The following is a 115,343-nucleotide window of genomic DNA, read 5'->3' on the forward strand; positions in this document are numbered from 1 at the left end:
AGTGAGGTGTGGGTGTCGGCCGGGATGTCGCCCAGCATGGCGGAGCGCAGCGCGGGGTGGCGGAACCGCCCGTCGTGGAGCAGGCCCGCTTCCTCCAGCGCCTCGACCCCCTGGGCCGCGGTCTGCGGGCTGACCCCGGTCAGCTCGCCGAGGAGGGTGGGCACGCCATGGCTGTCCAGGAGGGCGAGCCCGTGGGCGATGTTCACGTAGTGGGGGCCGCTGCGGTGCACACAGGCCAGTGCGGCGTGCTGGAAGGCGTCGGAGATGAGGACGCGGGGCGGCTCGGTGGCCGGGCCGCGGTGGTGGGTGCTGTCCTGGATCAGGGCGCGCAGGAGCAGCGGATTGCCGCCGCTGACCGCGAGGAATTCGTCGGCAAGTCGCTCGGCCGTCTCCTCGCCCATCTCCTCGGCGACCAGCCGGACCACTCCGGCCCGGCTGAGGGCGCCGAGTGGGATCCGCCGGGCGCGCTGGTAGTGCAGCTCTCCCAGCAGGGTCTGGTCGGCGGTGCGGTGCGTGCTCTCGGTGACGACGAGGCTGATGCGCATCGTCCGGAAGCGGCGGATGAGGTAGAGGAGGCACTGCAGGGATGCGGAGTCGGCGTACTGCATGTCGTCGATGGCCAGCAGCAGCGGTGCCTGGGTGGCCAGTTGCTCGGCCTTCCGGTACACGTGGCGCAGCACGCGGGGCGGTACGCACGGCTCGCCGGGGGAGGGGCCGAGGTGGCCGGCCGCGGGCGGTGTCGCGGGAGCCTCGTGCTCGGCGATGTCGCCGACGTCGGGGAAGAGCTGTTCCACCAACGCGTAGGGGAACGGCTGCTCCATGGGGCTTCCCATGGCGGTCAGCGCCTGAAAACCCTGCGCGGTCGCCTGATTGCAGAGCAAATGCAGTAGTTCGGTCTTGCCGGTCGCGGTGCCCCCGCAGATGACTGCCAGGGTCCCCGAACCACCGGCACTCTCCGTGAACATCGCGGCCAATTGGGATATTTCGACGTCACGGTCCACGATCATTGGCAATCCCCCATTTCCCCCGTATCCATCCCCCGTTCCTCGTCGAGGAGTTGGGGATTCCAAGGTGCGCGTCCTGGCCGGAACTCAGTGGTAACCGGAGTCCGGACTGCTTTGGTCAAGGCATCTGTCCGGGCTCGCCCCTCGTACAGGGGCCAGGGTAGCAAGATGGACCGGCCACGGACTATGGCCACTTTTTCGTCGTCCTGTCCCCCTGCCTTGCTCGGCCAGGCGCCCACATGGGGGGAGATGTGCTGACTTCGGGTACTTTTCGGTGCCGTCACCCGACCCTTACTGCGCCCCTACGTCGGTGGCGAGGATAGGGGTTCCTCGCCGAGAGGCCGTCCTGTTCCAATGGCGCGGGTGTCAGGGCCTGCGGCCGATAAGGGGGAGGCGAGGGTAGCCGATGTATTTCGTGACCGCTCCCTGAATCGCTCGACCAAGAGTCAAGTTTGACGACCTCATGGAATTTTCAAGGGGAACCGGAACCTGGGGGCCATGTTTTTGTGCGCCGGGCGCGGAAGGGGGCGCCGGTGACCGGAGCGCTGCGCTCCGACGCCCGGCCGACCGGGTCGGCGACCCTGGTCCCGGCCCCTTATCAAGCAGTATTCCAGCAGTTCACGGCGGCCTTTCAAGCCCCTATGCCGCCCCTAGTGACCTGGGCAGTCAGGGGTTCCAGTGGCTCCGGCCCTCTGGTCGAATCGGCTGGGAAGGGCAGTGAGCCGCGCGTCGTGCCGTAATCGCCGTGTCATGTGTCCGAGGGGGATCCGTGAAGCCGAGGAACGTTCGATTGGCCCTGCCGCATCTGGCGGTGGGCGGGCTTTCCGAGAACTGGCTCTTCAAGGAGTGCGGCGATCTCCACTGGCAGTTGATCGGTGAACATTTCGGCATCCCGGTCAGTGACCTGACCGACGCCCGGGGAGACCGGTTGCTTCCCGTGTTCGTCCGGGTGCGGATGACGGCGCGGCAGCCGCTGAGCGCCTTCCGCGAGGGGGACGAGGTCATCCTGACCGGGCGCCTGAGCCGGGTGGACGAACGCACCTTCGCAAGCGACGTCGAGTTGCGCGCCGGGGACCGGGCGGTGACGGCACGGCTGATGACGGTCTTCGCCAAGCGCGGTGCGGACAACACCCTGGCTCCGGTCGTGCCCCGGCCGGGCGGAGAGGGCGCCGGACGGGCCGACGAGGAGGCGGTCGCCTTCCACCGCGCGTTCATGGCGGCCCGGCGGGCCGATCCGGCGCGGCCGCTGGATCCGGCGGACGCGGACGGCGAGGGCGTCACCCAGGTCTACGAGCTGAATCCGTACTACGACCTGAACGGCGCCGGGCTGCTCTACTTCGCCTCCTACCCGCACATCGACGACCACTGCGCGCGGCTGTACCTCAACGCGGCCGGTGCGGAAGGCGGGTTCGGCGACCAGGGGCCGGACTGGTCGACGGCGGCCTCGACGGTGGACCGCGACGTGATCTACCTGGGCAATTGCGGCCCGGACGACGCCGTGGTCCACCGGCTCGACTCCTGCCGGTTCGAGGACGGCCGGGCGCGGCTGGCCTCGACGTTGCTGCGGGAGAGCGACGGGGCGCCGCTGGCGCGGATCACCACGGTCAAGGAACTCGCCGAGGCCGCCGCCGCCGAGGCCACGGATGCCGGGCGGGCCGTGGACGGTCCGGAGGCGGGGGACGAGGCGGGGGACTCCGGGGACCTCGTCCCCCGGCTGCTGCCCGTCATGGCCCGCGCGCTCGGCGTCCCCGAGGAGCACGTCGCCGGCGACACCGATCTGCGGACGCTGGGGCTCGACAGCTTCACCCTGTCCACCTTCGCCCACACGCTCTCCGGTGTGCTCGGCAGGGAAGTCGACCCGAGCCGGCTCTTCCAGTGCTTCACCGTCGACGGCATCGCCCGCGTGGTGGCCGGGGAACCGGCGGCCGCCGCGGCGCGGCCGCCGCGCGGGCGGGCCGCCGCACGGCGCCCGCGCCCGGGAGCGGCCCGGCGCGGCGCCGGGGCGGACGAGGTCGCCGTGGTGGGCCTCGCGGGCCGCTTCCCGGGCGCTGACTCGGCCGGTGAGCTGTGGCGTCTCCTCGTCGAAGGACGGGACGTCACCGGCGGGATCCCCGCCGACCGCTGGGACTGGCACACCCCGGCCGGTCCGCGGGCGGACCGGCCGGCCGCCTTCGGTGGCTTCCTCAACGACATCCGCCGCTTCGACCACGCGTTCTTCCAGGTCTCCCCGCGCGAGGCCGCGCTGATGGACCCCCAGCAGCGGCTGTTCATGGAAACCGCGTGGGAGGCGTTCGAGGACGCCGGACACGACGTCACACGGCTGCGCGGCAGCCGCACCGGCGTGTACGTCGGCGTGTGCCACCAGGACTACGCGGCCGTGCTGCGCGAACACCTCTCGACGGCGGAACCCCACCGGAGCGTGGCCACCTCCCTCTCCGTCATCGCCAACCGGGTCTCCTACGCGTTCGGGTTCCACGGCAGCAGCGTCGCCGTGGACACCCTGTGCTCGTCCTCGCTGGTCGCCGTGGACCAGGCGGTACGGGCGATCCGCGACGGCTCCTGCGAGCAGGCGCTGGTGGGCGGCGTCAACGTCATCTGCGACCCCGGCCAGCACCAGGCGTACGCCAGGACCGGCGTGCTCAGCGCGGACGGCCGGTGCCGCACCTTCGACGAGGACGCGAACGGCTACGTGCGCGGCGAGGGGGTGTGCGCGCTCGTCCTCAAGCCGCTGCGGCAGGCCCGCGCGGACGGCGATCAGGTGTACGCGGTGATCAAGAGCGTGGCCACCAACCACGGCGGCCAGTCCCAGTCCCTGACCGCGCCCAACGCCGACGCGCAGGCGGCGCTGCTGCGGCAGGCGTATGAGGCGGCCGGTGTCGACCCCGCGACCGTCGGCTACCTGGAGGCACACGGCACCGGCACGGTGCTCGGCGACCCGATCGAGGTGTCCGGCATCGTCGCCGCGTTCCAGCGGCTCCACGGGGACCGGGGAGAGCCCGTCCCCGAGGACGCGTACTGCTCGCTGGGTTCCTTGAAGACCAACATCGGCCATCTGGAGGCGGCGGCCGGCATCGCGGGAATGATCAAGGTGATGCTGGCGATGCGGCACGGGACGCTGCCCGCCACCCGCAACTTCACCCGGCTCAACCACCGGATCCGCCTCGACGGCACGCCGTTCCGCATCCAGCGGGAGCCGGCCCCGTGGCGGCGGTCCACCGGGGCGGACGGGCGGCCGGTGCCGCGCAGGGCGGGCGTCAGCTCGTTCGGGATGGGCGGCACCAACGCGCATGTCGTGCTGGAGGAGTTCATCGACTCCGGGGCCGGTGACGGCGCTCCGCAGGACGGTCCGTACGTGGTGCCCCTCTCGGCGCGGACGCGGGAGGCCCTGGACGACGCCGTTCGCGGGCTGGCCGCGTTCCTCGACACCGGGCCGTGCCCGCCGCTGGACGCCATCGCGCACACCCTGAAGGCCGGCCGCGCGGAGATGGCGGAACGCCTGGCGGTCGTGGCGTCCTCGGTGGACGGCCTGAGCCGGGCGCTGCACGGCTACCTCGCCGGCGACCGCGGCGAGGCCGGGGTGCTCGGCGGACACGACGGATCCACCGCCGTGCGAGCGGCCCGGAGCTGGGTGGCGGGGGAACCGGCCGACCGGACGGAGGACCCCGGCGCGCACCGCCCGCCGACCCGGGTGTCCCTGCCGACCTACCCGTTCCGCCGCGACCGGCACTGGGCCGCGCCCGAGCCCGCGTCCGGGGCCCCGGACGCCGTGCGGGGTGCCGAGGGGGCCGGCGTGCGGCAGGAATTCCTGGTCAAGGAGTGGCGGGCGGACGGCATACCCGCCCCCCGGGACATGGCCGACGGCACCTATCTGGTCCTCGTCGACGAGGAGTCGGCACCGGCCGGTGCCGCGCTCTTCCCCCCGGGTGACGACCGGCGCCGGGGGATCGTGGTGCGTGCCGCCGACCTCCCCGGGCGGCCGGAGGAGATGCGCACGCTGCTGCCCGCGGGGGAGTCCGTCGCGGGGCTCGTGGACCTGGCCGACTGGCGACGGGACGGTACGAACGGCGGCGATGCCGCCTCGTTCCGCGGCCGCCTCCTGCTGCTGCGGGAACTCCTCGCGCACCACCGGCTGCCGTCCCTGACCTGTGTGCAGGTGGTCCGCGGCCCGCTGGCCACGGAGGCGGCGGGGCTGTACCGGATGCTCTCCAGCGAGTTCCGCAGCGTCCGGAGCCGGACCGTGGACGTGGACTTCGGGCCGGACCGCGCCGAGGAGCTGGGTCCCGTCGTGGCGGCCGAACTCGCCCTGCCCGACCGGCGGACGGAGGTCCGCTACCGGGCGGGGCGGCGCGAAGGGGCGTCGCTGCGCCCGCTCGGCGACGCGGAGCGGGCCGCCGCAGCGGCCCGCCCCAGCCCGCTCGACGAGGCGGCCTCCGGCACCGTGGTGATCACCGGCGGCACCGGCGAGATCGGTCTGCGCCTCGCGCACGAGCTGCACCGGCGCGGCGCCCGCCATCTGCTGCTCATCGGCCGTGGCAGGCTGCCCGCGCGGGCCAAGTGGGCCGCGCTCGCGGACGACCCGGACACCGAACCCCGGCTCGCGCGCCGGCTGCGGGAGCTGGCCGGACTTCTCGAACGGGGCGCCTCGGTGGAGGTGCGCACCCACGCGCTCAGCGACGCCGGCTCGCTGCGGCGGATGCTGGAGACGACCGCGCGGCGGCACGGGCCGGTCACGACGGTCTTCCACGCGGCGGGGACGATGACCGAGGGCGCCTCCCTGCTGGCGAAGACGCCCGAGGACGTCCAGCGCGTGCTCGACCCGAAGGTGCGGGGCGTGCGAACGCTGTGGAAGGCGCTGGCGGACCGGCCACCGCGGCTGCTTGTGCTGTTCTCGTCGGTGTCCGCCGCCGTCCCCCGCCTCGGGGTGTCCTACGGCGACTACGCGGCGGCCAACGCCTTCCTCGACGACTTCGCGGCCGAGCACGCCGAGCGCGCGGACCGCGGCGGCTGTGCGGTGCGCTCCCTGCAGTGGCCGGTGTGGGAGGACACCGGCCTGGGCCGGGGACGCGGTGCGGCCGTCGACGCCCTGGGTCTGCCCGCCCTCCCGGTCGCGGAGGCGCTCGAACTGCTGGACAGCGCGCTCGCGGTGGACGGCCATCCGGTGCTGCTGCCGTGCCGGGCCGACCACGGCAGGCTGCTGCCGGACGAACTGGCGCTGGCACCGGAGCCGCCGAAGACCTCCCCGGCCGTGGACCCCGCGCCCGTACCCGTGCCCGTATCCGGGACCGCTGACGGAGGGGCCGGCGGACCGGACCCGGAAGCGGTCGTCGCCTGGCTGACCGGGATCCTCGCCCGGACGCTGAAGGCGGACCCGGACGCCCTTCCCCCGACCGCGTCGTTCGCCGAACTCGGCCTCGATTCCCTGCTGCTCGCCGAGCTGGTGACCGTACTGGAGGACGCCCTCGGCCGGCCCGTGGACCCCACGCTGGTCCAGGAACACCCCACGCCGCGCGAGTTCGCGGCGGCGCTGCTGGAGGGGTCGGCCGCGGAGGTGCGGGCCGCGCTCGGGGACGACGCGCCCGCGGCCGCCGCGGACCCGGGCACGATCGCGGACGACACCGTCGTGCGCGAGCCGGTCGCGCACCCGGTCACCGCTTCCCCGGCCGGGCGCCGGGCCCCCGTGCCGATCGCGGTCATCGGGATGGGCTGCCGTTTCCCCGGCGCCGACGACCCGGACGCCTTCTGGCAGAACCTGATCATGGGCAAGAGCCATGTCGTGGAGGTCCCGCCGGACCGGTGGGACGTGAACGCCCTGTACTCGCCCGACGGGGGCCCCGGCAGGAGCGTCAGCAAGTGGGGCGGCTTCATCGACGACGCCGCCGACTTCGACGCCGCGTACTTCGGCTTCGACGACCGCACCGCCCGCAGCCTCGATCCTCTGGTGCGCAAGGCGCTGGAGGTCAGCGCCGAGTGCCTGCGGGACGCGGGTTACCGGGAGGACGAGCTGAAGGGGCGCCGCGTCGGCGTCTACGTCGGCACGCGCGCCGCCAACTACCGCGAATATCTGCGTCCGCTGTCCCGCGAGGCCATCGTCGGCGTGGGCCAGAACTTCATCGCCGCCCATCTCTCGCACCACTTCGACCTGTCGGGGCCGAACCTCGTGGTCGACAGCGCCTGTTCGTCCTCGCTGGTCACGGTGCACCTGGCCTGTCAGAGCCTGGCCCTCGGGGAGACGGAGATGGCGCTCGCCGGCGGGGTCGACCTGCTGCTGGACGAGGAGCCGTACCTGCTGCTCAGCGAGGGCAAGGCGCTGTCGCCCACCGGCAAGTGCCATACGTTCGACCGGGCCGCCGACGGCTTCGTGCCCGGCGAGGGCGCGGGCATGGTGCTGCTCAAGCGCCTGGACCAGGCGGAGCGGGACGGGGACCGGGTGCTCGCCGTGATCGAGTCCGGCGCCGTCAACAACGACGGCCGCACCATGGGCTACACCACCCCCAGCGTGCAGGCCCAGCGGGCGCTGGTGCGGGAGGCGCTGGAGATCGGCGGCATCGACGCCCGGACCATCGGGCACGTCGAGACCCACGGCACCGGCACCATGATCGGCGATCCGATCGAGCTGCAGGCCCTCACCACCGCCTACCGCCGCCACACCGAGGACACCGGCTTCTGCGGCGTGGGGAGCGTGAAGACCAACATCGGCCATCTGCTCAGCGCCGCCGGGGTCGCCGGGCTGATCAAGACGGTGCTCGCGCTCGGCCACCAGCAGCTTCCGCCGACGCTCAACTGTGTCTCGCCCAACCCGCGGTTCGGCTTCTCCGCGTCGCCGTTCTACCCGGTCACCGACACCGAGGGCCTCGCCCCGGGGGCCGTGCTGGAGCGGGCCGCGGTCAGCTCGTTCGGCTTCGGCGGGACGAACGCGCACCTGATCCTGCGCCGCGCCCCGGCGGGCGCCGCCCCGGACCGTTCCGTCCGGCAGCCGCTGCCGCCACCCGACTACCACCGGAAGCCCATCTGGCCGCGTCCGCCCGCGGCGGTGAAGCCGATGACGAGGTCGGCACGGCTCGACCTGACTTTCCTGCCTGCCAGCAGCTGATCTCGGAACCAGGAAGAGACCCTGTGGAACCGCACCAGGCCATTCGCTGCCGTCTGACCCTCACCAGCGCCAACCCGATCGTGGACGACCACCGGGTGCACGGCGTCCGCACCCTGCCGGGCGTGACGTTCCTCGACATCGTCTACCGGCTCCTCGACGAGCGGGGCTTCGCCCTCGACCGCACCGAGCTGCGCGACGTCCTCTTCATCGAACCGGTCGTCACCACGGACGAGTTCGACCGCGAGATCGAGGTCACGCTCGAACCGGGGCCCTCCGGCCACCGGGTGCGGGCCCGGAGCCGCAAGCTGCCGACGCACCGCCCCGCGGAGCCGGAGGACACCCAGGACACTTTGTGGACCGCGCACATGGAGGCCGAGCTGCGTCTCGGCACGCCGTTTCCGGAAGCCCGGCCGGCTTCGGCCGGTACGGAGACGGAGGAGGACGGGACGGCGCGGCGGGAGGACGTCGAACGGGTCTACGCCCTCGGCCGGGCCGCCGACATCCACCACCGTCCCTTCATGAAGTGCCACGGCACCATCCACCACCGGGCGGACGGGCTGCTCGCCGAGATCGCGCTCGGCGAGGAGGCGCGGGAGAGCGACGGGGACTTCCTGCTCCACCCGGCCGTGCTCGACGCCGCGACGATGCAGAGCTACGCCGTGGCCTTCCTCGGTGACGAGAGCGACCCCCGGCCGCTGATCCCGTTCCACATCACCGCCTTCCGGGCCCGTGGACCGCTCCCCCACGCCTGCCGGGTGCGGCTGCGGGTGCGGGACGGCGCGGCGCCGTCGAGCGACCTGCTCACCGTGGACATCGATCTGCACGACGCGGACGGGCGCCTGGTCGCCCGGTTCGAACGGCTCGCCCTGAAGCGGATCAGGTCACGGGAACTGATCACGCGTCTCACCCGTCCCGACGCGCCGGCCGACGCGCCTTCCGTACCAGCCGCACCGGGCGCACCCGCCTCACCGGCCGCTTCGGAGGCGGGTCCGGACGCCGGGGGACACCTGGGACACGTCCGTCAGGAGGTCGTCCGGGCCGTCCAGGCGCTGCTGGGCGACTCGGCGGCCGGCCCCGTGGCCCCCGACCAGGGCTTCTACGAACTGGGTCTCGACTCGACCCAGTTGCTCGCCCTGGTCAGGACGCTGGAGCAACGCTGGGGGATCGATCTGTACCCCACGCTGCTCTTCGAGTACACGACGGTGGACAGCGTGGCCGCCTACCTGGCCGGCCTGGTTCCGGCCGACGAGGCGACCCCCGCCGACGAGCCCGCCCCGGCCGACGCCGCCGCCCCGGCCGACGAGGCCGCCACGCTCTGCCTGACCGGCGGCTGGAGCCGGGACGACACACCGCCGCCCACCCGGGGCCGGCAGCCGCGAACGGTCCTGCTCGTCGCCGACGACGGCGCCTGGGAGGCCCGCGTGCGCGAGGCCGTGCGGCGGCTGCCCGGCGCGCCCGACGTCCCGGTGGCCCGCCCCGGTTCGTACGAGGACTACCGGACGCTCCTGGGCGGCCTGGCGCGCCGCGACCGACTCCCGGACGCCGTCGTCCACCTGGGTCCGGCGGCCGGGCCCGGCGGCGTGGCCGCCCTGCCGGAGGCCGTCGAGCAGGCCGCCGCCTCGCTGCTCGCACTGAGCCGGGCACTGCTGGAGGCGCCGGCCGGCACGGCGGAGGACACCCGGCTGCCGCTGCTGCACCTGGCCGCCGCGGACGGCGAGTTGGCGGCGACCGTGCCCGGAGCCCTCAGCGGGCTGGCGCAGACCGTCCGCATCGAGCAGCCGCGGCTGCGCCCGACCGTCGTGGAGCTGGGCGGCTCCGCGCGGCCGGAGGACGAGGCGCTGAGCGCCCTGCTGCGGCGCGAACTGGCCCAGGACACCGAGCCCTGGGTGCGCTACGAGGGCGCACGGCGCCATGTGCGCCGCTACCGCGAGGTGCGGCTCGGGGACCCGGATCCGCTGCCGCTGCGGGACCGCGGGGTCTACCTGGTCAGCGGGGGCAACGGCGGGCTCGGCCGCCTGTTCGCCGAGCGGCTGGCGCGGGACGTGCGGGCCCGCCTCGTCCTGTTCGGCCGCTCCGCACCGGACGCCGCCACCCGGGCCGGGCTGCGCGCGCTGGAGCGGCACGGCGCCGAGGTGAGCTACGTACGGGCCGACGTGGGCGACGCGGCCGACGTGGCGCGCGTGGTGCGCGAGGCGCGCTCGCGGTTCGGGGAGATCCACGGCGTGATCCACGCGGCGGGTGTGCTGCGGGACGGGCTGGTGCGGCACAAGACGGAGGAGGACGTCCGCCGCGTCCTGGCGCCCAAGGTGCGGGGCGTGGTCCACCTCGACGAGGCGACCCGGGACGAACCGCTCGACTTCTTCGCCCTGTTCTCGTCGGCGACCGGCACCGTCGGCAACGCGGGACAGTCCGATTACGCCGTCGCCAACGCCTTCCTGAACGCCTACGCCCGGCAGCGCCGGGCCGCCGCCGGGCGACCGGGCCGCAGCCTGGCGCTGGGCTGGCCGCTGTGGGCGGACGGCGGCATGCGCGCCGACGAGCCGACGGAGGAGTACTTCCGCAGGCACGGGCAGATCCCGCTGCGCGCCGGCGCCGGTGCCGCCGCCTTCCTCGCGGGGCTGGGCCGCGAGGAGGCCGATCTCGTCCTCTTCCACGGCGACCGGCAGCGGATCCTGCGCTCGCTGGACGCCTCGCGGCCCGGCGCCCCGTTCGACCTGCGGATGGCGGCGCCGTCCGGTACCGAGGCGCCCGAGCGGGCGCCCGGGGGCGTCCGGGTGTCCGAACCGGCGCCCGCCGCGGTGTCCGGCGCGGTGTCCGGGCCCACGGCGGCCGGCTCCCCGGGGGAGATCGCGGTCATCGGCCTGGCGGGCCGCTATCCGATGGCCTCGGACCTGGACGAACTGTGGGCGAACCTGGCGGCGGGACGTGACTGCGTCAGCGAGATCCCCGAAAACCGCTGGCCGCGGCGGGACTTCTACGACCCTCGGCGGAACACCCCGGGCCGCTCGTCCAGCAAGTGGGGCGGCTTCCTCGGCGACGCCGACCGCTTCGACCCCTCCTTCTTCCAGATCACGCCGCGCGAGGCCGAGGCCATGGACCCGCAGGAGCGGCTGTTCCTGGAGACGGTCTGGCACACCATGGAGGACGCGGGGCGCACCCGCGAGGCGCTGGCCGGCTCCCGGACCGGGGTGTTCGCGGGCGTGATGTTCAACCAGTACCAGATGCTGGGTCTGGAGGCGCCGGAGCGGCTGCCGGTGCTGCCCTCGTCGTTCTCCTCGTCGGTGGCCAACCGGGTGTCGTACTTCTTCGACTTCCGCGGGCCGAGCCTGGCCGTGGACACGATGTGTTCGTCGTCGCTGGTCGCGATCCATCTGGCCTGCCAGAGCCTTCGTTCGGGCGACTGCGACATCGCGTTCGCCGGCGGGGTCAACGTCATCACCCACCCGTACAAGTACCTCCACCTCAGCCAGGTCGGGTTCGTCTCCAGCGACGGCCGCTGCCGCAGCTTCGGGGCGGGCGGCGACGGCTACGTGCCGGGCGAGGGCGTGGGCGCGGTGCTGCTCAAGCCCCTGGAGCGGGCGCTCGCCGACGGTGACCGGGTGCACGGTGTGATCAAGGGCAGCGCGGTCAACCACGGGGGCCGTTCGGGCGGGTTCTTCGTACCGAACCCCGCCGCCCAGGCCGAGCTGCTGCGCGAGGCGCTGGACCGCTCCGGGGTGGACCCCGACACGCTCGGCTTCCTGGAGGCGCACGGCACCGGGACCTCGCTCGGCGACCCGATCGAGATGTCCGCCCTGGAGCGGGTGTTCGGTGGCCGTGTCCCCGGTGCGGAGCCGATCCCGATCGGCTCGGTGAAGTCGAACATCGGCCATCTCGAACCGGCGGCGGGCATCGCCGGGCTCACCAAGGTGCTGCTGCAGATGCGTCACCGCACGCTGGTGCCCTCCCTGCACGCGGACCGGCTCAACCCGGCCGTGGACTGGGACGCCACGCGCTTCCGGGTCCAGCGCTCCGCGGCCCGCTGGGAGGAGCCCGTCGCGCGCGGCGGGGAGCGCCTGCCGCGCCGGGCGGGGGTGAGCGCCTTCGGCGCGGGCGGCGCCAACGGCCATGTGATCGTCGAGGAGTGGCCGGGGGACCGGGAGCCGTCGGGCGCCGAGGAGCGTCAAGGCCCCCATGTGGTCGTGCTGTCCGCGAAGAAGGAGGAGAACCTGCGGCGGCTCGCCGAACGCTATCTGGCCCTCGTCGGCGAGGAGGCACCACCGGCCCGTCCGGACGGCCAGCCGCGCACCGGCCGCCCCGGGCCCGCCGCCGCGCGTCCCGCCCGGTCCGAGGTGCTGGCCGAGCTGAGCCGTATCGCGGGCGAGCTGTCCGGCCTCGCCGGGGCGACCCCCGACCCGGACGCCGGGCTGGACGAATGGGGGCTGGACGCGGCCGACCTGCGCCGCTTCGAGCAGGAGATCGCCGACCGCCTGCCCTCCGACGGCCCCCGCCCCCGCCTCGACCTCGGCTCCACTCTCACGTGGGTGGCCGACCGGCTGACCGCCGGCACCGGGCAGGCGGGCGCGCCGGACCATGGCGCCCCCGCGCCGGACGCCCCCGGTGTGCCTTCGCTCGCGTCGATCGCGTACACGTCCCAGACCGGCCGGGAGGCCATGCCCGAACGGCTTGCCCTGGTCGTTTCCGACACCGGTGAACTGCGCGAGGCGCTACGGGACTTCCTGCGCGGCGGCGGCACGGGCGACCGCGTGCACCGCGGCACCGCCACACGCCCCGCCTGGCAGGGCGGCCGGGCCGGGCGGGAGTCGCCGGACCACCGCGACCCGGACACCCTGGCCCGGCTCTGGGCGGACGGGCGACCGGTCGACTGGCACGCCCTGTACGACCGGGGCGCGCCGCCCAGGACCGACCTGCCCCTGTACCCCTTCACCCGGCGCCGCTGCTGGGTCGAGGCCACCGGCTCGCCGGTGCGGCCCGCCGGTGACGGCACCCCGGAGGAGACGGGCCCGGAGTTCACGTACGTCACCACCTGGCGGCGGACGCCGGTGCCCGAGGGGCCGGCGGCCGAGCCCGCGGGTCCGGTGCTCCTCGTGTACCCGGAGGCGGGGCGCGCCCTGGCCGACGCCCTGGCCGACCGGTATCCGCACCGGACGGTGGTGCGCGCCGAACTGGGCACGCGCACCCGGCGGCTGGGCGAGGGCCGCTGGGAGGTGGACCGGGCCGCCCCGGAGGCGTTCGGCGAACTGCGCACGGAGCTGACCCGCCCGGGCACGGTGTACTTCCTCGGCGGGTTGGGCGATCCGGCGGGGGAGGCCGTGCCGGGCGATCCCGGGGCGGGGGATGCCGGACCGGACGCGATGGCGGCCCTGGAGCGGGCCGAGGAGCTGGGCGTACGGGCGTTGTTCCGGTGCGCCCGGGAGCTGGCCGTCCCGCTTGCCGGCAGCGCCCCGCTGAGCTGGAAGATCGTCACCCATGACGTCTGGGCGGTGGACGGCGCCGAGCCCGCCCGGCGGCCGTACGCCGGTGGTCTGGCGGGCCTGGCGCGGGTGCTGGAGAACGAACACCCGCGCTGGACCCTCCCGGTCGTGGACCTGGGCCTCGGCGGAATCCTGCCCGGCCCTGCCGACCCGCGCTGGGGCGAGCTGGCGGACCGGATCGTCGCCGAGCCCGCGGAGTGTGGCCTGCGGGTCGCCCACCGCGCCGGGGCCCGCCACGTACAGGCGCTGCGGCCTGAGGCGCTGCCCGCGCCGGTGCCCGGCACGATCCGGACCGGCGGCACGTACGTGATCATCGGTGGTGCGGGCGGCATCGGGCTGGAGACGGCCCGGTTCCTGGCCCGCGACCATGCCGCCCGGGTGGCCCTGATCGGGCGCGGCCCGCTGGACGACGAGCGGCGGCGCAGGATCGCCGACGCCGACCCGGACGGCTCCCGGCTGGCCTACGTACGGGCGGACGCCTCGGACGTGGCGAGCCTGCGCGCGGCGCTGGACCGCGTCCACGAGCGGTTCGGACCGGTCCACGGCGTGGTCCACTCCGCGCTCGACCACACCACCGGCGCGCTGGTCCGCCACCTCGACGAGGCGGACCTGCGGGCGGGCCTGGCGGCCAAGTCCGGGGTCAGCGTGGCGCTCACCGAGGTCTTCGGCGGCGAGCCGCTGGACTTCCTGCTGCTGTACTCCTCCGCGCAGTCCTTTCTCGGCGACCCCGGACTCGCCCCCTACGCCGCCGGGTCGACCTTCCAGGACGCCCTGGCGGCCGCCCTGGACCAGCGGATGCCGTACCCGGTGCGGGTCGTCGACTGGGGCCACTGGGGCACGGTGGGCGCGGCGGCGACGGACAGCCACCGCAAGAGCCTCACCGCACAGGGGTTCCGCTCCATCTCGCCGGACGAGGGCCGGCTGACGGTGCTGCGGACCCTCGGCGGTGACTGCCCGCAGGTGCTCGCGCTGCCCGCCGAGGCGCGGCTGCTGCGGCGGCTGGGTCTGGAGGCGGCGGGGTCCACGGAGAACACGAGGACGGTAGCGGTCACGGAGACGGTGGGGACGATGGAGGCCACGGAGACGGTGGGAACCGCGCGGACGGCGGGCCGGAGCCCGGAGGCCGTCCCGCCGGTGTCCGCCCCGAGCCTGCTGGAACACGACCTTCCGCTCGACGCGTCCGGCGCGGCGGCGATCGCGGACTTCCACGCCCTGGACGGACGGATGGCCGATGCCGCCCGCGGCTGGCTGCTGCGGCTGCTCGACGGCATGGGCGCCTGGCAGGGCCCGCACGACGCGGCCGACGAGCGGACCGTGGGCCGCCGCATCGGCGTCGTACCGCGCTACGAGCGGCTGCTCGGCACGGTACTCGGCCTGCTGCACGAGGCGGGGCTGCTGCGGCTGACCGCCGACGGCTACGCCCCCGAGCCCGGGGCGCTGGACCGGTGCCGCACGACCGATCACGCCGCACGGCTGGACGAGCTGGCCGACGACCGCGCCGACCTCGCCGTCTTCGTACGGCTGCTGTCGCTGTGCCTCGGCCGCTACCCCGAGCTGCTGCGCGGCGAACTGATCGCGACGGACCTGCTCTTCCCCAGCTCGGGCACTTCCCTCATGGAGGGCGTCTACAAGGGCAATCCGATCAGCGACGTCTACAACGACGTGCTCACCGCGTGCGTGCTCGCCCATGTGCGCGAGCGGCTGCCGGCCCTGGCCGACGGCGAGCGGATCAGGATCCTGGAGGTGGGTTCGGGCACCGGGGGCACCTCCGCCGGGCTGCTGCGTGCCCTGGAGCCGTACGGCGACCGGCTGGAGTACACGTACACCGACCTGTCGGCGGCGTTCCTGGCGCACGGCAGGCGCGAATACGGCGACGCCTATCCGTTCCTGCGCTTCAAGCGGCTGGACGCGGACCGGGACCTCGGAGAGCAGGGCTTCGCGCCCGGCTCGTACGACCTGGTGGTCGCCGCGAACGTCATCCACGCCACCCGCGACATCCGGCGCGCGCTGGGACACATCAAGGCGGCGCTGCGCGCGGGCGGCTGGCTGCTGCTCAACGAACTCACCGCGGTCACCGTGCAGTCCACCGTCACCTACGGGCTGTTCGACGGCTGGTGGAGCCACGACGACACCGCACTGCGCCTGCCCGGTTCGCCGCTGCTCGACGCGGCGGGCTGGCGCGCCGCCGCCACGGCGCTCGGCTACTCCGACTTCGCCGCGCTCCCCGGCGACCGGTGGACCACCCGCAACTTCCAGCACGTGCTGATCGCCCAGAGCGACGGGACGCCCGTCACGACGGAGGCGGAGGAGACCGGAGCGGTGGCCACCGCGGGCACGGGAGCGGCCGGGGCGGCGGAGAGCGACCGGGGGCGGCTGCGCGCGTCGTTCCAGCGGGACGTGCTCCGGCTGACGTCCGACGCGTCCGGGATCGCCCTCGACGACCTCGATCCCGATCAGGAGCTGGGCTCGTTCGGCTTCGACTCGGTCAGCTACAGCCTGCTGGCCGGGCAGCTCAACGAGTCGTTCGGCTTCGACATCACCCCGACCGTCTTCTACGAGACCGCCACGCTGCGCGCCCTGATCGACAAGCTGGCGTCCGACTGGCCCGCGGTGCTGCGCGAGAGGTACGCAACGGAGCCCGCCGCCCCGCCCGCGACCCCCGCCCCGCCCGCGACCGCCGCCCCCGCTCCGGCTCCGGCCGCCGCCCCGGCCGCCGCGCGGGGCGACGAGCCGGTGGCCATCGTCGGCATGGCCGGACTGCTGCCCGGCAGCGCCGACCTCGACGCGTTCTGGCGCCATCTGGTGGCGGGCGACGACCTGGTCACGCCCGTGCCGACGGACCGTCCCGCCTTGCGATCCGTCACCCACCCGGGTGCGTTCATCGACGGTGTGGACCTCTTCGACCCGCTGTTCTTCGGCATTTCCCCGCGCGAGGCCGAGGGCATGGACCCGCAGCAGCGTCTCTTCCTCCAGACGGTCTGGACCGGTCTGGAGGACGCGGGGATCGCGCCGGGCAGCCTGGCCGGTTCCACTACCGCGCTGTTCGTCGGCGTCGGCTCGAACGACTACCAGGAACTCCAGATGGCGGCGGGTGCCGAGATCGACGCCTACGCCGCCACCGCCAACACCCACTCGATCCTCGTCAACCGGATCTCCTACCTCCTGGATCTGCACGGCCCCAGCGAGCCCGTGAACACCGGCTGCTCCAGCTCCCTGGTGGCGCTGCACCGGGCCGCCGAGGCGATCCGCGCCGGTGCGTGCGAGGTGGCCGTCGCGGGCGGCGTCAACCTGCTGCTGTCGCCGCGCAATTACGAACTGCTCGACCGCACCGGGATGCTCAGCCCGCGGGGTCGCTGCCAGACCTTCGACAGCGCGGCGGACGGCTTCGTCCGCGGCGAGGGCATGGGCCTGGTGGTGCTTATGAGCCGCGACCGGGCCCGGGCGGCCGGGCACCGGGTCCGGGGCTGGCTGCGCGGCAGCGCCGTCAACCACGGTGGCCGGGCCCGCTCCCTGACCGCGCCCAACCCCGCCGGTCAGGCGGGGATGCTCGTCGAGGCGTACCGGCGGGCGGGCGTCGACCCCGCCACCGTCGGCTACATCGAGACGCACGGCACGGGCACCGAGCTGGGCGACCCGGTCGAGGTCGACGGTCTGAAGACGGCGTTCGCCCGGCTGTTCGCGGACCGGGGGACCGCACCGCAGGAGGACGCGTACTGCGCTCTCGGAGCGGTGAAGACCAACATCGGCCATCTGGAGTCGGCGGCCGGGATCGCCGGGGTGCTCAAGGTCCTGCTGGCCATGGAGCACCGGACGCTGCCGCCCTCGCTCCACCTGCGCCGCCCCAACCCGTATCTGCGGCTGGAGGGCAGCCCGTTCCGCCTGGTCACCGAGGCGGAGGAGTGGCGGAGGCGGCACGACGGGCAGGGCCGCGAGGTCCCGCTGCGGGCCGGGGTCAGCTCCTTCGGCTACGGCGGGGTCAACGCGCACGTCGTCCTGGAGGAGGGCGAGACCTGGCAGGGCGGGGCGCCGTCCGCACCGGCCCTCCCGGAGGAGGTCTTCGTGCTCTCGGCGAGGACGGCGGACGCGCTGCGGGCGTACGCCGCCGCACTGGAGGCGTACGTGGCGGGCCTGCCCGCCGATGTCCTCCGGCGCACCTGGGCGGACATCGCGCACACCCTGCGGGTGGGCCGGGACGCCATGGAGCACCGGCTCGCGGTGGTGGCCTCCGGCCCGGCGGAGCTGACGGCCGCGCTCGCCGCCTGCGCCCGCGGTGAGGCCCCCGCGCCCGGCGCCGGGCTGTTCACGGGCACCGCCGGGGCCGCCGGTGCGCCGCACCGCTCGCCGCGGCCCGGTGAGGAGGGCCCGGCGGCGGACCCCTGGGCATTGGCCCGGATGTGGGCGGACGGCGCCGAGGTGGACTGGAACCGGCTGCCGGGGGACCGCCCGGCCCGGCTGCTGCCGTTGCCGGCCTACCCCTTCGAGCGGACCCGCCACTGGTTCGAAGAGCCGAGGGCGGCCGGTGCGGCCGAGATCACCGGACCCCCGCAGGCCGCCGAACACCAGGCGACGGCCGGGGAGGTGGACGATCTGCTCTACACGCCCCGGTGGGTGGCCACCGATCCGCCGCCGGCCGGGGGGCGGCCCGCCACGGAGGGCCCCGTCTGGCTGGTCCACACCGACGACGGGACGGCCCTCGCGGACGCCCTCGCCGACCGGCTCGCGCCCCGTCCGGTCGTCAGGATCCGGGCCGACCAGCCGCGTCAGCTCGACGCCGGGGGCCTGGTGCCGCCGGCCACCGTCCACTTCCTCGCCGGGGTGCGGCGGCCCGCCGCCGCGCTGCCGGGCGAACACCTCGGCGCGCTGGCCACCGCCGAGGAGACGGGGGTACTCGCCCTGTTCCGGCTGGTGAAGCGGTTGTTCGGGCAGCCGGCCGGCGGGCCGGGCATCGAGCTGACCGTGGTCACCAGCGACGCCTGCCCGGCCGCGGAAGGGCCGCTCGCCCTCCCGGCCTCCGCCGCCCTGTGGGGGTTCGCCAAGTCCCTGCGCCGCGAATGCCCCGGCTGGCGGATCGCCACCCTGGACCTGGCCTGGGACGAGGTCGTGCGCGACCCGGTGGCCGCGGCCGGCCGGGTGCTGGCCGTGACCGGTCACCCCGGCGCCGAACTGGCCGTACGCGACGGCCGCTTCCTGCGGAACGTCCTGGAACCGGCGGAGCGGACGCCCGCCGCGCCCGCCCGGCCGCCGCACCCGGAACGGCTGCGCGCGAACGGTGTCCATGTGGTGATCGGAGGCGCCGGGGACGTCGGGCTGGACGTGGCCGCGCACCTGGTGCGCCACCACGGCGCCCGGGTGGCCCTGGTGGGCCGGAGCTCGCTGGACGGGGAACGCCGCGCCCGCCTCGAACGGATCGACCCGAGCGGCGAACGCTGGGTCCACCTGCGCGCCGACGCGGCGGACCCGGAGCAGCTGCGGCGGGTGGCGGACACCGTGACCCGGCGGTTCGGACCGGTCAACGGCGTGGTGCAGGCGGCGAACGTGCTGTGCGACGGCGCGCTGCACACCACCGGCGAGGCGCGCTTCAGGCAGGGCCTGGAGTCCAAGACCCGGACCACGGCCGCCGTGGTCGACGTGTTCGGCAAGGAGCCGCTGGACTTCCTGCTGATCTTCTCCTCCGTCCAGTCCTTCCTGGGCAACCCCGGGCAGAGCGGCTACGCCGCCGGATGCGCCTTCCAGGACGCGTACGCCCATGCCCTGGCGGCCGGACTCCCGTACCCCGTACGGGTCGTGAACTGGGGAGCGTGGGGCACATCCGCCCTGGTGGAGCGGCACCGGGACCGGCTGGCGGCGGCCGGGGTGACACCGATTCCGCCCGCTCGGGGGCTGCGGGCCATGGACGAGGTACTGGGCCGGGAAGGAGTTCAGATGGCAGTGGTATCGGGCAGCGCGGAGTTCCTCGCCGGACTCGGCGTACGGCGGGTGACCGCACCCGCCGACGCGGCGGACGCCACCGGCGCCGAGGGCCATGACGAGGACTGGGGGCCCGCGCTGCTCGCGGACGTTCACCGCCTGGTCTGCGAGGCGGCCAAGGTGAGCGCCGAGGCGCTGCGCCCGGACGCGGAACTCGGCCGGTTCGGCTTCGACTCGATCGCCTACACCCGGCTCAGCCACACCTTCAACGAGACCTTCGGCCTCGATGTGACGCCCGCGTTCTTCTTCGGCATCTCCACGACGCTGGACCTGGTCGCGAAGATGACGCGCACCCATCCGGAGGAGCTGCGGCAGACGTACGCCCCCCAGGCGCCCGCTCCCACCCCCGCCCCCGTGCCCGTCACCGAGCCGGTACGCCCCCGTCCCACCGGCGACACGCACCGCGATGCGTACGGCGACGCGTACGCGGACTCGTACGGCGACGCGGTGGCCGTGGTCGGCATGGCAGGGAAGCTGCCGCAGTCCGAGGACCTGGACGAGTTCTGGGCCCATCTGGCCGCGGGCGACGACCTGATCACCGAGATCCCCGCCGACCGCTGGGACTGGCGCGGCATCTACGGCGACGCGGAGCCCGGCGAGTTCAAGACGCTCGTCAAGTGGGGCGGCTTCATGCGCCGGGTGGACGAGTTCGACCCGCTCTTCTTCGGGATCTCCCCGACCGAGGCGGAGGCCATGGACCCGCAGCACCGGCTGGCCCTGGAGGCGGTGTGGTCCTGCGTCGAGGACGCCGGCATCAGCCCGTCCGCGCTCGCCACCACGGACACCGGGGTGTTCCTCGGCGCCGGCACGTACGACTACTTCGAGATCCAGCACGCCTTCGCCACCCCGCTGGACGGCTACAACTCCATCGGCCGGTCCCATGCGATCCTGGCCAACCGGATCTCGTACGTGCTCGATCTGCGCGGGCCGAGCGAGGCGATCGACACCGCGTGCTCGTCCTCCCTGGTGGCGGTGCACCGCGCGGTCGAGGCGATCCGGCACGGCGACTGCGCGATGGCGCTCGCCGGCGGCGTCAACGTCGTCGCCTCGCCCACCCTCCACGTGGACACCAGCCAGGCCGGAATGCTCAGCACGGCCGACGGACGCTGCAAGACCTTCGACGCGCGGGCCGACGGCTACGTCCGGTCGGAGGGCGTGGGCGTGGTCCTGCTCAAGCGGTTGTCGGCGGCGATCGCGGACGGGGACGTCATCCACGGCGTGATCAGGGGAAGCGCGGTCAACCACGGCGGGCGCACCAACTCGCTCACCGCCCCCAACCCCGATGCCCAGGCAGCGGTGGTGACCAAGGCGCACCGGCGGGCGGGCATCGACCCGCGCACGGTGACGTATGTCGAGACGCACGGCACGGGCACCTCGCTGGGCGACCCGATCGAGATCGAGGGCCTGCGATCGGCGTTCGCGACGCTCTACCGGGAGTGGGGCGTGACCGAACCCCCCGCCGCCCACTGCGCGCTGGGCGCGGTGAAGAGCAACACGGGCCATCTGGAGGCCGCCGCCGGCATGGCGGGGCTGTTCAAGACGCTGCTGGCGATGCGGCACGGGGTGCTGCCGAAGAACCTCCACATCGAGGAGGTGAACCCGCATCTGAGGCTGGACGGCAGCCCCTTCGGCCTGCTGCGCGAGGCCCGTCCCTGGCAGCGGACGCGGGACGCCGAAGGCCGTGAGGTGCCGCTGCGGGGCGGCGTCAGCTCGTTCGGCCTCGGCGGGGTGAACGCCCATGTGGTGGTCGAGGAGTTCCGGGGCGCGGGCGAGCCCGCGCCCGCGGCCGGTGGCCCGGGGATCTTCGTACTGTCGGCCCGGGACGGGGAGCGGCTGCGCGCCCACGCCACCCGGCTCGCGGAGTGGCTGCGCGAGCCGCCGGCCGGTGCCGGTCCGGCCTCGGTCGCCCGCACGCTCCAGACCGGCCGGGTCCCGATGGACGAACGGCTGGCGATCGTCGCCGACGACCTGGCGGACCTGCGCGGAAAGCTGCTCCGCTGGCTGGAGGGCGACGCGGCCGTGGCGGGAGTGGTGAGCGGCAATGTCCGCGCCCTCGGCACGGGTTCGGATCTGCTGCTGGACGGACCCGAGGGCCGGGAATACCTGCGGATGGTCATCGCGGGAGGCAAACGGGAGAAGCTGGCGCGGCTGTGGGTGGGCGGTGCGCCCGTCGACTGGGAGCTGCTGTGGCCGGACGGCGCGCCGCGCCGGATTCCCCTGCCGACGTATCCGTTCGCCAGGGAGCGCTACTGGCTCCGGCCCGGTGAGCACTTCGAGCGGGGTCGGGCACCCGAGGCGTACGAGGTGCCCGAGGCACCCGAGGCGCAGGAGCCGTACGAAGCGGGCCCCGCCGCCGAGCCCGAGCCCGTGCCCGCCGCCGAGCCCGCGCCCGCCGCCCCGGTGGAGGAGGCCGGCGAACCCCTGGAGAGCACCATCGCCACCCTGCTCGGAGGCCATCTGGGCATCGACCCGGCCGGGCTGCTGTCCGACCGCGTCCTCGCCGACTACGGCGTGGACTCCCTCGGCCTGCGCAGGCTCTCCCGGGCGCTCGGGGCGCGGTACGGCGTCACCGTTCCCGCCCGGTTCTTCTCGACGGACAAGACCATCGCGGACCTCGCCCGCACGTTCCGCGAGATGTTCCCGGAGCCGCTGGACGCCGCCCCGGTGGACACCCCGGGGCCGGACGACGGGTTCCGCTCCCTGCTGGACGGGATCTCCTCCGGGCGGGTCGCCGTCGAGGAGGCGCTCACGCGGCTGGGAAGGGGAACGGCCCGATGACCGACAACCTGAGGGAGGTCCTGGAGGCGGTCGCGGACGGCCGGCTCACCGAGCAGCAGGCCCTGCCGCTGCTGCGCGCGCTCACCACCCCGGGCGTCCTCGCCGCGCCGGAGGCCCCCGTCGCGCCGGAGTCCTCCCCGGTCGAGGAGGACACCTACCCGCTCAGCCGGGGACAGGCGGCGCTGTGGGCCATCCAGCAGAGCGCGCCCGGCACCACCGCCTACAACCTGCCGCTGGCGCTGCGGCTGCGCCCGGACGCCGACCCCCGGCACCTCCAGGGCGCCCTCTCGGCGGCCGTACGCCGCCATCCGAGCCTGCGGATCAGCGTGCGGCAGGGCGAGGACGGTCCGGTGCAGACCGTCTCGGACCGGGGGATCACGCTGGAGGAACGGGACCTGTCCCACCTCACCGGGCCCGAACTCATGGAGCGGATCAGGCAGCTGATCCACACCCCGTTCGACCTGGAGCACGATCCGCTCCACCGCGCGTACTTCGTCCGCGCGCCGGGGGAGGCCGGTCCGCTGCTGCTGCTGGTCTTCCACCATCTGGTCACCGACGGTGTCACCAGCCATCTGCTGCTGCGCGACCTGGTCGCCGACTACGAGACGCTGGCCCGTGGCGGAACGCCCGTGCCCGGTGAACCGGCCACGCCCTACAGCCGGTTCGTGCGGTGGCAGCGGGAGCGGCTGGCCGGCCCGGACGCGGCGGCGGACCGCGCGTACTGGGCCCGCCGGCTGAAGGGCGCGTCCACCTCGGCCGTCCTCGACCGGCTGGTGGACCACCGGCGGGTGGGGCCGCCGGACTACGTGGGGTCGAGCGTGCAGCTCGAACTCGACGCGCCGGCCTGGGCCGCGGTGCGCACCGCGGCCCGGGAGCTGCGGCTGACGCCGTTCAGCGTGGTGTACGCCGCCTACGTGTGGCTGCTGCACCGCTACAGCGGCCAGGACGACATCTGCGTGATGGTCCCCACCGACGGACGGCCCACCCAGGACTTCGACCGGACCGTCGGCTACATGATCAACCCGGTGGTGCTGCGCACCGCGTGCGGGCCGGGCATGACCGTCCGCGAACTGTGCGCGTCGGTGCACGAGGAGCTGCTGGACGCGGAGGACCACGGCGACCACCCGTTCGCCGCCGTCGTGGACGACCTGAGGCGGGAGGGCAACCCGGACGCCTCGTTCGACATCGGCTTCTACCTCCAGCAGGGCGTCGGCAAGGACCTCGACATGGCGGCCGGGCAGACGCTCGTGCGGGACGCCCTGGCCGTCACCCAGGAGGGCGAGTCCGACCTCGTCCTGGAGGTGGTGGTGCGTGAGGACCGCGCCCTGGTGTACGTCAAGTACGACCCGGAGCAGTTCACGCGGCCCACCGTGGAGCGCTTCGCCGACCACTACCGGGAGTTGCTGGCCCGGATGACCGAGGACCTGGACCGGTCACTGGACACCATCGAGGTGGCCGGCCCGCGCGAGCGCGCGCTGCTGCACCGGGTGAACGCGACCACCGTCCGGCACCCCGGCCCGCCGACCGCCGTCGGCCTGGTCCTGGACCAGGCGGACCGCACGCCGGACGCCACGGCGGTGGTGGACGAGGACAAGAGCCTCACCTACCGCGAACTCGTCCACCGGACCGAGGTGCTGGCCGACCGGCTGCGGAAGGCCGGGGTGCGTCCCGGTGCGCTGGTGGGCGTGGCGGCCGAGCGCCGCGCCGAGCTGGTCGTCGCCCTGCTGGCCGTCCACCGTGCCGGGGCCGCGTACGTACCGCTGGACCCCGGATTCCCGCCCGACCGGCTGGCGTTCATCGTCTCGGACGCGGGGCTCACCACCGTGGTGACGGACGCGGCGTCGGCGCCCGCCCTGCCGCCGGACAGCCAGGCCGACCCGGTCCTGCTGGACGAGATCGACTGGACGTCCGCGACACCGCCGGTTCCGGAACCGGTGCCCGCCCCGGCCGACATCGCCGGCCACACGGCGTACGTCCTCTACACCTCCGGCTCCACCGGCAGGCCGAAGGGCGTGGAGATCACCCACGGCAACCTGGCCAACTTCCTCGCCGCCATGGCGGAGCGGCCCGGCTGCGCCGAGGGCGACCGGCTGCTGGCCGTCACCACCGTCAGCTTCGACATCGCCGGGCTCGAACTGCTGCTGCCGCTCACCCGGGGCGCCTCGGTGGAGATCGCCCCCACCGAGGTGGCGCGCGACGGCCTCGCGCTGCGGGAGCTGCTGGAGAGGTCCGCGCCGACGATCGTGCAGGCCACCCCCGCCACGTGGCAGATGCTGCTCGCGGCGGGCTGGAACGGGCGGCTGAACGGGAAGATCCTGTGCGGCGGCGAGGCCCTCACCCCCGAGCTGGCCGGCAAACTGCTGGTCCGCGCCGACGAGGTGTGGAACATGTACGGGCCCACCGAGACGACGATCTGGTCCTCCACGGCTCGGGTGCGCCGCCACGGGACGGTGAGCGCCGGTACGCCGATCGCCAACACCCGGTTCCATCTGCTCGACGAACACCGCAGGCCGGTTCCGTTCGGCACCGTGGGCGAGCTGTACATCGCCGGGGACGGCGTGGCCCGGGGCTACCTCGGGCGGCCCGAGCTGACCGCCGAGAAGTTCCCCGACGGCGGGTTCCTCGGCGAGAGCGGCCGGCTGTTCCGGACCGGCGACGCGGCGCGCCATCTCCCCGACGGCGGGCTGGAGATCCTCGGCCGCCTGGACCGGCAGGCCAAGCTGCGCGGCTACCGCATCGAACTGGGCGAGATCGAGGCCGCGCTGCGCCGCACCGGGCTCGTCGAGGAGGCCCGGGTGGTGCTGCGCGACGACGCCGCGGGGCATCCGGCCCTGATCGGGTTCGTCCAGGTGCCGGAGCCCGCCGCGGGGGAGGAGGAGCTGGTGGACCGGCTGCGGGAGCGGCTGGCGGCGTGGCTGCCGGGCTATATGGTCCCCGCCCGGCTGATCCCCTTGGAGTCCCTCCCGCGGACACCGAACGCGAAGATCGACACCGGCCCGCTGGGACGGCTGGGGCTCGAGGAGATCGTGCGCGATTACGGCCACCGGTCCGCCCGGCCGCCCGCCCCCGGCGCCGGCCACGCTCCGAAGCCCGCCGACGCACCCGTGGGCGACGCGGCGGGCGATGCGGCGGCGGCGCTGCGTGAGGAACTGCGCGGCTGGGTGGCCGAGATCGCGCGCGTGCCCGCGGAGCAGATCTCGGCCCGCCGGCCGATCGGCGACTACGGCTTCGACTCGATCCGCTTCACCCGGCTCAGCGCGGTCCTGCGCGACCGGCTGCGGGTGACCGTGGCGCCCACGGCGTTCTACGGCCATCCGACCCTGGACGCCCTCGCCACCCACCTGCTGACGACGTTCCCGGAGCAACTGGCGGGGCGCCACCAAGCCGCCCCGCCCGCCGAGGCCGCGGAGGCCGCCGAGGAGCGGGGCCCGGCCGCCCCGGTGTCCCCCGTCCGCCCGGCCCGCCCGGTGCGTACGGTCCGCACCGTCCTCGCCGACCCCGACGACAGCGGCTATCCGCCGGTGGCGATCATCGGCATGGGCGGCCGGCTGCCGGAGTCGGACACGCTGGAGGAGTTCTGGGGCCATCTGTCCGGAATGCGGGACCTGGTGCGTCCGTACCCGATGGAACGCGGCTTCTCGCGCGCCCTGTTCGGGCGCTACGCGGACGGCGACCCCACCGCCTTCCAGGGCTCCTTCGTCCGGGACGTGGCGGGCTTCGACGCCCAGCGCTTCCGCATCTCCCCGCGCGAGGCCGCCCAGATGGACCCCCAGCACCGGCTGCTGCTGCACGCCGCGCTCGGAGCCGTGCAGGACGCGGGCGTGGCGCCGGGGGAGTTCGCCGGGAGCCGGGCGGGCGTCTTCGTGGGCATCACGGGCGCCGACTACTTCAGCCTGCTCGGCCACGAGCGGGAGACGGACGACCACTTCCTCCTCGGCAACGTCGCCTCCGTGGCGGCCAACCGGATCTCGCACCTGTTCGACCTGCGGGGCCAGAGCACCATCTACGACACGGCCTGCTCCAGCTCGCTGGTGGCCATCCACCGGGCGGTGCGCTCGCTCCAGTTCGGCGACTGCGACACGGCCCTGGCCGGCGGGGCCAACCTGCTGCTGTCGCCGTACGGGTACCTCGGTCTGCGCCGCGCCGGAATGCTCAGCCCGGACGCCCGGTGCAAGACCTTCGACGCGAGCGCCGACGGCTACGGGCGCGGCGAAGGCGTCGTCCTGCTGCTGCTCAAACGCCTGGACCGGGCGCGCGCCGACGGCGATCCGGTGCACGGCGTGATCATCGGCTCGGCGGAGAACCACGGCGGCCGCACCCACTCGCTGACCGTCCCCAACCCCCGGGCGCAGGCCGATGTGGTGGTCCGCGCCCACGAGGCGGCGGGTACGCCCGCGTCGGTGGGCTACATCGAGACCCATGGCACCGGCACCGCCCTGGGCGACCCCATCGAGGCCGAGGGGCTGAAGGACGCGTTCGCCCGGCTCCTCGCCCGGGAGGGGGCGGACACGGCGCGGATCGCCCTGGGGTCGGTCAAGACCAACATCGGTCATCTGGAGGCGGCGGCGGGCGTGGCCGGGGTGGTGAAGGTGCTGCTGGCGATGCGGCACCGCACGCTGCCCGGGCTGGTCCATCTGACCCATCCCAACCCGATGCTCGAACTCGACGGCACCCCCTTCCACTTGCAGACGCACACCACCGCATGGGATCCGCCGCGCGACGGCGCGGGACGGCCCCACCCGAGGCGGGCGGGCGTCAGCTCGTTCGGCATGGGCGGCAGCAATGTGCACGTCGTACTCGAAGAGGCAGAGGAACAGTAGATGGTTGACAAGCAGACGGCCTCTTCGCGGAGCTATGTCGTCCCGCTGTCCGCGTCCGGCCCCGGGCCGCTGGCGGAGTACGCCGACCGCCTCGCGCGGTGGGCCGCGGACCGCTCGGGGGAGGGCCGGGACTCGCCGGCCACGATGGAGCGCCTGGCGTACACCCTCCAGACGGGGCGGGAGCCGCTGGGCGAACGGCTGGCCCTGGTCGTGTCCTCGCTCGGTGAACTGGCCGAGCGGCTGGCGGCGTTCGCGGCCGATCCGGGCGGCGACCACGACGCGGCGCGCGGCAGCGTCGCGGCCGACGCCCCAGGCGACGCGGAGGCGCCCGGCGACGGTCCGGGCGAGCCGGCCGCCGTTGAGCCGCGGGAGCTGGCCCGGCTGTGGGCCGGCGGCGCGGACGTGGACTGGCGGCAGCTGTACGGGGACGGGCCCGGCCCGGCCCGGCTGTCCCTGCCCGCAGCGCCCTTGTCCCCCCGGCAGTACTGGCTGGCCGAGCCGGACCCGGCCGCCCCCGGCCAGGGCTCCGCCGCCGCGAGCGCGCCCCGGCCGCTGGCCGCGGCGCCGGTTGGCGACGCCGAGGGCCCGGAGTTCGCCACGACGTTCACCGGCGACGAGTTCTTCCTGCGGGACCACGCCATCGGCGAGATGAAGATCCTTCCTGCGGTCGCGGCGCTGGAGCTGGCCGTGGCCACCGCGGCGGGGACCGGACGCGGCACGGTGCGCACCGTGTCCGACGTCCTGTGGGCGCGGCCGGTCGTCGTCACCGACCGGCCGGTGCGCGTCCGGCTGCGGCTGACGCCCACGGCGGACGGGCTGAGTTACGAGGTCAGGCGCGGCGGTGAGGACGGCGGTGCCGACAGGACCGGCGAGCTGTGCTCGGCCGGCCGGATCGGCTTCGCCCGCGCCGACGACTTGGCGGACGAGTCTCCCGTACTCGACCTGGCGGGGATCCGTGCCCGCTGCCCGCGGACGGTCACGGGCGCCGAGTGCTACGCGCTGTTCGATCGGCTCGGCGGCGGCTACGGGCCCAGCTTCCAGCCGCTGCGTTCGCTCGTGCACGGCGAGGCCGAGGCGCTGGCCCGGGTGGAGGTGCCGGAGGCGGCCGGCCTGCCCCTCGACCGGTTCACGCTGCACCCCTCCCTGCTGGACGGCATGCTCCAGGCCGCGCTGTGGACCGCCGACGACCCCGAGGCGACCCGGGAGCGCAAGCTCCCCTTCTCGCTCGGCTCGCTGGAGATCCTGCGCCCGCTGCCGCGCCGCGGCTATGTGCACGCCGTGCCCGCCCCCGCCTCCGGGTCCGCCTCGCCGGGGCGGGACACCGGCCACGACCTGACGCTCACGGACGACGAGGGCCGGATCGCGCTGCGCCTGCGCGGGCTGGTCACGCGCGCCGTGGGCCGGACGCACGCCCTGGGCACCGCCGGTACGGAGGGCCCGGAGGCGGAGACGCTCGCCTTCGAGGAGGTGTGGGAGCCGTCTCCGGCCGCCGCGAACGGCACGGCGGACGCGGACCCCGGCCCCGATCCCGTCTTGGTCGTGGGCTTCGGCGACCGTTCCGTGGCGGCGCCGGGCGGAACGGCGCTCGCGGTGCTGCCCGGCGACACGTTCGCCGAGACCGGCGACGGCGGGTGGCGGCTCCGGCTGGACGACGAGGACCACTGGGAGCGGCTGTTCGCCCGGCTCGCGGCGGAGGGCCGCGGCCCCGCCGCCGTCGTCTGGGACGCCGCGGCCCTCCCGGCGGACGACGGCTCGCCGGACCGCGCGCTGCCCCTGCTGTCCGGCCTGTTCCGCGCCTGGTCCCGGGCCCGCACCGGGCGCCCGGTGCGGCTGCTGTACGTGTACGAGACCACCGGTGGCCTCGACGACGTGCACGCCGCCGCGCTGGACGGACTGGCCAAGGCCGTCGCCAACGAGCAGCCCGACTTCCTGATGTCGGTGGTCTCCGTGCCGCCCGGCTCCGCCGGGGAACGCGCCCGTATCGCCGCCCGGGAACTCGCGGCGGACCGGCACGCGTTCGCGGTCCGCCACCGGAACGGCGAACGGCACGTACGGCGGTGGAGGCCGATCGCGGACTTCCCCCGCTTCCCTGGCGCGCACATCGGCCGGCCCGCGCTGCGCGAGGACGGCACCTATCTGGTCACCGGGGGCCTGGGCGGTCTCGGCCGGATCCTGGTGCGCCACCTGGCGGCCCGGGGCGGCCGGGCGCGGTTCGTGCTCACCGGCCGTTCCCCGCTGGACGGGCAGCGGGAGCGGGAGCTGGCGGCGCTGCGCGCCGACGGCATCGACGCCGTCTACCGCCCGGCCCGGCTGGGCGAACCGGGCGCGGCGCAGGCACTGACCGAGTGGATCCGGGCCGAGTTCGGCGCGCTGCACGGAGTGCTGCACCTGGCCGGCGTCACCGACGACGCCCATCTGCTGCGCAAGAGCGCGGCGGACATGGCGGCGGTGCTGGCGCCGAAGGTGCCCGGCACGGTCGATCTGGACCGCGCCACCGCCGACCAGCCCCTCGACTTCTTCGTGCTCTTCTCCTCCGTGTCCGGCGCCGCGGGCTCGCCAGGCCAGAGCGACTACGCCTACGCCAACCGGTTCCTAGACGGCTTCGCCGGGTGGCGCGAGGAGCTGCGCCACGCCGGGCGGCGCTCGGGGCGCACCCTGTCGCTGCTGTGGTCGCTGTGGGAGGACGGCGGCATCCGCATGGGCATGGACGCGGCGGCACAGGACCGGATGGTGGACGAGGCCGGGCTGCGGGCCCTTCCGTCCGCCGAAGGGCTGGCCGCGTTCGACGCCGCCTTCGGGCACGACGGTGACCATGTGCTGATCGCCCGGGGCCGCCCGGAGAAGGTGCGCGGGCTGCTGGCGGACGCGGGCGACCGCGCGCTGCCCCGGCCGGTCGCGTCCGCACCGGCCCCCGGGGGCGCCGAGCCGGTGTCGGAGCTGGTGTCCGGGCAGCTGCCGGGCGCGGACGACGGGAGCGAGCGGGCCGAAGGGTTCCTGCGGGGCGTCCTGGCCGAGGTGTTCGGCATGGCCGCCGAGGAGATCGAGCCCGAGACCGCCTTCGAGGCGTACGGCATCGACTCCATCCTGGTCATGGATCTGACGGGCAGGCTGGAGGAGCACTTCGGTCCGCTGCCCAAGACGCTGTTCTTCGAGTACCAGGATCTGCGGTCGCTGACGGGGTACTTCACGGCGCGGCACGCCGGGACCCTGGCGGCCCTGGCGCCCGCGCCCGAACGCGCCGCCGTACCCGAGCCCGCCACGGCCGTACGCGCCGTACCCGAGCCCGCCGCGTCCGAGTCCGCAGCGCCCGAGCCCACGGCGGGGCAGGACGAGCCGATCGCGATCGTGGGCGTCAGCGCGCGCTTCGCCGGCTCCGACGACCTGGACTCCTTCTGGGAGAACCTGCGGGCCGGCCGGAACCTCATCACCGAGATCCCCGCCGAACGCTGGGACTGGCGGGACTACGACGACGCCACCGAGGCCGACCGGGCCGTCCCGTACAGCCGCTGGGGCAGCTTCATCGACGGCATCGACCGGTTCGACCCGCTGTTCTTCGGCATGTCCCCGCGCGAGGCCGAGATCATCGACCCGCAGGAGCGGCTGTTCCTCCAGACGGCCTGGCACACGCTGGAGGACGCCGGATACACCAGGGCGGCACTGCGCTCCGGCCGGGTCGGCGTCTACGTCGGGGCGATGTACGCCCTGTACCAGCTCTACGAGGGCCACGACGGGCGCATCGCCGCGTCCTCGTACGCCTCGATCGCCAACCGCGTCTCCCACGTCATGGGCTTCCAGGGCCCCAGCCTGACCGTGGACTCCATGTGTTCCTCGGCCCTGAGCGCGATCCACCTCGCCATCCGTGACCTGCGGTCCGGTGAGGCGGAGGTGGCGCTCGCCGGGGGCGTGAACCTGCATGTGCACCCGTACAAGTACCGCTTCCTGGGGCAGGGCCAGTTCACCTCCGGCGACGGCCTGTGCCGCAGCTTCGGCGAGGGCGGCGACGGCTATGTGCCCGGCGAGGGCGTCGGGGCGGTGCTGCTCAAGCCGCTGAGCCGGGCGCTGCGCGACGGCGATCACGTGTACGCCACGATCCTGGGCAGCGCACTGGGCCACGGCGGCAAGACCAACGGCTTCACCGTCCCCAATCCGCTCGCCCAGGGCGATCTGATCGGCAGGGCCGTCGAGCGGGCCGGGGTCGCACCCGGGTCGATCTCGTACATCGAGGCGCACGGCACCGGGACCGCGCTCGGCGACCCGATCGAGATCCGCGGGCTGACCCTCGCCTTCGAGGGTGCTGGGCTGCCGCCGGGGAGCGTGCCGATCGGCTCGGTCAAGTCCAACATCGGGCATCTGGAGTCGGCGGCGGGCATGGCGGCCCTGTGCAAGGTGCTGCTGCAGATGCGGCACCGCACGCTGGTGCCCTCGCTGCACTCCGACACGCTCAACCCGAACATCGAGTGGGCGGAAGCGCCGTTCGCCGTGCAGCGCGAGCTGACGCCGTGGCATCCGGCGGGCGGCAGCGGGGTGCTGCGCGCCGGGATCAGCTCGTTCGGGGCGGGCGGGGCCAACGCGCACCTGGTCGTCGAGGAGCACCGGCCGGACCGGCCCCGGGCGTCAGGAGAGGGGCCGTGGGTCTTCCCGTTCTCGGCGAAGACCCCGGAGCGGCTGCGGGAGGTCGCCCGCCGGTTCGCCGGGTTCCTGGCCCGGCACCCGGAGGCCGACGTGGCGGCTGTGGCCCACACGCTCCAGGTGGGCCGGGAAGCCCTGGCCGACCGGCTGGCCGTCGTGGCCTCGTCGGTGGACCGGCTCGCCGCCGCGCTGACCGCCTTCGCCGAGGGCGGCCCGCTGCCCGGCGGGGTGTGGCAGGGCAGCGTGCGCGGCGCCTCGCGCGACGGCGGCGCCCGGGTGTCGCGGGACGAGGTGCGGCAGGCGGTCGAACGGCGCGACGCGGCGGCCGTCGCCGCCCTGTGGGCGGACGGCGGGGCGCCCGAGTGGCGGCTGATGTACGACGCCGGCGCCGAGCCCGGACGTCTGCCGCTGCCCGGCTACCCCTTCGAGGAGATGCGCTGCTGGATCACCGGCGGTGACACGCTGGTGGCCGGGCACCGTACGGACGCCGCCCCGGCGGGGGCGGTGGCACCCCATCCGCTGCTCGACCGCGTCGACCCGGCGGAGAGCCTGGACGGAGCCCTCGCCTTCGCCGCCCGCTTCGGCCCCGATCATCCGCTGATCCGGGACCACCAGGTGGGCGGGGTGCGGCTGCTGCCCGGTGTGGCGGTGCTGGAGATGGCCCGCGCGGCGGCCGGGGAGGCCGGTCTCGGGGAGCGGGCGGTGCTGCGCGCCGTGCGCTGGCTCAGGCCGCTGACCGTGGACGGACAGGAGCGTCCCGCGTGGCTGTCGCTGCGCCGGACCGGGCGCGGTACGGGCTTCGAACTGCGCGGGCGGGACGGTGCGGCACCGGTGGTGTTCGCGCAGGGCGCGGTCGAGCCGCTGCCGGACGGCACGGAGGACGGCGACGACGAGCGGGTGTCCCTCGACGCGATCCGGGAGCGCTGCGGCCGGCGGCACGACGGGGCCCGGCTCTACGCGGACTTCGCCGCCGCCGGGCTGGTCTACGGGCCGGTGCTGCGCGGGGTGGAGTGGATCGCCGAGGGCGACGGCGAGGCACTGGCCCGGCTGGCCGTCCCGGCCGCGGCCGGCGCGACGCCGGCGGACTGCGTGCTGCATCCGGCGCTGCTGGACAGCGCGTTGCAGACGTTCGCCGTCCTGCGCGACCGCACCTCGGGGCAGGCGATGGTGCCGTACGCGGTGGAGGCCGTGGAGATCCGGCGGCGGCCGGCCGAACGGGGTTACGCACACGTACGGACCGCCGGGCCCGACCGCTACGACATCGCGCTGCTGGACGACGACGGCCGGGTCTGCGTGCGCCTGCGCGACCTGGCGCTGCGTCCCGCCCCCGCTCCGGAACGGGACGTACCGGGCGACGCGACCGCGCGGTACGACGGCTCGGACCAGCTGGGTGAGGTGCTGTTCGCGCCGCGCTGGGTCGTGCTCGACGACGAGGACGGCCCCGCTGCCCCGGCCGCCGACGGCGTGGTGTGGATCGTCCACGACGAGGGCTCCGAACCGCTGGCCCGGCAACTGGCGGACCACGGCCCGGGCCGGCCCCTGCTGGTGCGGGCCGACGGCGGCGAACTGCCGGACCTCGACGCGTCCGTCCTGCCCCACACCCTGTACTTCCTCTCCGGCACCGCACGGCCCGGTGAGCGCCACGACAGCCCGGCGGACCTGGAGGACGGCCAGCAGCGCGGCGTCCTGGCCCTGTTCCGCCTGGTGAAGACGTTGCTCGCACACGGCGCCGCCGCCGGTGCGCTGCGGCTCGCCGTGGTGACCGAGGACGTCTGCGCGGTGGAACCGGACGGATCCGGCCATCCCGTGAACAACCCGTTCGCGGGCGGTCTGCACGGTCTGGCGATGTCGCTGGCCCAGGAGTATCCGCGCTGGCGGGTGACCGTGGTCGACCGCGCGAGCGAGGACGACCCGCGCGCCTCGGCCCGGACCCTGGTCCGGCTGGCCGCCGGCCCGGCCGCGTCCCGCCCGGCAAGTCCGCTCGCCCTGCGGGCGGACTCCGTGTACCGCAGGAAGCTGGTGCCGGTGCCGCCCGCCCCCGTGGAGCGGGGACGCCTGCGGCGCGGCGGCGTCTACCTGCTCCTGGGCGGGGCGGGCGGCATCGGCCTGGAGATGACCGACTGGCTGGTGCGCGAGTTCGGCGCGAAGGTCGTGCTGGTGGGCCGCAGCGCCCTGGACGAGCGGCGCCGGGAGCGGCTGCGCCGGATCGACCCCGACGGCCGGTCGGTGAGCTACGAGCGGGCCGACGCGGGCGATCCGGCGGAGCTGGAGCGCGTGGTGCGCGACACCGTGCGGACGCACGGCGCGCTGCACGGGGTGGTCCACTCCACGATCGTGCTGCGCGACAAGAGCGTGGCCAACATGGACGAGGCCACGTTCCGGGCCGCGCTGGACGCCAAGACCAAGGTCGGCGTGGCGCTGATGGCCGCGGTCCGGGAGCTGCCGTTGGACTTCGTGCTGTTCTTCTCGTCGGCGGTGGCGCTGTCGGGGAGCGCGGGGCAGAGCAACTACGCGGCGGGCTCCACCTTCGAGGACTCCTTCGCGCACTTCCTCGGGTCCCGTCTCGATGCCGCCGTACGGGTCGTCAACTGGGGCTTCTGGGGGACCGTCGGCATCGTCGCCGAGGACCGCTACCGGGAGCGGCTGGCCCGCAGCGGAATCTTCTCGATCACCCCGGCGGAGGGGATGGCCGCGGTGGACCACCTGCTGGGCCACCACGAGCGGCAGCTGCTGGTCACCAAGGCCAGCCGTGAGGTGCTGGAGTCCGCGGGCGTGGACTTCGCGGACACCGGCGGCGGGGACGCGTCGGCGGCCGCGCGGGCGGGGGCATTCGCCATCGTGGACGAGCTGGCGGCCAGGCCGCCGGTGGACCGGCTGCTCACCCAGGAGGTCAGCGCTCACCTGGACCGCGTCATGCTGGACTGGCTGTGGCTGCTCTTCCGCGAGAACGGGGTCTTCCGCACCCCGGACGAGCGCTGGACGGAGGAGGAGCTGGCCGGCCGGCTCGGCGTACGGCCGGGCCAGCGCCGGCTGTTCGCGGAGCTGCTCCGCGTCCTGACGGTCCACGGCGGGCTGCGCGAGGAAGGCGGCGCGCTGACCGTGACCGGGCGGCGGCCCGCCGCCGACCCGGAGGCGGAGCTGACCGGGCTGTGCGACCGGCACGACGCCCTCAACCGCTTCGACCGGCTGCTCGGCCCCTGCATGCGCAACCTGTTCCCGGTCCTGCGGGGCGAGGTGCGGGCCACGGACGTGATGTTCCCCGGAGGCTCCACCGCCCTCGTGGAGGGCGCCTACCGGGGCAGTCCGGTGGTCGACCGCGCCAACGACCTGGTGATCTCGGCAGGCGCACGCTACCTGGCGGAGCGGGCGCGGTCCGGGGACGGCGGCCGGCCGCTGTCGGTCCTCGAGGTGGGCGCCGGCACCGGCGGCACCACCGCCGTCGTCCTGCCCGAACTCGCCCGGCTCGGCGAGGACCTGCGGTACGTCTACACGGACATCTCCATGGCGTTCCTCCAGCACGGCCGGGAACGCTTCGGCGCGCAGTACCCGTTCGTGGAGTTCCGCAAGCTGGACGCGGGCCGCGACCCGGGGGACCAGGGCTTCGAGCCCGGCGGGTTCGACGTGGTGATCGCCGCCAACGTGCTGCACGCCACCGACGATCTGCTGGCCACGCTCGAACGGGTCCGCTCCCTCCTGCGGCCCGGGGGGTGGCTCGTCCTCAACGAGGCCAGCCAGAACGTCATCACCACCACGCTCACCTTCGGCCTGCTCGACGGCTGGTGGCTGAACAAGGACGCCCATCTGCGGCTGCCCGGTTCGCCGCTGCTGTCGGGCGAGGGCTGGGAACGGGCGCTGGCCATGGCGGGGTTCGCGCGCAGCCGGGCGGTCCCGGCGGACGAGGGGCACACCCAGTGCGTGGTGATCGCCGAGCGCGGCTCCGGCGCGGCGCCGGAACCGGTGACCCCGGCGGCTGTCTCCGGCACCGCCGCCGTGGCGGCCCCCACCGCTCCGGGCCCTGCCCGGCCGGGCGGGACGGGCGACGCGCTGCGGCAGGCCGTCGAGACGTTCGTGAAGCGGCCCTTCGCCGAGATCCTCCAGGTGCCGGAGGACCGGCTGTTCCCGGAGGAGACGTTCGAGAACTTCGGGATCGACTCGCTGACCACGCCGCGGATCGTCGACCGGCTGGCGGCCGCCACGGGTGGGTCGCTGCCCGCCACGCTGCTGTTCGAGTACTCCACGATCGGCAGGCTCGTCGACTACTTCCTCGAGCACCATGCGGAAGCGCTGCGCGCCGAGCTGCTGCCCGAGGCCCGGCACGAGCCCGAGCCCGCGCCCCGCTCCGAGCCCGTGCGGGTCATCGAGCCCGCGCCCCGCGGCGAGCCCGCGTCCGGAACCGGCCCCGCGTCCGGGCCGCTCACGGGCGGGATCGCCATCGTCGGGGTGGCGGGCCGCTATCCGAAGGCGCGCGATCTCGACGCGTTCTGGGACAACCTCGGCGCGGGCCGTGACTGCGTCGGCGAGGTTCCCGAGAACCGCTGGGACTGGCGCGAGCACACCCGGATCGACGGGGCGCCGATCAGCCGGTGGGGCGGATTCCTCGATGGCATCGACGAGTTCGACCCGCGCTTCTTCCAGATGTCCCGCAACGAGGCCGAGCTGACCGATCCGCAGGAGCGTCTGTTCCTCCAGACGGCCTGGCACACCCTGGAGGACGCGGGCTACCCGCGCGCCCGGCTGCGCGGCGCCACGGTCGGGGTCTACGTCGGCGTCATGTACGGCCACTACCAGCTGTACGAGACCGAGGACGGCCTGGCCGGGTCCATGGGCTACTCCTCGATCGCCAACCGCGTGTCGTACTTCTTCGACTTCCAGGGCCCGAGCCTGGCCGTCGACACCATGTGCTCCTCGTCGCTCAGCGCCATCCACCTGGCCTGTGAGGCGCTGCTGCTCGGCAACGCCGACTACGCGCTGGCGGGCGGCGTCAACCTCGCCGTGCACCCGCGCAAGTACGGCCTGCTCGCCGCGGGCGGATTCACCTCCACCGACGGGCGCTGCCGCAGCTTCGGCGAGGGCGGCGACGGCATGGTCCCGGGCGAGGGCGTCGGCGCCGTCCTGCTGAAGCCCCTGGAACACGCCGAGCGCGACGGCGACCGGATCCACGGCGTGATCCTGGGCAGCGCCCTCAACCACGGCGGCAAGACCAGCGGTTACTCCGTGCCCAATCCGGTGGCGCAGGGCGAGCTGGTCTCCCAGGCGCTGCGCCGGGCGGGCACCGGCCCGGGCACGGTGTCGTACATCGAGGCCCACGGCACCGGTACCGCCCTGGGCGATCCGACCGAGATGGCCGGCCTGGTACGGGCGTTCGGCGGGCGGCCGGACGGCGCGCCGAAGATCGCGCTGGGCTCGCTCAAGTCCGCCGTCGGCCATCTGGAGTCGGCGGCCGGCGTGGCGGCGCTCACCAAGGTGCTGCTCCAGATGCGCCACCGGGAGTTGGTGCCCTCGCTGCACGCCGAACGCCTCAACTCCAAGATCGACTGGGCCGGTGTGCCGTTCGAGGTGCAGCGCACCCGGGCCGCCTGGCGCACGGACGACGGGCCCTTGCGCGCGGGCATCAGCGCCTTCGGCGCGGGCGGCTCCAACGCCCACCTCGTCCTGGAGGAGCCGCCCGAGCCGGCGGAAGCCGTGGGCGGGAGGAGCGGACCCCGGCTGTTCGTGCTCTCCGCGCGGGATCAGGACCGGCTGCGCGCGGTCGCCGCCGACCTGCACGCCTTCTTGGGCGCGTCCTCGTACGAGAACGGGGACGAGTACGGAAGCGAGCACGGAAACGAGAGCGAGTACGCCGCCGAACTCGCCCGCCTCGCGGGCGTGGCGGGCGCCACCCAGGACGAGCCGCTGGCCGACCTCGGCCTGGACCTGATGGCGGTGCTCGACCTGGTGCGCCGGGTCGCGGACCGGTACGGCCTCGACGCCGGCCGGGTGCGTCCCGAGACCCTGCACACGCAGATGACGCTGGGCCAGGTGGCCTCGGCACTGGCCGGGCCCGCCGAGCCGGCCGCGCCCACCCGGCGCCCGGCCGCCGCTGCCGCCGTGGATCTCGATCGCCTGGCCTGGACGCTCCAGGCGGGCCGCGAGGCCATGGGGGAGCGGCTGGCCCTGGTCGCCTCCGGCGTGCACGAACTGTGCGACGCGCTGCGCCGCTTCGCCCAGGGGGACGAGCACGTACCGGGCGTCCACCGGGGCCGGGTGCGCGGCGAGACGTGGCTGCGCCCCACGCTCCTGCCCGTGGACGCCGCCGCGTCGGCCGCGGAACTCGACCGGCTGGCGCGGCGCTGGGCGGACGGGGAGGAATTCGACTGGGCCGGGCTCTACCCGTCCCCGCCGCGGCCGATGTCCCTCCCCGGATATCCGTTCGCGCGGGAACGCACCTGGATCGCGGCCCGGAGCACAGCACGAGCGGACGACCCCGCGCGGCCCGTCGCCCCCGCCGGCCCCACCACGGCCGCCGCCGGGCCGCCGTCGCGGCTCGGGGAACGGGTGCTGGAACTGCTGTCGGGGCTGACCGGTTTCGACGCCGCCGAGCTGGACCCGGAGCTGACCTTCCACGCCCACGGCCTGGACTCGCTCAGCCTCATCAAGCTCGCCGACCAAGTGAGCCGGGACTTCGGCGTGACGGTCACCCCGGACCTGTTCCTGGAGGCCACGACCCCGGCAGCGCTCACCGCCCACCTGTGGCGGGAAAGCGCCGAGGAGCCGGCCGGTGACCGGCAGCCCGAGCCCGCCACCGCGCCCCGGCCCGCCCCCGCCGACGACGACCCGGTGGTGATCGTCGGCATGGCCGGGACCCTGCCCGAGTCGCCCGACCTGAACGCCTTCTGGGCCAACCTGGAGCGCGGCGGCGACCTCGTCTCCGAGGTGCCCGCGGACCGCTGGGACTGGCGGGCGGTGCACGGCGACCCCGCCGAAGCCCCGGACCGCACCCGGGTGAACCGCGGTGGCTTCATGCCGGGCATCGACCGCTTCGACCCGCTGTTCTTCGGCATCTCGCCCCGCGAGGCGGCCTGGATGGACCCCCGGCAGCGGCTGCTGCTCACCACCGTGTGGACGGCGATCGAGGACGCCGGGATCGACCCCGGGGCCCTGGCGGGAACCCGGACCGGCCTGTTCGTCGGTGTGGGCGCCTCCGAGTACGCGGAGCTGGTCCAGCGTTCAGGAGCGAAGGTGGACGCCTACGCGTCGACCGGTCTGACCCCCTCGATGCTGGCCAACCGCGTCTCGTACCACCTCGACCTGCGGGGACCCAGCGAGCCGGTCGACACCGCCTGTTCCAGCTCCCTGGTGGCCCTGCACCGCGCCGCCGAGGCCCTGGAACTCGGGCACTGCGACACGGTGATCGCGGGGGGCGTCAGCGTGCTCCTGTCGCCCGTCGGCTTCGCCTCCCTGGAACGCGCGGGCATGCTCAGCCCCGACGGCGTGGGGCGGGCCTTCGACAAGGACGCGAGCGGATACGTGCGCGGCGAGGGCGTCGGGGCCGTGGTGCTGATGCGGCTGAGCAAGGCGCTCGCCGACGGTCACCCGGTCCACGCCGTGCTGCGCGGCACCGCCGTGGGGCACGGCGGGCGGGCCAATTCGCTCACCGCGCCCAACCCGCCGGCCCAGGCCGAGGTCATCGTCGCCGCGCACCGCAAGGCCGACGTCGACCCGCGCAGCATCGGCTACATCGAGACCCACGGCACGGGCACCGTCATCGGGGATCCGGCCGAGGTGGGCGGCCTGCGGCAGGCGTTCGCCACGCTGTACGAGCGCGCGGGCCACCCGGCGCCGGAGGAGCCGCACTGCGCGCTCGCGGCGCTCAAGAACGTCATCGGCCACCTGGAACCGGCCGCCGGGATCGCCGCCCTGGTGCGGGCCGTGCTGTCGCTGCGGCACCGCCGGCTGCCCGGCAACCCGAACGTCCGGCAGCTCAACGGCTATCTGCGGCTGGACGGTTCGCCATTCCACGTACCGCTGGACAGCGCGCCCTGGCCGCGTCCGCGCGGTGCGGACGGACAGGAGCTGCCGCGCCGTGCCGGGATCAGCTCATTCGGCTACGGAGGAGTGAACGCGCACGTGGTGCTGGAGGAGTACGTGGACCAGGAGCCGCCCGCGGAGCCCGGACCGGCCGTCTTCGCCCTCTCGGCCAGGGACCCGGAGCGGCTGCGCGCCTACGCGCGGGCGTTCGTCTCGGCACCGGTCGCCTCGCCGGAGTCGTCCGAGTCGTCCGTGGCCGACTGGGCGGGCGACCTGACCGGCACGGCCTGGACGCTGCAGACCGGCCGCCCCGCCCTGGCCGAACGGCTGGCCTTCGTCGCCCACGACGGCGAGGAGGCGCGGGCGCGCCTGCGGGACTGGCTCGCCGGGCGCGGGGACGGGGTGCTGACCGGACGCGTGGCCCGCGACGCCACACCCCCGGTCCTCGACGGGCCCGAGGAGACGGATCCCCACGCGGTGGCCGCCGCCTGGGTCGAGGGCGCGGCCGTCGACTGGCGGCGGCTGTACCGTACGCCGCCGAGGCGCCGGTCGCTGCCCACCTACCCGTTCGCCACCGAGCGCTACTGGTTCCCCGCCCCGGACCGGATCGCGGACGCGGCCGCGGAACCCGCCGCGCCGGCGCCCGGACCGGCGCCCGGGCAGTCCGACGGCCCTCTCCTGCCCGACGACCTCCTCCTGTTCGGCACCGCATGGCGCCGGGCCCCGGTCCCGGCCGCCGCACCGGCCTACGACGGAACCACCCTGGTGCTGTGCGCCGACGACGGTGCCCTCGCGGACCGGCTGCCGGGCACGACGGTCGTGGTGCGCCCCGGCACCGCGTTCCGGCGGGTCGGCGAGCGCGGGTACGAAATCCACCCGTCCCGGCCCGAGAGTTACGTCCAGCTCCTGCGCGCGCTCCACGAACGCGGTCTCCGGGTCGGCCGGATCGCGCACCTGTGGCCGCTGCTCGGCGACACCCCGGACCAGCGCTCCGCACACGGCCCCGCGGCGCTGTTCCTGCTGCTGAAGGCCGTCCTCACGGTGGACGCCGGGGCTCTGGAGCGGGTGCAGGTCGCCACCGGGGAGCACGGGGACGCAGCGCTCGCCGAGGCGTGGGGCGGCTTCGCGGGCTCGCTCATGGCGATCGCCCCCGGCACGGACTACTCGGTGGTCCGCTTCGCGGGCCCGTACGACGCCGGCGCCCTGCTGGCCGAACTCACCGCCGAACGGCTGGACGCGGGGATGGTCCGCCACGACGGCGGGGTCCGGTTCACCCAGCACCAGCGCGAACTTCCCCCCGCCGAACGCCGGCCGGGCACCGCCTCACCGGCCCTGCGGGACCGCGGCGTCTACCTGATCTCCGGCGGGCTGGGCGGTCTCGGACGGCTGCTCGCCCGCACCCTCGCCACCCGCCACCGGGCCCGGCTGGCCCTGCTCGGCCGTTCCCCGCTGGACGCGGCGGGCCGGGCGCGGCTGGAGGAGCTGCGCGCCCTGGGCGCCGAGGCCGACTACTTCCGGGGCGATGTCGCCGACGCCGCCCGGATGTCCGAGGTGGTCACCGAGATCGGCGCCCGTTGGGGCCGTCTCCACGGGGTGTTCCACCTGGCCGGAACGGTCAGCGGACAGCCGCTGCCCGACAAGGACCTGACGGAGCTGCACGCCCAGCTGCGGCCCCGCGTGGACGGGACCCGCGCGCTCGACGAGGCCACCCGGGACCAGCCGCTCGACCTCTTCGTCCTCTACGCCTCGACCTCCGGCCACCTGGGCGACTTCGGCCTCGTCGACTACGCGGTCGGCGCCCGCTACCTGGACGGCTTCGCCGCCGAACGGGAGGGCCTGCGGGCGCTGGGACGGCGCAGCGGGCGGACCGTCGCCCTCGACTGGCCGATGTGGCGCGAGGGCGGGATGCACGTCGAGGCCGACGACGAGGAGCGCTACCTCGCCACCACCGGCTTCCGCTACCTGGAGACGGACGAGGGCGAGCGGGTGCTCGACCTCGCCCTGTCCGGCGGCATGGACCGGCTGATGGCCATCCCCGGCGACCCGGAGCGGATCCGCGCCCATGTGCGGGCCGCCGAGAGCGGTGAGCGCGGAGCACGGAGGCGGGTCCCCGTCCCGGCGCCGCCCGCCCCCGCGGCTTCCGTCGCCGCCGCCCCGACGGACGCGGCGCTGAGGACGGCGGCCGTGGCGGAGCTGCGGCGGATGCTGTCCGGTGTGCTGGACATGCCCGCCGACGCGCTGGAGGCGGACGCGGGCTTCGGCGAGTACGGCCTCGACTCGTTCGGGCTCAAGACGTTCTCCCATGAACTGGGCGAGGTGTACGGCATCGACGTGCCGACCACCACGCTCTTCTCGGCCAACACGATCGCCAAGCTGGGCGACCACCTGGTGGCGGAGTTCGGCGCGGAGCTGCGCGCGGTCCACGCGCCCGCGCCGGCCGCCCCCACCGCCTCACCGTCCGAAGCGGCCGACGAGACCGCGGCCGATGTGACCGACGTGATCGCCCCGGCCGCCCCCGCCGTCGTCTCCGCACCCGAGCAGCGCGCGGCGGACGAGCCCATCGCGATCGTCGGCATGAGCGGCCGTTTCCCCGGATCGCCCGATCTGGACGCCTTCTGGGAGAACCTGGCCCAGGGCCGCGATCTCATCAGTGAGACCCCGGCCGAGCGCTGGGATTGGCGCGAGCTGGCCGAACGGTTCCCCGGCACCCCGCGATGGGGCGGATTCCTGGAGGACGTGGACCGGTTCGACCCGCTGTTCTTCAAGATCTCCCCGCTGGAGGCGGAGGTCATGGACCCGCAGCACCGGCTCTTCCTCGAGGAGACCTGGAAGGCCCTGGAGGACGCGGGGTGCCGCCCCGACACCCTCGCCGGGCGCCCGGTGTGCGTCTTCGTCGGCACCCAGTTCACCGACTACGAGTCGATGGTCCTCGGCAGCGGCGAGCCCAACGCCTACGCGGGCGCCGGGTTGGCCCGCACCATGCTGGCCAACCGGATCTCGTACCTGTTCGACCTGCGGGGCCCGAGCGAAAGCGTGGACACCGCCTGCTCCAGCTCGCTGGTGGCCCTGCACCGGGCCGTCCGCTCGCTGCGGTCCGGGGAGAGCGAGCTGGCGATCGCGGGCGGGGTCAGCCTCGTCCTGTCGCCGCAGACCGTCGTCAGCGCCCAGCAGCTCGGGGTGCTCGCGCCCGACGGCCGCTGCAAGACCATGGACAGCCGCGCCGATGGTTACGTCAAGGGCGAGGGCGTCGCCGCGCTCGTCCTCAAGCCGCTGTCCCGCGCCCTCGCCGACGGCGACCGGGTGCACGGGGTGATCCGGGGCAGTGCCGTCAACCACGGCGGGCACGCCACCTCCCTCACCGCGCCCAACCCCGACGCCCAGGCGGACCTGCTGACCGCCGCCTACCGGGACGCGCGGCTGCCGGTCGGGACCGTCTCGTACGTGGAGATGCACGGCACCGGAACCGAGCTGGGCGACCCGGTCGAGGTGGACGCCATACGGACGGCCTGGCGGCGGTCGGCGAACGAGCGGTCGGCGGCCGGGGAGCCCGTGGCCGGGGACGCGACGGAGGTGGGGCTCGGCACCGTCAAGAGCAACATCGGCCACCTCGAACCGGCGGCGGGCGTCGCCGGGGTGGTCAAGGTGCTGCTGGCGATGCGTCACCGGCGGCTGCCCGCGACCTTGCACGTGGAACGGCTGAACCCCCTCATCCGGGTGGACGGCACGCCCTTCGCCCCGGTGCTCGCCGCCCGCGACTGGCGGCCCGTGGACGCCGACGGCACCCCGCTGCGGCGCCGCGCCGGCGTCAGCTCCTTCGGCTTCGGCGGCGTCAACGCGCACGTCGTGCTGGAGGAGGCGGCCGAGGCACCCCGGTGGAGTGAGCAGGACGAGCGGGACGACGGGCCGCAGCTCTTCGTGCTCTCCGCGAGGAACCCGGACCGGCTGCGCGCCTACGCCGCCGCCACGGCCGCGTTCCTCGCCCGGGAGACCGACGGCGCCCCGCTCGCCGCCCTGGCCCGCACCTCCCGGTCGGGGCGGGTGCCGATGGCGGCCCGGCTGGCCGTCGTCGCCGCCTCCCGGGCGGACCTGGGGGAGTCCCTGGCCGAGTTCGCCGCGAGCGGCGACACGTCGAAGGCACGCGGAGCGTTCTCCGGCACCGTGCGCACGGCGGACGGGCCCCAGCACGCCTGGCTGGCCGAGCCCGAAGGGCGGGAGTACCTGACCCGGATGGTGCGGGACCGGCATCTCGACCGGGTGGCCGAACTGTGGGTCGCCGGAGCCGACATCGACTGGTCGGTGCTGCCTGCCGACGCGCCGGGGCCGCGCGCCTCGCTGCCGGTCTATCCGTTCGCCCGGGAGCGGCACTGGCTGGGCGGCCGGGAGCCGGCCGCCGCCCGTCCCCAGGCGCCCGCGGCCGGTCCGCCGGGACCGGACGAACTGCTGCTCGCCAAGCGCTGGCGGGCGGACACCGCCGCGCCCGGGGCCGGTACGGCCGTGCTCCCGGCCGGTGAACCCGTTCTGGTGCTGACCACCCCGGCCAACGAGACCTTGGCCCGCGAGGCGTTCGGGACCGACGCCGTCGTCGTCACCCTGAGCGCCGACGAGGACGCCGACCCCGGGGCGGGAGACGCCCTCGTCCGCCGCGTGCTCGCCGAGGGCGCCCGGGTCGGCACGGTCGTCGATCTCGTCGATGTTTCGGGCGGACCGGGCGGACCGGGCGGACCGGACGAGCCGGACGGGCAGGGGCGGGAGAGCTGGGCGCGGGTGGTCCTCGCCCAGGAACTCGTCGCCCGGTTCCGCACCACCGGCCTGACCTATCTGCACCTCACCCACGGCCTGACCACGTTCCGGGCCGAGCGGCCCACCCTGCGCGGCGCCGCGTTCGCCGGCCTGGTCCGGATGCTCCCGGCCGAGTACCGGGGGGTGCGGGCCCGGACGGTGGACCTGGACGCGCGGGCCCTGGACGCGCGAGCCCTGCGTGCCGCCGTCGCCGCGGAACTGGCCGCCGACCCGGGCGACCCCGAGTCCTGCCACCGGGAGGGCGTCCGCCACCTGCCGGTGCTCGAACCGGTCGAACCCGACCCCACGGCCACGGACTGGCGGGACGGCCTGCGGGGCCGCCCGGTGCTCATCACCGGCGGCACCGGCGCTCTGGGGCGTGCGATCGCCGCCGACCTGATCGCACGGGGTGCCGACACCCTCGTCCTGATGGGCCGCCGTCCCCTGCCGGAGCGGATGCGCTGGGAGGAGCTGTGCGCCGACCCGGACACCGACCCGGAGCTGACCGCGCGGCTGCGCCCGCTGCTGGCCCTGGAACGGCCCGGTGTGCGCGTGGACGTCGTGTGCGGCGCCCTGGACGACCCGGCGTGGCTGCGGTCCACGCTGGCCGCCGTGCGCGCCCGGTCCGGGCCGATCGCCGGTGTCGTGCACTGCGCGGGCCTCGGCCTCACCGCGAACCCCGCCTTCGTCGGCAAGAGCGTCGACGAGATGCGGACGGTCCTCGAACCCAAGGTCGCCGGTCTGCGGGAACTGAGCGCGGCGCTGGCCGACGATCCGCTCCGCTTCTTCGTCCTGTCCTCGTCGGTGTCCGCGGAGGCGCCGGTCCTGGCGGCGGGGATCAGCGACTACGCCCTCGCCAACTCCTTCCTGGACCGATTCGCCGCCTACCAGGCGGCGACCGGCCGCGACTGCTTCCGCTCGCTGCAATGGCCGAGCTGGCGGTCGATGGGGATGCCCGAGGTGACCACCGACGCGTACCGGGACCTGGGGCTGCGGACCCTGCCGGCGGACGCGGGCCTCGCGCTGCTGCACCGGGCCCTCGCGGTGCCCGGACACCCGGTGCTGATGCCGTGCCTGGTGGATCCGGAGCGCTACGACGCGGACCGGCTGCTGAAGCTGCCCGTCCCGGCGGCACCGGCCCCGGCAGCACCGGTTCAGGCAGCACCGGTTCAGGGGGCACCGGCTGCCGCCGTCGTGCCGGACGCGCCCGGTGCGTCGTATGACGCGTTGCTGTCCCTGCTGACCGGCATCTTCTCCCGTCAGCTACGGCTGGCCGAGAGCGAGCTGGACCCGGACGCCGGCTTCGCCGACCTCGGCGTGGACTCGATCATGATCGCGCAGCTGCTGGCCGAGGTGGAACGGGGCGTCGGGACCACCGTGGAGCCCTCGGCGTTCCTGGAACACCCCACGCTGCGGGCGCTGTCGGCCCATCTGCTCGCGGAGGGGGCCACGGTGCCCGAGCCCGCCGCCGCGGAGCCCGTCGCCGAGCGGCCCGTCGCCGTGTCGGAGCCCGCCGCCGCGGAACCCGCCAAGGCCGAGCCCGGAGCCACCGGGAAGATCGCGGTGATCGGTCTCGCCTGTCACTTTCCCGGAGCCCCCGACCAGGAGGCGTACTGGCGGAACCTGGCGGCGGGCACCGGCTCCGTCACCGAGGTTCCGGCATCGCGCTGGGACGTGGACCGCTTCTACTCCGCCGACCACCGGCCGGGCAGGAGCATCAGCAAGTGGGGCGGCTTCCTGGACGGGATCGAGGACTTCGACCCGGAGTACTTCCGGATGGCCGAGGCCGAGGCTCCCCGGCTGGACCCCCTGGTCCGGCAGTTCCTGGAGGTCTCGGCGGAGTGCCTGCACGACGCCGGGATCGAGCAGGCGGAGGTCGCCGGCCGCCGGGTCGGCGTCTTCGCCGGCTCCCGTACCTCCAACTTCGGCCAGTACCACGCCGCTTCGGGCGGGAGCATCAGCGGCATGGCGCAGAACTTCATCGCCGCCCATGTCTCGCACTTCCTCAACGTCCGCGGCCCCAACATGGTGGTGGACTCGGCGTGCTCGTCCTCCCTGGTGAGCGTGCATCTGGCGGCCCAGAGCCTGCGGTCGGGCGAATGCGAGATGGCGCTGGCGGGCGGGGTGGAGATCCTGCTCGACCAGATCCCCTTCGTGGGGATGAGCGAGGGCCGCGCGCTGTCCCCGACCGGCCGCTGCCACACCTTCGACGAGAAGGCCGACGGCATCGTGCTGGGCGAGGGAGCGGGCGTGCTGCTCCTCAAGCGCCTGGACGACGCCCTGCGCGACGGGGACCGGATCCATGCGGTGATCGACGGCAGCGCGGTCAACAACGACGGCCGCACGATGGGCATCACCACTCCCAACCCGGAGGCACAGCGCGAGGTGATCTCGGAGGCGCTGCGGGTCGCCGGGGTGGATGCCGGGACGGTCTCGTACGTCGAGGCCCATGGCACAGGCACCATGATCGGCGATCCCATGGAACTCAAGGCGCTGACGGCGGTGTTCCGCGAGACGACCGAAGAGGCCGACTTCTGCGGCGTGGGCAGTGTGAAGACCAATGTGGGCCATCTGCTGAGCGCGGCCGGGATCGCCGGGCTGATCAAGGTGATCCTGTCGATCCGGCACGGGCAGCTGCCGCCCACCCTGAACTGCGAACGGGCCAACCCGCGCTTCCGGTTCGACGAATCGCCGTTCTACCCGGTGCGCCGGCTGACCGAGTGGCGGGGGCGGAACGGTGTCCGCCGGGCCGGGGTCAGCTCGTTCGGCTTCGGCGGCACCAACGCCCACATGATCCTCAGCGGGCTGGATCCCGCCCTGCGGACCCGGCACCCGGAGCGCCGTACGCCGCTGGGCCCGGTCCGGTACCGGCGCCGCCGGTTCTGGTTCGACGCCCCTGGCACTGCCGTCGGCGCTGCCTCTGGCTCCGCCGAGACCGCCGCGACGCCCGCCGGGCGCGCCGCCCCCTTCTTCGAGCTGCGCTTCCCGGAGGACGACTCTTGAGCACCACACGGCACGCGTTCGACGGGCTGACGTGCACCGTCCTGGTCCGCGCCACCGATCCGGTGATGCGGGACCACACCGTGCACGGCACCAGCATCCTGCCCGGCGTCTCGTTCCTCGACCTGATCTACCGGATCCTGCTGAGCAGGGGCGTGGACACGGAGACCGCCGAGCTGCGGCGGATCCTCTTCACGCAGGCGGTGGCCGCGAGCGGGGAGTTCGACACCGAGCTGGAGATCCGGTTCACGGCCGAGGCCGGGCACCACGGCATCACCGTGCACGGCGTCCCGCTGGCGCACGACGGCGGCCGGGGCGTCCCGTCCGCCGTCATGTCCTGCGAACTCCACCTCGGCGAGCCCTTCCCCCGGCAGCGGGTGGACCTCGACGAGCTGCGCGCCCGGGGCGAGCGCACGGCGGACATGGCGGAGCTGTACCGGACCGTGCGGGCGGCGGGGATCGTCCACGGCGACTTCATGCGCGGGCGCGGCACCCTCCACGTCGCGGACGGCGAACTGCTCGCGGACCTCTCGGTCAGCCCCGCCGCGGCCGCCTACCTGGACTACTTCCATCTGCACCCGGCCTGCCTGGACTCCTCCACCCTGCTGCCGTCGCAGTTCGCCGAGGCGTTCACCGAGCGCTTCGGGGAGATCGCGCCCGAGGACCGCAAGCCGTACATCCCCCTCTACATCGAGTCGTTCCGCGCCCGCCGGGCCGCAGGGCGCGACAACCACGTCCACGTCCGGCCGCCGCGCTACGCGGGCCAGGGCGCCGATCTGAACGCGTGCGACCTGGACTTCTACGATGCCGACGGCATGCTGCAGATGTGGCTGCACGGGCTGACGTCCAAGCGGGTACGGGCGGCCGATGCCATCACCGAGCTGGCCCGCCCGGCCGGTACGGCGCCGCCTGCCCCTCCGGCGGAGGCGGAGGCGTCCGCGCCCCCACCGGCCGCGGGCGTCGGGGCAATGCGCGACCTCATCGGTTCCCTGCTGGCCGCCCGGCTCGGGGACGCCACCGGCGACCTCGACCCGGAGCGCGGCTTCTACGAACTGGGGCTGGATTCCACCGCCCTGCTCGCCGTGGTCAAGGAACTGGAGTCGGCCCTGTCGACGGAGCTGTATCCGACGCTCCTGTTCGAGTTCAACACGATCGAGAGCCTGGCCGCCCATCTCCACGAGACGGTCGGCGACGTGGTGCCGGCCCCGGTCCCGGCCTCGGCCCCGCGCCAGGACGCCCCGCCCGTACAGATCCCGCCCGAGCAGGACCCGCCGCACCCCAGCCCCGATGTGCTGTATCTGGAAGGCCGCTGGGAGGAGGCGCCGTTCCCGGCCGTGCCCGACGGCGCCCCGGCGAACCCCCGGCTGCTGATCGACCCGGCCGGGCGGCTCACCGCCCCGACCGGCCCGTCGAGCCCGTCGAGCCGGTCGATACGCGTCGCCTTCGGCGACGCGTTCGCCGAGGACGGCGGCACCTTCCGGCTCGACCCGGCGTCGGCCGAGCACTGGCGGCGCCTGCTGGCACGGCTGGCGGAGCGCGGCGCGCTCCCCGGCGAGGTCCTGTGGTGCCCGGCCCCGGCCGGGCAGGACGGGCGTTCCGACGCGGACCAGCGCGTCCTGCGGGACGAGTTCACCGCGCTGCTGCACTTCACCGCCGCCCTGGTGCGGTTGCCGGGGCGGCGCGACGTACGCCTCGTCCATTGTCTGCCGACGCCCGAGGCGGACGGGCTCGCGTCGCTGCGCGCGCTGAGCGGGATGTTCAAGAGCCTCCGCCTCGAACACCCCGGGATCCGCGCCAAGCTGCTCGAACTCGATGTGCCTCCCGGGGAGGCGGCCGAGCGGGTCGTGGCGGAGCTGTACGACGACGACCACGTGGACGTGCGCCTCGTCGGTGGCAGGCGCACCGTACGCCGCTACCGCCCGGCCGGGGCCGCGGACCCCACGGCGTCCCCTGCGGCCGCCCCGCGCGAGGGCGGCGTCTACCTCATCACCGGCGGACTCGGCGGTGTGGGGCTGGCGTTCGCGCGCTTCCTGGCCCGGCGCCACCGGGCCCGGCTGGTGCTGTGCGGCCGCTCTCCGCTCGACGCCGAGGGCCGGCGCCGCGTCGACGAGCTGTCGGGGCTGGGCGCCGAGGTGCTGTACCGGGTCACCGACGTCTCCCGCGCCGAGGACGTGGCGTCGCTGATCGACGCCGCCCGGCGGCGATTCGGCGATCTGCACGGCGTCATCCACGCGGCGGGCGTGCTCCGCGACGGCATGGCGGCGGGCAAGACGGCGGCGGACGCCGAGGCCGTGATGGCGGCCAAGGTGGCCGGGACCCTGCATCTGGACCACGCGCTCGGGGACGAGCCGCTGGACTTCTTCGTACTGTGCTCCTCCACCGCCGCGTCCTGGGGCAACGCCGGTCAGACCGACTACGCCTGTGCCAACGCCTTCCTCGACGCCTTCGCCGAGCAGCGGACCCGGCGTACGGCCGGTACCGCCCGGCAGGGCCGTACCGTGTCGATCGGCTGGCCCGCCTGGAGCGGCGGAGGCATGGGGCTGTCCGAGAGCGCGGCGGACGGGCTGCGGTCCATGGGGATGGAGCCGCTGGACGAGGCGGCCGGGACCGGCATCCTGCTGTCCGCGCTGGCCGGTGGCCCCAGCCATGTGATCGCCGTCGCGGGGCGGCGCGAGCGGGTGCTCGCATCGATCGCCGCCCATGCGCACGCCTTCCAGCAGCTGGCCCTCGAACCCGCCCAGCCCGTCGCCACCGTCGTCCACGAGGGGGACGGTGCCGACGGCGACGCCATCGCCATCGTCGGCATCAGCGGCCGTTACCCCCAGGCCGAGGACGTGGAGCACTTCTGGCGCAACCTGCGGGACGGCAGGGACTCCATCACCGGGATCCCCGCCGACCGCTGGGACCACGACGCGATCTACGTCCCCGAGCCGGGCACCCCGGGCCGCACCTACGGCCGCTGGGGAGGATTCCTGGACGGCATCGACGAGTTCGACCCCCTCTTCTTCCACATCTCGCCCAACGAAGCCGCGATCATCGACCCGCAGGAGCGGCTGTTCCTGCAGACCGTCTGGCACACCTTCGAGGACTCCGGGCACGCCCCGGCCCGGTGGAAGGGCCGCTCGGTCGGGGTGTACGTGGGCGTGATGTACAACCAGTACCAGCTCTTCGGCGTCCGGGGGCCGGACGAGCCGGCGGGGCTCGTCCCCTCGTCGTTCAACGCCGCCATCGCCAACCGCGTCTCGTACTTCTTCGACCTCCGCGGGCCCAGCATCGCGCTGGACACCATGTGTTCGTCCTCGCTCACCGCGATCCACCAGGCGTGCGAGAGCATCCTGCGCGGCGAGTGCGAGGCGGCGGTGGCCGGGGGCGTCAACCTCGCCGTGCATCCGAACAAGTACCTGCTGCTGGGGCAGTCGTCGTTCCTGTCCACGGACGGGCGCTGCCGCAGCTTCGGCGAGGGCGGCGACGGCTATGTGCCCGGCGAGGGCGTGGGCGCCGTCCTGCTGCGACCGCTGCGGGACGCCCTGCGCGACGGCGACCACGTGTACGCGGTGGTGCGCGGCCGGTCGCTCAACCACGGCGGGCGCACGGGTGGTTTCTCCGTCCCCGACCCGGGGGCGCAGGCCCGGCTGATGACCGACTCCTTCCGGCGTTCGGGCGTCGACCCCGCGACCCTCGGCTACATCGAGGCGCACGGCACCGGAACCTCGCTCGGCGACCCCATCGAGATCGCGGGCCTGGAGAAGGCGTTCGCCGCATGCGGGGCACGGGACGTCCGGATCCCCGTCGGCTCGGTGAAGTCCAACGTCGGCCATCTGGAGTCGGCGGCCGGGATCGCCGCCGTCACCAAGGTGGTGCTCCAGCTGCGCCACCGCGAGCTGGCCCCTTCGCTCCACGCCGGCGAGCTGAACACGGCCATCGACTGGGACCGTTCGCCGTTCCACGTCCAGCGCGAGCGCGCCGCCTGGCGGCCCGCCGGTGAGGGGATGCCGCTGCGGGCGGGCATCAGCTCCTTCGGGGCCGGGGGCGCCAACGCGCATCTGATCCTGGAGGAGTACCCCCGGCCCGCGCGGCCGCGGGCGGGCTCCGGGGACGGGCGGGACCGGCTGTATGTGTTCTCGGCCAAGAACGAGGGTCGGCTCAAGGCCCTGCTGCGCCGTTTCGCGGACTTCACGGCCCCCCGCACCGAACACCCGGGGAGCGCCAGGGACGCAGCGGCTGTCGGGACCGTCGGGGCCGTCCTCGCGCGGATCCTGCGCGAGGTGTACGGCGGCCCGGCGGCGGTCCCGGCGCCGGACGAGTCGCTGGCCGAACTCGGCCTGGACTACATGGCGCTGGCCGTGGTGGGGCAGCGGATCGAGGAGGAGCTGGGGGTCGAGCTGCCGCCGTCCTTCGTGGACGGCGAGGCCACCCCGCGCTCGCTGGCGGCGCGGTTGTCCGAGCGCTACGGGACCTCCGGGCCTCCTCACGCGGACGGGCCCGGCGCCGCCGCGCCGCCGGACGGCATCGACCCCGACGCCCTCGCCTTCACCCTCCAGCAGGGCCGCGACGCCATGGACGAGCGGCTGGCGGTCATCGCGTCCGGCCCGGCACAGCTCGCCGAGCGGCTCACCCGCCACCTCGACGACGGTTCCCTTCCGCCCGGCACCCACCGCGGCCGGCGCGACCGGTCGGCCAGCCATCCCGCGCCGTCCGATCTGCGCACCGCCGCCGAACGCGGCGATCTGGAGGTGCTCGCGCGGGCCTGGGTCACCGGGGCCGACGTGGACTTCGCCCCGCTGTACGGCGGGACGTCCCCGGGGCGGCTGCCGCTGCCCGGCTACCCCTTCGAGCGCGTCCGCTGCTGGATCGACCCGCCCGCCGCGGCGACAGGCCGGGCCCGGGCCACGTCCGGCACCCTCGATCACCCCCTCTTGGACACAGCCATCGAACTCCCCGACGGCGGCCGTCTCTTCACGGCCCGGCTGTCGGTGACCGACCACCCGTGGCTGGCCGACCACCGGGTCGCGGACACGGCGCTGCTGCCGGGCACCGCGTTCGTCGAGCTGGTGACGTCCGCGGGCGCCCGGGTCGGCAGCCCCCGGCTGGCGGAGCTGACCCTCGCGGCGCCGCTGCCGCTGCCCGAGCGGGGCGCCGTACGCCTGACCGTCACGGCCGGGGCGCCGGACGCCACGGGACGGCGGCAGGTCACCGTCCACGGACGGAACGAGGACGCGGCGGAGGACGGCGAGCCGTGGACGTGTCACGCGGCCGGCACGCTGGCCGCCGATGGCACGGCGGAGCCGGACGCCCCGGAGGAGCCGTCCTGGCACGGCACGTGGCCGCCGCCCGGCGCCGAGCCGGTGGCGATCGACGGGCTGTACGAGGCGCTGGCGGACGCCGGACTCGGCTACGGCCCGGCCTTCCGCGGGCTGCGCGCGGTGTGGCGGCGCGACCGCGACGTGTACGCGGAGGTCGCGGCCCCGGACACCGCCTCCGCCTCCGGGTTCGGTGTCCACCCGGCGCTGCTGGACGCGGCGCTGCACGCCGTCGCGTACGGCGGCTTCCTGTCCGACCCGGACCGGCCCCATCTGCCGTTCGCCTGGAGCGGGGTCGCGCTGTGCCCCGGCGGGGCGGACGGGGGCCGGCTGCGGGTCCGGATCGGCCCGGCGGGCCGGGACGCGGTGGGGGTCCGTATCACGGACGCCTCGGGCGCCCCCGTCGCCACCGTGGAGTCGCTGGCCCTGCGCCCGGCGTCGCCGCCCGGCGGGGCGGCGGCCGAGGCGCTGTTCCGCGTCGAGTGGACGGAGCCGCCCGCGCCCGCCGATCCGTCCGCTCCCGAGAGCTGCGCCGTCCTCGGGCCGGACCCGTTCGGCCTGGCGGCCTCCCTCGCCGCGTCGGGCGCCTCCGCCGAGGGGTACGCCGACGTGGCCGCGCTCGGCGCCGTGGAGCGGCTCCCGGACGTTGTCTTCGTACCGTGCGGTCCCGGCGACGGAGAGGGGGCGCGGGCCGCCCGTACGGCGCTGCACCGGACCCTGGAGCTGGTGCGGGCCTGGACGGCGGACGAACGGCTCGCCCGTACGCGCCTGGTGCTGGTGACCCGGGGCGCGGTGGCCGCCGGGCCCGCCGAGGACATCGGCGACCTCGGGCAGGCGGCGGTGTGGGGGCTGATGCGGTCCGTCCAGGCCGAGCACCCGGGGCGGTTCGTCCTCGCGGACCTCGACGGGGCCCCGGCCTCCGTACCGGCCCTGCTCGCCGCCCTGCCGCTGCCGTCCGCCGCCTCCCCGCAGCCTGCCGCAACGCAGCCCGCCGAAACGCAGCTCGCGGTGCGGGACGGCGCGGTACTGGTGCCGCGCCTGGCGCGCGCCGCGCTGCCCGGGGCCGCCGACCGGAACGGCCCCTGGCCGGCCGACGGCACGGTGCTGATCACCGGCGCCTCGGGCGGCCTGGGCGGTCCGGTGGCCCGTCATCTGGTGGCCGAACACGGCGTACGGCATCTGCTGCTGACCAGTCGGCGCGGGCCCGCCGCGCCGGGCGCCGCGGCGCTGGAAGCGGAGCTGACCGGGCTCGGCGCCCATGTCACCACGGCCGCGTGCGACGCGTCCGACCGCACGGCGCTCGCCGCGCTACTGGACACCGTGGACGCGGCCCATCCGCTGTCCGCCGTCGTGCACGCGGCGGGTGTGCTCGACGACGGTCTGGTGGCCGACCTGACGCCCGGACGGCTCGACGCCGTGATGCGTCCCAAGGCGGACGCGGCCTGGCATCTGCACGAGCTGACCGAGGGCATGGAGCTGTCGGCGTTCGTGCTGTTCTCCTCCGCCGCCGGAGTGCTCGGAGGGCCCGGCCAGGCCAACTACGCGGCGGCCAACGCCTTCCTGGACGCCCTTGCACAGCACCGCGCGCGCCGCGGCCTGCCCGCCGTATCGCTCGCCTGGGGCCTGTGGGAGGACGCCGGGAGAGGAGCGGGCATGGGCGGCTCGCTGACCGACGCCGACCGCCGCCGCATGGACCGTACGGGCATCCGGCCGCTGACCGCGGCCGACGGGCTGACCCTGCTGGACCTGGCGGCGGGCGCGGACGCCCCGCAGCTGATGCCCATCCGGCTCGACCCGGCCGCCCTCGCCCGGCACGCCGACCCGCGGTCCGTACCGCCGCCGCTGCGCGGCCTGCTGCCCGGCGCCCCCGGCGCCCCGGGCGGGGCGGACCGGGCGGACCGCGACGCGGCGCCCGAGGACCGGGGCGCGGCCGACGCGCTGTCGCGGCGACTGTCGGGGATGTCCGAGGCCGAGCGCGGCGCCGCGCTCTCGCTCCTGGTCCGCGGTCAGGTGGCCGATGTGCTCGGCTACCCGGGGCCCGAAGCGGTCGAACCGGACCGCCCCTTCGCCGAATTCGGCTTCGACTCGCTGAGCGCGGTCGAGTTCCGCGGCCGCATGGAACGCGCCACCGGTCTGCGGCTCCCGGCCACCCTGACGTTCGACCACCCGACCCCGGCGGCGCTGGTCGGGCATCTGCGGGAGGAAATGGACGGCGGCGGCGACGCCGACACCCGGATCCTGCGGATCCTCGCCCAGCTGGACCGGCTGGAGGAGGAGCTGACCAGGTTCGCCGAGGACGGGTCAGCGGAGGCCGGCGAGGGGATGCGGGGCAGCGTCTCGCAGCGGTTGCGGGACGCCGCCGCACGGCTGAACGCAGTGCCGCCGGCACCGGCGCACGACGGCGCGGCCCGCCACGCCGGTGAGCCGGACTCCGATGCCCTGGACCGGCTCGACACGGCGAGCGACGACGAGTTCCTCGCCTATCTCGACACCCAGCTCGGCGGCTCGTGAGCAGCCGAAGGACTGCCACCGGCCCGATGCGCGCGACGCCCGAGGAGCGACGACACCCCATGACCAACGAGGACAGGCTCCGCGACTACCGCGACTACCTGAAGCGGCTCACCCGCGAGCTGCAGCGCACCCGCGGACAGCTCGCCGAGGCGGACGAGCGGTCCCGCGAGCCCATCGCCATCGTCGGCATGGGCTGCCGCTACCCCGGCGGCGTGGTGTCCCCCGAGGGGCTGTGGGAACTGGTGGCCACGGGCACCGACGCGGTCTCCGCCTTCCCGGACGACCGGGGCTGGGACCGTGACGCCCTCTACCATCCGGACCCTGACCACGCGGGCACCGCGACCACCCGGGAGGGCGGCTTCCTGCACGACGCCGCCCGGTTCGACGCCGCGTTCTTCGCCATGTCGCCGCGCGAGGCGCTGGCGGCCGACCCGCAGCAGCGGCTGCTGCTGGAGACCTCCTGGGAGGCCGTCGAGCGCGCGGGGATCGACCCGCGCTCGCTGCGCGGCAGCCGCACCGGAGTCTTCACCGGCGTCATGTACCACGACTACGCGGGCAGTTCGGCCGCCGGGAGCGTGGTACCCGGCCGGGTCGCCTACTCCCTCGGCCTCGAGGGACCCGCCGTCGCCGTGGACACGGCCTGCTCGTCCTCGCTGGTGGCGCTGCATCTGGCGGGCGACGCGCTGCGCCGCGGCGAATGCGCGCTCGCGCTGGCCGGCGGGGTGACCGTGATGGCCACGCCCGAGACGTTCGTCTCGTTCAGCCGCCAGCGCGGACTCGCCCCGGACGGCCGCTGCAAATCGTTCGCGGGCGCGGCCGACGGCACGGGATGGGCGGAGGGCGTCGGCGTCCTCCTCGTGGAACGGCTCTCCGACGCCCGCCGCAACGGGCATCCGGTGCTCGCGGTGCTGCGCGGCAGCGCGGTCAACCAGGACGGCGCCAGCAACGGGCTGACCGCCCCCAGCGGCCCGTCCCAGCAGCGCGTCATCCGCGACGCCCTGCTGGCCGCCGGCCTGACCACGGCACAGGTGGACGCGGTGGAGGCGCACGGCACCGGCACCCGGCTCGGCGACCCCATCGAGGCCCAGGCGCTGCTGGCCACCTACGGCAGGGAGCGGGCGCCGGAACGGCCCCTGTGGCTGGGGTCGGTCAAGTCCAACTTCGGCCACAGCCAGGCGGCGGCAGGGGTCGCCGGGATCATCAAGATGACCATGGCCATGCAGCACGGCACGCTGCCCAGGACGCTGCACGTGGACGAACCCACCCCGCACGTGGACTGGTCGGCGGGCGAGGTACGGCTGCTCACGCGGAACGAGCCGTGGCCCGCGACCGCCGAACCGCGCCGGGCCGCCGTCTCCTCCTTCGGGGTCAGCGGCACCAACGCCCACGTCATCCTCGAGCAGCCCGAGGCACCCGAGCCCGCCCCGGAGACCGGCGCCTCGGAGACCGGCGCTCCCGGCCCCGCGCTGCGGGGCGCCGCCCTGCCCTGGGTGGTCTCGGGCCGGACCCCCGCCGCGCTGCGCGCCCAGGCCGCGCGGCTGCGCGACTGGGTCGCCGAGCGGCCCGCGCTGCGCCCCGTGGACGTGGCGTACGCGCTGGCCACCACGCGTACCGCCTTCGACTGCCGCGCGGTGGTGCTGGGCACCAACAGGGACGAACTGCTGGGCGCGCTGGGCCGGTTGGCCGACGGCGCGGAGGCGCCGGACCGGGACGGGACGGCGGTCGTCACCGGAACCGGCGTCGTCCCCGGAACCGACGTCGTCCCCGGAGCGGACGTCGTCACCGGAACGGCCTCCGGTGCCCGGGCGGCCTTCGTGCTCCCCGGTGCGTTCGGGCCCGAGGGGCGGGCCCGCGACTGGGTCCGCGCGGTGGGGGCGCTGCTGGACCGCGCCCCCGCGGTCCGGCAGCACGTCGACGCCTGCGAACGCGCGCTGGCCCCTCTGGTGGACTGGTCGCTCACCGCCGTGCTGCGCGGCGACCCGGCGGCGCCGGACCCGGAGCGCGCCGATGTCGCCGGTCCCGTGCTCTTCGCCGTGGGCGTCGCGCCGGCGGTGCTGTGGCGGGCGCACGGGGTGGCGCCCGCGGCCGTCCTCGCCGAGGACGCGCGCGCGTCGGCCGCCGCCGCGTACGTCGCCGGCGAACTGCCGCTGGAGGACGCGCTGCGGGCCGTGGTGGAGGGCCGGGAGCCGGCCCTGCCCGGCACCCGGTACGCGACGCCCGGAGCCGTGCGTGCCCTGGCCGACCAGGACGTCGGCACCTTGATCGTCATGGGCCCCCACCAACGGATCGCCGTGTCCCTGCCGGAGCCGGCGGACGGCGGGCGGGGTGCGCTCCCCGCCGTCGTCCCGGCCCTGGCCACCGGCGCCGCACCCCGTGCCGAGGACCTCCCGCACGCCTTCCCGGCCGCATTCGCCAGGGCGTACGCACACGGCTGCGTGCCCGACTGGCGGACGTACTTCGAGGGCACCGGGGCCCGCCGCGTGGACCTTCCCACCTACGCCTTCCAGCACGAGCACTACTGGGCCGCGGCCGAAGGCCCCTCCCCGGCCGGCGCCGCCCGCCTCGGGCTGCGTGCCGCCCGGCACCCGCTGCTGGGCGCGGCCGTCCCGCTCGCCGGCTCCGAGAGCCTGCTGCTCACCGGCCGTCTGTCGGCGCGGACGCATCCATGGCTCGCCGACCACGCCGTCGAGGGCACCGTGCTGCTGCCCGGCACGGCCTTCGTCGAACTGGCGCTGCACGCCGGGGAGGAGGCGGGCTGCTCCGCGCTCGAAGAACTGACGCTGGAGGCGCCGCTGGTGCTGCCCCCGGACGAGGCGGTGGCCCTTCAGGCCGTCGTCGGCGCGCCCGACGCGCACGGCCGCCGCCCGCTGACGGTGTACTCCCGCCCGGACGGCGCCGATACGGCGGACAGTGCCGATACGGCGGACGGGGCGGCCGAGCCCGCCCCGTTCCTCCGGCACGCCACCGGTCTGCTCGCCCCCGGGGCCCCCGCCCCGGCGCCGGCCGCCTGGACCTGGCCACCGCGCGACGCCACCGAGCTGAACCCCGACGACGTCTACGACCGGATGTCCGCCGCCGGTCTCCACTACGGCCCCGCGTTCCGGGGAGTCCGCGCCGTATGGCGGGATCAGGACGCGCTGTTCGCCGAGGTGGCGCTGGACGGGACCGAGGGCGACGGGGACGGCTTCGGCCTGCACCCCGCGCTGCTGGACGCCGCGCTGCACCCGCTGGCCCTGGGCCTGCCCGGCTTCGCCGACGGGGCGGACGGCGAACCGGGGCGGCCCCGGCTGCCGTTCTCCTGGCGCGAGGTGGCGCTCCACGCGTCGGGCGCCACCGTGCTGCGCGTGCGGCTGACGGCCCGGGACGGCGATGTGCGGGTGGAGGCGTACGACACCTCGGGCGCGCCCGTGGCCCTGGTCGAGTCGCTCGTCGTACGGCCGGTGCCGGAGGGCGCGCTGTCCGGCGGCGCCTCGCAGGGCATGCCGCTGTACCGGGTGGAGTGGACGCCGCTGCCCGCCGCGCCGGCCCCCGCCGACCGCCCGGCCCGGTGGGCCGTGCTCGGCTTCGACGGGTCGGGGCCCGCCGACGCGCTGCGTGCCCGGGGGATGGAGGTGGAGACGTACGAGGATCTGGCAGCGCTGACCGGACGGCCACAGGTGGTTCTGGCGTCGTGCGCCCCGCGCGCCGATGAGCCCCCCTCCCGGGATGCCACTCCCGACGGTGCCACTCCCGACGGTGCCGCCGCCGTGCGGACCGCCGCCCGCCGGGCGCTCGGCCTCGTGCAGCGGTGGCTGGCCGACGAACGGTTCACCGCGGCCCGGCTCGTCCTGGTGACCCGGGGCGCCGTCGCGGCGGGTGGCACCGCCCCGGACCCCGTCCAGGCCGCCGTGTGGGGAATGGTTCGCTCCGCACAGTCGGAGCACCCGGACCGCCTCGTCCTGCTGGATCTCGACACGGCCCGGGACGACGACGGCGCGGACCCGGCCTGGGCCGGTGCCCTGCCGGACGCGCTCGCCGCCGGGGAACCCCAACTCGCCCTGCGCGACGGACGCCCGCTGGTGCCGCGCCTCGCTCCCGCGATGCCCGGACCGCCCGACGGCGAGCACGGCTGGGACCCCGACGGCACGGTGCTGATCACCGGCGCCACCGGAACCCTGGGCGCACTGCTGGCCCGTCATCTGGTGACCCGGCACGGTGCCCGCCATCTCGTCCTGGCCGGACGCCGCGGCCGCCACGCCCCCGGCGCCGACGCGCTCGAAGCCGAACTCACGGCCGCGGGCGCGGCGGTGACCTGGGCCGCGTGCGACGTCGCCGATCGCGCCGCGCTGCGCGAGCTGCTGGCCGCCGTCCCCGCCGCGCATCCGCTGACCGCCGTCGTGCACGCGGCCGGCGTGCTCGACGACGGGGTGTTCGCCTCGATGACGCCGGAACGGCTCGATACGGTGCTGCGCCCCAAGGTGGACGCGGCGCTCGCGCTGGACGAGGAGACCCGGGGTCTCGCCCTGTCCGCGTTCGTCCTGTTCTCCTCGGTGTCCGGGGTGCTCGGCGGCCTCGCCCAGGCCAACTACGCCGCGGCGAACGCCTTCCTCGACGCGCTCGCCGAGCGGCGCGCCGCCGAGGGGCTGCCCGCCCGTTCCCTCGCCTGGGGCCTGTGGGAGCCGGGCAGCGGGATGACGTCCGGCCTCGACGCCGAGGTTCGGGACCGGATGGCGCGCTCCGGCTTCCCGCCGCTGTCCGCCGAGGACGGGCTCGCCCTCTTCGACGCGGCCGGCGGCTCGGGCGGCGCCGCGCTGGTGCCCGTACGGCTCGACCTCGGCGCACTGCGCTCCCAGGCGGCCGAGGGCGGCATCCCCCCGCTGCTACGGGGCCTGGCCGGCGCACCCGGGCGGCGGCCCGCCGCCCGTTCCCGTGCGGCGGACGCCGGTTCCGGGGCGCGCGACGCGGCGGACCGGCTGGCCGCCCTGCCCGCCGCCGAGCGCGAACGGACGCTGCTGGACCTGGTGCGTGCCGCCACCGCGCTGGTGCTGGGCTTCGACGCGGCGGACGCGGTGGAACCCCACCGGACCTTCCAGGAACTGGGCATCGGCTCGCTCAACTCGGTGGAGCTGCGCAACCGGCTGGCGGCCGACACCGGGCTGGTGCTGCCGGGCACGCTGGTCTTCGACCATCCGACGCCCGCCGAGGTGGCCGGGCATCTGCTCACCCTGCTGCCCGAGTCCGAGCCCGCCTCCGAGCCCGCCCCCGCCCCGGAGCCCGAGTCCGTGGTCGACGGTCCGGTGGCGGACGACCCGGTGGTCATCGTCTCGATGGGCTGCCGGCTGCCCGGCGGCGTGTCAGGCCCCGACGACCTGTGGCGGCTGCTCGCGGCCGGCGAGCACGTGCTGACCCCGGTCCCCGAGGAGCGCGGCTGGACGTCCTCCAGCACCTCCCGCACCGGCGGGTTCGTGGACGACACCTACGATCCCCACGTCTTCGCCACCCCGCCCGGGGAGGCCGGCACCACCGACGTACAGCGGCTGCTGCTGCGGCAGACCGTGTGGGAGGCCCTGGAGAGCGCCCGGATCGTCCCCGGCTCCCTGGCCGGCAGCCCGACCGGGGTGTACGTCGGCCTCACCCATCACGAGGACGGCGCGGGCGACACCGACGTATCCGGCGCGGTGGCCGCCGCGTTCTCCCTCGCCGGTCCCGCCGTCACGGTGAACACCGCGTGCTCCTCGTCGCTGGTGGCGCTGCACCTGGCGGCGCAGGCACTGCGGCAGGGGGAATGCACGCTGGCGCTGGCCGCCGGGGTCACGGTCCACGGCACCGAGGCCGCGTTCACCGCGTACGAACGGCGCGGCGGCACCCCCGCCGTGGCCGAAGGCGTCGCCGTCCTCGCGCTGGAGCGGCTGTCCGACGCGCGCCGCGCCGGGCACCCGGTGCTCGCCGTCCTCCGGGGCAGCGCGGTCGGCCGGGGCGCGGACGGCGGGCCCGACGCGTCCGCCCAGCGGCAGGTGATCGCCCGGGCGCTGGAGCGGGCCCGGCTGGCCCCCCACGAGGTGGACGCGGTCGAGGCGCACGGCTTCGGCACACCGGACGGCGACGCCACCGAGGTCCAGGCGCTACGGGAGGTCTACGGCCCCGGGCGGCCCGCCGAACGGCCCCTGCTCGTGGGCACGGTCAAGGAGAACATCGGGCACACCCAGGCCGCCGCCGGGGCCGCGGGCGTCGTCAAGGCGGTGCTCGCCCTGCGCCACGGAGTGCTGCCGTCGACCCCGACCTCCTACCTGGCCGCGGGCCCGGCGCCGGACCCGGTGCGCCCGCTGGGCGAAGCGGCCCCCTGGCCGCGGACCGGCGCGCCCCGCCGGATCGGGGTCTCGGCCTTCGGGCTGAGCGGCACCCACGCACATGTGGTCATCGAACAGGCTCCGGAGGACACCGGAGCCCCCGCGGCCGGTGGCGCCGGGGCGGCGCCCGCACTCCGCCCGGCGCCGCCCGTTCCGTGCGTCCTGTCGGCCGCGTCCCCCGCGGCGCTGGCGGCCCAGGCGAGCCGGCTACTCGGCCGCCTGGAGGCCGACGCCGGTCCGCAGGAGGCGGCGGACGTCGCCCGCGCCCTGGCCACCACGCGCACCGCGTTCCCCCACCGGGCGGCCTTCGTCGTCGGCGACCGGGCGGAACTGCTCGCCGCCCTCGGCGCGCTGGCCCGCGACGAGGAGCACCCGGGGGTGGTGCGGGGCACGGCCGGGGACGGCCGGATCGGGTTCCACTTCGCCGCGCACGGCGGCCGGCCGCCGATCGTCGGGCGCGCCCTGTACCGCGCCCACCGGGTGTACGCGGAGGCCCTGGACGAGGCCGCCGCCCGGCTGGACGCGCATCTGGACCGGCCGCTGCGGGACGTCGTCTGGTACGAACCCGCGCTGCTGGAGGACCCGGAGTACGGGCACCCCGCGCTCTTCGCCGTCCAGGTGGCCATGTTCCGGCTGCTCGCCCACTGGGGACTGCGCCCGGACCGGATGTCCGGGTCCGGTGCCGGGGCCCTGGCCGCCGCCCACGCGGCGGGCGTGCTCGGCCTGGACGACGCGGCGGCGCTGGTGGTGGCCCGGAGCCGGGTCGTGGGCGGCGGATCAGGGCCGGGTGGCGACGCGGCGGAGGAGTTCCGCCGGGTGGCCGAGAAGCCCGCTTACCGTACGCCCCGGGTGCCGTTGGTGTCCGCCGCCACCGGCCGGGCCGTCTCCGACGCCGAACTCGCCTCGCCCGAGTACTGGCTGCGCCGGGCGGAGGAGCCAGGGGAGGGTGCCGCACGCGGCGTGGTGCTCGAACTCGGCCCGTACGGAGCGCATCTGGCGGGACATGAGCCGGACGCCGGAGTGCCCCGGGACCGCGCCCTGGCCGAGGCCGTCGGCCGGGCGCAGGTGAGCGGCGCGGCGGTCGACTGGAACGCGGTGTTCGGCGGTCTGCCGGCCCGCCCGGTGGACCTGCCGACGTACGCGTTCCAGCGGCACCGCCCCCCGCGCCCCGCGCCCGACCCGGCGCACGCCTTCTGGGACCAGGTGGCCCGTGGCGACCTGGACGGCGTGAGCGGCACGCTCGGGCTGCGCGGTGACGAGCCGCTGAGCGACGTACTGCCCGCGCTGGCCGCATGGCGGCAGCGGCACGACGCGCCCTCCGCAGGCGGCTGGGAGGCGCGGGCGGAGGCGGGCGCGCCCGAGCTGTCCGGTACCTGGCTCGTCGTCCTGCCGTCGGGTCGCCGCGATCCCGGCTCCGCTCCCGCGCCGGACGCCGTGGACGACGTGTGCGATCCGCTGCTCGGCGCGCTGCTGCGGTACGGCGCCCAGGTGCTGGCCTTCCCCTTGGACCAGGGCGCCACCGAGGGGGCCGTCGCCCGTCGGCTGCGCACGCTGCTCGACGGCCGGGGCCCGGTCACCGGCGTGCTGTCGGCCCTGGCCACCGTGTCCGCCGCGCCCGTGGCGTCCACCCGGACGCTGCTGCGCGTCCTCGCGGACGCCGCCGTGGACGCCCCGGTGTGGTGCCTGACGCGGGGCGCGGTGGCGGTCGGGGGCGGCCCGGGGGGCCCGCCGGGCCCGGGGCAGGCCGAGCTGTGGCGCCCGGACCGCCGGTTCGCCCGCGACCACCCGTACCCCTGGGGCGGCCTGGTGGACCTGCCGCCCGTCTTCGACGAGCGGGCGCGGGAACGGCTGTGCGCGGTGCTGGCCGGCGGACCGTCGGGGACCGGCGCCGCAATCCGCCCGTCCGGCGTCTTCGTCAGGCGATGAGGCCGAGCAGATGGCCGCGTACCGCCTCGCGGATGGCGGCCATCTGCCCGGCGGTGAAGTGCAGTCGGCTGTAGGGGAATTCGATGTCCAGCCGCCCGAGCACGGTGAGCACGGACACCACCAGCGGCCCCTCCCCGGCCTGGGGGAAGGACTTGTCGCCCAGCGCGAAGCACCGCAGGTCGGTGATTTCCAGGCCGTCCGGCACCTCCGGCACGGGCACCTGGCCGAGGTTGGTCGTCACCAGGCCGGCCCGCAGCAGCGACGGATCCATGAGCACCTGCGGCGCCGCGAGGATCTCCCGGGCCAGATCGCCGCGGTCGATGGCGGCCCGGAGGTTGCCGATCACCTCGCGGCCCAGCGACACCGGGTCGGCGCCGTCCGGCACGTCCAGGATGTCGAAGAAGAGGGACGCGGCCGGGATCATGACCTCGGGGTCCACCGGCGGGTCCAGCCGGCCGCGCAGATCCACCGGCGACATGCTGCTCAGCCGCAGCGTCTCCGTGCCCGTCGCCAGTTGCTCCCGGATCGCCAGGAGCAGGGACCCGACCACCAGGCCGTGGACCGACACCCCGACGGCCCTGGCGTGGCCGACCAGCCGGGCCGTCTGCTCGGCGTCCAGCCGCACCCGGGCGGCGTCCAGCGGCAGTTCCCCCTCCGGCAGGCTCTGGTCCGCGGCCGCGAAGGGCAGGCTCGCCATGGGCGCGAGGCGCATCCGTTCCCGGCGTCCCGCGACATAGGCGGCCAGTTCCTCGGGGGAGTGCGGCGCGAGCCGGGCGGACAGCGGCGCGGGCAGGGCGTCCTGGGCGGGCTCCGGGAGGGTGAACGTGCCGGCGGCGGCCGCGGTGTACGCGCGCCACACCGCATGGCATACGGCGAGGGCGCTCTGCCCGTCGGTGATGGCGTGGTCCACGCTCAGGACGAACGTGTCCTCATCCTCGCCCGCGCCGTCTCCCCCGCGCAGCAGCGTGGCCCTGACCAGCGGGCCGCCGGGCGGCAGCGGGGTGTTCAGCTCCTCGGTGAGGGCCCGCGGGCCGCCCGGCCGCACCTGGAGTTCCGGGAGGCCGGACGTCAGCGGCCGGAAGGCGAACTCCACCGGCCCGTCCTGCTCGATCCCGCAGCGCAGGGAGGGGATGCGGGCCACCGTGGCGTCGAACGCCTGGGCCAGCGGTTTGTCCTCGACCCCGCCGCGGACGGTGCAGATGACCGTGACCCGGCTCCTGTTGTCCGCGAGGTGCACCATTTCTTCCACGGCCAGCTTGCGGTCCCCGCTCACGTGTTCACACGCCTTTCTCATCGGTGGTCCTTCGGTCCTCGGGGCCGCACACGCTCTGCAGACAGGCGATGAGGGTGCGGGCCTCGACGTTGACGTAGCCGCCGTGCCGCAGCAGCCCGAGGAGTTCGCCCAGCGGGATCCACTGGGTGCACGGCGTGCCGTACGGGCCGTCGTGACGGGCGTCGTACGGGCCGCCGTGGGCGTCCGCCTCCACGATCAGGTAGCGGCTGCGGGCGTGGCGGAACCGTCCGCCCTCCTCGGAGAGCACGGTGTCGTACAGCACGCGGTCGGCGGGGGTGGCCAGCACCTCGTCCAGCAGCGGGGGCCGCGCCTCGGCGGGCAGGTGGGCGTAGTTCCCCGGGGTGCACTGCACGGTGGGGCCGATCTCCAGGCCGGTGGCGCAGCCCGGCTCCGCGCGCAGGCTCGCCAGCACGTACCGGACGCCCCCGGCGCGCCTGGTCACCAGCGCCGAGACGCCCTGGCCGTGCGGTTGCAGGAGCGGCTGGACCCAGCCGCCGCGCACCTCCCGGCCCCCGGTGCGCACGTCCACGGCGACGATGCTGAAGAAGGCGCCGTCCTCACGGGAAATGCTGTCCGGGCCGCGCCGCCACCCGGGCAGTCCGGCCAGCGGCACTCGTTCGGCGGTCAGCCGCTCCAGGCTGCGGGCCTCGGTGAGATGGCTCAGCAGCGCCGTGCCCGGTTCCCGGCTGCCCTCGGGGGGCGTTCCGGCGAACGGGTAGGGCAGACAGGCCAGGACGGAGCGGGCGTCCATGTTCACCAGGTCTTCGACGGCCAGCAGGTGGTGCAGCTGGCCGAGCGGCACCCAGCGGAAGCCGTCGCGGACCTCGATGTCCCCGGTGACCTCGACCACCATGTTGCGGTTGCGCTTGCGGTAGAACCAGCTGCCCTGTTCGGACTGGAGGACGTCCGCCAGCACCCGGCGCCGGTCGGGGTCCAGGCGCAGGAACCGCTCCACGTAGGGGACGGAACCCCCCTGGTGCACCCGGGTGTAGTTGCTCAGGGTGGCCTGCACCGTGGGGCACAGCTGGATGCCGTCGTGGTTGCCCGGCTCCATCTTCGCCTGCATCAGGAAGTGCAGGACGCCGTCGAACTCCTTGGCCAGGATGCCGAGGATGCCGGTCTCGGGCTGGTGGACGATCGGCTGGGACCACCGCGGTACGGGGGCGCCGGGCCGGTGCGCGGACAGGCCCTCGACGGAGAAGAACCGGCCGCTGTCGTGGACGAGGTTCCCGGTGCCGGGGGCGAAGCCCCAGGAGCGCAGGTCCTCGAACGGGATCCGCTCCACCCGCGAGTCGTCGGCCGCGCGGGCCTCCTCCCACCAGCGGTGGAATCCCGCGAGCGGGGCGGTGGGCGTCTCCAGCGCGGCGGCCGAGCGGGCGATACGGGCGGCCACCGGCGGCGTGGTGTGCGCGGTCACGCGCCCTCACGCTCCCCGGTCCGGGCCGCTGCGGCCTTCAGCGGCTCCCACCAGTCCCGGTGGTCGGCGTACCACCGCACCGTTCCGGCGAGCCCGTCCTCGAACCGGACGCGGGGCGCGTACCCCAGCTCGGCCGAGATCTTGTCGTGGGCCAGCGAGTAGCGGCGGTCGTGGGCCTTGCGGTCGGCGACGGGCTCGATCATCGACGGGTCGTGCCCGAGCAGTTCCAGCAGCCGGGCCACCAGGTCCCGGTTGGCCAGCTCGGTGCCGCCGCCGATGTGGTAGACCTCGCCCGGCTGCCCCTTCTGCGCGACCAGGGCGAGCCCCTGGCAGTGGTCGTCGACGTGCAGCCAGTCCCGCACATGGCGCCCGTCCCCGTAGAGCGGCACCTTCCGGCCGTCCAGCAGGTGGGTGACGAACAGCGGGACGGCCTTCTCGGGGAACTGGTACGGGCCGTAGTTGTTGGAGCAGCGGGTGACGCACACCGGCAGGCCATGGGTGCGGTGGAAGGCCAGCGCCAGCAGATCGGAGGACGCCTTGGACGCGGCGTACGGCGAATTCGGCCGCAGCGGCTGGTCCTCGCGCCAGGAGCCGCGGTCGATGGAGCCGTACACCTCATCGGTGGAGACGTGGACGAACTTCCCCACCCCGGCGGCGGCCGCGGCCTCCAGCAGGGTCTGCGTGCCCAGCACATTGGTGCGTACGAAGTCGGCCGCACCGGCGATGGAGCGGTCCACATGGGACTCGGCGGCGAAGTGGACGACCAGGTCGGTACCGCGCATCAGCCCCGCCACGAGCGGCGCGTCACAGATGTCGCCCCGGACGACGTCGAGCGCGGGGCGGCCGGCGACCGGTGCCAGATTCTCCGCGCGGCCCGCGTAGGTGAACTTGTCGAGGACGACCACCTCGGCCGCCCCGGCGAGGAACGGATAGCGGCCGTCCAGCGCTGATCTGACGAAATGCGAGCCGATGAAACCTGCCCCGCCCGTTATCAGCACGCGCATATGGTTCGCCTCATATCTCAGGGGACGCGATGTTCCTCAGGTACGCGCCGTAGTCGGAGGAGCCGAACTCGAGCCCGAGTTCGTAGCAGGCGGCCGCGTCGATGAAGTTCATGCGGAACGCGATCTCTTCCAGACAGGCGATGCGCACCCCCTGCCGCTGCTCCAGAACCTGTACGTACTGGCCCGCCTGGAGAAGTGAATCGTGGGTTCCGGTGTCGAGCCACGCGAAACCGCGCCCCAGATTCACCAGCCGGGCCTTTCCGCGGCGGAGATAGACTTTGTTGATGTCGGTGATCTCCAGTTCGCCGCGCGCCGAAGGACGCAGCTCCCCGGCGATGTCCACGACGTCGTTGTCGTAGAAGTACAGACCGGTGATCGCCAGATTGGACCGCGGGTTCACCGGCTTTTCGACGATGTCGACAAGCTGTCCCGCGGCGTCCACCTCCCCGACGCCGTAGCGCTCCGGGTCCTTCACGGGATATCCGAAGAGGACGCAGCCGTCGACCTCGCGGCTGTGGCGCATCAGCACGGAGGAGAAACTGGGGCCGTGGAAGATGTTGTCGCCGAGGACGAGCGCGACATCGTCGTCGCCGATGTGTTTGGCGCCGATGAGCAGGGCCTCGGCAATACCGCCGGCCTCCGGCTGGCCGGCGTAGTCGATGTTCATTCCCAGCCGTTTTCCGTCACCGAGCAGTGCGCGGTACAGCTCCAACTGGCCCGGCGTCGAAATCACCAGGACGTCCCGGATTCCCGCCAGCATGAGAACGGAAAGCGGGTAGTAGACCATCGGCTTGTTGTAGATGGGAAGCAGCTGCTTGGACACGGCATGGGTGAGTGGCCGCAGCCGCGTGCCGTGTCCCCCGGCGAGCACGATTCCTTTCATTGCGGGAAAGCTACCAACGCCCGTGCGCCAAAAGGGAGTACAGCCTGGTATATCTAGGGGGTCGAGGGCTGCTTAGGGGGTGGCCAAGGGCGCTGGTTAGGGGTTGATGAAGCCTTGCCGGGCCCCTTGACTTGGCCGTACGGCGCAGCGCTCTTCGACCAGGGGGAAGACGAGAATCGATGCGTATTCTGATCGTCACGTACGCGGAGAAGACGCACTACCTGCATATGGTCTCCATGGGGTGGGCGCTGGCCGCCGCCGGCCATGAGGTCCGGGTCGCCAGCCAGCCCGCGCTGACGGACGCGATCACCGCATCGGGGCTGACGGCCGTGCCGGTGGGCACGGACCACGTGCTGCTGGAGACCGCCCAGGAAGTGGCCCGGACGAACCCGCAGGCGTTCTCCCGCGGCCCGTCCTACGGCGGTCTGGAGTGGCCGGAGACCACCTGGGAACGCGAGCTGGGCATCAACCAGGCGATGGTGCCGTACTACCTGGCCATCGCCAACAACCCCGAATTCGTCGACGGACTGGTGGACTTCGCCCGGTCCTGGCGCCCGGAGCTGGTGCTCTGGGAGCAGATGAGCTACGCGGGCGCCGTGGCGGCCCGCTCCGTCGGAGCCGCCCACGGGCGGATGCTGTGGGGGCCGGACTTCCTGGGCCGCTCGCGCGAGATCTTCCGGGAGCTGCGCGACCAGCAGCCCGAGGACCAGCGGGCGGACCCGCTGGGCGAGTGGCAGGCCAGGCAGCTGGAGCGGCACGGTCTGCCGTTCGACGAGGAGGCGGTGACCGGGCAGTTCACCGTCGACCCGTCCCCGGCCAGCGCCCGGCTCGGCCTGCGGCTGCACACCGTGCCGGTGCGCTACGTGCCCTACAACGGGGCGGCCGTGGTGCCGGACTGGCTGCGGGAGCCGCCCGCCCGCCCCCGGGTGTGCGTCACCATGGGCCTGTCCCGGCGCCAGTACTCCGGGCACGACCGGTTCCCCGTCGAGAACCTCAAGGCCTTCGCCGGTCTGGACATCGAGGTCGTCACGACCCTCATCCCGGGCCCGGACGAGGACCTGTCGGAGGTCCCGGCCAACGTCCGGGTGGTCGACTTCGTCCCCATGCACGCCGTGCTGCCCACGTGCGACGCGGTCGTCCACTACGGCGGCAGCGGCACCTGGATGGGCGCGATGCTGAACGGCGTGCCGCAACTGCTCGTCCCGGAGACGGGGGACACGTTCATCAAGGCCGAGCACCTGGAGCGGTACGGCTTCGGGCTGCCCGTGCCCGCCCCCGAGGCCACCGGCGAGGCGCTGCGGCACGCGCTGACCCGGCTGCTGGACGAACCCTCGTTCCGCGAGGCGGCCCAGCGGATGCGCGACGAGGTGCTGAGCGCGCCCTCCCCGGGCGAGCTGGTGCCGACGCTGGAGAAGCTGACCGCCGAGTACCGCACCGCGCAGCCGGCCGGCTGAGCCCGCCGGCGCCCCGGGCCCGTGCGAGCGGCAGCAGGAACGAGGACCACGGAGACCCTATGGACAGCGACATCTGGCAGTTGAGCGCATCCGCGTTGGCGGCGGCGGTCGCCCGGGGCGAGTTCGGCGCCGCCGAGGCGGTGGAGAGCCACCTGGAGCGGATCGACGCGGTCAATCCGCGGGTCAACGCCGTGACCACGGTCATGGCCGACCGGGCCAGGGCCGCCGCGAAGGACATCGACGCCCGCCGCACGGCGGGCGAGCCGGTGGGCCCGCTGGCCGGGGTGCCGTTCACGGTCAAGGACAACATCCACGTCGAGGGCATGGCCACCCATCAGGGCATCCCCGAGCTGAAGGTGCTGGTGGCCGCCGAGGACGCGCCCCCGGTGCGGCGGCTGTGCGCGGCCGGGGCGATCCCGGTCGGGCGCACCAACATGCCCGACATGGGGATGCGCGGCATGCACACCCGCAGCGGCACCCACGGCGACACGGTCAACCTGTGGGATCCGGCGCTGACGCCGGGCGGCACCAGCGGCGGCGACGCCGTCGCGGTCGCCTCCGGCATGGCGCCGCTGGCGCTGGCCAACGACTGGGAGGGCTCGATCCGGATCCCCGCGGTGTTCAGCGGGATCACGGGACTGCGACCGAGCTACGGGCGGTACGCCTCCGACAATCGTCTGATGGGCCGCGAACCGGGCCTCGGCACCCAGCTGTTCCCGGTGGACGGGCCGATGGCCCGCTCCGTCGCGGACCTGCGGATCCTGCACGAGCTGCTGTCCGGTGCCGACCCGCGCGACCCGCGCGCGGTCCCCGCCCCCGCCGCCGGGCCGCCGCTGCCCGGGCCGATCCGGGTCGGGGTCGCGGCCGACCCCGGCGGGCTCGGCGTCGACCCGCTGGTGCGGGCGGCCGTCGAGGCCGCGGCCGGTGCGCTGGAGGACGCCGGGTACCAGGTGGAAGAGGTGGAGGTCCCGGCGCTCGAAGAGGGGTTGCGGGCGTACGCGCGGCTGATGATGACCGAGTACAGCCTGGGCTGGGAGGCGCTGAAGCCACTGATGCCCGAGGACGGCCACCGGTTCCTGGAGATGTCCATGGAACGCAACCCGCCCGTCGGGCTGGCCGACTACGTCAAGCTCACCGGGGAGCGGATGGGCGTCCAGCGTGCCTGGGCCGCGTTCCTCGACCGCTGTCCGCTGCTGCTCGGCCCGGTCTTCACCGAGCAGCCGGTCGAACCCGGCCTGGAATCGCGCGACGCGGCCGGGCTGGAGCGGGTGATGACGGCGATGCGGCTGTGTTCCGTATCGACGTTCGCCGGGCTGCCCGCCGTGGCGGTGCCCACCGGGACGGCCGGGGGCCTGCCCCAGGGCGTGCAGCTCATCGGCCGGCCGTTCCGCGAGGACCTGTGTCTCGACGCCGCCCACGCGGTGGAGGAGCGGCTGGGCACGCTGACCCCCGTCGACCCGCGCCGGAACCGCAGCAACTGAAGGGTGCACTGTGCAGAACACGCTCACTCGCCTGAACCCCGACGCGTCCGTGGACACGGTCTGTGAGGTCCTGGAACGCGACGGCGGGGTGATCATCGAGAACCTGGTCGACGAGGAGACGCTGAAGGGACTCTGGGAGGACCTCAATCCCGCCCTGGAGAACTGGGACTACGGCGCCGACGACTTCTCCGGGCACCGCACCAAGCGGCTGTCGTCGCTGTTCGCCCGCACCGAGCATGTCGCGACGGTCGCGCTCAAGGAGCAGTTCCTCGGCGCGGCGCGTCGCCTCATCGAGCGGCCGGTGCCGGTGTGGATGGGCGGGCGGCGCGTGGAGCTGGCCCCCAACGTGCAGATCAGCGCCACCCAGGTGATCCAGATCTGGCCGGGGGAGGGCGCCCAGTGGCTGCACCGCGACGACATGTCGCATCTGCGCGTCTACCCCGGGCCCATCGGCCGCGTCCAGCTGATGCTGGCCATGAGCGACTTCACCGCCGAGAACGGCGGCACCCTCGTCATCCCCGGCAGCCACACGCTGGGTGACGAGGAACCGCCCGCCAAGGACCGGGCCGTCTCCACCGAGATGCCGGCCGGGTCGTGTCTGATCTGGCTGGGCGGCACCTACCACGCCGGCGGCCCCAACCAGTCCGACGCCCCGCGCACCGGACTGACCATCTCCATGATCGCGGGCAATATGCGGCAGGAGGAGAACCAGTACCTCGCGGTGCCCCGGGAGAAGGTGCTCGCGTACCCCGAGGAGGTGCGGCGGCTGCTCGGCTACGACACCTGCCCCCCGTTCCTCGGCTGGTACGAGTCGGCCGACCCGCATCTGGTCCTCCAGCAGGACACCGAGCCGGCGGAGGGGGAGCGGTGACGGAGCTGCTGCCGATTCCCGGAGCGCAGCCGCGCGGCTGTCCGTTCGACCCGCCGGACGACTACCGGCGGGCGCAGCAGGACGGCGGGCCGTTCCGCGTCGCCCTGCAGCAGGGGCGCGAGGGGCGACTGCTGACCCGCTACAAGGACGTCAGAAAAGCCCTCAAGGACGGGCGGTTCAGCTCGTCGCTGCATGTGCTGCCGCCGGTCATCGACGGCCAGAGCCCGCCCGGGTGGATCTTCGGCATGGACCCGCCGGAGCACACCCGCTACCGCCGGCTGCTGGCCGACATGTTCTCCGTGCGCAGGATGCGGCGGTTCGAGCCCCGGGTGGAGCGCATCGTCGTGGAGCGCCTGGAGGAGATCCGCTCGGCCGGCGGCCCGGCCGACCTGATGAGCCGCTTCGCCTGGCCGATCTCCGCCCGGGTCTCCTGCGACCTGCTCGGCACCACCCTGGACGACCAGGAGCAGTTCGAGCGGCAGGTGGCCGGTCTGGTCGGGGCCGACGTCACCCCCGAGGACTTCGTCGCCACGTATCGGGCCATGTGGTTCCACATGCTCGACCTGGTGCGGGACAAGCGCGGCCGGCCCGGCGACGACGTGCTCAGCGAACTCCTCGCCGTCGAGGACGACCAGGGCCCGCTCGGCGACGAGGAGGCCGCCTCGATCGGGCTGCAACTGCGCATCGCGGGCAAGGACCTGGTCGCGCACGCCATCGGCCTGGGCATCTTCGCCCTGCTGCGCGCACCGGACCAGTTCGACCTGCTGCGCAAGGAGCCCCACCGGATCGACAACGCGGTGGAGGAGCTGCTGCGCTATCTGCCCATCAACAACATGGGCTCGGTCCGCAAGGCCACCGTGGACGCGTCGGCCGGGGACCAGCGGATCGCCGAGGGGGACGTGATCGTCGCCTCCCTGACCGCCGCCAACCGGGACGAACGCGCCTTCCCCGAGCCCGACCGGCTCGATGTGAACCGGGCCAACGCCATCCAGCACATCGCGTTCGGCCACGGCGCGCACCGCTGCCTCGGACAGCATCAGGCACGGCTGATGATCGCGGTCTCCCTGCGGGAGCTGCTGCGCCACTTCCCGCAGATGCGGCTGGCGGTCCCGGCGGAGGACGTGCCGCCGTTCGAGGACACCGCCTTCTACGGCATCGCCGAACTGCCCGTGACCTGGTGAGCGGAGGGCGCGCATGAAGATTCGCGAGCTGGCGGTGGCGGGCGCGTACCGGATCACCCCGGAGGTCCACCACGACGAACGCGGCACGTTCGTGGCCCCCTACACGCGAGAGGCGTTCACCGCGGCGACCGGACGTGCGCTGCCGCTGGGCCAGAGCCACCACAGCGTGTCCCGGCAGGGCACCGTCCGCGGGCTGCACTTCGCCGACGTACCGCCGGGGCAGGCCAAGCTGGTCTGCGTCACCAGCGGCGAGATCCTGGACGTGGTGGTGGACCTGCGCACCGGGTCGCCCACCTTCGGGCACTGGGACAGCCTGCGGCTGAACGCCGTCGACTACGAGGCGGTGTACCTGGAGGAGGGGCTCGGGCACGCCTTCGTGGCACTGCGGGACGACACCGTCACCGCCTACCTCAACTCCACCGAGTACAACCCGGCCGTCGAGCGCGAGATCGACCCGTTCGACCCCGCGCTCGGCCTGCCCTGGCCCGACGGCCTGGACTTCCTGGTCTCCGCGCGGGACCGCGCGGCGCCGTCGCTCGCCGAGGCGGAACGCACCGGCCTGCTGCCCTCGTACGAGGCGTGTCTCGCCCTGCGGGAGCGCCGATGAGCGACAGCGGTTCCGGCGGGCCGCCACCTCGCACCGTCGTGGTCCTGGGCGGCGCCGGGTTCCTGGGGCGGCGCGTCTGCCGGGCCTTCGGCGCGCTCCCCGGCCACCGGGTGCTCGCCGTCACCAGACGGCCCGCCGCACCCGTCGCCGGGGCGCGGACGGTGGTGCTGGACGCGCTCACCGGCCCGGTCGGCGCCCTCCACGAGGTGGTGGCCGACGCCGACGTGGTGGTCAACGCGGCGGGCGACACCTGGGAGGGCACCGAGGACCAGATGACGGCCTCGCACATCCCCCTGCTGGAACGCCTGTTGCGGGCCCTGGACGCCGCCCCGGCACGCCCGCGCCTGGTGCAGATCGGCTCGGTGCACGAGTACGGCCGGGTCCCGCCCGGGACGGTCGTCCGCGAGGAGCACCCGACCGTACCGGCCACCCAGTACGGGCGTACGAAGCTGGCCGGCACCCGGATGGTGCTGGAGGCGACGGCCGCGGGCGCGGCGGACGGCTGTGTGCTGCGGATCTCCAACATGTGCGGGCCCGGCTCCCCGCGCCGCAGCTTCCTCGGCGGGCTGGCGCTGCGGCTGCGGAAGTCCGCGGCGTCGGGCACCCGCCTCAGCCTTCCGGTGGTGGACGAGCGGCGGGACTTCGTCGACGTGGACGACGTGGCCTCGGCCGTCGTCGCGGCGGCCGGAGCGCCCGTCTCCGGGCGGCTGATCAACATCGGGCAGGGGGCCGCGACCGGCATGCGCGAGCTGGCCTGGCTGCTGGTCACCGTCTCCGGACTCCCCGCCCACCTGGTCGATGAGGAGACCGTCCCGGCGAGCGGCGACGGAAGCTGGATCCGGCTGGACACCACGCTCGCCGGCACCCTCCTGGGCTGGTCGCCGCGCACGTCCCTGAAGGATTCGCTCCGGGGGCTGTGGGAAGCGTCGCTCCAGGAGGACAACTGGCCGGTCCGGCTCTGAGCGAAGGACACCAAGGACACAGGGGACGACGATGCACTACACCTACCTCGGACGCACGGCCCTGAAGGTCAGTCCGGTCTGCCTGGGCACCCTGAACCTCGGCGTCAGGGCAAGTGACCAGGAGAGCCACGCGATTCTGGACACCGCGCTCGACCGCGGGATCAACTTCGTGGACACCGCCAACCAGTACGGCTGGCAGAAGCACAAGGGCTTCACCGAGGAATTCCTCGGCTCCTGGTTCGCGCGGGGCGGCGGGCGCCGGGAGAAGACCGTCCTCGGGACCAAGGTCTTCAACCCCATGAGCGACTGGCCCAACGACTCCGGCCTGTCCGCCCGGCACATCATCGCCTCCTGCGAGGACTCGCTGCGGCGGATGGGCACCGACTGGATCGATCTGTTCCAGATGCACCACGTCGATCTGCACGCCCCGTGGGACGAGGTGTGGCAGGCCATGGAGACCCTCACCCAGCAGGGCAAGGTGCGCTACGTCGGCTCCTCCAACTTCGCCGGCTGGCACATCTCCGAGGCCCAGGAGGCCGCCGCCCGCCGGCACTTCCTCGGCATCGTCTCCGAGCAGAGCGTCTACAACCTCGTCACCCGCCACGTCGAGCTGGAGGTCATCCCGGCCTGCCGGCGGTACGGGGTCGCCGTGCTGCCGTGGTCCCCGCTCCACGGCGGGCTGCTCAGCGGCATCCTGCGCAAGCTGTCCGACGGTACGGCGATGAAGAGCTCCCAGGGCCGCGCCGCGCAGGCCCTGGAGGGGCACCGCGAGGCCATCACCGGCTACGAGAAGCTCTGCGCCGACCTCGGCGCCGACCCGGCCGAGGTCGGCCTCGCCTGGGTGATGTCCCGCCCCGGAGTCACCGCCCCGGTGATCGGCCCCCGCAGCCTGGACCAGCTCGAAGGCGCCCTGCGCGCCCTGGAGCTGGAACTCGACGAGGAGACGCTGAACCGGCTCGACACGCTGTTCCCGCCGATCGGCAACGGCGGCCCGGGGCCGGAGGCATGGGCCTGGTGAGCCTCCTGTTGAGCCTTCTGTGACCGAGCCCTGAGAACCCGGGCCACGAAAGCAGCGGGGCCCGCCGGAGAACCGGCGGGCCCCGCTGCTCTCAGCAGGTCAGCCCTCGCCCCACTCCAGGTAGATGATGGGCGACTCGCGGTGCGGAAGCTGCCGCAGCTTCGCGTTGCCGAGGTTGGTGAAATCGCTCAGCGCCTTCGTCTCCCCGGGCCACTTCGGGTGGGCCAGCTCGTCGAAGGCCAGGATGCTGCCCTTGACCAGATGGGGCCGTACGACGTCCAGCAGATCCCGGGTCGGCCCGTACAGATCGAGGTCGAAGTAGGCCAGCGAGATGATCGTCTCCGGGTTCTCCTCCAGGTACTTCGGGACGGTCTCGCGCACGTCCCCCTGCACCACGAAGCTGCGCTGCGTGTGGCCGAACGGCTCGTTGGCCTCGTGCGCGGCCAGTACCTCGCGCAGGTGGTCCACCTCGTCCTCGGGCACCGCGAACCGGCCGGGCGTGGCGCTGGGCGTCGCCTTGTCGATGTCCTCGACGTCCGGGAAGCCGGTGAAGGTGTCGAAGCCGATGACCCGGCGCAGCGAGTTGTACGGCTCGTAGATGGAGCGCAGGGCGGTGAACGAGGCGAGGTGGCGGCCGTGCAGCACCCCGAACTCCATGATCACGCCCGGGACGTCGAGGACCTTCCGGTACAGGGCGTCCATCGCCAGCAGATCGGCGAGCTGAGGGCGGCGCAGATAGACGGGCAGGTTGTCGATCAGGTACTCGGGCGGGATCGGCGTCTCCGCCAGCAGCTTGGTCAGCCGCAGACGTGAGTCGCGCTCTCCCGGCGACTCGTGCGGCACGGTGTGCGGGTCCCGGTAGGAGCTGTCGGTCATTGTCCCTCTCTCGTCGGCCATCGGGGGAGTCCCCGTACTGCGGTCGGTGGTGTCGTCAGGCCAGGTGCACCGGAAGCCGCTGCATCCCGATCAGGAAGCGCGGCGCGATCTCCTCGTACGGCACGGCGAGCCGCAGTCCGGGGAACCGTGCGAACAGGGCGGTCAGGGCGATCTCCGTCTGGGCCAGCGCCAGCGAGGCGCCCGGGCAGAAGTGGGGGCCGTGGCTGAACCCCAGATGCGGGTTGGGCGTGCGCGTCACGTCGAGCCCGCCCGGGTCCGGGAACTGGTCCGCGTCGTGGTTGGCGGCGGCCAGCACCACCAGGACCCCCTCGCCGGTCTTCACCGGGTGCCCCTCCACCTCCACCGGTTCGGTGGCGAACCGGCGGAAGGCGTGCTTGACGGGGGTGGCGTACCGCATCACCTCCGGGAGCGCGGTGCGCCAGCGGGCCGGGTCCGCGCGCACCAGCTCCAGCTCCCCGGGGTGGGCCAGCAGCACACAGACACTGAGCGAGATGAACTGGCGCACCGAGTCGTGTCCGGCCTGGATCACCAGCATGGCCAGGGCCAGCAGTTCGGTGTCGGTCAGCTGCTCCGCGTCCTCGTCGTGCCTGCGCACCAGCTCGGAGAGGAGGTCGTCGCCCGGCTGCTCGCGCCGCTTGCCGATCTGCTCGCGCATCACCGCCACCATGCCGCGCAGCGCGGGGCCCACCTGCTCGGGGGTGGCCGGGCTGCTGCCGCTGAACGTCCGGGCCGAGTCCAGCCAGCGGGTCCGGTCCTCCTCCGGTACGCCCAGCAGTTCGCCGATCACCGCGAGCGGCAGCGGATCCGCGAGCCGCGCGATCAGATCCACCTCGGTGCCCGGGGCCAGCCCGTCCAGCAGCCCGTCCACCAGCCGCTCGATCCGGGGGCGCAGGGCGCGCACCCGCTTGGCGGAGAACGCCTGCGTCACCAGGGGGCGGACCCGGTTGTGGGCCTCGGTGTCCATGGACAGCAGGGTGGAGGACATCAGCGGTGCCAGGTCCTCGGGCACGCCCTGGCCCAGCAGCCCGCGGATGTGCGAATCGCCGGGCGGGCGGCTGGTGAAGCGCGGGTCCGACAGCACCTCGCGGGCGGTCTCGTACCGGGTGACCACCAGCGCCGGGGAGCCGTCCAGGGACCGGCCGGGACAGGCCGGTCGGGGCGCGTCGTGCCACCGGGCGGCGGCGGCCGGGTCCGTGATGAACGCGAGGTCGGACAGGTCGTACTCGATTCCGGATTCCGTCATGAGCTGGCCTTTCGTGCAAGGGTGCGGGGGGTGGGCCGCGGGGCCCGCGGTCAGCCGAGGATCCGTGCGGCGCCGTCGAGGATCCGGCGGCCGACCTCGTCGGCGTGCCGCTGCCGCCAGTCGTCCAGGTCGGTGCCGCGCAGCCACTGGTTGCACGCGCCGAGCGCGGGCCCGCAGAAGACCTGGAAGTCCGTCTCCCGTCCGGCCTCGCCGGCCACGGCCAGCCGCAGCGCGCGGTCGCAGTACCAGCGGAACACCAGCGCCATGCGCCGCTTGGGGTCCGGCTCCGGTTCGCGGGGGTTCTCCTCCGCGGCACGGTCCCTGAGCCGGGCGTACACGGTGTCGAAGGACTCCTGGAAGTAGCGTTCCTCGATCCGCGCCCGTACCTCGGGCGCGATCTCGTACCAGTCGTCATGGGTGCGCCACAGGTCGTACAGCTTGTTGGCCCGGGCGTGGAAGAGCACGCCCTTCTTCATCACCCGGGCCCGCCCGCCGAGTTCGAACAGGTCGCCGAAGGGCGCGTACGTGGTGTCGTGGACGTCCAGCGCCCGCAGCAGGTCCTTGACCCGGCCGCCGAGGCCGCTTTCGGCCGTGCACACGTTGACGGAGCCGGTCAGCACGAAGTCGGCGCCGAGGACGAAGGCCGACGCGGCCGCTTCGGGCGTGCCGATGCCACCGCCCGCGCCCACCCGCACCGCCCCGGCGGCCGGGAAGCCGCGGGCCACCTCGTCGCGCAGCCGGGCGACGGACGGCAGCAGCGCGGGCAGGGCCCCCATGTCCGTATGGCCCCCGGCGTCGCCCACCGCGCACAGGTCGTCCGCCACCGGCAGTAGCGGGGCGGCCGCCGCCTCCTCCGCCGACAGGACGCCCTCGGCGAGCAGCCGCTCGACGATCCGGGCCGGCGGCGGTTCCAGGAACAGCCGGGCCATGTCCGGCCGGGTGACCTTGGCGAGCAGCCGGTTCGGGGCGTGGGCGCGGCCGTCGCCCAGCGGCCGGGCGCCGCGCAGCCGGTAGCGCACCAGCGCCGGGGTGATCTGTACGTAGGTGGCGGCCTCCAGGAACCGCACTCCCTCGCGCAGCGCCGCGTCCACCGTCTCCCGCTCCGCGCGGTCGCCGAACGGGCTGTAGGTGAGGTTGACGCCGAACGGGGCGCCGGGGCCGAGGCGGTCCCGCAGGGCCCGGATCGACCCGGCCACCTCATCGCCCGTCAGCCCGCTGGTGCCCAGGTACGACAGGAACCCGGCGCGCGCCATGGCGGCCACCAGATCCACCGATCCGATCCCGTGGTGCAGCCCACCGGCCACATAGGCGTAAGCGGTGCCGTACGTCTCGCGGAAGGCGGCGGAACCCAGCGTCCCCGCCGTCACCCTGGCGGTCGCCGCGGCGGTGTCCGCCGTCCCGGAGGGAAGCGGGGCGGCCTCGGAAGAGAGCGGCGTGGCCTCGGACCGGATCCGGGCGACCAGCTTGGTGAGCACCGTGCCCGGCCCCAGCTCCCGTGCCTCCAGCTCCCCCTGACCCATCAGCCGGCGGATGCTGTCGGACCAGAGCACCGGACCGGCGATCTGCCGCCGCAGCTTCTCCTTGACGTCCCCCGCCCCGCCGTACGGCCTGGCGTCGATGTTCGCGATCACCGGCACCTTGGGCGCCGCGAACGCGAACCCGTCCAGGAAGCGGCCGAACTCCTCGGCGGCGTCCGCCATGTACCGGCTGTGGAACGGGGCACTCACGTTCAGCGGCACACAGCGCGCCCCGACCTCCGAGAACAGTGGCAGCGCCCGGTCGATGTCCGCCTTGGGCCCGGCGATCACCGTCTGAGAGGGGGCGTTGATGTTGGCGATGTCGACCGCGTCGAGCCCGTGCCCCTCCAGCACCTTGCGGACCGCCTCCGTGTCGCACCCCGCCACGGCCGCCATCGTGCCGCCCGTGGCGCGGCTCATCAGCTCACCGCGCTTGCACACCAGGCGCAGTCCGGTCGCGAAGTCGAAGACACCGGCCGCGAACAGCGCCACGTACTCGCCCAGGCTGTGCCCGAGCGCGTAGTCCGGCAGCCGCTCGCCCTCCTGGAGCGCCGCCAGGTGGGACAGGGCGCCCACCACGTACAGGGCGGGCTGGGTGTACGCGGTCTGCTTGAGCTGCCGGTCGGGGTCGTCCACGCACAGCGAGCGGATCGAGTAGCCCAGGATCGCGTCGGCGCGCTCCGTCAGCTCGGGAAACCGGTCGAACAGCTCCTTCCCCATGCCCTTGACCTGCGATCCCTGGCCGGGGAAGAGATGGACGCGAAGTGGGGTCGAAGTCATCTGCCGGTCCTCGGTTTTCTGGGCGGAGGGGGCCGGGGTGCCGTCCGGCCGGTCTTCCGGGAGGGCGTACGCCAGGACCTTTTCGAACAGCGCCCCGTCCTGGGAGAAGGGCGACAGGAGCGGCAGCGCCCGGGACGCCGCCCCCGACGGCAGCCGAGGCGTGATCAGATTCGCCATCGAGCCCGAGGGGCCCAGGTCCAGATAGAGGTGGCGGTCTTCGCGCAGCAGCCCCTCGATCACCGGGCGGACGTCGAAGCGGTGCCGCATCGCCCGCCACAGATGACCGGCGTCGAACCGCTCCACCTCGCCGCCCGTCGTGCACGACAGCAGCGGGATCCGCGGACGGCGGAAGGCGATGGTGCCGATCAGCGAGGCGAACTCGTCCCGTACGGCGTCGATCGCGGCCGAGTGGAAGGCGAACGGCACCGGCAGCCGCTGGAACAGCACGCCCTCACCGGCGAGATACTCCTCGGCCCGGTCCAGATCGGCCTCGGCGCCCGCCACCACGAAGTTGGTGTCCGAGTTGACCGCGGCCAGTTCGCACCGCCCGTGCAGGGCGGGCGCCCGCTCGAACAGCGCGGGGCCGTCCAGCACCGCCAGCATCCCGCCGCGCGGACAGCGCGCCTCGAAGATCTCCACCTGACGCAGCAGCAGGCTCAGGCACTCCCGCGGGTCCACGGCCCCCGCCACGGCCGCCGCCGCCGTCTCGCCCAGGCTGGCCCCGACCACGACGTCCGGCCTGACCCCCCGCGCCTCCAAGGCCGTCGCCAGCGCGTACTCGATCATGAAGATGCCCGGCTGGCTGACGCGGAACCCGTCCAGCGGCTCGTCCATCCGCCCGCCGTGGATCCGCTCCACCACGGAGTCGCCGCGCTGCTCCCGCACCACGGCGTCGAGGTCGAGCAGGGTGCGCCGGAAGACCTCGTCGTTCTCGTACAGCCAGGCCCCCATCCTGTGGTACTGGGAGCCCTGGCCCGCGAACAGGAAGACGTTGCTGAGGGTCATGGGAGACGGTCTCCTCACACCTTCCGGGCTATCTGGTGGCGGTAGCTGTCGGGCAGCGGGCTGCCCGTCGGCAGCACGCCCGCCTTCTTGAGCAGCTTCATCAGCGCGGTGTCCTCCAGACCCGCGAACTTCGCGCCGAACAGACCCCGGCGCGCCTGCTCCCCCACCACGCGCGCGAGCAGCGGCATCCGCTTCTCGGCGAACGCCTTGCGGAAGAGGCTGCCGTCGGCGAAGCGCCGCCGGATCGCGGCCCGGGTCAGCTCGGAGACGTCCCGCTCCTGCAGCCACTCCAGGCCCTCGGTCCCCCGCTTGATCCGGTCCATCTGCTCATGACGGGCCAGGGTGAAGCTGTCGATGTGCGAGAAGTAGCCGCCCGGCTTGAGCACCCGGCTCACCTCGGACAGGAAGCGGCCCAGGTTCGGGTAGGTGTGCGAGCTCTCGATGTTGATGACGACGTCCAGCTCGCCGTCCTCGAACGGCAGGTTCTCCGCGTCGCCCTGGATGTAGCGCAGCCGGCGCCCGCGCGAGAGCCGGGTCTCGGCGCGCTCGACGGCGTTCGCCGAGAGGTCCATGCCGGTGATGCTGTCGGCCTCGATCAGCCGGGAGACGAAGTTGAGCCCCTCGCCGAGGCCGCAACCCACCTCCAGCACGGACTTGCCCGCGTACTCGTCCAGCCCGATGGGCAGCGCCCGCAGCGCCAGGTAGTACATCTGCTCGGAGTAGCCGTCGCTGTCCAGGGTGCCGAAGCCGGGGATCCGCGTGCGGATCTCCTTCTCCAGCGTCTCGTCGTAGATGCCCCAGTTCCAGATGTCGCCCTTGGACGAACCCGCCGCGGCCAGGTCGTACACCGCCCCGGTCGCCTTCTTGAACCGCTCGCCGAGCCCGGCGCCGGGACCGTCCGTACCGCGGGTGAGGTTGATCGTGCGGAGCCCTTCGGTGAATTCGCCGAAGACCTTGGGAGTAGCCATGTGTTCCTCTCGTCGACGCGGTGAGCGGTGGCGCCGCGTGCGGGACACCGCCTATCGCGTGGTGCGCTCCAGATATGCCGTGATCTCCTCGGCGGCGCGCATCGCGCCGCCCGCCTCCCGGGTGGACCGCCGCATATCGGCCAGCCGCTCGCCCAGCTCCGCGTCCCCGGCCAGCCGGAGCACCGCGGCGCGCAACCGCTCGGCGTTCAGCTCCTCCGGGCGCAGCACCTCCCCGAGCCCCAGCTCGGCGGCCCTCCGGCAGCCGGGCAGATAGCTGGCCGAGCCCGGCACGACGACCGTGGGACAGCCCTCGTGCATCGCCTCGGTGAGGCTGCCCATGCCGCCCTGGGTGACGAAGACGGACGCGTACCGCAGGACGTCCCGGTACGTGATCCACGCGTGCGCCTCGGCGTGTGGCGGCAGCGGGCCCAGCGCGGCAGGGTCCAGACCGTGACCGAGCGCGAGCACCAGGTGGTGGCCGAGGCCCTCGAAGGCCCGCAGGGCGGTGCGGAAGAACCCGGCGTCGTTGTTGTACGTGGTGCCCAGCGAGATCAGCGCCACCGGCCGGTCCCCGGCGGGCGGCCGCCACGGCGGAGGCGAGTCCGCCCCGGCACCGGCCGTCGCGTCCCCGCCCGGCGGCGCGCACGGGCCCACGAAGGCGAAGCGCTCGTCGAAGGTCTCCCCCCGGGGCTGGAAGGCCCGGGGGACGAACACCACGTGGAAGTCCTCGACCTTGGTCAGCAGCTCCATGACCGGCATGGTGACGCCGTGCTCGGCGAGCAGCTCGGCGTTCCGCTTGCCGTACGCGGCCAGCTCGTCCGGGGTCGGGACCGGCCCGGCCGCCGCGGTGGCCTCGGTCATCTCCCGCATGAAGGAGTAGTGCTCGTTGGACGCGAAGACGGGCTCCAGCTGCACGGCGGGCAGCCCCCACCGGGCGGCCAGCACCCGGCCCGCCTGGAACGCCTGGCTGTCGTACGCGACGAGGTCGGGCCGCGGGCCCGACCCGGCCAGATGCGCCTCGACCGCACGGAGGATCAGCGCGTTCTCCTCCAGCAGCAGCATCACCGACTGGACCGGGCCCGCCGTCTGGAGCCGGGCGACCGGATCGAGCGACGGATAGGTGACCACGGTGGCGCCCATCCGCCGCGCCCGCTCGGCATGGGCGTCCACGGTGACGAAGGTGACCTCGCTGCCCCGGCGCACCAGTTCGGCGGCCGTGGCGAGGCTGGGGATGACATGCCCGAACGCCGGGAGGCCGAGCATCAGAACGCGGTGCGTCATCGGAGCGCGCCTTCCGGCCGACGGAGGAGGGAGGGGGCCAGCGCCCGCTGATAGGGGGTCAGTCCGCGCCGGGGCAGGGCGCCCAGCGCCGCGAGGGCGTCCCGCGAGGCGCGCATCGACCGCAGCTCCGCGGCGCGGCGGCCGGAGGCCAGGACGTGCCCGGTGCGGCCGCCGTGCTCCAGACACTGCTGGATGGCCTCCTGGAGCACGGGATGGCCGCTGATCTCCAGGAAGACCTCGTGCCCCGCCGCGCGCAGCAGCTCGACCGCCGATGCGAACCGGACCGGCTCCCGGAGGTTCCGTATCCAGTAGGCGCCGGTCAGCTCGGGCCCCGCGATCCGCTCCAGCGTCACCGTGGAGTACATGGGGACGGCCGCGGGCCGCGGCCGGATGTGCGCAAGCGCCGCCTCCAGGTCCGCCCGCAGCTCCTCGACGAACGGGCTGTGCGAGGGGGCGGTGTCCTTGACCTGCTTGCAGTAGACGTCCCGGGCCTCCAGCCGGTCCAGGATCCGCTCCAGCTCGCCCAGGTCACCGGCCAGCACGGTGGAGGCCGGACCGTTGTAACCGGCCACGCAGACCAGGCCGCGCGCCCCGGCGATCTCCCGCTCGGCTTCCTCGGCGGACAGCTCGACCAGCGCCATGGTGCCCTTGCCGCTGATCCGGTGGAGCAGCGCGCTGCGCCGCACCTGGATGGTCACCGCGTCCTGGAGCGTCAGCGCGCCCGCGACGTGCGCGGCGGCCACTTCGCCCATGCTCTGGCCCACCACCGCGGCGGGTCGCACCCCCCAGGACCGCCAGACCTCGGCGAGCGCCACCTGCATGGTGAACAGCGTGGGCTGCAGTACGTCGGACCGGCTCAGCCGGGGCCCGGCCGCGTCGTCGGTCAGCTGGTCCAGCACCGACCAGCCGGTCTCCGCCCGGACGGCGGCGTCGCAGCGCTCCACGGCCTCCCGGAAGGCGGGCACGGCGCGCAGCAGCTCCCGGCCCATGCCGAGCCACTGGTGCCCCTGGCCGGCGAAGGCGAAGACGACCTCGCGGCGGACGGGCGCGGGGGTGGCGCGGACCCGGGCGGGTGGCTCCGGTGCCCGGGGCGGCGGCGCGGCGAACCGCAAGGAGGTCCCGGTGCCGTCGGCGCCCACGGCGCGCAGCGACAACGGGAACGGCCCGAGGGGTTCCCGGAGGAGTCCGACGATGCGGGCGAGGCCCGCGAGCGGCCCGGCGTCCGGCCCGATGACCTCCGTCCCGTCCCCTTCTTCTCTTTCTTCTGCTTCGCCGCAAAGGGTGGCGAGCACCCGGTCGCCGTCGCGCAGCGCCCGGTCCAGCCGCTTCAGGGCCACCGCCGCGGCGCCGTCCCCTACGCCGGCTGCCGCCAGCGCGGTGTCGCAGTCGCCGAGTCGTACGCTCTGCCAGGCCAGCCGCACCGCGAGCAGCGCGGGACAGCGCGCGGCGTCCAGGACCACGGCGGGGCCGCCCTGCCGCAGGGCGGGCAGCGGATCGCCCGGGCCCGTCTCGTCCGTGGCGCGGCCGAGGGCGAGGAAGACCCCGTCGCCCGGCGAACGCCGGTCCTCGGGCAGGGCCTCGGCGGCGGCCTCCCCCAGCAGCCGGCGCGTGGACCCGGTCCACGCGGTGTGCCCGTCGGGGCCGTCGCCATGAGCTGTGTCATCTCCCGGGAGCCGGTGGCCGACACCGACGACGGCCACGGCTTCGAGCGACATGGTCACCTTCGAACACCTCCCCCCGGGTAAGCCCAGGTGGCCTGAGCTCGCCGGTCACGCTAGCCAGCGGCCGCAGCGGCCGAGAACCCGTGCCGCCCCCTAGATCCGGGCCGAACCTAGGGGTTTTCACCTGCCGAAACGCACCTATGTTCGGCCGCCGGGGAGTGGTCTGCGGCCGTTGGGTACTCGGCCCCGAGACCACCGTCGGCGGCGCCGACGGGGCCGAGGACAAGGAGAGTGAGAGAGTTGATGACCAATGGCAAGATCGCGGTAGCGGTCGCGGGAGGCTATCTCCTGGGGCGCACCAAGAAGGCGAAACTCGCACTCGGGCTGGGCATGCTGCTCGCCGGGAAGAAGATCACCCTCGATCCGCAGCAGCTGGCCAAGGCGGTCGCCGACTCCCCGCTGCTGAGCGGTCTGAACGCACAGGCGCGCAAGGAGCTGACCGGTGCCGCCAAGTCGGCCGCGACCTCGGCCCTGTCCACCCGCATGAACGGCCTCGCCGATTCGCTGCACGAGCGCACGCTGGGCCTGCGGGGCGAGGCGGACGACGAGGGCGATGCGCGCGCCGAGCGCGACGCGGACGAGGAGCCGGAGGACGACGAACCGGCCGACGAGGACAGCACACGTACATCCCCGGCGCCACGCCCCAAGGCGCCGAAGGCCAAGGCGGCCAAGGCCCCGGCCGGCCGGGCGCGCAAGGCCGCCCCGTCCCCCGGCCCCGCGAAGAAGGCGGCGAAGAAGACGGCGAAGAAGACCGCTGGGGGCCGCAATGGCTGACACGTTGGGCAAGCTCAAGGACGACATCGTGCGCAGCCCGGCCGCGGACCGTCTCAAGGACGAGCTGCAGAGTTACGTCCAGGCCCGCGCGACCCATGCGCTCTCCGGGCTCGGCTCCGGCCTCGCCAAGGGCACCCAGGCGCTCGCCGAGGGCAAGCCGCCGGGCCAGGCCGTGCTGAAGGCCGGAGCCTCCCAGCTGAAGGATTCGCTGAAGGACAAGGTGAAGGGGATGTTCGGCAAGGGCGGCGGGGGCAAGGGCGGCGGCGGCAAGTCCAAGAGCGTCACGGTGGTCGAGGACATCGACGTCGGGGTGCCGGTCCGCGAGGCGTACGACCAGTGGACCCAGTTCCAGGAGTTCAGCACCTTCGCCAAGGGCGTCGTCAGCGTCGAGAAGGCCGACGACACCAGCAGCAACTGGAAGGTGAAGGTCGCCAAGTCCACGCGCAGCTGGAAGGCCAACGTCACCGAGCAGGTGCCCGACGAGCGGATCAGCTGGACGACCGAGGGCGCCAAGGGCACCGTCAAGGGCGTCGTCACCTTCCATCCGCTCGGCGACAGCCTCACCCGGGTGCTGCTGGTGCTGGAGTACTTCCCCAAGGGCCTGTTCGAGAAGACCGGCAACATCTGGCGCGCCCAGGGCCGCCGCGCGCGGCTCGACCTCAAGCTCTACCGCAAGTTCATCATGATGCGCGGCGAGGCCACGGACGGCTGGCGCGGCGAGATCCGGGACGGCGAGGTCGTGGTCGACCACGAGACGGCCGTGGCGGAGGAAGAGGAAGAGCAGGACGAGAAGGCCGAGGCCGGGGGAGAGGCCGATGAGCCGCGGGCCGAGGAGGACGACGAGGACGCGGCGTACGAGGACGAGGAAGAGCCCGAGGGCGAGGGCGACGAGGCGGAGTTCGCGGACGAGGACGAGGTCGAGCCGGAGGACGCCGCCGACGCCGAGCCCGAGGAGGAGTACGAGGAGGAGCCCGGCGAGTTCGACGAGGCCGCCGAGGAAGAGGACGCCGAGGACGAGCGCCGGGTCGCGGCCCGCCGCTGACGCGCCTCTTCGGCGACCGCCCGGGCGCCCCGCTCGACACGGCGGGGGCGCCCGGGCGGCGGCGTCACGCCCTCGACGTCGGGCGCGGGCGCCAGATCCAGGGGGTGGCGTCCGGCGCGATGCCCACCACGCTCGCCCCCTGGCGGGGGTCCGCCAGCAGGGCGGGGGTGCCCACCGGGGTGAGGTGGCCGGGGGAGCGCAGCGGGCGGTCGCCGGGGCCGGTGCCCCACTGGACCTGGACGTCGCCGTCGAGGCTGCGGCCGAGCATGAGCAGGGTGGCGGACTTGTCGTCCCCGCCGTCCTTGCCGGGCTCGGCCACGGTGTGCGCGGCGATGGCCCCGTACCCCTCGAAGTGCGGCACCGTGCGGCTCTTCGTACGGCTTTCCGCGCCGTTCTCCGCGCCGTGGAGGGCCGGCACGGTGGCCGCGGGGGTGCGGTAGATCAGGGAGAGCGAGCCGTCGGGGGCGATCGCGGCGCCGATCTGGTTGCCGCCGGGGCGGGGCAGTCCGGCGGGCGCCCGCAGGGTGACGGGGTCTCCGGGCCGTTCCTGGGACCAGTGGTGCACGGTGTCGCGGCCCGGGGCGACGACGTGGGCGCGGCCCTCGCTGTCGACGAGGGCGGTCAGCCCGTCCTGGATCTCCGCGCCGCCGAGCCATTCCCAGGGACCCCAGCGGCCGTCGGCGCCCCGTACCCGGGTGGCGAGGCCCTTCTCGGCGGTCCGTACGAAGAGGTGGACCTTCCCGTCCGGGGTGGCGACCGCGGTGGGGCAGCCGACACGGCGGCCGTACTCGGGGTTGGCCTCGGGGGTGCCGAGCCCGGTCCAGGCGCGGAACGGCCCGTCGGGGCGGCCCTGTTCCAGCGCCACGATCTCGCGCAGGTTGGCCCCGCCCTGGCCGTCCAGCGCCGCGAACCGCAGCGCGAGGAGTACGTGGCGTCCCGCGCGGTCGGTCACGGCGGTGAGCGCGGGGGCCAGCGGCCCGCCGCCGAGCCCGAGCGGGCTCCCGAACCGGCCGCTGCCGCGGGCGGTTTCGCGCCACCGGACGGCCTGGGCGCCGAGGACGCCGTACGCGACGAGGCGGCCCTCGCGGTCGGTGGTGGGGGTGGGTAAGGCGCTGGGGTAGCGGTAGTGGGTGGAGCGGATCCAGCCCTTGCGGTTCCGTAGCGGCCGTAAGCCGCCCTGGCTGTAGTCGCCGCAGCCGGCGGAGTCACCGCACTCCCACTCGGGGGAGCCGCCGTACGCCTTGATGACGCGCGCCTTCTGGGCCAGCAGGGCGGGCGGCAGATTGTGCGGCCAGCGCTGGTTGTAGTAGCCGCGGAAGGACGTGGTGAGGAAGCGCGGCGCCTCGTGGTCCCGCCGGGTTGACTCGGCCGCCCACTGCGCGATCGCCTTCCAGGTGAACAGCGCGACCGGGGTGTGGTCCCGGTGGTCCGAGCAGCCGGGCTGGTCGTTGTCCTTGGGGTGCAGCGCGTCGTGGATCTGGAAGTCGGGGTCGGGGTCGAGGGTGTGGATGAGCGTGGGCCGGTAGCGGTCCATGATCTCGGCGAGCACGTCGACCAGGGTCTGGTGGACGTACGAACTGGGGTGCCCCACCGGGGAGTCCTCGGCCAGGAGCGTGCGCATCACGGTGCCCGGGGTGTCCCACAGGTCGGGCATCCGGGTGTGCCCCTCGGACAGCATGGCGATGTTGAGGAAGATCAGCCGCACCCTGCGGGAGCCGTTGGCGAGCACGTTCGTCTCCGCCTTGACGCCGCCGGGCAGGTTCAGCACCGACCGCTGCCACGGCGTGAACTGGTGCAGCCCCAGCATCTGTGCGTACGCCTGCCGCAGCCCCTGGTGGCGGGCGGCGGAGTACGCGGCCTTGTCCGGCGGCGGAAGCGGCCGCCCGGCCACCCGGTTGAGGCCCAGGGCCTCGCCCGCCGTGACGTACACGCTGACCACGGGGACCCCGGAGCGCAGGACGTGCTCGTTGTCGGGGTTCATGAAGTACAGGTCGTCATCGGGGTGGGCCATGACCTGGAGCAGGGTGGACCGCTTGTCCCCGGCCGCCGAGGTGAACGGCTCGGCGGCCCCCGGTCCTGTGGTCGTCCGGGCCGGTGCGGCGGGGACGGCGGAAGACCCGGAGCGGCTGCTGCACCCGGCCGCGGCGGCGGCGGTGAGGGCCGCCATCGCGGCCACTGCTTGCCTGCGTGTCGTGCGCGCGGGCAGAGTCCATCGACTGTTCAATTTGGTGACCCTGTCACTTGTGCAGCACGTAATCTCCGGCTGCTTCCACGTGATAAAGGACGGCCGATGATCTTCGAAGGTTGTCCGATAGCCGGAGAGGTCTCGATCACACTTCGGACACGCCAAGCGGAGCGCGGGCGTCGAGGGCTTCGAGGGCGGCTCAGGCCACCGAGGGGCCGCCGAGGTACGTCCCCGCCTTGCTGTAGGGCCAGGCGTTGGCGACGCAGCCCTTCAGCCCGTCTATCTGCTGCATCATCGCCGGGGCGGGCTTCCCCTTCCCCGGACAGGTCTCATGGCCGTGGCCGATGCGGTGGCCCACCTCGTGGTTGACGATCAGCGCCCGGTACTCGCCGATCGGGCCGTCGAACTCGGGCGAACCGGTGTTCCAGCGCTTGAGGTTGACCATGACCTGCGTTCCGGCGGCGCAGTTGACCTTGCCACGGGTCCTGAGGCCCGCCTGCCCGCAGATGTCGTCGACCGTGTCCGGGGTGGCGATCTTCACCTCGAAGTCGTAGGCGCCGCCTGACACCAGCTGGAAGGAGTGCTTCCGGTCCCTGGTCCAGCCGCGCTCGTCCGCGAGGACCGCGGATATATCGGCCGCGGCCCGCTTCGGGTCGACGCCCGTGCCCTGCTCCACCTGGACCTTGAACCGCCGGACGTCGCCGCCGTCGCCGATCACCTTGCCGGACGCCTTCGCGGTGATGAAGGTGCCGGTCCCGGCGGCGGACGTGGGCGCGCCGGGGCGCGTGGGACCCGCGTCGCGGGAGGACCGGGAGGGCGGGGCCGAGGGCGCGGCGGTGGGGGAGTGGGCGGCCGTCGGGGACTGGCTCGCCGCCGGGGAGTCCGCGGGGGCCGCCCGTACGCCGCCCCCGTCGCCCGGTAACAGGACGTAGCCGGCCAGCAGGACGCCGGACGTCACCGCCGCGCCGATCAGCAGCGGCACCACCGGCGTCCGCCGCCGCCGACGGCGGGAGGAACGGCGGTGCGACGGCCGGGCGGGCGATGTCGCGGACTGGTGTTCGGTGACGGTCATGGCGGGGGTGCTCCAGGGGAGAGTGAGGGGGCGGCCGGCTGAGGGGTAGCGGCTCAGGAGAAGCGGGCCGAGGAGAGCGCGTCCTTGACGCGCTCGACGAGGGCGGGGTCCGCGGAGGCGAGGCACGCGTACGCGGCGACCGTGCTGTCGGGGTGGCCGGGCAGCGGCTGCCGCCGGCTGAGGAACGCCGTGCCGCCCAGCCCCCGGCAGACCGGGGTCGGCGTCGACCGCTGCACGGGCAGGTCCTTCCCGGGCCGGTCGTAGGACTCCCGGCGCCACAGCACCAGGGCGCTGTTCTTCGGGAGCCTGGTCACCGGCAGGCACAACTCGGGGCCGTAGCGGGCTTCCTTGAGGGAGTCGCCGCAGGCGCGGTCGCCGGTGCGCGTGGGAGCGACGGTCGATGGCGTGCTGTCCGGCGTACGGGACACCGTGCTCGACGTCTCGTGCGCCGCCGGGTACGCCAGGACGTACGTCTCGCTCGCGTCCATGCCGTCCATGCCGTCCATGCCGTCAGCGCGATGCGGCTCCGGCACCCGCCAGTCGCCGGGCACGGACACCCGCAGGCTCATGCCGCCCGCGACGTCCGGCATCTCCAGCACCTTCCGGGGCGTCGCGCTCCTGTCGGGGCCGGGCGTCGTGGCCGGTGTGGTGGAGCCGGGGCCGGCGGACCGGCCGTCGCGCAGCCCGGTGGCGAGGGACACCGCGCCCGCGATCAGCGCGACCACCACCGGGGCCGCCACGACGGCGGTGCGCCGCCTGCGGGCCCGCACCACCCGGTGCCGTACCCGCTCCATACGGTCCTCCGGCGCCGTCAGCGGCGGGGTGTCGGCCTCCGCGAGCCGCCGCAGCCCGGTCGCGGCGCGGGCCAGCTCCTCGTTCTGCATCGCCACGGTCCTCACCTCACTTCGGCGCGGCGCGGCCGCGGACCGGCTCCGGGGCGGGCACGAGATCGGCATCGAGCCCGGGTAATCGGGTGCGCAGCGTGTTCAGGGCCTTCGACGCCTGGCTCTTGACCGTGCCGGTGGAACAGCCCAGCATCGCGGCGGTCTGCTCCACGCTCAGGTCCTCCAGGTAGCGCAGGACGACGACCTCGCGCTGGCGCCGGGGCAGCAGCCGCAGCAGCCCGATGAGCGTCCGCCCCTGATCGACCTCGCCGACTTGGCGGTACGGCCCGGCCGGGCCGCCCCGGGGGGACGGTTCGGGCAGCTCGGAGTGGGGCACCTCGCGCCGCCAGTGCCGCCGCCACCAGGACGCGTGCAGATGCACCAGGGTGCGGCGGACATACGCCTCGGGGTTCTCCTCGGCGATCCGCGCCCACTTCGGCCAGACCCGCGCCAGGGCGCTCTGCAGCAGATCCTCGGCCAGATGCCGGTCCCCGGTCAGGAACCAGGCGGAACGCAGCAGCCGTGGCCCGCAGGCGGCGACGAACTCCTCGAACTCGGTCCAGTCGCCGCCCGCCATGCCGCCCTCGCGTGATTCGAAGCCGATCCTTCGTGTGATCCACGCACGCCGAAACGCGTTGGGGGCGAGGGAAGGTTGCCCACTGTGGGTCACATCACAGGGAGCGGGGGACCTGGCAGGTTTGCCGGTCTCAGCGGGCGATCAGCGTCACGAGCACCGCGACCCAGCAGAACGACACCAGCACCGGCAGCAACACCATGATCGCTCCGGTGGGTGACACCTTCAGATAGGCGGAGCCGGGGTCGCTGGTGCGGCGGTTCACTATGCGCTCGCCCCCGTGCCAGGCCATGTACTCCTCCAGCTCGATCACCGCTTCCTTGCGCGCCAGGAGGTACTGACGGCCGAAGCGCAGCATCGCGGCGAAGCCCAGTGACACCCCGAAGCCGATGATCGCGAGGATCGCCGCCAGTGCCGTGCCCAGCGTGCCGCCCGCGCCCTCCTTGCCGAGGCAGAAGGCGATGGCGGCCGCGATGCCCGCGGTGATGTAGAAGAAGTTGTTCAGCTTCTGCCAGTTCAGGTTGTCCTCATGCTTGTAGAGGTCCACCGCGGTCCCGTACTGCGTGTGCAGGATCGCCTCGCGCGGCTTGCGCCAGACCCACACCACCCGCGGCAGCCCGTCCGGTGGGGTCAGCCGGGTCAGCTCCTGGAAGCCGAGCTTGTGGTGGAAGTGCGCGGACGCGTCGTTGGGCGGGTCGTTGACCACCGCGGCGATCACGGGGCTTTTGTGCCACTGGTCGAGCACGTGGTAGTAGAGCATCGAGGCCACCCCGGTCCGCACCGCCTCGCGGGACACGCAGATCTGCTTGATCACCAGGAAGCTGCCCAGCGTCGTCTTGATCCGGCGGTTCAGCCACTCGTCCGGCTCGACCTGGTCGGAGCTGTACGCCAGCAGGAACGCCAGCACCTGCCCGCCCTTGACCGCCACGTAGAAGTGCTCGGCGGTCGTCAGCCGGGAGCGGTAGTCCGCCTCGGTGTACGCCGAGACCAGGAAACCCCCGTCCGTCGAGCCCCGGACACCGCCCGGCCCGTTCAGGCTCCGCGACTCGGCGAGCCGGGCGATCTGCTCCACGTGCTCCTCGCCCGCCCGTACGATCTCCACCCGTAATGGCACAGCCATTCCGATACCCCCCTCTTCCCGGCGGGGTGAAGGTACCGTGGCGCGGTCCGTCGCACCACCGTGCGCGCGAAGGATTCGCCGATGTGGGTGTGGGGTACGCTCCAGGGCCGATTCGCGGAGGCTGGGCCTCGTATGGCAGACTGTCCGGGTTGCTCGGTTGAGTGCCGATGCTGCGCGCCTCCCGCCGGGAGGACTGGAAGCGAGTCCCGCAGTACTCGTCGCCCCTGATCAGGGGCGGAAGTACGGGAATCTTCCGGGAAGTGTCAGCGGGGCCCCAGCCAGGCGCCCGGTGGGTGACTCTCTCCCCCGACCAACCCCTTCACCAGGGATCTCTTCTGCGGAGATTTACGAGAAGGGGTGCGACACGCCCGACCGCGTGGGTCGGGAGTGCGGGTGGGAGGGCCGCTAACGCCACCGGGTCCCAGAGCGTTACGAGAGACAGGACTACGAAGTAGCCATGGCGGGACAGAAGATCCGCATCCGGCTCAAGGCCTACGACCACGAGGTCATCGACTCCTCGGCGAAGAAGATCGTCGAGACGGTGACCCGCACTGGTGCGTCGGTCGCGGGCCCGGTGCCGCTGCCCACAGAGAAGAACGTGTACTGCGTCATCAAGTCGCCGCACAAGTACAAGGACTCGCGCGAGCACTTCGAGATGCGTACGCACAAGCGCCTCATCGACATCCTCGACCCCACGCCGAAGACCGTTGACTCGCTCATGCGTCTCGACCTGCCGGCGGGCGTCGACATCGAGATCAAGCTCTGAGGTGACGCGCGAGATGGCTAAGCAGATCAAGGGCGTCCTGGGCGAGAAGCTCGGCATGACGCAGGTGTGGGACGAGAACAACCGTGTCGTCCCGGTCACCGTCGTCAAGGCCGGGCCCTGTGTCGTGACCCAGGTCCGTACCGATGACGCGGACGGTTACGACGCCGTCCAGATCGCCTTCGGCGAGATCGACCCCCGCAAGGTGAACAAGCCCCTCAAGGGCCACTTCGCCAAGGCGGACGTCACCCCGCGCCGCCACCTGGTGGAGCTGCGTACCGCCGACGCCGGCGAGTACACGCTCGGCCAGGAGGTCACCGCCGAGGTGTTCGAGTCCGGTGTGAAGGTCGATGTGACCGGCACCAGCAAGGGCAAGGGCACCGCCGGTGTCATGAAGCGCCACGGCTTCGGCGGCCTCGGCGCCGGCCACGGCACCCAGCGCAAGCACCGCTCGCCGGGCTCGATCGGTGGCTGCGCCACCCCGGGCCGCGTGTTCAAGGGCCTGCGCATGGCCGGCCGCATGGGCAACGAGCGGGTCACCACCCAGAACCTGACCGTCCACGCCGTTGACGCGGAGAAGGGTCTGCTCCTGATCAAGGGAGCGGTTCCTGGTCCGAACGGCGGCCTCGTCCTGGTCCGTACCGCGGCCAAGGGGGCCTGAGGTAACCGATGAGCACCATTGACATCCTTTCGCCGGCAGGCGACAAGGCCGGGAACGTCGAACTCCCCGCGGAGATCTTCGACACGCAGGTCAGCATTCCGCTGATCCACCAGGTCGTTGTCGCACAGCTGGCCGCTGCCCGCCAGGGCACGCACAAGACCAAGACGCGCGGCGAGGTCCGCGGCGGTGGCAAGAAGCCGTACCGCCAGAAGGGCACCGGCCGGGCCCGCCAGGGTTCGACCCGCGCGCCGCAGTTCGCCGGCGGTGGCGTCGTGCACGGTCCCGTGCCGCGCGACTACAGCCAGCGCACCCCGAAGAAGATGAAGGCCGCCGCCCTGCGCGGGGCCCTCTCGGACCGGGCGCGCCACAACCGCGTTCACGTCGTGACCGGCGTGGTCGAGGGCGAGGTCTCCACCAAGGCCGCGAAGACCCTGCTGGGCAAGATCAGCGAGCGCAAGCACGTGCTCCTGGTCGCCGAGCGGAGCGACGAGGCCGCGTGGCTGTCCGCCCGCAACCTGCCCCAGGTGCACATCCTGGAGCCGGGCCAGCTGAACACGTACGACGTGCTCGTCTCCGATGACGTGGTCTTCACCAAGGCCGCCTTCGAGTCCTTCGTGGCTGGTCCCAAGGCCGCTGAGAAGACCGAAGGGAGCGCCGCCTGATGAGTGAGGCGACCGCTGTCACCAGCAAGACCTTCACGGATCACCGCGACGTTCTCGTCAAGCCGGTGGTCTCGGAGAAGAGCTACGCGCTGCTGGACGAGAACAAGTACACGTTCATCGTCGACCCGCGCGCGAACAAGACCCAGATCAAGCAGGCCGTCGAGGCGGTCTTCTCGGTCAAGGTCACCGGGGTCAACACGATCAACCGGCAGGGCAAGCGCAAGCGCACCCGCACCGGTTACGGCAAGCGCAAGGACACCAAGCGCGCCATCGTGACCCTTGCCGAGGGCGACCGTATCGACATCTTCGGCGGCCCGACCTCCTGACGGAGGTCGGAATCGTCCAGAAGTCCGGAATATTCCGAGGACTGAGAAATGGGTATCCGCAAGTACAAGCCGACGACCCCGGGGCGTCGTGGCTCCAGCGTCGCCGACTTCGTCGAGATCACGCGGTCCACGCCGGAGAAGTCGCTGGTCCGCCCGCTGCACAGCAAGGGCGGTCGTAACAACGCCGGTCGCATCACGGTCCGCCACCAGGGTGGCGGTCACAAGCGTGCGTACCGCGTGATCGACTTCCGCCGTCATGACAAGGACGGCGTCCCGGCGAAGGTCGCGCACATCGAGTACGACCCGAACCGCACCGCGCGCATCGCGCTGCTGCACTACGTGGACGGCGAGAAGCGCTACATCCTCGCCCCGCGTGGCCTGAAGCAGGGCGACCGGATCGAGAACGGCCCCGGCGCCGACATCAAGCCCGGCAACAACCTGTCGCTGCGCAACATCCCGGTCGGTACCACGCTCCACGCGATCGAGCTGCGGCCCGGCGGTGGCGCGAAGTTCGCCCGCTCCGCGGGTGCCTCCGTGCAGCTGCTGGCGAAGGAGGGCTCCATGGCCCACCTTCGTATGCCGTCCGGTGAGATTCGCCTGGTCGACGTCCGCTGCCGCGCCACCGTTGGCGAGGTCGGCAACGCCGAGCAGTCGAACATCAACTGGGGCAAGGCCGGCCGCATGCGCTGGAAGGGCGTCCGCCCGACCGTTCGTGGTGTGGTCATGAACCCCGTCGACCACCCGCACGGTGGTGGTGAAGGCAAGACCTCCGGTGGTCGCCACCCGGTCTCGCCCTGGGGTCAGAAGGAGGGCCGTACGCGCTCGCCGAAGAAGGCCAGCAACAAGTACATCGTCCGCCGCCGCAAGACGAACAAGAAGCGCTAGGAGCGGGTTCAGATGCCGCGCAGTCTCAAGAAGGGGCCCTTCGTCGACGACCACCTGAGCAAGAAGGTGGACACGCAGAACGAAGCCGGCACCAAGAACGTCATCAAGACCTGGTCCCGCCGCTCGATGATCGTCCCGGCCATGCTCGGCCACACGATCGCGGTGCACGACGGCCGCAAGCACGTCCCGGTGTTCGTCACCGAGTCGATGGTCGGCCACAAGCTCGGCGAGTTCGCGCCGACCCGCACCTTCCGCGGCCACGAGAAGGACGACCGTAAGTCGCGTCGTCGCTGATCGGCGGAAGAGACTCATGACAGACACCGAAGGGACAACCATGGAAGCCAGGGCCCAGGCGCGGTACATCCGCGTCACGCCCATGAAGGCCCGCCGCGTGGTGGACCTCATCCGTGGCATGAATGCCACGGAGGCTCAGGCGGTCCTGCGTTTCGCCCCGCAGGCCGCGAGCGTGCCGGTCGGCAAGGTGCTGGACAGCGCCATCGCCAACGCCGCGCACAACTACGACCACACCGACGCCGGCAGCCTCGTCATCTCCGAGGCCTATGTCGACGAGGGCCCGACCCTGAAGCGTTTCCGTCCGCGCGCCCAGGGCCGCGCCTACCGGATCCGCAAGCGGACCAGCCACATCACCGTGGTCGTCAGCAGCAAGGAAGGAACCCGGTAATGGGCCAGAAGGTTAACCCGCACGGGTTCCGACTCGGCATCACCACCGACTTCAAGTCGCGCTGGTACGCCGACAAGCTGTACAAGGACTACGTCAAGGAAGACGTCGCCATCCGCCGGATGATGACGAAGGGCATGGAGCGCGCCGGTATCTCCAAGGTGGAGATCGAGCGCACCCGTGACCGCGTCCGCGTCGACATCCACACCGCCCGGCCGGGCATCGTCATCGGCCGTCGCGGCGCGGAGGCCGACCGTATCCGCGGCGAGCTGGAGAAGCTCACCGGCAAGCAGGTGCAGCTGAACATCCTCGAGGTCAAGAACCCCGAGGTGGACGCTCAGCTGGTGGCCCAGGCCGTCGCCGAGCAGCTGTCCTCCCGCGTCTCCTTCCGTCGTGCGATGCGCAAGTCGATGCAGAGCTCGATGAAGGCCGGTGCCAAGGGCATCAAGATCCAGTGTGGTGGCCGTCTCGGCGGCGCCGAGATGTCCCGCTCGGAGTTCTACCGCGAGGGCCGCGTGCCCCTGCACACGCTCCGCGCGAACGTCGACTACGGCTTCTTCGAGGCCAAGACCACCTTCGGCCGCATCGGCGTCAAGGTGTGGATCTACAAGGGCGACGTCAAGAACATCGCCGAGGTCCGCGCCGAGAACGCCGCCGCCCGCGCCGGCAACCGCCCGTCGCGCGGCGGCAGCGACCGCCCGCAGCGCCGTGGTGGCGAGCGCGGTGGCCGTGGCCGTAAGCCGCAGCAGCAGAACGCCGCTGCCGAGGCCCCCAAGGCCGAGGCCGCTGCCGCCGCTGCTCCGGCTGCTGAGAGCACCGGAACGGAGGCCTGACCGACATGCTGATCCCTCGCAGGGTCAAGCACCGCAAGCAGCACCACCCCAAGCGGTCCGGCATGGCCAAGGGCGGCACGGAGCTGGCGTTCGGCGAGTACGGCATCCAGGCCGTCACCCCGGCGTACGTCACGAACCGTCAGATCGAGGCCGCTCGTATCGCGATGACCCGCCACATCAAGCGTGGCGGCAAGGTCTGGATCAACATCTACCCGGACCGTCCGCTGACGAAGAAGCCCGCCGAGACCCGCATGGGTTCCGGTAAGGGCTCGCCGGAGTGGTGGGTCGCGAACGTCAAGCCCGGTCGGGTGATGTTCGAGCTGTCCTACCCGAACGAGAAGACTGCGCGTGAGGCGCTCACCCGCGCTGCTCACAAGCTCCCGATGAAGTGCCGGATCGTGCGGCGCGAGGCAGGTGAGTCGTGATGGCGGCCGGTACCAAGGCGTCCGAGCTGCGTGAGCTGAACAACGAGGACCTCGTTGGCAAGCTGCGTGAGGCCAAGGAAGAGCTGTTCAACCTCCGTTTCCAGGCGGCGACCGGACAGCTCGAGAACCACGGCCGGCTGAAGGCCGTCCGCAAGGACATCGCCCGGATCTACACCCTGATGCGGGAGCGCGAGCTCGGCATCGAGACGGTGGAGAGCGCCTGATGAGCGAGACGAATGTGACTGAGAACGCAACGCAGAACCGCGGCTTCCGCAAGACCCGCGAGGGTCTGGTCGTCAGCGACAAGATGGACAAGACCGTCGTCGTCGCCGTCGAGGACCGCGTCAAGCACGCGCTGTACGGCAAGGTCATCCGCCGTACCAACAAGCTCAAGGCGCACGACGAGCAGAACGCCGCGGGTGTCGGCGACCGCGTCCTCCTCATGGAGACCCGGCCGCTGTCCGCGACGAAGCGCTGGCGCGTCGTCGAGATCCTCGAGAAGGCCAAGTAACCCCCTGAGGACAGCAGTCCTCAGGCCAGTTCCGCCAGGCTCGGCAGGGGCCCGACCAGGGCCCCTGCCGGGAACCGGCAGACGATCAGGAGATAGACGTGATCCAGCAGGAGTCGCGACTGCGTGTCGCCGACAACACGGGGGCGAAGGAAATCCTTTGCATCCGTGTTCTCGGTGGCTCCGGTCGCCGCTACGCGGGCATTGGTGACGTCATCGTCGCCACCGTGAAGGACGCGATCCCCGGTGGCAACGTGAAGAAGGGTGACGTCGTCAAGGCGGTCATCGTGCGCACCGTGAAGGAGCGCCGCCGCCCGGACGGTTCGTACATCCGCTTCGACGAGAACGCGGCCGTCATCCTCAAGAACGATGGCGACCCCCGCGGCACCCGTATCTTCGGCCCGGTGGGCCGTGAGCTGCGCGAGAAGAAGTTCATGAAGATCATCTCCCTCGCGCCGGAGGTGCTGTAACCGATGAAGATCAAGAAGGGCGACCTGGTCCAGGTCATCACCGGTAAGGACAAGGGCAAGCAGGGCAAGGTCATCGCGGCCTTCCCCCGCGAGGACCGCGTCCTGGTCGAGGGTGTCAACCGGGTCAAGAAGCACACCAAGGCCGGACAGACCGCTCGTGGGTCGAAGACCGGCGGCATCGTGACGACCGAGGCCCCGATCCACGTGAGCAACGTCCAGCTCGTGGTGGAGAAGGACGGCAACAAGGTCGTCACCCGCGTCGGGTACCGCTTCGATGACGAGGGCAACAAGATCCGCGTTGCCAAGCGGACCGGTGAGGACATCTGATGACTGCCACCACCACTGCACCGCGTCTCAAGACGCGCTACCGCGAAGAGATCCAGGGCAAGCTGCAGGAGCAGTTCTCGTACGGGAACGTCATGCAGATCCCGGGCCTCACCAAGGTCGTGGTCAACATGGGTGTGGGCGACGCCGCCCGCGACTCCAAGCTGATCGAGGGCGCCATCCGCGACCTCACCACGATCACCGGCCAGAAGCCGGCCGTCACCAAGGCCCGTAAGTCCATCGCGCAGTTCAAGCTGCGTGAGGGCCAGCCGATCGGTGCCCACGTCACCCTCCGCGGTGACCGCATGTGGGAGTTCCTGGACCGTCTGGTGTCGCTCGCGCTGCCGCGTATCCGCGACTTCCGCGGTCTGTCGCCGAAGCAGTTCGACGGCCGGGGCAACTACACCTTCGGTCTCACGGAGCAGGTCATGTTCCACGAGATCGACCAGGACAAGATCGACCGTGTCCGGGGTATGGACATCACCGTGGTGACCACGGCGACCAACGACGAAGAGGGCCGGGCCCTGCTGCGTCACCTCGGCTTCCCGTTCAAGGAGGCGTGAGCCGTGGCGAAGAAGGCTCTCATTGCGAAGGCCGCCCGCAAGCCCAAGTTCGGTGTGCGTGGCTACACCCGCTGCCAGCGCTGCGGCCGTCCGCACTCCGTGTACCGCAAGTTCGGCCTGTGCCGCGTGTGCCTTCGTGAGATGGCTCACCGTGGCGAGCTGCCGGGCGTGACCAAGAGCTCCTGGTAATCAGCCTGTAAAGGCTGGTTCACCGGGCTCTCGGTAAGCAATGGATGGCGAGGCCCGCCCGTTCACTCCCGTAGAGTGGAAGGGTTGGGCGCTCGCCGCCCAGAATCCTTACTACGCCGTAGGTCCCCGCGCCGCACCCGTGCCCGCCATCGAGCGGGTGAGAGGGATGGCGCATACAGGAAACCCCGGCGAGAGAGGCCGAAGGCCATCATGACCATGACCGATCCGATCGCAGACATGCTGACGCGTCTGCGAAACGCGAACTCGGCGTACCACGACTCCGTCGTGATGCCCCACAGCAAGATCAAGTCGCACATCGCGGAGATCCTCCAGCAGGAGGGCTACATCACCGGCTGGAAGGTCGAGGACGCCGAGGTCGGCAAGAACCTCACCCTCGAGCTGAAGTTCGGCCCGAACCGCGAGCGCTCGATCGCCGGCATCAAGCGGATTTCGAAGCCGGGCCTGCGGGTCTACGCAAAGTCCACCAACCTGCCGAAGGTGCTCGGCGGCCTGGGCGTGGCGATCATCTCCACGTCGCACGGGCTCCTCACCGACAAGCAGGCCGGCAAGAAGGGCGTGGGTGGGGAAGTCCTCGCCTACGTCTGGTAACCAGGGAACGGAGGAAGCACATGTCGCGCATTGGCAAGCTGCCCATCCAGGTTCCCGCTGGTGTGGACGTCACCATCGATGGCCGCACGGTCGCCGTGAAGGGTCCCAAGGGCTCTCTCTCGCACACCGTCGCCGCGCCGATCGATGTCGCCAAGGGTGAGGACAACTCTCTCGTTGTCACCCGCCCGAACGACGAGCGTCAGAACAGGGCCCTCCACGGCCTGTCCCGCACGCTGGTGGCGAACATGATCACCGGCGTGACCCAGGGCTACAGCAAGGCGCTCGAGATCAGCGGTGTCGGTTACCGCGTCCAGGCGAAGGGCTCCAACCTGGAGTTCTCGCTGGGCTACAGCCACCCGATCCTGGTGGAGGCCCCCGAGGGCATCTCCTTCAAGGTGGAATCCCCGACCAAGCTGAGCGTCGAGGGCATCGACAAGCAGAAGGTCGGCGAGGTCGCCGCGAACATCCGCAAGCTGCGCCGCCCGGACCCGTACAAGGCCAAGGGCGTCAAGTACGCGGGCGAGGTCATCCGCCGCAAGGTCGGAAAGGCTGGTAAGTAAGCCATGACATACGGTGTGAAGATCGCTAAGGGCGACGCGCGCAAGGCCGCGGCCGTCAAGCGCCGTCACATCCGCGTCCGCAAGCGGGTGTCCGGTACGCCGGAGCGCCCCCGCCTCGTGGTGACGCGCTCCAACCGTCACATGGTGGCCCAGGTCATCGACGACATCGCGGGCCACACGCTGGCCTCGGCGTCGACCCTGGACACCTCGATCCGTGGCGGCGAGGCTGACAAGAGCGCCCAGGCGAAGCAGGTCGGCGCGCTGGTGGCCGAGCGGGCCAAGGCCGCGGGTGTCGAGGCCGTCGTGTTCGACCGCGGTGGCAACAGGTACGCCGGGCGCATCGCCGCCCTGGCGGACGCTGCCCGTGAGGCCGGGCTGCAGTTCTGAGCCCCGGTTCCAACGCAATGCGGAAACGAGAGAGGTAAATCCAATGGCTGGACCCCAGCGCCGCGGTGGCGGCGCCGGTGGCGGCGAGCGGCGGGACCGGAAGGACCGGCGGGACGGCGGCGCAGCTGCCGAGAAGACCGCTTACGTCGAGCGTGTTGTCGCGATCAACCGCGTCGCCAAGGTTGTGAAGGGTGGTCGTCGCTTCAGCTTCACCGCGCTGGTCGTGGTGGGCGACGGTGACGGCACCGTGGGTGTCGGTTACGGCAAGGCCAAGGAGGTGCCGGCCGCGATCGCCAAGGGCGTGGAGGAGGCCAAGAAGCACTTCTTCAAGGTCCCCCGGATCGCCGGCACCATCCCGCACCCGATCCAGGGTGAGGAGGCCGCGGGTGTCGTGCTGCTCAAGCCGGCGTCCCCCGGTACCGGTGTGATCGCCGGTGGCCCGGTGCGCGCCGTTCTGGAGTGCGCGGGCATCCACGACGTGCTGAGCAAGTCGCTCGGCTCGTCGAACCCGATCAACATCGTGCACGCCACGCGCGCCGCTCTCCAGGGCCTTCAGCGGCCCGAGGAGATCGCCGCCCGTCGTGGTCTGCCGCTCGAGGACGTCGCCCCCGCCGCTCTGCTGCGGGCGCGTGCCGGGGTGGGTGTGTGAGCATGGCCCGCCTCAAGATCACGCAGACGAAGTCGTACATCGGCAGCAAGCAGAACCACCGCGACACCCTGCGTTCGCTCGGGCTGAAGAAGCTCGGCGACGTGGTTGTCAAGGAGGACCGCCCCGAGTTCCGCGGCATGGCGACCACCGTGCGGCACCTCGTGACGGTCGAGGAGGTCGACTGACATGGCGGAGAACAACCCGCTGAAGGTCCACAACCTCCGGCCCGCCCCGGGCGCCAAGACCGCCAAGACCCGTGTCGGTCGTGGTGAGGCGTCCAAGGGTAAGACCGCTGGTCGTGGTACCAAGGGCACCAAGGCCCGTTACCAGGTTCCGGAGCGCTTCGAGGGTGGGCAGATGCCCCTCCACATGCGGCTCCCGAAGCTGAAGGGCTTCAAGAACCCCTTCCGCACCGAGTACCAGGTCGTCAACCTGGACAAGCTGGCCGCGCTCTACCCGCAGGGTGGCGAGGTCACGGTGGCCGACCTGGTCGCCAAGGGTGCGGTGCGCAAGAACCAGCTCGTCAAGGTGCTGGGCTCCGGTGAGGTCTCCGTGGCGCTCCAGGTGACGGTCGACGCCGTCTCCGGCTCCGCCAAGGAGAAGATCACCGCCGCCGGCGGCACCGTCACCGAGCTCGTCTGAGCAACGTGCGAAACTGGCCGGGGATGCCCCAGATACGGGGCATCCCCGGTTGGTCGTTCCTAGGGGAGCCAGGTCGCCGGTAAGGTGGCATGCGTTGTTACCTTCCGTGCGGTACGTCTTCGTACGGGTCCTGGCTGATAAGTATTCGTCGATCCTCAAGACCGTCACCTCTCGCGCAACGAACCGCGGGGGGCGCAGGAGGCACCGTGCTCACCGCGTTCGCCCGGGCGTTCAAGACGCCCGACCTGCGCAAGAAGCTGCTGTTCACGCTGGGCATCATCGTGCTGTTCCGGCTCGGGCAACACGTCCCGATCCCGGGCATCGACTACAAGAACGTCCAGACGTGCATGGACTTGGCAAAGGGCCAGCAGGGGCTGTTCGGCCTGGTCAACATGTTCAGTGGCGGCGCACTGCTCCAGATCACCATCTTCGCGCTCGGGATCATGCCGTACATCACGGCGAGCATCATCCTGCAGCTGCTGACCGTGGTGATCCCACGTCTGGAGGCCCTCAAGAAAGAGGGCCAGACGGGGCAGGCGAAGATCACGCAGTACACCCGTTACCTGACCGTCGCGCTGGCGATCCTCCAGGGCACGGGCCTGGTCGCCACCGCGCGCAGCGGTTCTCTGTTCCAGAGCTGCCCGGTCGGCAGTCAGATCGTCCGGGACGATTCGATCTTCACCACCGCCGTGATGGTCATCACGATGACCGCCGGCACCGCGCTGATCATGTGGCTCGGTGAGCTGGTCACCGACCGCGGCATCGGCAACGGCATGTCGATCCTGATGTTCGTCTCGATCGCCGCCGGTTTCCCCAGCGCCATGTGGAGCATCAAGCAGCAGGGCAAGATCATGGGCGGCTGGCTGGAGTTCGGCCTCGTGATCGTCTGTGGCCTGGCCATGGTCGGCCTGGTGGTCTTCGTCGAGCAGGCGCAGCGCCGCATCCCGGTGCAGTACGCCAAGCGGATGATCGGCCGTCGCAGTTACGGCGGCACGTCCACCTACATCCCGATGAAGGTGAACCAGGCGGGCGTCATCCCCGTGATCTTCGCCTCGTCCCTGCTCTACATTCCCGCGCTGATCGTCCAGTTCAGCCAGTCCAAGGCCGGCTGGGCGCAGTGGATCTCGCAGAACCTGGTCAAGGGCGACCACCCGATCTACATCACCGCGTACTTCCTGCTGATCGTCTTCTTCGCGTTCTTCTACGTCGCCATCAGCTTCAACCCCGAAGAAGTTGCCGACAACATGAAGAAGTATGGTGGGTTCATCCCGGGTATTCGGGCTGGTCGTCCCACTGCTGAGTATCTGAGCTACGTGCTGAACCGCATCACGTGGCCCGGTGCGCTCTATCTGGGTCTGATCGCCCTGGTGCCCACGGTGGCGCTCGTGACGCTCAACGCGAATCAGAACTTCCCGTTCGGCGGTACGAGCATCCTGATCATCGTGGGTGTCGGCCTGGAGACCGTGAAGCAGATCGAGAGCCAGCTTCAGCAGCGACACTACGAAGGGTTCCTCCGCTGATGCGAATCGTCCTCGTCGGGCCTCCAGGAGCCGGTAAGGGTACGCAAGCCACGTACCTGGCCAAGAACCTGTCGATCCCGCACATCTCCACGGGCGACCTCTTCCGCGCGAACATCAGCCAGGGCACACCGCTCGGCAAGCAGGCGCAGGAGTACATGCGGGCCGGCCAGCTGGTCCCGGACGAGGTCACGGTCGGCATGGCCGAGGACCGGATGCGCCAGCCGGACGCCGCGGGCGGCTTCCTGCTCGACGGCTTCCCGCGCAACGTGGCCCAGGCCGAGGCGCTGGACGCCTTCCTGCGGGCCAACGAGCTGACGCTGGACGCGGTGCTGGACCTGGAGGTCCCGGAGGACGAGGTGGTCAAGCGCATCGCCGGCCGCCGCACCTGCCGCAACGACAGCGCGCACACCTTCCACGTGGAGTACAAGAAGCCCGAGGCCGAGGGCGTGTGCGACGTGTGCGGCGGCGAGTTGTACCAGCGCGAGGACGACAGCGAGGAAACCGTCCGCAAGCGCCTTGAGGTCTACCACCGCGAGACCGAGCCGATCATCGACTACTACCGGGCCAAGGGCCAGGTCGTGACGATCCCGGCGCTCGGCGCGGTGCCCGACGTGACCCAGCGCGCGATGGGCGCCCTGGCGGCCAAGGCCGCCTAAGCGGTCGCGAGGACCGGTGTACGGCCGTGGAGCCCCGGCAGGGGCACCACGGCCGTACTGTTGAGCAGATACGTCACGGCACAGACCGCACCAGAGACCGACCCCGGAAGGCACCCCATGGTGGAGATCAAGACGGCCGAGCAGATCGCGAAGATGCGTGAGGCGGGGCTGGTCGTCGCCGCCATCCACGAGGCGACGCGTGCGGCCGCCGTGCCCGGCGCCTCCACCAAGGACCTGGACGACGTCGCCCGCAAGGTGATCGCCGACCACGGTGCCAAGTCGAACTTCCTGGGCTACGGCGGCTTCCCCGCGACCATCTGCACCTCGGTGAACGACATCGTCGTCCATGGCATCCCGGACCGGGAGACCGTGCTGAAGGACGGCGACCTCCTCTCCATCGACGCGGGCGCGATCATCGACGGCTGGCACGGGGACGCCGCCTTCACCGTCTTCGTCGGCGAGGGCCACGCCCCGGAGCTGCACGAGCTGAGCCGGGTCACCGAGGAGTCGATGTGGGCCGGGATCGCCGCGGTCCGCAAGGGCAACCGGCTGATCGACATCTCCAGGGCGATCGAGGGCTACATCCGGCGCCAGCCGCGTCCGTCCTCCGGCAAGTACGGGATCGTCGAGGACTACGGCGGCCACGGCATCGGCAGCCAGATGCACATGGACCCGCACCTGCTGAACTATGTCTCCCGCAAGCGCGGCAAGGGCCCGAAGCTGGTGCCCGGCTTCTGCATCGCGATCGAGCCGATGGTGAGCCTCGGCACCGCGAAGACGCACGTCCTCGCCGACGACTGGACCGTCAAGACGGACGACGGCAGCTGGTCCAGCCACTGGGAGCACTCGGTCGCGCTGACCGAGGAGGGCCCGCTGGTGCTGACCGCCGTGGACGGCGGCAAGGCGAAGCTGGCCGAGCTGGGCGTCGAGGCCGCGCCGGACCCGCTGGCCTGATCCGGCCGTAACCTGTCGCCCTGCGTGATCTTCGTTGGCATAAACACCGCGGAATCCGGGCATGCTGCCCCGGATTCGTGTTTCGGGATGCCCTGACGTAGACTGACACGTCGGCTCACGCATGCCCTCCCGCATGTCGCGAGCCGATCAAGGTAGCCGATCCCGAAAGCAGGACATGGCCAAGAAGCAAGGCGCCATCGAAATCGAGGGCACCGTGATCGAGTCTCTGCCGAACGCGATGTTCAAGGTGGAACTGCAGAACGGTCACAAGGTCCTCGCGCACATCAGCGGCAAGATGCGCATGCACTACATTCGCATCCTGCCCGATGACCGGGTGGTCGTGGAGCTGTCTCCGTACGACCTCACGCGCGGACGGATCGTCTACCGCTACAAGTAGATCTCACGACCCGGAGAACCTCACACCATGAAGGTCAAGCCGAGCGTCAAGAAGATCTGCGACAAGTGCAAGGTGATCCGCCGCCACGGCCGGGTCATGGTCATTTGCGACAACCTGCGCCACAAGCAGCGCCAGGGCTGACGCACGCCGGCCGCAGACCTGCACTTCTCGCAGCAATCTTCGCGCGACGCATAGCTGTACGTATATACACAGTCACCCGTTCCCGCTCCGGTGGGAGCGACACCCCCGGTCGGAGGCCGGGGACCCGGCCCGCGCGGTCGGGAGAGGTGCTGTGGAAGACCTCCGACAACCATCTGGAGCCAGATTCATGGCACGCCTCGCAGGCGTTGACCTCCCGCGCGAAAAGCGCGTCGAGGTCGCCCTCACCTACGTCTTCGGCATCGGTCGCACCCTTGCCCAGCAGACGCTCGCCAACACCGGTGTGAACCCGGACACCCGCGTTCGCGACCTGGCCGAAGAGGACCTGGTCAAGATCCGCGAGTACGTGGACAACAACATCAAGACCGAGGGTGACCTCCGTCGTGAGATTCAGGCCGACATCCGCCGCAAGGTGGAGATCGGCTGCTACCAGGGCCTGCGTCACCGCCGCGGCCTGCCGGTCCACGGCCAGCGCACCAGCACCAACGCCCGCACCCGCAAGGGCCCGCGTCGCGCGATCGCCGGTAAGAAGAAGCCGGGCAAGAAGTAGTCCGCACCGGACGCTGCCAAGCGGTCCGAGCTGTAGGACCGACCACCTCCACGGGAGAATTCAGGAATGCCTCCGAAGAGCAGGACGGCCGGCGCCAAGAAGGTGCGCCGCAAGGAGAAGAAGAACGTCGCCCACGGGCACGCTCACATCAAGAGCACGTTCAACAACACCATCGTTTCGATCACGGACCCGACCGGGAACGTGATTTCTTGGGCCTCTGCCGGCCACGTCGGCTTCAAGGGCTCGCGCAAGTCCACTCCGTTCGCCGCGCAGATGGCCGCCGAGTCGGCCGCCCGCCGCGCGCAGGAGCACGGCATGCGCAAGGTCGACGTGTTCGTCAAGGGTCCGGGCTCCGGCCGTGAGACCGCGATCCGCTCGCTCCAGGCCACCGGCCTGGAGGTGGGTTCGATCCAGGACGTCACTCCGACTCCGCACAACGGATGCCGCCCGCCCAAGCGCCGGCGCGTCTGACCGGCTGAAGTAGGAGACAACTAGAAAATGGCGCGTTACACCGGGGCCGACTGCAAGCGTTGCCGTCGGGAAAAGCAGAAGCTCTTCCTCAAGGGGAGCAAGTGCGAGAGCGCAAAGTGCCCGATCGAGATCCGTCCTTACCCCCCGGGTGAGCACGGTCGCGGGCGCACCAAGGACAGCGAGTACCTGCTGCAGCTCCGAGAGAAGCAGAAGGCGACCCGCATTTACGGCGTCCTTGAGAAGCAGTTCCGTGGCTACTACGCGGAGGCGAACAAGAAGTCCGGCAAGACCGGTGAGAACCTTCTTCGCATCCTCGAGACGCGGCTGGACAACGTGGTCTACCGGGCGGGCTTCGCCAAGTCCCGGGACCACGCCCGCCAGCTGGTCCGTCACGGCCACTTCATCGTGAACGGCGTCAAGACCGACATCCCGTCGGCCCGCGTCGCCGTGAACGACATCGTCGAGGTTCGTCCGAAGTCCCGGACCATGACCCCCTTCCAGGTGGCCGTGGCCGAGGCGGGTGACCGCACCGTGCCGGCATGGCTGGAGGCCATTCCGTCGCAGCTGCGCATCCTCGTGCACTCGATGCCCGAGCGCCAGGTGATCGACACCCAGGTGCAGGAGCAGCTGATCGTCGAGCTCTACTCCAAGTAAGTAGAGGGTGACCCGCCGGCGGAGCCGGCTGATATGCAGGTCGGGCGGTACGGCGCCGTTTGGCACGTACCGCCCGTACCATAGAAGGGTTCGGCGTCAAATAGCGGGCGCCGGAGACTGGAGGAAACCCCATGCTGATCGCTCAGCGTCCCTCGTTGACCGAAGAGGTCGTCGACGAGTTCCGCTCCCGGTTCGTGATCGAGCCGCTGGAGCCGGGCTTCGGCTACACCCTCGGAAACTCCCTGCGTCGTACGCTCCTCTCCTCGATCCCCGGTGCGGCGGTCACGTCCATCCGGATCGACGGGGTCCTGCACGAGTTCACCACCGTGCCGGGCGTCAAGGAGGACGTCACCGACCTGATCCTCAACATCAAGCAGCTGGTCGTCTCCTCGGAGCACGACGAGCCGGTCGTGATGTACCTGCGCAAGCAGGGCCCGGGTCTGGTCACCGCCGCCGACATCGCCCCGCCGGCCGGTGTCGAGGTGCACAACCCGGACCTGGTCCTGGCCACGCTGAACGGCAAGGGCAAGCTGGAGATGGAGCTGACCGTCGAGCGCGGTCGCGGCTACGTCTCGGCCGTGCAGAACAAGCAGGTCGGCCAGGAGATCGGCCGGATTCCGGTCGACTCGATCTACTCGCCGGTCCTCAAGGTCACCTACAAGGTCGAGGCGACCCGTGTCGAGCAGCGCACCGACTTCGACAAGCTGATCGTCGACGTCGAGACCAAGCAGGCCATGCGCCCGCGCGACGCCATGGCGTCGGCCGGTAAGACCCTGGTCGAGCTGTTCGGCCTGGCCCGCGAGCTGAACGTGGACGCCGAGGGCATCGACATGGGCCCGTCCCCGACGGACGCCGCCCTGGCCGCCGATCTGGCGCTGCCGATCGAGGAGCTGGAGCTCACGGTCCGTTCGTACAACTGCCTCAAGCGCGAGGGCATCCACTCCGTGGGCGAGCTGGTCGCGCGGTCCGAGGCGGACCTGCTCGACATCCGCAACTTCGGCGCCAAGTCGATCGACGAGGTCAAGGCGAAGCTGGCCGGTATGGGCCTCGCGCTCAAGGACAGCCCGCCCGGATTCGACCCGACCGCCGCCGCGGACGCCTTCGGCGCGGACGACGACGCGGACGCCGGTTTCGTCGAGACCGAGCAGTACTGAGACCTCCGGCGGGCACTCGCTCGTCGGTAACTGACACCGGTACCTGACACGGCCGGTGCAGACATCTAGGAGATACACATGCCGAAGCCCGCCAAGGGCGCCCGTCTGGGCGGCAGCGCTGCGCACGAGCGGCTCCTGCTGGCGAACCTCGCCACCGCGCTGTTCGAGCACGGCCGGATCACCACCACCGAGGCGAAGGCCCGCCGCCTGCGCCCGGTCGCGGAGAAGCTGGTCACCAAGGCGAAGAAGGGCGACCTTCACAACCGCCGTCTGGTGCTCCAGACCATCCGCGACAAGAGCGTCGTGCACACTCTCTTCACCGAGATCGGGCCGCGCTACGAGAACCGGCCGGGTGGCTACACCCGCATCACCAAGATCGGCAACCGTCGTGGCGACAACGCCCCGATGGCGGTCATCGAGCTGGTCGAGGCCCTGACCGTGCAGCAGGAGGCGGTCGGCGAGGCCGAGGCCGCCACCAAGCGCACCGCGAAGGACGCCGCCGGCGACCAGGCCGTCGCGGACCTCAAGAAGGACGAGGCCGCCGAGGCCGAGGCCACTGAGGCTCCGGCCGAGGAGTCCAAGGACGCCTGACGTCCGAGGCTTGTTCGAACGGACGGGCCCGCCCCCAGATTCTGGGTGCGGGCCCGTTCCGCGTTGCGAGGGGTTGAGAGGAACGTTGCGTGAGTGACGAGGCGGCGCCCGGTTTCGTACGGATCCGGCTGGATCTGAGTTACGACGGCAAGGACTTCTCGGGCTGGGCCAAGCAGCGCGAGCGGCGCACCGTCCAGGGCGAGCTGGAGAGCGCCCTGCGCACGGTGACCCGGTCGTCGGAGACGTATGAGCTGACCGTGGCGGGTCGCACCGACGCCGGGGTGCACGCCCGCGGGCAGGTCGCGCACGTCGATCTGCCGGAGGAGGTCTGGGCCGGGCACCGGGACAAGCTGCTGCGCCGGCTGGCGGGGCGGCTGCCGCACGACGTACGGGTCCGGCGGGTCGCCGAGGCGCCGCCCGGTTTCAACGCGCGCTTCTCGGCCGTCTGGCGGCGGTACGCCTACCGGGTGGTGGACCACCCGGGCGGGGTCGATCCGCTGCTGCGCGGCCATGTGCTGTGGCACGACTGGCCGCTGGACGTGGACGCCATGAACGCGGCCTCGACGCCGCTGCTCGGCGAGCACGACTTCGCCGCGTACTGCAAGCGGCGGGACGGCGCCACCACCATCCGCACCCTCCAGAAGCTGAGCTGGGAACGCGGCGCGGACGGGGTGATCACGGCGACCGTGCGGGCCGACGCCTTCTGCCACAACATGGTCCGCTCGCTGGTCGGCGCGCTGCTGTTCGTGGGCGACGGCCACCGCCCGGTGGACTGGCCGGGGAAGGTGCTGGCGGCGGGGGTGCGGGACTCGGCGGTCCATGTCGTACGCCCCCACGGACTCACCCTCGAAGAGGTCGGCTACCCGGCCGACGACCTGCTCGCGGCCCGGAACAAGGAAGCTCGCAACAAGCGTTCACTTCCGGGTGCGGGCTGCTGCTGACCTGCGACGGGTGTGTGGTCGCGATCAGCGGGTAGACGATTTCGCGCATCTGTGTCTGGAGCCGGAGCACAGGAGATCGATAACATTTGCGCCGCAGAGTCCGGGTGGCCGACCGGGAAGGGACGTAGACCGCGTGAGTACCAGTGAGGCCGCCGTACGTGAACAGCTGACGAGGGCTCTGCAGGAGCGTGACGAGGAGATCGCCGACCGCTGGGTCGCCCTCCAGCTGGAGCAGGCGCTGCTCGGCACCGACATCAGCGAGGCCGAACTCCGCGAGGAGGCCGACTCGTTGATCGACGCGCTGGTGCCGGGGCTGGAGAGCGACGTCCCGGTGGAGCGGGTCGTCACCTCCCACCCTGGGCTGCACGAGGCGGTCGTCGGGCTGTCCCTGCGCCGCGCGCGGGCCGGGGCGACCCCGACCGCCACCTCGCTGGCCGTGCTGGCGCTCAAGGAGGCGCTGCTGAAGGCCGTCCAGCGGGAGACCCGGGACGCCGAGGAGCTGTTCGCCACGGCGGTCTTCATCAACCGGCTGCTCGATGTGGCCGGGGCCCTGTCCTTCGAGACGTATGTGGAGGGCCGCGAGGAGATCATCCGGCGGCAGAGCCAGCAGCTGATGGAGCTGTCCACGCCGGTGGTGCGGCTGTGGAAGCAGGTGCTGGCGGTGCCGCTGATCGGCACGCTGGACACCGCGCGGACCCAGATCGTCATGGAGAACCTGCTCCAGGCGATACAGGACCATGAGGCGCTGGTCGCGATCATCGACATCACGGGCGTCTCGACGGTGGACACCGCCGTCGCCCAGCACCTGATGCAGACCGTCAACGCGGTGCGGCTGATGGGCGCGGACTGTGTGATCAGCGGCATCCGGCCGTCCATCGCGCAGACCATCGCCCAGCTCGGCATCGATCTGTCCACCATCCTCACGCGGGCGACGCTGGCCGACGCGCTGGCCGCCGCGATCAAGCTGATCGACGGCCCCGGACCGGGTGGCGACGCGGGGGAGAGCCGGTGAGCGAACACCGCCCGATGGGCGTGCCGATCCTGCGGCTGGGCGATGTCCTGGTCACCGGACTGCTCAACGAGCTGGACGACCGGGCCGCCATCGCCTTCACCGAGGAGCTGACGGCCCGCATCTCCGCCGAGGGGGCGCGGGGGGTGCTCATCGACATCTCCCGGCTGGAGATCATCGACTCCTTCGTGGCGCGCACCCTGATGGAGCTGACCACGGTGTCCCGGCTGCTGGGCGCCCGGGTGATCGTGGCGGGCATGCGGCCCCCGGTGGCGATCACCCTGGTCGAGCTGGGTATCGAACTGGTCGGTGTGGAGACCGCGCTCAACCCGGAACAGGGCCTGGCCGCGCTGGGGTGGCGCCAGGCCCAGGAACCCCTGGGAGGGTCCTGACGTGGCGCTGCCCGGTGAGTCCGCCGTCGCTTCCCGGCCGTCCCCGGCGCTCCGCGCGGGCGACGGCGAGGCGGGCGCGCCCGTGACCCATCAGGTCCGTACCGAGGAGGATCTGCTGACGGTGCGGCACGCGGTGCGCGCGGCCACCGTCGAGGCCGGGTTCGGGATCGTCGACCAGACCCGGGTGGTCACGGCGGCGAGCGAGCTGGCCCGTAACGCCTATGTCCACGGCGGGGGCGGCACCCTGACGATCGAGCAGGTGCGCGGCCCCGCCGGGCGCGGGCTGCGGCTGGTCGTCAAGGACGACGGGCCGGGCATCGCGGACCTCGACACGGCGCTCACCGACGGCTTCACCACCGGCTCGGGGCTCGGCCACGGGCTGGGCGGCGCCCGTCGGCTGATGGACGAGTTCACGGTGCACACCGGCGCCGGGCAGGGCACGGTCGTGGTCGCCACCCGGTGGACGGTCCGGTGACCGTTGCGACGGTGCCCCACACCGCCCAGGTACGGATCGACCACCACAGCGCGGTCCACCTGGCGGCCGAGACGGCGCGGCGTACGGCGCGGGCGTGCGGGCTGCCCGGCGCGCTGCCCGACCAGGCGGCGGTGGTCGCCTCGGAGCTGGCCACCAACCTCGACAAGCACGCCAGCGACGGCACCCTCTACATCCAGCCGGTGCCGCTCGGCGAGGGCGTGGAGATCCTGGCCGCCGACCGCGGCCCCGGCATGGCCGAGCTGGAGCGCTGCCTCGCGGACGGCTACACCACCGCCGGAACCCTCGGCGTGGGGCTCGGCGCGGTGACCCGGCTCGCCACCCACTTCCTCATCCGCACCGGCACGGAAGCCGGCGCCGAGGTCGGCACCTGGGCCTGCGCCCGGCTCACCCCGCCCGGCGACCGGGGCGCCGCGCTCCAGGGCGTCGGTTCGGTGTGCCTGGCCGTCGACGGGGAGGAGGACTGCGGCGACGCCCGTGCCGTCGCCGACACCGGCGACAGCCGCACCGCCGCCGTCCTCGACGGTCTGGGCCACGGGACCCAGGCCGCGGAGGCGGCCGGTCTCGCGCTGCGCGCCTTCCACGCCGACCCCGGGCGGCCGCTGGGCGAGCTGGTGGCCGGCATGCACCGCGCCCTGCGGCACACCCGCGGGGCCGCGGCCGGGCTGCTGCGCCTCCACGCGGACCACGCCGAGTACTGCGGCATCGGCAACGTCCGCGTGCTGGCCCTGACCCACCAGGGCGTCCAGTCCCGGCTCACCGGACAGCCCGGCGTCGTCGGCTGGTCCATGCCCACCCCGCACGTCCACCGCTTCCCGCTGCCGCCGGGCGCGACGGCGGTGCTCCACAGCGACGGCATCGACGCCGGATGGGCGCGCGATCCGTCACCGTTTCTGCTCCGGCTCCCGCCGTCCCTGCTGTCCGCCGCAGTCGCCCACGGCCATCGCCGCGTCCGCGACGATGCCACGGTTCTCACGGCCCGGTCCCCACAGAGGCGCCCATGACCACCCGGACCATCGGCTGCGACACGGCGGACGGGCTCAGCCGGGCCGTGCGCCGCATCGCCCGTGACCACTCCCTGGACCCCGGCTCGCGCGGACGGCTCGTGCTGTCCGTCGCGACCGTCGCGGCACCGGCCCTGGGCGCGTCCGGGCACACCTCGCTGAGCTGGACGTTCCAGTGCGATGACGACGACCGGCCCGGCCTGCTCACGCTGGCGCTCGGTTTAGACGGGTCGGCGGCCCTGCCGTCCGCCGAGGCCGCCGCCGCGCTGCCGCTGCCGGCCGACGCGGTGACCGGCCGGGAGGTGGTGTGGCGGCTCCCGGCGGCCCCGGCGGCCGACCTGCCGGCGACGGACCCGGCCGACGACGCGGCGCTGGTGGAGGAGGAGCTGCGCGCCGTGGTGGCCCGCACCGACGCGCTCTCCGCCGAACACCGCCGCCTCAAGGACGAACTCGCCGAGACCAACAGCGGTGTGCTCGCCCTCTACGTCCAGCTCGACGAGCGCGACGCCCAGCTGCGCAAGGCCCACGGACAGACCCTGCGCGAGCTGGAGGACGCGCTGCGCCCGTCGCCCCTGGAGGTCGAAGGGCTCGAACTCGCCGTCCACTACGAGCCCGCGGGCACCGACGCGCCCACCGGCGGCGACCTGTACGACTGGTTCACGCTGCCCGACGGCACCGTCCACATCACCGTCGTGGACGCGCTCGGCCACGGGGTGACCAGCACCCGCGGCGCGCTCAACGTGACCCACGCGGTGCGCACCCTCGCGCTGGAGGGCCATCACCTCCAGTCGATCGTCGCCCGCACCGACGAGATCCTGCTGCCGTTCGACCGCAGCGTGATGGCCACCGTCCTGCTGGCCCGGATCAACCCCGCCACCGGTGAGCTGTGGGTGGCCAACGGCAGCCATCCGCCCGCGCTGCTGACGCGCGCCGACGGAACGGCGCGCTATCTGGAGGCGCGGGGACGCGGGATCGGCTTCCCGATGCCGGGAAGCGACCGGCTGCTGACCGCGAAGATGGCGCCGGGCGATCTCCTGCTCCTCTACACCGACGGGCTCACCGAGAGCCGGCGGGACCCCGTGGAGGGCGAGAAGCGGTTGATCGAGGCCGTGTACGAGCACCTGCACGCCCCGATCGAGGAGATCCCCGGCGCCATCGCGGACGATATGCACACCGTGATCCTTCACCCGGACGACACCCTCGCGCTGGCCGTCCGGGTCCGGGCCTGACGTTGCCTAGGAGTGACCCGGGGAGTGCCCCGGTCCCCAGGAGGACCGCAGGATCGTGGGCCGGTGGTGCCGTTGCCACTGCCGCCTTCGCCGCAGCGCCCGGTCGTGCGGCTGCGCCCGGACCAGATCCTCGAACAGCGGGTGGGCGCCGAGCAGCGCCTCCCGCAGCCGGTCCGTGGGGACCTCCT

At 73.3% G+C, this 115,343-nt stretch carries 69 protein-coding genes (2 of these 69 cut by a window edge); 52 read left to right on the plus strand and 17 right to left on the minus strand.

From position 1 onward, the window contains the following. A protein-coding gene (locus ACH4SI_RS24800) for an AAA family ATPase (protein ID WP_398299099.1) crosses the window boundary here: on the minus strand, positions 1-1,007 show its beginning. The gene continues 1,759 nt to the left of window position 1, outside the view; 1,007 of the gene's 2,766 nt are visible here — the first part of the coding sequence; its start codon is at positions 1,005-1,007; its stop codon lies beyond the left edge, outside the window. Between the two features lie 787 nt (positions 1,008-1,794). On the opposite strand from ACH4SI_RS24800, the gene ACH4SI_RS24805 reads away from it, so the two are divergent. Genes ACH4SI_RS24805 through ACH4SI_RS24830 form a run of 6 tightly spaced genes read left to right on the plus strand, consistent with a single transcriptional unit; the run spans position 1,795 to position 63,611 of the window. Further along, entirely contained in the window at positions 1,795-8,094 is a 6,300-nt protein-coding gene (locus ACH4SI_RS24805; protein ID WP_398299101.1) for a beta-ketoacyl synthase N-terminal-like domain-containing protein, read from the plus strand. Between the two features lie 23 nt (positions 8,095-8,117). Then, a complete protein-coding gene (locus tag ACH4SI_RS24810) occupies positions 8,118-22,313 on the plus strand; it encodes an SDR family NAD(P)-dependent oxidoreductase (RefSeq protein ID WP_398299103.1) in 14,196 nt (4,731 codons plus the stop codon). Beyond that, the gene (locus ACH4SI_RS24815; RefSeq protein WP_398299105.1) at positions 22,310-27,133 is read left to right on the plus strand and encodes an amino acid adenylation domain-containing protein; all 4,824 of its coding nucleotides are present in this window, start codon (positions 22,310-22,312) and stop codon (positions 27,131-27,133) included. The genes ACH4SI_RS24810 and ACH4SI_RS24815 overlap by 4 nt, the downstream gene beginning before the upstream one ends. Continuing rightward, on the plus strand, positions 27,134-47,551 hold the full coding sequence (locus ACH4SI_RS24820) for an SDR family NAD(P)-dependent oxidoreductase (protein ID WP_398299107.1): 20,418 nt from the start codon (positions 27,134-27,136) through the stop codon (positions 47,549-47,551). After that, positions 47,548-55,359, plus strand: coding sequence for an SDR family NAD(P)-dependent oxidoreductase (locus ACH4SI_RS24825; RefSeq protein ID WP_398299109.1), 7,812 nt, complete (start codon positions 47,548-47,550; stop codon positions 55,357-55,359). Before ACH4SI_RS24820 ends, ACH4SI_RS24825 begins: the two co-directional genes overlap by 4 nt. Positions 55,360-55,418: 59 nt before the next feature. Next, positions 55,419-63,611: an SDR family NAD(P)-dependent oxidoreductase gene (locus ACH4SI_RS24830; protein ID WP_398299111.1), complete on the plus strand. Its 8,193-nt coding sequence runs from the start codon at positions 55,419-55,421 to the stop codon at positions 63,609-63,611. On the opposite strand, the gene ACH4SI_RS24835 is transcribed toward ACH4SI_RS24830, so the two are convergent. Genes ACH4SI_RS24835 through rfbA form a run of 4 tightly spaced genes read right to left on the minus strand, consistent with a single transcriptional unit; the run spans position 63,601 to position 68,209 of the window. Then, positions 63,601-64,884 (minus strand): hypothetical protein, encoded by a 1,284-nt coding sequence (locus ACH4SI_RS24835; protein WP_398299113.1) that lies wholly within the window; start codon positions 64,882-64,884, stop codon positions 63,601-63,603. The two genes, ACH4SI_RS24830 and ACH4SI_RS24835, sit on opposite strands and share 11 nt — an antisense overlap. 4 nt (positions 64,885-64,888) lie before the next feature. Next, a complete protein-coding gene (locus tag ACH4SI_RS24840; RefSeq protein WP_398299115.1) occupies positions 64,889-66,322 on the minus strand; it encodes an NDP-hexose 2,3-dehydratase family protein in 1,434 nt (477 codons plus the stop codon). Next, on the minus strand, positions 66,319-67,326 hold the full coding sequence (gene rfbB / locus ACH4SI_RS24845) for a dTDP-glucose 4,6-dehydratase (RefSeq protein WP_398299117.1): 1,008 nt from the start codon (positions 67,324-67,326) through the stop codon (positions 66,319-66,321). Before rfbB ends, ACH4SI_RS24840 begins: the two co-directional genes overlap by 4 nt. Before the next feature lie 10 nt (positions 67,327-67,336). Beyond that, a complete protein-coding gene (gene rfbA, locus ACH4SI_RS24850; RefSeq protein WP_398299119.1) occupies positions 67,337-68,209 on the minus strand; it encodes a glucose-1-phosphate thymidylyltransferase RfbA in 873 nt (290 codons plus the stop codon). A 179-nt stretch (positions 68,210-68,388) separates the two neighbouring features. Between rfbA and ACH4SI_RS24855 the strand changes: the two genes are divergently transcribed. The 7 genes from ACH4SI_RS24855 to ACH4SI_RS24885 are packed head-to-tail and all read left to right on the plus strand — an operon-like array spanning position 68,389 to position 75,783. After that, positions 68,389-69,663 (plus strand): activator-dependent family glycosyltransferase, encoded by a 1,275-nt coding sequence (locus ACH4SI_RS24855; protein WP_398299121.1) that lies wholly within the window; start codon positions 68,389-68,391, stop codon positions 69,661-69,663. A 59-nt stretch (positions 69,664-69,722) separates the two neighbouring features. Further along, on the plus strand, positions 69,723-71,144 hold the full coding sequence (locus ACH4SI_RS24860) for an amidase (RefSeq protein ID WP_398299123.1): 1,422 nt from the start codon (positions 69,723-69,725) through the stop codon (positions 71,142-71,144). A 10-nt stretch (positions 71,145-71,154) separates the two neighbouring features. Continuing rightward, positions 71,155-72,015 carry a phytanoyl-CoA dioxygenase family protein gene (locus ACH4SI_RS24865; RefSeq protein ID WP_398299125.1) on the plus strand — a complete coding sequence of 287 codons (861 nt, stop codon included), beginning with the start codon at positions 71,155-71,157 and terminating at the stop codon, positions 72,013-72,015. Then, the gene (locus ACH4SI_RS24870) at positions 72,012-73,196 is read left to right on the plus strand and encodes a cytochrome P450 (protein ID WP_398299127.1); all 1,185 of its coding nucleotides are present in this window, start codon (positions 72,012-72,014) and stop codon (positions 73,194-73,196) included. Before ACH4SI_RS24865 ends, ACH4SI_RS24870 begins: the two co-directional genes overlap by 4 nt. 13 nt (positions 73,197-73,209) lie before the next feature. Next, positions 73,210-73,803, plus strand: coding sequence for a dTDP-4-dehydrorhamnose 3,5-epimerase family protein (locus tag ACH4SI_RS24875; protein ID WP_398299129.1), 594 nt, complete (start codon positions 73,210-73,212; stop codon positions 73,801-73,803). Beyond that, entirely contained in the window at positions 73,800-74,765 is a 966-nt protein-coding gene (locus ACH4SI_RS24880; protein WP_398299132.1) for an NAD-dependent epimerase/dehydratase family protein, read from the plus strand. Before ACH4SI_RS24875 ends, ACH4SI_RS24880 begins: the two co-directional genes overlap by 4 nt. A 31-nt stretch (positions 74,766-74,796) precedes the next feature. Further along, entirely contained in the window at positions 74,797-75,783 is a 987-nt protein-coding gene (locus tag ACH4SI_RS24885; protein WP_398299134.1) for an aldo/keto reductase, read from the plus strand. 99 nt (positions 75,784-75,882) lie between these two features. Here the strand turns inward: ACH4SI_RS24885 and ACH4SI_RS24890 are convergent, their stop codons facing one another. From ACH4SI_RS24890 to ACH4SI_RS24915, 6 genes are read right to left on the minus strand one after another with little or no spacing between them, the layout of a single operon-like run. Continuing rightward, the gene (locus tag ACH4SI_RS24890) at positions 75,883-76,659 is read right to left on the minus strand and encodes a class I SAM-dependent methyltransferase (protein ID WP_398299136.1); all 777 of its coding nucleotides are present in this window, start codon (positions 76,657-76,659) and stop codon (positions 75,883-75,885) included. Positions 76,660-76,714: 55 nt separating this feature from the next. Beyond that, the gene (locus tag ACH4SI_RS24895; RefSeq protein WP_398299138.1) at positions 76,715-77,923 is read right to left on the minus strand and encodes a cytochrome P450; all 1,209 of its coding nucleotides are present in this window, start codon (positions 77,921-77,923) and stop codon (positions 76,715-76,717) included. A gap of 50 nt (positions 77,924-77,973) precedes the next feature. Beyond that, the gene (fabD, locus tag ACH4SI_RS24900) at positions 77,974-81,225 is read right to left on the minus strand and encodes an ACP S-malonyltransferase (protein ID WP_398299140.1); all 3,252 of its coding nucleotides are present in this window, start codon (positions 81,223-81,225) and stop codon (positions 77,974-77,976) included. A gap of 14 nt (positions 81,226-81,239) precedes the next feature. Next, on the minus strand, positions 81,240-82,193 hold the full coding sequence (locus ACH4SI_RS24905) for a methyltransferase domain-containing protein (RefSeq protein ID WP_398299142.1): 954 nt from the start codon (positions 82,191-82,193) through the stop codon (positions 81,240-81,242). Between the two features lie 51 nt (positions 82,194-82,244). Next, positions 82,245-83,474, minus strand: a complete 1,230-nt coding sequence (locus ACH4SI_RS24910; RefSeq protein WP_398299144.1) for a macrolide family glycosyltransferase — start codon at positions 83,472-83,474, stop codon at positions 82,245-82,247. Further along, a complete protein-coding gene (locus ACH4SI_RS24915; protein ID WP_398299146.1) occupies positions 83,471-85,189 on the minus strand; it encodes an acyltransferase domain-containing protein in 1,719 nt (572 codons plus the stop codon). Before ACH4SI_RS24915 ends, ACH4SI_RS24910 begins: the two co-directional genes overlap by 4 nt. A gap of 249 nt (positions 85,190-85,438) precedes the next feature. Here ACH4SI_RS24915 and ACH4SI_RS24920 point away from each other — a divergent pair, with 249 nt between their 5' ends. Beyond that, positions 85,439-85,969, plus strand: a complete 531-nt coding sequence (locus ACH4SI_RS24920; protein WP_398299148.1) for a hypothetical protein — start codon at positions 85,439-85,441, stop codon at positions 85,967-85,969. After that, positions 85,962-87,011, plus strand: a complete 1,050-nt coding sequence (locus ACH4SI_RS24925) for an SRPBCC family protein (protein WP_398299150.1) — start codon at positions 85,962-85,964, stop codon at positions 87,009-87,011. Before ACH4SI_RS24920 ends, ACH4SI_RS24925 begins: the two co-directional genes overlap by 8 nt. Positions 87,012-87,075: 64 nt before the next feature. Here ACH4SI_RS24925 and ACH4SI_RS24930 read toward each other — a convergent pair whose 3' ends face one another. The 5 genes from ACH4SI_RS24930 to ACH4SI_RS24950 form a co-directional block, all read right to left on the minus strand. Then, the gene (locus ACH4SI_RS24930; RefSeq protein ID WP_398299152.1) at positions 87,076-89,178 is read right to left on the minus strand and encodes a PIG-L family deacetylase; all 2,103 of its coding nucleotides are present in this window, start codon (positions 89,176-89,178) and stop codon (positions 87,076-87,078) included. A gap of 217 nt (positions 89,179-89,395) precedes the next feature. After that, complete coding sequence (locus tag ACH4SI_RS24935) at positions 89,396-90,268, minus strand: DUF3152 domain-containing protein (RefSeq protein WP_398299154.1); 873 nt, start codon at positions 90,266-90,268, stop codon at positions 89,396-89,398. A gap of 53 nt (positions 90,269-90,321) precedes the next feature. Continuing rightward, a complete protein-coding gene (locus ACH4SI_RS24940) occupies positions 90,322-91,158 on the minus strand; it encodes a hypothetical protein (protein WP_398299156.1) in 837 nt (278 codons plus the stop codon). Between the two features lie 10 nt (positions 91,159-91,168). Further along, a complete protein-coding gene (locus tag ACH4SI_RS24945) occupies positions 91,169-91,729 on the minus strand; it encodes a SigE family RNA polymerase sigma factor (protein WP_398299158.1) in 561 nt (186 codons plus the stop codon). A 130-nt stretch (positions 91,730-91,859) separates the two neighbouring features. After that, a complete protein-coding gene (locus tag ACH4SI_RS24950; RefSeq protein WP_398299160.1) occupies positions 91,860-92,846 on the minus strand; it encodes a GNAT family N-acetyltransferase in 987 nt (328 codons plus the stop codon). Positions 92,847-93,303: 457 nt separating this feature from the next. Between ACH4SI_RS24950 and rpsJ the strand changes: the two genes are divergently transcribed. From rpsJ to ACH4SI_RS25135, 37 genes are all read left to right on the plus strand, one after another. After that, positions 93,304-93,612 carry a 30S ribosomal protein S10 gene (gene rpsJ / locus ACH4SI_RS24955; protein WP_003948644.1) on the plus strand — a complete coding sequence of 103 codons (309 nt, stop codon included), beginning with the start codon at positions 93,304-93,306 and terminating at the stop codon, positions 93,610-93,612. Positions 93,613-93,625: 13 nt separating this feature from the next. After that, positions 93,626-94,270: a 50S ribosomal protein L3 gene (rplC, locus tag ACH4SI_RS24960; RefSeq protein WP_046086844.1), complete on the plus strand. Its 645-nt coding sequence runs from the start codon at positions 93,626-93,628 to the stop codon at positions 94,268-94,270. An 8-nt stretch (positions 94,271-94,278) separates the two neighbouring features. Beyond that, positions 94,279-94,932 carry a 50S ribosomal protein L4 gene (gene rplD, locus ACH4SI_RS24965; protein ID WP_398299162.1) on the plus strand — a complete coding sequence of 218 codons (654 nt, stop codon included), beginning with the start codon at positions 94,279-94,281 and terminating at the stop codon, positions 94,930-94,932. Then, entirely contained in the window at positions 94,932-95,258 is a 327-nt protein-coding gene (rplW, locus tag ACH4SI_RS24970; protein WP_398299164.1) for a 50S ribosomal protein L23, read from the plus strand. Before rplD ends, rplW begins: the two co-directional genes overlap by 1 nt. A 48-nt stretch (positions 95,259-95,306) precedes the next feature. Further along, positions 95,307-96,143 (plus strand): 50S ribosomal protein L2, encoded by an 837-nt coding sequence (gene rplB / locus ACH4SI_RS24975; protein ID WP_009715879.1) that lies wholly within the window; start codon positions 95,307-95,309, stop codon positions 96,141-96,143. Between the two features lie 12 nt (positions 96,144-96,155). Next, positions 96,156-96,437 (plus strand): 30S ribosomal protein S19, encoded by a 282-nt coding sequence (gene rpsS / locus ACH4SI_RS24980; RefSeq protein WP_030016988.1) that lies wholly within the window; start codon positions 96,156-96,158, stop codon positions 96,435-96,437. Positions 96,438-96,477: 40 nt separating this feature from the next. Beyond that, a complete protein-coding gene (gene rplV / locus ACH4SI_RS24985) occupies positions 96,478-96,825 on the plus strand; it encodes a 50S ribosomal protein L22 (protein ID WP_037839423.1) in 348 nt (115 codons plus the stop codon). Further along, positions 96,825-97,655 carry a 30S ribosomal protein S3 gene (gene rpsC / locus ACH4SI_RS24990; RefSeq protein WP_398299167.1) on the plus strand — a complete coding sequence of 277 codons (831 nt, stop codon included), beginning with the start codon at positions 96,825-96,827 and terminating at the stop codon, positions 97,653-97,655. Before rplV ends, rpsC begins: the two co-directional genes overlap by 1 nt. A gap of 5 nt (positions 97,656-97,660) precedes the next feature. Further along, positions 97,661-98,080 carry a 50S ribosomal protein L16 gene (rplP, locus tag ACH4SI_RS24995; protein ID WP_009715875.1) on the plus strand — a complete coding sequence of 140 codons (420 nt, stop codon included), beginning with the start codon at positions 97,661-97,663 and terminating at the stop codon, positions 98,078-98,080. Next, positions 98,080-98,304, plus strand: a complete 225-nt coding sequence (gene rpmC / locus ACH4SI_RS25000) for a 50S ribosomal protein L29 (RefSeq protein WP_009715874.1) — start codon at positions 98,080-98,082, stop codon at positions 98,302-98,304. Before rplP ends, rpmC begins: the two co-directional genes overlap by 1 nt. Next, a complete protein-coding gene (gene rpsQ, locus ACH4SI_RS25005) occupies positions 98,304-98,591 on the plus strand; it encodes a 30S ribosomal protein S17 (RefSeq protein ID WP_014054172.1) in 288 nt (95 codons plus the stop codon). Before rpmC ends, rpsQ begins: the two co-directional genes overlap by 1 nt. A gap of 98 nt (positions 98,592-98,689) precedes the next feature. Continuing rightward, positions 98,690-99,058, plus strand: a complete 369-nt coding sequence (gene rplN, locus ACH4SI_RS25010; protein WP_003998823.1) for a 50S ribosomal protein L14 — start codon at positions 98,690-98,692, stop codon at positions 99,056-99,058. A 3-nt stretch (positions 99,059-99,061) separates the two neighbouring features. Further along, complete coding sequence (gene rplX, locus ACH4SI_RS25015; protein WP_014054173.1) at positions 99,062-99,385, plus strand: 50S ribosomal protein L24; 324 nt, start codon at positions 99,062-99,064, stop codon at positions 99,383-99,385. Continuing rightward, on the plus strand, positions 99,385-99,945 hold the full coding sequence (rplE, locus tag ACH4SI_RS25020; protein ID WP_009715871.1) for a 50S ribosomal protein L5: 561 nt from the start codon (positions 99,385-99,387) through the stop codon (positions 99,943-99,945). The genes rplX and rplE overlap by 1 nt, the downstream gene beginning before the upstream one ends. A gap of 3 nt (positions 99,946-99,948) precedes the next feature. Beyond that, on the plus strand, positions 99,949-100,134 hold the full coding sequence (locus ACH4SI_RS25025; RefSeq protein ID WP_003948630.1) for a type Z 30S ribosomal protein S14: 186 nt from the start codon (positions 99,949-99,951) through the stop codon (positions 100,132-100,134). A gap of 210 nt (positions 100,135-100,344) precedes the next feature. Next, positions 100,345-100,743, plus strand: coding sequence for a 30S ribosomal protein S8 (gene rpsH, locus ACH4SI_RS25030; protein WP_055556099.1), 399 nt, complete (start codon positions 100,345-100,347; stop codon positions 100,741-100,743). Between the two features lie 20 nt (positions 100,744-100,763). Beyond that, positions 100,764-101,303, plus strand: coding sequence for a 50S ribosomal protein L6 (rplF, locus tag ACH4SI_RS25035; RefSeq protein ID WP_398299170.1), 540 nt, complete (start codon positions 100,764-100,766; stop codon positions 101,301-101,303). Between the two features lie 3 nt (positions 101,304-101,306). Further along, positions 101,307-101,690 carry a 50S ribosomal protein L18 gene (rplR, locus tag ACH4SI_RS25040; protein WP_398299172.1) on the plus strand — a complete coding sequence of 128 codons (384 nt, stop codon included), beginning with the start codon at positions 101,307-101,309 and terminating at the stop codon, positions 101,688-101,690. A gap of 43 nt (positions 101,691-101,733) precedes the next feature. After that, the gene (gene rpsE, locus ACH4SI_RS25045) at positions 101,734-102,339 is read left to right on the plus strand and encodes a 30S ribosomal protein S5 (RefSeq protein ID WP_009715867.1); all 606 of its coding nucleotides are present in this window, start codon (positions 101,734-101,736) and stop codon (positions 102,337-102,339) included. A gap of 2 nt (positions 102,340-102,341) precedes the next feature. Continuing rightward, positions 102,342-102,524 (plus strand): 50S ribosomal protein L30, encoded by a 183-nt coding sequence (gene rpmD / locus ACH4SI_RS25050; RefSeq protein ID WP_009715866.1) that lies wholly within the window; start codon positions 102,342-102,344, stop codon positions 102,522-102,524. Position 102,525: 1 nt separating this feature from the next. Continuing rightward, complete coding sequence (gene rplO, locus ACH4SI_RS25055) at positions 102,526-102,981, plus strand: 50S ribosomal protein L15 (protein ID WP_059148967.1); 456 nt, start codon at positions 102,526-102,528, stop codon at positions 102,979-102,981. Between the two features lie 206 nt (positions 102,982-103,187). Further along, positions 103,188-104,501: a preprotein translocase subunit SecY gene (gene secY / locus ACH4SI_RS25060; RefSeq protein ID WP_398299175.1), complete on the plus strand. Its 1,314-nt coding sequence runs from the start codon at positions 103,188-103,190 to the stop codon at positions 104,499-104,501. Continuing rightward, the gene (locus ACH4SI_RS25065; RefSeq protein WP_398299177.1) at positions 104,501-105,157 is read left to right on the plus strand and encodes an adenylate kinase; all 657 of its coding nucleotides are present in this window, start codon (positions 104,501-104,503) and stop codon (positions 105,155-105,157) included. Before secY ends, ACH4SI_RS25065 begins: the two co-directional genes overlap by 1 nt. Positions 105,158-105,274: 117 nt before the next feature. Beyond that, positions 105,275-106,111, plus strand: a complete 837-nt coding sequence (map, locus tag ACH4SI_RS25070; protein WP_398299179.1) for a type I methionyl aminopeptidase — start codon at positions 105,275-105,277, stop codon at positions 106,109-106,111. A 175-nt stretch (positions 106,112-106,286) separates the two neighbouring features. After that, positions 106,287-106,508 (plus strand): translation initiation factor IF-1, encoded by a 222-nt coding sequence (infA, locus tag ACH4SI_RS25075; protein WP_003956442.1) that lies wholly within the window; start codon positions 106,287-106,289, stop codon positions 106,506-106,508. Between the two features lie 27 nt (positions 106,509-106,535). Next, positions 106,536-106,649, plus strand: a complete 114-nt coding sequence (gene rpmJ / locus ACH4SI_RS25080; protein WP_003956441.1) for a 50S ribosomal protein L36 — start codon at positions 106,536-106,538, stop codon at positions 106,647-106,649. A 187-nt stretch (positions 106,650-106,836) separates the two neighbouring features. Continuing rightward, on the plus strand, positions 106,837-107,217 hold the full coding sequence (gene rpsM / locus ACH4SI_RS25085; protein ID WP_009715861.1) for a 30S ribosomal protein S13: 381 nt from the start codon (positions 106,837-106,839) through the stop codon (positions 107,215-107,217). Positions 107,218-107,283: 66 nt separating this feature from the next. Then, entirely contained in the window at positions 107,284-107,688 is a 405-nt protein-coding gene (rpsK, locus tag ACH4SI_RS25090) for a 30S ribosomal protein S11 (protein ID WP_009715860.1), read from the plus strand. A 27-nt stretch (positions 107,689-107,715) separates the two neighbouring features. After that, positions 107,716-108,342, plus strand: coding sequence for a 30S ribosomal protein S4 (rpsD, locus tag ACH4SI_RS25095; protein WP_398299182.1), 627 nt, complete (start codon positions 107,716-107,718; stop codon positions 108,340-108,342). 131 nt (positions 108,343-108,473) lie between these two features. After that, a complete protein-coding gene (locus ACH4SI_RS25100; RefSeq protein WP_009715858.1) occupies positions 108,474-109,496 on the plus strand; it encodes a DNA-directed RNA polymerase subunit alpha in 1,023 nt (340 codons plus the stop codon). A 78-nt stretch (positions 109,497-109,574) separates the two neighbouring features. Next, on the plus strand, positions 109,575-110,087 hold the full coding sequence (gene rplQ, locus ACH4SI_RS25105) for a 50S ribosomal protein L17 (protein ID WP_398299184.1): 513 nt from the start codon (positions 109,575-109,577) through the stop codon (positions 110,085-110,087). An 89-nt stretch (positions 110,088-110,176) separates the two neighbouring features. Continuing rightward, positions 110,177-111,028: a tRNA pseudouridine(38-40) synthase TruA gene (gene truA / locus ACH4SI_RS25110; RefSeq protein ID WP_398299186.1), complete on the plus strand. Its 852-nt coding sequence runs from the start codon at positions 110,177-110,179 to the stop codon at positions 111,026-111,028. A gap of 133 nt (positions 111,029-111,161) precedes the next feature. Then, entirely contained in the window at positions 111,162-112,040 is an 879-nt protein-coding gene (locus tag ACH4SI_RS25115; protein WP_398299188.1) for an STAS domain-containing protein, read from the plus strand. A 14-nt stretch (positions 112,041-112,054) separates the two neighbouring features. Continuing rightward, positions 112,055-112,429 carry an STAS domain-containing protein gene (locus ACH4SI_RS25120; protein ID WP_398299498.1) on the plus strand — a complete coding sequence of 125 codons (375 nt, stop codon included), beginning with the start codon at positions 112,055-112,057 and terminating at the stop codon, positions 112,427-112,429. A gap of 1 nt (position 112,430) precedes the next feature. Then, positions 112,431-112,904, plus strand: coding sequence for an ATP-binding protein (locus ACH4SI_RS25125; RefSeq protein WP_398299190.1), 474 nt, complete (start codon positions 112,431-112,433; stop codon positions 112,902-112,904). Then, complete coding sequence (locus ACH4SI_RS25130) at positions 112,901-113,926, plus strand: SpoIIE family protein phosphatase (RefSeq protein ID WP_398299192.1); 1,026 nt, start codon at positions 112,901-112,903, stop codon at positions 113,924-113,926. The genes ACH4SI_RS25125 and ACH4SI_RS25130 overlap by 4 nt, the downstream gene beginning before the upstream one ends. Then, positions 113,923-115,155, plus strand: a complete 1,233-nt coding sequence (locus ACH4SI_RS25135) for a PP2C family protein-serine/threonine phosphatase (RefSeq protein WP_398299194.1) — start codon at positions 113,923-113,925, stop codon at positions 115,153-115,155. Before ACH4SI_RS25130 ends, ACH4SI_RS25135 begins: the two co-directional genes overlap by 4 nt. 6 nt (positions 115,156-115,161) lie before the next feature. Here ACH4SI_RS25135 and ACH4SI_RS25140 read toward each other — a convergent pair whose 3' ends face one another. Continuing rightward, positions 115,162-115,343: the end of a hypothetical protein gene (locus tag ACH4SI_RS25140; protein WP_398299196.1), read on the minus strand. The gene runs 457 nt beyond the window's last position; 182 of the gene's 639 nt are visible here — the last part of the coding sequence; the start codon falls outside the window, past its right edge; it ends in the stop codon at positions 115,162-115,164.

The organism is Streptomyces sp. NPDC021212 (assembly GCF_044332925.1).
GTDB lineage: Bacteria > Actinomycetota > Actinomycetes > Streptomycetales > Streptomycetaceae > Streptomyces.

Excerpts from the sequence above, each read along its gene's own strand:
- ACH4SI_RS24815 (WP_398299105.1), top strand. The coding sequence starts at position 22,310 with ATGACCGACAACCTGAGGGAGGTCCTGGAGGCGGTCGCGGACGGCCGG.
- ACH4SI_RS24820 (WP_398299107.1), top strand. The coding sequence starts at position 27,134 with ATGGTTGACAAGCAGACGGCCTCTTCGCGGAGCTATGTCGTCCCGCTG.
- ACH4SI_RS24830 (WP_398299111.1), top strand. The coding sequence starts at position 55,419 with ATGACCAACGAGGACAGGCTCCGCGACTACCGCGACTACCTGAAGCGG.
- rfbB (WP_398299117.1), bottom strand. The coding sequence starts at position 67,326 with ATGCGCGTGCTGATAACGGGCGGGGCAGGTTTCATCGGCTCGCATTTC.
- rfbA (WP_398299119.1), bottom strand. The coding sequence starts at position 68,209 with ATGAAAGGAATCGTGCTCGCCGGGGGACACGGCACGCGGCTGCGGCCA.
- ACH4SI_RS24855 (WP_398299121.1), top strand. The coding sequence starts at position 68,389 with ATGCGTATTCTGATCGTCACGTACGCGGAGAAGACGCACTACCTGCAT.
- ACH4SI_RS24860 (WP_398299123.1), top strand. The coding sequence starts at position 69,723 with ATGGACAGCGACATCTGGCAGTTGAGCGCATCCGCGTTGGCGGCGGCG.
- ACH4SI_RS24875 (WP_398299129.1), top strand. The coding sequence starts at position 73,210 with ATGAAGATTCGCGAGCTGGCGGTGGCGGGCGCGTACCGGATCACCCCG.
- ACH4SI_RS24880 (WP_398299132.1), top strand. The coding sequence starts at position 73,800 with ATGAGCGACAGCGGTTCCGGCGGGCCGCCACCTCGCACCGTCGTGGTC.
- ACH4SI_RS24885 (WP_398299134.1), top strand. The coding sequence starts at position 74,797 with ATGCACTACACCTACCTCGGACGCACGGCCCTGAAGGTCAGTCCGGTC.
- ACH4SI_RS24890 (WP_398299136.1), bottom strand. The coding sequence starts at position 76,659 with ATGACCGACAGCTCCTACCGGGACCCGCACACCGTGCCGCACGAGTCG.
- ACH4SI_RS24895 (WP_398299138.1), bottom strand. The coding sequence starts at position 77,923 with ATGACGGAATCCGGAATCGAGTACGACCTGTCCGACCTCGCGTTCATC.
- fabD (WP_398299140.1), bottom strand. The coding sequence starts at position 81,225 with ATGACCCTCAGCAACGTCTTCCTGTTCGCGGGCCAGGGCTCCCAGTAC.
- ACH4SI_RS24905 (WP_398299142.1), bottom strand. The coding sequence starts at position 82,193 with ATGGCTACTCCCAAGGTCTTCGGCGAATTCACCGAAGGGCTCCGCACG.
- ACH4SI_RS24910 (WP_398299144.1), bottom strand. The coding sequence starts at position 83,474 with ATGACGCACCGCGTTCTGATGCTCGGCCTCCCGGCGTTCGGGCATGTC.
- ACH4SI_RS24915 (WP_398299146.1), bottom strand. The coding sequence starts at position 85,189 with ATGTCGCTCGAAGCCGTGGCCGTCGTCGGTGTCGGCCACCGGCTCCCG.
- ACH4SI_RS24920 (WP_398299148.1), top strand. The coding sequence starts at position 85,439 with ATGACCAATGGCAAGATCGCGGTAGCGGTCGCGGGAGGCTATCTCCTG.
- ACH4SI_RS24925 (WP_398299150.1), top strand. The coding sequence starts at position 85,962 with ATGGCTGACACGTTGGGCAAGCTCAAGGACGACATCGTGCGCAGCCCG.
- ACH4SI_RS24930 (WP_398299152.1), bottom strand. The coding sequence starts at position 89,178 with ATGGCGGCCCTCACCGCCGCCGCCGCGGCCGGGTGCAGCAGCCGCTCC.
- ACH4SI_RS24935 (WP_398299154.1), bottom strand. The coding sequence starts at position 90,268 with ATGACCGTCACCGAACACCAGTCCGCGACATCGCCCGCCCGGCCGTCG.
- ACH4SI_RS24945 (WP_398299158.1), bottom strand. The coding sequence starts at position 91,729 with ATGGCGGGCGGCGACTGGACCGAGTTCGAGGAGTTCGTCGCCGCCTGC.
- ACH4SI_RS24950 (WP_398299160.1), bottom strand. The coding sequence starts at position 92,846 with ATGGCTGTGCCATTACGGGTGGAGATCGTACGGGCGGGCGAGGAGCAC.
- rpsJ (WP_003948644.1), top strand. The coding sequence starts at position 93,304 with ATGGCGGGACAGAAGATCCGCATCCGGCTCAAGGCCTACGACCACGAG.
- rplC (WP_046086844.1), top strand. The coding sequence starts at position 93,626 with ATGGCTAAGCAGATCAAGGGCGTCCTGGGCGAGAAGCTCGGCATGACG.
- rplD (WP_398299162.1), top strand. The coding sequence starts at position 94,279 with ATGAGCACCATTGACATCCTTTCGCCGGCAGGCGACAAGGCCGGGAAC.
- rplW (WP_398299164.1), top strand. The coding sequence starts at position 94,932 with ATGAGTGAGGCGACCGCTGTCACCAGCAAGACCTTCACGGATCACCGC.
- rplB (WP_009715879.1), top strand. The coding sequence starts at position 95,307 with ATGGGTATCCGCAAGTACAAGCCGACGACCCCGGGGCGTCGTGGCTCC.
- rpsS (WP_030016988.1), top strand. The coding sequence starts at position 96,156 with ATGCCGCGCAGTCTCAAGAAGGGGCCCTTCGTCGACGACCACCTGAGC.
- rplV (WP_037839423.1), top strand. The coding sequence starts at position 96,478 with ATGGAAGCCAGGGCCCAGGCGCGGTACATCCGCGTCACGCCCATGAAG.
- rpsC (WP_398299167.1), top strand. The coding sequence starts at position 96,825 with ATGGGCCAGAAGGTTAACCCGCACGGGTTCCGACTCGGCATCACCACC.
- rplP (WP_009715875.1), top strand. The coding sequence starts at position 97,661 with ATGCTGATCCCTCGCAGGGTCAAGCACCGCAAGCAGCACCACCCCAAG.
- rpmC (WP_009715874.1), top strand. The coding sequence starts at position 98,080 with ATGGCGGCCGGTACCAAGGCGTCCGAGCTGCGTGAGCTGAACAACGAG.
- rpsQ (WP_014054172.1), top strand. The coding sequence starts at position 98,304 with ATGAGCGAGACGAATGTGACTGAGAACGCAACGCAGAACCGCGGCTTC.
- rplX (WP_014054173.1), top strand. The coding sequence starts at position 99,062 with ATGAAGATCAAGAAGGGCGACCTGGTCCAGGTCATCACCGGTAAGGAC.
- rplE (WP_009715871.1), top strand. The coding sequence starts at position 99,385 with ATGACTGCCACCACCACTGCACCGCGTCTCAAGACGCGCTACCGCGAA.
- rpsH (WP_055556099.1), top strand. The coding sequence starts at position 100,345 with ATGACCATGACCGATCCGATCGCAGACATGCTGACGCGTCTGCGAAAC.
- rplF (WP_398299170.1), top strand. The coding sequence starts at position 100,764 with ATGTCGCGCATTGGCAAGCTGCCCATCCAGGTTCCCGCTGGTGTGGAC.
- rplR (WP_398299172.1), top strand. The coding sequence starts at position 101,307 with ATGACATACGGTGTGAAGATCGCTAAGGGCGACGCGCGCAAGGCCGCG.
- rpsE (WP_009715867.1), top strand. The coding sequence starts at position 101,734 with ATGGCTGGACCCCAGCGCCGCGGTGGCGGCGCCGGTGGCGGCGAGCGG.
- rpmD (WP_009715866.1), top strand. The coding sequence starts at position 102,342 with ATGGCCCGCCTCAAGATCACGCAGACGAAGTCGTACATCGGCAGCAAG.
- rplO (WP_059148967.1), top strand. The coding sequence starts at position 102,526 with ATGGCGGAGAACAACCCGCTGAAGGTCCACAACCTCCGGCCCGCCCCG.
- ACH4SI_RS25065 (WP_398299177.1), top strand. The coding sequence starts at position 104,501 with ATGCGAATCGTCCTCGTCGGGCCTCCAGGAGCCGGTAAGGGTACGCAA.
- map (WP_398299179.1), top strand. The coding sequence starts at position 105,275 with ATGGTGGAGATCAAGACGGCCGAGCAGATCGCGAAGATGCGTGAGGCG.
- infA (WP_003956442.1), top strand. The coding sequence starts at position 106,287 with ATGGCCAAGAAGCAAGGCGCCATCGAAATCGAGGGCACCGTGATCGAG.
- rpmJ (WP_003956441.1), top strand. The coding sequence starts at position 106,536 with ATGAAGGTCAAGCCGAGCGTCAAGAAGATCTGCGACAAGTGCAAGGTG.
- rpsM (WP_009715861.1), top strand. The coding sequence starts at position 106,837 with ATGGCACGCCTCGCAGGCGTTGACCTCCCGCGCGAAAAGCGCGTCGAG.
- rpsK (WP_009715860.1), top strand. The coding sequence starts at position 107,284 with ATGCCTCCGAAGAGCAGGACGGCCGGCGCCAAGAAGGTGCGCCGCAAG.
- rpsD (WP_398299182.1), top strand. The coding sequence starts at position 107,716 with ATGGCGCGTTACACCGGGGCCGACTGCAAGCGTTGCCGTCGGGAAAAG.
- ACH4SI_RS25100 (WP_009715858.1), top strand. The coding sequence starts at position 108,474 with ATGCTGATCGCTCAGCGTCCCTCGTTGACCGAAGAGGTCGTCGACGAG.
- rplQ (WP_398299184.1), top strand. The coding sequence starts at position 109,575 with ATGCCGAAGCCCGCCAAGGGCGCCCGTCTGGGCGGCAGCGCTGCGCAC.
- ACH4SI_RS25120 (WP_398299498.1), top strand. The coding sequence starts at position 112,055 with ATGGGCGTGCCGATCCTGCGGCTGGGCGATGTCCTGGTCACCGGACTG.
- ACH4SI_RS25135 (WP_398299194.1), top strand. The coding sequence starts at position 113,923 with ATGACCACCCGGACCATCGGCTGCGACACGGCGGACGGGCTCAGCCGG.